Annotated in this window: 98 protein-coding genes and 2 pseudogenes (1 of these 100 cut by a window edge); 55 read left to right on the forward strand and 45 right to left on the reverse strand. The window is 67.0% G+C overall.

Annotation, left to right across the window (positions count from 1 at the left end):
- A protein-coding gene (locus C5E41_RS17355) for an acyl-CoA dehydrogenase family protein (protein WP_104376854.1) crosses the window boundary here: on the reverse strand, window positions 1-642 show its 5' portion. The gene continues 558 nt to the left of window position 1, outside the view; only the first 642 of its 1,200 coding nucleotides appear in the window; its start codon is at window positions 640-642; its stop codon lies beyond the left edge, outside the window.
- 392 nt (window positions 643-1,034) lie between these two features.
- Here C5E41_RS17355 and C5E41_RS17360 point away from each other — a divergent pair, with 392 nt between their 5' ends.
- Window positions 1,035-1,940 (forward strand): VOC family protein, encoded by a 906-nt coding sequence (locus tag C5E41_RS17360; RefSeq protein WP_146097587.1) that lies wholly within the window; start codon window positions 1,035-1,037, stop codon window positions 1,938-1,940.
- A 61-nt stretch (window positions 1,941-2,001) separates the two neighbouring features.
- On the forward strand, window positions 2,002-3,219 hold the full coding sequence (locus C5E41_RS17365) for an amidohydrolase family protein (RefSeq protein WP_104376856.1): 1,218 nt from the start codon (window positions 2,002-2,004) through the stop codon (window positions 3,217-3,219).
- An 88-nt stretch (window positions 3,220-3,307) separates the two neighbouring features.
- Here the strand turns inward: C5E41_RS17365 and C5E41_RS17370 are convergent, their stop codons facing one another.
- Window positions 3,308-3,763: a MaoC family dehydratase gene (locus tag C5E41_RS17370; RefSeq protein WP_104376857.1), complete on the reverse strand. Its 456-nt coding sequence runs from the start codon at window positions 3,761-3,763 to the stop codon at window positions 3,308-3,310.
- A 178-nt stretch (window positions 3,764-3,941) separates the two neighbouring features.
- Here C5E41_RS17370 and C5E41_RS17375 point away from each other — a divergent pair, with 178 nt between their 5' ends.
- On the forward strand, window positions 3,942-4,622 hold the full coding sequence (locus C5E41_RS17375) for an SDR family NAD(P)-dependent oxidoreductase (RefSeq protein ID WP_104376858.1): 681 nt from the start codon (window positions 3,942-3,944) through the stop codon (window positions 4,620-4,622).
- Window positions 4,623-4,671: 49 nt separating this feature from the next.
- Window positions 4,672-5,457: an enoyl-CoA hydratase/isomerase family protein gene (locus tag C5E41_RS17380; protein WP_104376859.1), complete on the forward strand. Its 786-nt coding sequence runs from the start codon at window positions 4,672-4,674 to the stop codon at window positions 5,455-5,457.
- Window positions 5,458-5,542: 85 nt separating this feature from the next.
- On the opposite strand, the gene C5E41_RS17385 is transcribed toward C5E41_RS17380, so the two are convergent.
- Together C5E41_RS17385 and C5E41_RS17390 are read right to left on the reverse strand one after the other, a co-directional pair.
- A complete protein-coding gene (locus C5E41_RS17385) occupies window positions 5,543-6,685 on the reverse strand; it encodes an acyl-CoA dehydrogenase family protein (RefSeq protein ID WP_104376860.1) in 1,143 nt (380 codons plus the stop codon).
- A 125-nt stretch (window positions 6,686-6,810) separates the two neighbouring features.
- Window positions 6,811-7,296 carry a MaoC family dehydratase gene (locus tag C5E41_RS17390; protein WP_104376861.1) on the reverse strand — a complete coding sequence of 162 codons (486 nt, stop codon included), beginning with the start codon at window positions 7,294-7,296 and terminating at the stop codon, window positions 6,811-6,813.
- Between the two features lie 140 nt (window positions 7,297-7,436).
- Here C5E41_RS17390 and C5E41_RS17395 point away from each other — a divergent pair, with 140 nt between their 5' ends.
- From C5E41_RS17395 to C5E41_RS17405, 3 genes are all read left to right on the forward strand, one after another.
- Window positions 7,437-8,558, forward strand: coding sequence for an acyl-CoA dehydrogenase family protein (locus C5E41_RS17395; protein WP_104376862.1), 1,122 nt, complete (start codon window positions 7,437-7,439; stop codon window positions 8,556-8,558).
- Between the two features lie 107 nt (window positions 8,559-8,665).
- On the forward strand, window positions 8,666-9,856 hold the full coding sequence (locus tag C5E41_RS17400) for an acyl-CoA dehydrogenase family protein (RefSeq protein ID WP_104376863.1): 1,191 nt from the start codon (window positions 8,666-8,668) through the stop codon (window positions 9,854-9,856).
- Window positions 9,857-9,859: 3 nt separating this feature from the next.
- Entirely contained in the window at window positions 9,860-11,065 is a 1,206-nt protein-coding gene (locus C5E41_RS17405; RefSeq protein WP_104376864.1) for an acetyl-CoA hydrolase/transferase C-terminal domain-containing protein, read from the forward strand.
- Between the two features lie 132 nt (window positions 11,066-11,197).
- Here C5E41_RS17405 and C5E41_RS17410 read toward each other — a convergent pair whose 3' ends face one another.
- The gene (locus C5E41_RS17410) at window positions 11,198-12,118 is read right to left on the reverse strand and encodes a LysR family transcriptional regulator (RefSeq protein ID WP_104376865.1); all 921 of its coding nucleotides are present in this window, start codon (window positions 12,116-12,118) and stop codon (window positions 11,198-11,200) included.
- Window positions 12,119-12,205: 87 nt separating this feature from the next.
- Entirely contained in the window at window positions 12,206-14,581 is a 2,376-nt protein-coding gene (locus C5E41_RS17415) for a CaiB/BaiF CoA-transferase family protein (RefSeq protein WP_104376939.1), read from the reverse strand.
- A gap of 32 nt (window positions 14,582-14,613) precedes the next feature.
- On the opposite strand from C5E41_RS17415, the gene C5E41_RS17420 reads away from it, so the two are divergent.
- The 3 genes from C5E41_RS17420 (at window position 14,614) to C5E41_RS17430 (ending at window position 19,709) form a co-directional block, all read left to right on the forward strand.
- The gene (locus C5E41_RS17420; protein WP_258081035.1) at window positions 14,614-16,125 is read left to right on the forward strand and encodes an acyl-CoA dehydrogenase family protein; all 1,512 of its coding nucleotides are present in this window, start codon (window positions 14,614-14,616) and stop codon (window positions 16,123-16,125) included.
- A gap of 10 nt (window positions 16,126-16,135) precedes the next feature.
- On the forward strand, window positions 16,136-17,251 hold the full coding sequence (locus C5E41_RS17425; protein ID WP_104376867.1) for an acyl-CoA dehydrogenase family protein: 1,116 nt from the start codon (window positions 16,136-16,138) through the stop codon (window positions 17,249-17,251).
- A gap of 85 nt (window positions 17,252-17,336) precedes the next feature.
- Window positions 17,337-19,709, forward strand: a complete 2,373-nt coding sequence (locus C5E41_RS17430; protein ID WP_258081036.1) for an acetyl-CoA acetyltransferase — start codon at window positions 17,337-17,339, stop codon at window positions 19,707-19,709.
- Between the two features lie 57 nt (window positions 19,710-19,766).
- On the opposite strand, the gene C5E41_RS17435 is transcribed toward C5E41_RS17430, so the two are convergent.
- Window positions 19,767-20,849, reverse strand: a complete 1,083-nt coding sequence (locus tag C5E41_RS17435; protein WP_258081037.1) for an enoyl-CoA hydratase/isomerase family protein — start codon at window positions 20,847-20,849, stop codon at window positions 19,767-19,769.
- A gap of 140 nt (window positions 20,850-20,989) precedes the next feature.
- Here C5E41_RS17435 and C5E41_RS17440 point away from each other — a divergent pair, with 140 nt between their 5' ends.
- Window positions 20,990-21,751 carry a 3-hydroxyacyl-CoA dehydrogenase gene (locus tag C5E41_RS17440; protein ID WP_104376869.1) on the forward strand — a complete coding sequence of 254 codons (762 nt, stop codon included), beginning with the start codon at window positions 20,990-20,992 and terminating at the stop codon, window positions 21,749-21,751.
- Between the two features lie 262 nt (window positions 21,752-22,013).
- Here the strand turns inward: C5E41_RS17440 and C5E41_RS17445 are convergent, their stop codons facing one another.
- The 14 genes from C5E41_RS17445 to C5E41_RS17510 form a co-directional block, all read right to left on the reverse strand.
- Complete coding sequence (locus tag C5E41_RS17445; protein ID WP_104376870.1) at window positions 22,014-23,555, reverse strand: acyl-CoA synthetase; 1,542 nt, start codon at window positions 23,553-23,555, stop codon at window positions 22,014-22,016.
- Between the two features lie 68 nt (window positions 23,556-23,623).
- Window positions 23,624-24,589 (reverse strand): NAD(P)H-dependent flavin oxidoreductase, encoded by a 966-nt coding sequence (locus C5E41_RS17450; RefSeq protein ID WP_104376871.1) that lies wholly within the window; start codon window positions 24,587-24,589, stop codon window positions 23,624-23,626.
- Window positions 24,586-26,199: an AMP-binding protein gene (locus tag C5E41_RS17455; RefSeq protein WP_104376872.1), complete on the reverse strand. Its 1,614-nt coding sequence runs from the start codon at window positions 26,197-26,199 to the stop codon at window positions 24,586-24,588. The genes C5E41_RS17450 and C5E41_RS17455 overlap by 4 nt, the downstream gene beginning before the upstream one ends.
- Complete coding sequence (locus C5E41_RS17460; protein ID WP_104376873.1) at window positions 26,196-27,245, reverse strand: aldo/keto reductase; 1,050 nt, start codon at window positions 27,243-27,245, stop codon at window positions 26,196-26,198. The genes C5E41_RS17455 and C5E41_RS17460 overlap by 4 nt, the downstream gene beginning before the upstream one ends.
- Window positions 27,246-27,277: 32 nt before the next feature.
- On the reverse strand, window positions 27,278-27,793 hold the full coding sequence (locus tag C5E41_RS17465; RefSeq protein ID WP_104376941.1) for a DoxX family protein: 516 nt from the start codon (window positions 27,791-27,793) through the stop codon (window positions 27,278-27,280).
- A gap of 13 nt (window positions 27,794-27,806) precedes the next feature.
- The gene (locus C5E41_RS17470; protein ID WP_104376942.1) at window positions 27,807-30,104 is read right to left on the reverse strand and encodes an acyl-CoA dehydrogenase family protein; all 2,298 of its coding nucleotides are present in this window, start codon (window positions 30,102-30,104) and stop codon (window positions 27,807-27,809) included.
- Window positions 30,105-30,224: 120 nt separating this feature from the next.
- On the reverse strand, window positions 30,225-30,656 hold the full coding sequence (locus C5E41_RS17475) for an acyl-CoA thioesterase (RefSeq protein ID WP_104376874.1): 432 nt from the start codon (window positions 30,654-30,656) through the stop codon (window positions 30,225-30,227).
- Window positions 30,653-31,324 (reverse strand): PaaI family thioesterase, encoded by a 672-nt coding sequence (locus C5E41_RS17480; RefSeq protein ID WP_308706055.1) that lies wholly within the window; start codon window positions 31,322-31,324, stop codon window positions 30,653-30,655. The genes C5E41_RS17475 and C5E41_RS17480 overlap by 4 nt, the downstream gene beginning before the upstream one ends.
- Window positions 31,321-32,154, reverse strand: coding sequence for an acyl-CoA thioesterase (locus C5E41_RS17485; RefSeq protein WP_104376876.1), 834 nt, complete (start codon window positions 32,152-32,154; stop codon window positions 31,321-31,323). Before C5E41_RS17485 ends, C5E41_RS17480 begins: the two co-directional genes overlap by 4 nt.
- Entirely contained in the window at window positions 32,147-32,926 is a 780-nt protein-coding gene (locus tag C5E41_RS17490; protein ID WP_104376877.1) for an enoyl-CoA hydratase-related protein, read from the reverse strand. The genes C5E41_RS17485 and C5E41_RS17490 overlap by 8 nt, the downstream gene beginning before the upstream one ends.
- Window positions 32,927-32,942: 16 nt before the next feature.
- Window positions 32,943-33,794 carry an alpha/beta fold hydrolase gene (locus C5E41_RS17495; RefSeq protein WP_104376878.1) on the reverse strand — a complete coding sequence of 284 codons (852 nt, stop codon included), beginning with the start codon at window positions 33,792-33,794 and terminating at the stop codon, window positions 32,943-32,945.
- 21 nt (window positions 33,795-33,815) lie between these two features.
- Window positions 33,816-34,802 (reverse strand): NAD(P)H-dependent flavin oxidoreductase, encoded by a 987-nt coding sequence (locus C5E41_RS17500; protein ID WP_104376879.1) that lies wholly within the window; start codon window positions 34,800-34,802, stop codon window positions 33,816-33,818.
- Window positions 34,803-34,811: 9 nt separating this feature from the next.
- Window positions 34,812-35,573, reverse strand: a complete 762-nt coding sequence (locus C5E41_RS17505; protein WP_258081038.1) for an enoyl-CoA hydratase/isomerase family protein — start codon at window positions 35,571-35,573, stop codon at window positions 34,812-34,814.
- 417 nt (window positions 35,574-35,990) lie between these two features.
- Window positions 35,991-37,205, reverse strand: coding sequence for an IS110 family transposase (locus C5E41_RS17510; RefSeq protein WP_104376944.1), 1,215 nt, complete (start codon window positions 37,203-37,205; stop codon window positions 35,991-35,993).
- Window positions 37,206-37,430: 225 nt separating this feature from the next.
- Here C5E41_RS17510 and C5E41_RS17515 point away from each other — a divergent pair, with 225 nt between their 5' ends.
- The 3 genes from C5E41_RS17515 to C5E41_RS17525 are packed head-to-tail and all read left to right on the forward strand — an operon-like array spanning window position 37,431 to window position 42,193.
- The gene (locus tag C5E41_RS17515) at window positions 37,431-38,675 is read left to right on the forward strand and encodes an ABC transporter substrate-binding protein (protein ID WP_104376880.1); all 1,245 of its coding nucleotides are present in this window, start codon (window positions 37,431-37,433) and stop codon (window positions 38,673-38,675) included.
- A gap of 42 nt (window positions 38,676-38,717) precedes the next feature.
- Entirely contained in the window at window positions 38,718-41,471 is a 2,754-nt protein-coding gene (locus C5E41_RS17520) for a branched-chain amino acid ABC transporter permease/ATP-binding protein (protein WP_104376881.1), read from the forward strand.
- Window positions 41,468-42,193: an ABC transporter ATP-binding protein gene (locus tag C5E41_RS17525; RefSeq protein WP_104376882.1), complete on the forward strand. Its 726-nt coding sequence runs from the start codon at window positions 41,468-41,470 to the stop codon at window positions 42,191-42,193. The genes C5E41_RS17520 and C5E41_RS17525 overlap by 4 nt, the downstream gene beginning before the upstream one ends.
- Window positions 42,194-42,280: 87 nt before the next feature.
- Here the strand turns inward: C5E41_RS17525 and C5E41_RS17530 are convergent, their stop codons facing one another.
- From C5E41_RS17530 to C5E41_RS17555, 5 genes are all read right to left on the reverse strand, one after another.
- Window positions 42,281-42,964: a hotdog domain-containing protein gene (locus tag C5E41_RS17530; RefSeq protein ID WP_258081039.1), complete on the reverse strand. Its 684-nt coding sequence runs from the start codon at window positions 42,962-42,964 to the stop codon at window positions 42,281-42,283.
- Between the two features lie 330 nt (window positions 42,965-43,294).
- On the reverse strand, window positions 43,295-44,092 hold the full coding sequence (locus C5E41_RS17540; protein WP_104376884.1) for a crotonase/enoyl-CoA hydratase family protein: 798 nt from the start codon (window positions 44,090-44,092) through the stop codon (window positions 43,295-43,297).
- The gene (locus C5E41_RS17545) at window positions 44,092-45,237 is read right to left on the reverse strand and encodes a thiolase family protein (RefSeq protein WP_104376885.1); all 1,146 of its coding nucleotides are present in this window, start codon (window positions 45,235-45,237) and stop codon (window positions 44,092-44,094) included. The genes C5E41_RS17540 and C5E41_RS17545 overlap by 1 nt, the downstream gene beginning before the upstream one ends.
- 13 nt (window positions 45,238-45,250) lie before the next feature.
- Entirely contained in the window at window positions 45,251-46,399 is a 1,149-nt protein-coding gene (locus C5E41_RS17550) for an acyl-CoA dehydrogenase family protein (RefSeq protein ID WP_104376886.1), read from the reverse strand.
- 6 nt (window positions 46,400-46,405) lie between these two features.
- Entirely contained in the window at window positions 46,406-47,947 is a 1,542-nt protein-coding gene (locus C5E41_RS17555) for a class I adenylate-forming enzyme family protein (protein ID WP_104376887.1), read from the reverse strand.
- Between the two features lie 171 nt (window positions 47,948-48,118).
- On the opposite strand from C5E41_RS17555, the gene C5E41_RS17560 reads away from it, so the two are divergent.
- Window positions 48,119-49,183: an acyl-CoA dehydrogenase family protein gene (locus tag C5E41_RS17560; RefSeq protein ID WP_104376888.1), complete on the forward strand. Its 1,065-nt coding sequence runs from the start codon at window positions 48,119-48,121 to the stop codon at window positions 49,181-49,183.
- A gap of 96 nt (window positions 49,184-49,279) precedes the next feature.
- Here the strand turns inward: C5E41_RS17560 and C5E41_RS17565 are convergent, their stop codons facing one another.
- A complete protein-coding gene (locus C5E41_RS17565; RefSeq protein ID WP_104376889.1) occupies window positions 49,280-49,912 on the reverse strand; it encodes a TetR/AcrR family transcriptional regulator in 633 nt (210 codons plus the stop codon).
- Between the two features lie 142 nt (window positions 49,913-50,054).
- Between C5E41_RS17565 and C5E41_RS17570 the strand changes: the two genes are divergently transcribed.
- Window positions 50,055-51,209, forward strand: a complete 1,155-nt coding sequence (locus tag C5E41_RS17570) for an amidohydrolase family protein (RefSeq protein WP_104376890.1) — start codon at window positions 50,055-50,057, stop codon at window positions 51,207-51,209.
- 35 nt (window positions 51,210-51,244) lie between these two features.
- Window positions 51,245-51,448, forward strand: a complete 204-nt coding sequence (locus C5E41_RS17575; protein ID WP_104376891.1) for a hypothetical protein — start codon at window positions 51,245-51,247, stop codon at window positions 51,446-51,448.
- 153 nt (window positions 51,449-51,601) lie between these two features.
- Here C5E41_RS17575 and C5E41_RS17580 read toward each other — a convergent pair whose 3' ends face one another.
- Window positions 51,602-52,789 carry an acyl-CoA dehydrogenase family protein gene (locus C5E41_RS17580; protein WP_104376892.1) on the reverse strand — a complete coding sequence of 396 codons (1,188 nt, stop codon included), beginning with the start codon at window positions 52,787-52,789 and terminating at the stop codon, window positions 51,602-51,604.
- A gap of 26 nt (window positions 52,790-52,815) precedes the next feature.
- The gene (locus C5E41_RS17585; RefSeq protein WP_104376893.1) at window positions 52,816-53,598 is read right to left on the reverse strand and encodes an enoyl-CoA hydratase/isomerase family protein; all 783 of its coding nucleotides are present in this window, start codon (window positions 53,596-53,598) and stop codon (window positions 52,816-52,818) included.
- 290 nt (window positions 53,599-53,888) lie between these two features.
- On the opposite strand from C5E41_RS17585, the pseudogene C5E41_RS35975 reads away from it, so the two are divergent.
- Window positions 53,889-54,098 (forward strand): annotated as a pseudogene (locus C5E41_RS35975) (hypothetical protein); the annotation flags it as partial.
- Window positions 54,099-54,135: 37 nt separating this feature from the next.
- Here the strand turns inward: C5E41_RS35975 and C5E41_RS17595 are convergent.
- From C5E41_RS17595 to C5E41_RS17605, 3 genes are all read right to left on the reverse strand, one after another.
- The gene (locus C5E41_RS17595) at window positions 54,136-55,671 is read right to left on the reverse strand and encodes a class I adenylate-forming enzyme family protein (protein WP_104376894.1); all 1,536 of its coding nucleotides are present in this window, start codon (window positions 55,669-55,671) and stop codon (window positions 54,136-54,138) included.
- Between the two features lie 115 nt (window positions 55,672-55,786).
- The gene (locus C5E41_RS17600) at window positions 55,787-58,255 is read right to left on the reverse strand and encodes a CaiB/BaiF CoA transferase family protein (RefSeq protein ID WP_258081040.1); all 2,469 of its coding nucleotides are present in this window, start codon (window positions 58,253-58,255) and stop codon (window positions 55,787-55,789) included.
- Between the two features lie 70 nt (window positions 58,256-58,325).
- Window positions 58,326-59,789: an aldehyde dehydrogenase family protein gene (locus tag C5E41_RS17605; protein WP_104376895.1), complete on the reverse strand. Its 1,464-nt coding sequence runs from the start codon at window positions 59,787-59,789 to the stop codon at window positions 58,326-58,328.
- A gap of 203 nt (window positions 59,790-59,992) precedes the next feature.
- Here C5E41_RS17605 and C5E41_RS17610 point away from each other — a divergent pair, with 203 nt between their 5' ends.
- From C5E41_RS17610 to C5E41_RS34485, 4 genes are all read left to right on the forward strand, one after another.
- The gene (locus C5E41_RS17610; protein WP_104376896.1) at window positions 59,993-60,607 is read left to right on the forward strand and encodes a TetR/AcrR family transcriptional regulator; all 615 of its coding nucleotides are present in this window, start codon (window positions 59,993-59,995) and stop codon (window positions 60,605-60,607) included.
- A gap of 116 nt (window positions 60,608-60,723) precedes the next feature.
- A complete protein-coding gene (locus C5E41_RS17615) occupies window positions 60,724-61,554 on the forward strand; it encodes a mycofactocin-coupled SDR family oxidoreductase (RefSeq protein WP_104376897.1) in 831 nt (276 codons plus the stop codon).
- A 52-nt stretch (window positions 61,555-61,606) separates the two neighbouring features.
- Entirely contained in the window at window positions 61,607-61,729 is a 123-nt protein-coding gene (locus C5E41_RS36210; RefSeq protein ID WP_439956405.1) for a hypothetical protein, read from the forward strand.
- Window positions 61,730-61,799: 70 nt separating this feature from the next.
- On the forward strand, window positions 61,800-62,135 hold the full coding sequence (locus C5E41_RS34485) for a zinc-binding dehydrogenase (protein ID WP_219823184.1): 336 nt from the start codon (window positions 61,800-61,802) through the stop codon (window positions 62,133-62,135).
- Here the strand turns inward: C5E41_RS34485 and C5E41_RS17625 are convergent.
- The 5 genes from C5E41_RS17625 to C5E41_RS17645 form a co-directional block, all read right to left on the reverse strand.
- Entirely contained in the window at window positions 62,090-62,833 is a 744-nt protein-coding gene (locus tag C5E41_RS17625; protein ID WP_104376898.1) for an SDR family NAD(P)-dependent oxidoreductase, read from the reverse strand. The two genes, C5E41_RS34485 and C5E41_RS17625, sit on opposite strands and share 46 nt — an antisense overlap.
- On the reverse strand, window positions 62,830-64,134 hold the full coding sequence (locus C5E41_RS17630; RefSeq protein WP_104376899.1) for an acyl-CoA dehydrogenase family protein: 1,305 nt from the start codon (window positions 64,132-64,134) through the stop codon (window positions 62,830-62,832). Before C5E41_RS17630 ends, C5E41_RS17625 begins: the two co-directional genes overlap by 4 nt.
- 61 nt (window positions 64,135-64,195) lie before the next feature.
- Window positions 64,196-65,239: a phosphotransferase family protein gene (locus C5E41_RS17635; protein ID WP_258081041.1), complete on the reverse strand. Its 1,044-nt coding sequence runs from the start codon at window positions 65,237-65,239 to the stop codon at window positions 64,196-64,198.
- 196 nt (window positions 65,240-65,435) lie between these two features.
- Entirely contained in the window at window positions 65,436-65,867 is a 432-nt protein-coding gene (locus tag C5E41_RS17640; RefSeq protein ID WP_104376900.1) for a Zn-ribbon domain-containing OB-fold protein, read from the reverse strand.
- Entirely contained in the window at window positions 65,864-67,057 is a 1,194-nt protein-coding gene (locus C5E41_RS17645; RefSeq protein ID WP_104376901.1) for a thiolase C-terminal domain-containing protein, read from the reverse strand. The genes C5E41_RS17640 and C5E41_RS17645 overlap by 4 nt, the downstream gene beginning before the upstream one ends.
- A 308-nt stretch (window positions 67,058-67,365) precedes the next feature.
- Here C5E41_RS17645 and C5E41_RS17650 point away from each other — a divergent pair, with 308 nt between their 5' ends.
- From C5E41_RS17650 to C5E41_RS17665, 4 genes are all read left to right on the forward strand, one after another.
- Window positions 67,366-69,822: a CaiB/BaiF CoA transferase family protein gene (locus C5E41_RS17650; RefSeq protein ID WP_258081042.1), complete on the forward strand. Its 2,457-nt coding sequence runs from the start codon at window positions 67,366-67,368 to the stop codon at window positions 69,820-69,822.
- A 145-nt stretch (window positions 69,823-69,967) separates the two neighbouring features.
- On the forward strand, window positions 69,968-70,498 hold the full coding sequence (locus tag C5E41_RS17655) for a hypothetical protein (RefSeq protein ID WP_104376902.1): 531 nt from the start codon (window positions 69,968-69,970) through the stop codon (window positions 70,496-70,498).
- Window positions 70,499-70,532: 34 nt separating this feature from the next.
- Complete coding sequence (locus C5E41_RS17660; RefSeq protein WP_104376903.1) at window positions 70,533-71,357, forward strand: hypothetical protein; 825 nt, start codon at window positions 70,533-70,535, stop codon at window positions 71,355-71,357.
- A 142-nt stretch (window positions 71,358-71,499) separates the two neighbouring features.
- Window positions 71,500-72,294 (forward strand): FadR/GntR family transcriptional regulator, encoded by a 795-nt coding sequence (locus C5E41_RS17665; protein WP_104376904.1) that lies wholly within the window; start codon window positions 71,500-71,502, stop codon window positions 72,292-72,294.
- Between the two features lie 177 nt (window positions 72,295-72,471).
- Here C5E41_RS17665 and C5E41_RS17670 read toward each other — a convergent pair whose 3' ends face one another.
- The 3 genes from C5E41_RS17670 to C5E41_RS17680 form a co-directional block, all read right to left on the reverse strand.
- Window positions 72,472-73,752, reverse strand: coding sequence for an FAS1-like dehydratase domain-containing protein (locus C5E41_RS17670; protein ID WP_104376948.1), 1,281 nt, complete (start codon window positions 73,750-73,752; stop codon window positions 72,472-72,474).
- A gap of 469 nt (window positions 73,753-74,221) precedes the next feature.
- Window positions 74,222-75,718, reverse strand: a complete 1,497-nt coding sequence (locus C5E41_RS17675; protein ID WP_104376905.1) for a class I adenylate-forming enzyme family protein — start codon at window positions 75,716-75,718, stop codon at window positions 74,222-74,224.
- A 33-nt stretch (window positions 75,719-75,751) separates the two neighbouring features.
- Window positions 75,752-76,060 (reverse strand): hypothetical protein, encoded by a 309-nt coding sequence (locus C5E41_RS17680; protein ID WP_104376906.1) that lies wholly within the window; start codon window positions 76,058-76,060, stop codon window positions 75,752-75,754.
- A 185-nt stretch (window positions 76,061-76,245) separates the two neighbouring features.
- Between C5E41_RS17680 and C5E41_RS17685 the strand changes: the two genes are divergently transcribed.
- The 3 genes from C5E41_RS17685 to C5E41_RS17695 all read left to right on the forward strand — a co-directional run bounded on the left by C5E41_RS17685 (window position 76,246) and on the right by C5E41_RS17695 (window position 80,193).
- Window positions 76,246-77,004, forward strand: a complete 759-nt coding sequence (locus C5E41_RS17685) for an SDR family NAD(P)-dependent oxidoreductase (RefSeq protein ID WP_104376907.1) — start codon at window positions 76,246-76,248, stop codon at window positions 77,002-77,004.
- Between the two features lie 30 nt (window positions 77,005-77,034).
- Entirely contained in the window at window positions 77,035-79,176 is a 2,142-nt protein-coding gene (locus C5E41_RS17690) for an acyl-CoA dehydrogenase (RefSeq protein ID WP_104376908.1), read from the forward strand.
- A 123-nt stretch (window positions 79,177-79,299) separates the two neighbouring features.
- Complete coding sequence (locus C5E41_RS17695) at window positions 79,300-80,193, forward strand: acyl-CoA thioesterase (protein WP_104376909.1); 894 nt, start codon at window positions 79,300-79,302, stop codon at window positions 80,191-80,193.
- A 27-nt stretch (window positions 80,194-80,220) separates the two neighbouring features.
- On the opposite strand, the gene C5E41_RS17700 is transcribed toward C5E41_RS17695, so the two are convergent.
- A complete protein-coding gene (locus C5E41_RS17700; protein ID WP_104376910.1) occupies window positions 80,221-81,033 on the reverse strand; it encodes an enoyl-CoA hydratase in 813 nt (270 codons plus the stop codon).
- 127 nt (window positions 81,034-81,160) lie between these two features.
- On the opposite strand from C5E41_RS17700, the gene C5E41_RS17705 reads away from it, so the two are divergent.
- Window positions 81,161-81,910 carry an enoyl-CoA hydratase/isomerase family protein gene (locus tag C5E41_RS17705; protein WP_181063285.1) on the forward strand — a complete coding sequence of 250 codons (750 nt, stop codon included), beginning with the start codon at window positions 81,161-81,163 and terminating at the stop codon, window positions 81,908-81,910.
- A 168-nt stretch (window positions 81,911-82,078) separates the two neighbouring features.
- Entirely contained in the window at window positions 82,079-83,092 is a 1,014-nt protein-coding gene (locus tag C5E41_RS17710; RefSeq protein ID WP_219823185.1) for a DUF2889 domain-containing protein, read from the forward strand.
- 45 nt (window positions 83,093-83,137) lie between these two features.
- Here C5E41_RS17710 and C5E41_RS17715 read toward each other — a convergent pair whose 3' ends face one another.
- On the reverse strand, window positions 83,138-83,788 hold the full coding sequence (locus C5E41_RS17715) for a TetR/AcrR family transcriptional regulator (protein ID WP_146097589.1): 651 nt from the start codon (window positions 83,786-83,788) through the stop codon (window positions 83,138-83,140).
- A 148-nt stretch (window positions 83,789-83,936) separates the two neighbouring features.
- On the opposite strand from C5E41_RS17715, the gene C5E41_RS17720 reads away from it, so the two are divergent.
- The 3 genes from C5E41_RS17720 to C5E41_RS17730 are packed head-to-tail and all read left to right on the forward strand — an operon-like array spanning window position 83,937 to window position 86,147.
- A complete protein-coding gene (locus tag C5E41_RS17720) occupies window positions 83,937-84,527 on the forward strand; it encodes a TetR/AcrR family transcriptional regulator (RefSeq protein ID WP_219823186.1) in 591 nt (196 codons plus the stop codon).
- A 30-nt stretch (window positions 84,528-84,557) separates the two neighbouring features.
- A complete protein-coding gene (locus C5E41_RS17725; protein WP_104376913.1) occupies window positions 84,558-85,046 on the forward strand; it encodes a DUF4334 domain-containing protein in 489 nt (162 codons plus the stop codon).
- A 3-nt stretch (window positions 85,047-85,049) separates the two neighbouring features.
- Window positions 85,050-86,147: an NAD(P)-dependent alcohol dehydrogenase gene (locus C5E41_RS17730; protein WP_104376914.1), complete on the forward strand. Its 1,098-nt coding sequence runs from the start codon at window positions 85,050-85,052 to the stop codon at window positions 86,145-86,147.
- A 21-nt stretch (window positions 86,148-86,168) separates the two neighbouring features.
- Here the strand turns inward: C5E41_RS17730 and C5E41_RS17735 are convergent, their stop codons facing one another.
- The gene (locus C5E41_RS17735) at window positions 86,169-86,630 is read right to left on the reverse strand and encodes a MarR family winged helix-turn-helix transcriptional regulator (RefSeq protein WP_181063286.1); all 462 of its coding nucleotides are present in this window, start codon (window positions 86,628-86,630) and stop codon (window positions 86,169-86,171) included.
- Window positions 86,631-86,727: 97 nt separating this feature from the next.
- On the opposite strand from C5E41_RS17735, the gene C5E41_RS35145 reads away from it, so the two are divergent.
- The 4 genes and pseudogenes from C5E41_RS35145 to C5E41_RS17745 all read left to right on the forward strand — a co-directional run bounded on the left by C5E41_RS35145 (window position 86,728) and on the right by C5E41_RS17745 (window position 89,998).
- Window positions 86,728-87,036, forward strand: coding sequence for a hypothetical protein (locus C5E41_RS35145; protein WP_258081043.1), 309 nt, complete (start codon window positions 86,728-86,730; stop codon window positions 87,034-87,036).
- Entirely contained in the window at window positions 87,029-87,511 is a 483-nt protein-coding gene (locus tag C5E41_RS35150) for a hypothetical protein (RefSeq protein ID WP_258081044.1), read from the forward strand. Before C5E41_RS35145 ends, C5E41_RS35150 begins: the two co-directional genes overlap by 8 nt.
- Window positions 87,445-88,220, forward strand: a pseudogene (locus tag C5E41_RS35155) (CoA transferase). The gene C5E41_RS35150 and the pseudogene C5E41_RS35155 overlap by 67 nt, the downstream one beginning before the upstream one ends.
- An 11-nt stretch (window positions 88,221-88,231) precedes the next feature.
- The gene (locus C5E41_RS17745) at window positions 88,232-89,998 is read left to right on the forward strand and encodes an acyclic terpene utilization AtuA family protein (RefSeq protein WP_104376915.1); all 1,767 of its coding nucleotides are present in this window, start codon (window positions 88,232-88,234) and stop codon (window positions 89,996-89,998) included.
- Between the two features lie 89 nt (window positions 89,999-90,087).
- Here C5E41_RS17745 and C5E41_RS33340 read toward each other — a convergent pair whose 3' ends face one another.
- Window positions 90,088-90,309, reverse strand: a complete 222-nt coding sequence (locus C5E41_RS33340; RefSeq protein WP_146097590.1) for a hypothetical protein — start codon at window positions 90,307-90,309, stop codon at window positions 90,088-90,090.
- Between the two features lie 773 nt (window positions 90,310-91,082).
- On the opposite strand from C5E41_RS33340, the gene C5E41_RS17750 reads away from it, so the two are divergent.
- On the forward strand, window positions 91,083-91,694 hold the full coding sequence (locus C5E41_RS17750) for a hypothetical protein (RefSeq protein ID WP_146097591.1): 612 nt from the start codon (window positions 91,083-91,085) through the stop codon (window positions 91,692-91,694).
- Between the two features lie 85 nt (window positions 91,695-91,779).
- Here the strand turns inward: C5E41_RS17750 and C5E41_RS17755 are convergent, their stop codons facing one another.
- Window positions 91,780-92,283, reverse strand: coding sequence for a hypothetical protein (locus tag C5E41_RS17755; protein WP_146097592.1), 504 nt, complete (start codon window positions 92,281-92,283; stop codon window positions 91,780-91,782).
- Window positions 92,284-92,473: 190 nt separating this feature from the next.
- Between C5E41_RS17755 and C5E41_RS17760 the strand changes: the two genes are divergently transcribed.
- From C5E41_RS17760 to C5E41_RS17840, 16 genes are all read left to right on the forward strand, one after another.
- On the forward strand, window positions 92,474-93,049 hold the full coding sequence (locus tag C5E41_RS17760) for a hypothetical protein (protein WP_104376918.1): 576 nt from the start codon (window positions 92,474-92,476) through the stop codon (window positions 93,047-93,049).
- Window positions 93,050-93,325: 276 nt separating this feature from the next.
- A complete protein-coding gene (locus C5E41_RS17770; protein ID WP_258081045.1) occupies window positions 93,326-94,372 on the forward strand; it encodes a hypothetical protein in 1,047 nt (348 codons plus the stop codon).
- Window positions 94,360-95,109 carry a class II glutamine amidotransferase gene (locus C5E41_RS17775; protein ID WP_146097593.1) on the forward strand — a complete coding sequence of 250 codons (750 nt, stop codon included), beginning with the start codon at window positions 94,360-94,362 and terminating at the stop codon, window positions 95,107-95,109. Before C5E41_RS17770 ends, C5E41_RS17775 begins: the two co-directional genes overlap by 13 nt.
- A gap of 140 nt (window positions 95,110-95,249) precedes the next feature.
- Window positions 95,250-96,467 carry a hypothetical protein gene (locus C5E41_RS17780; protein WP_104376921.1) on the forward strand — a complete coding sequence of 406 codons (1,218 nt, stop codon included), beginning with the start codon at window positions 95,250-95,252 and terminating at the stop codon, window positions 96,465-96,467.
- Entirely contained in the window at window positions 96,455-97,213 is a 759-nt protein-coding gene (locus C5E41_RS17785) for a class II glutamine amidotransferase (protein ID WP_104376922.1), read from the forward strand. Before C5E41_RS17780 ends, C5E41_RS17785 begins: the two co-directional genes overlap by 13 nt.
- 83 nt (window positions 97,214-97,296) lie before the next feature.
- On the forward strand, window positions 97,297-97,557 hold the full coding sequence (locus C5E41_RS17790) for a hypothetical protein (RefSeq protein WP_104376923.1): 261 nt from the start codon (window positions 97,297-97,299) through the stop codon (window positions 97,555-97,557).
- Window positions 97,558-97,724: 167 nt separating this feature from the next.
- Entirely contained in the window at window positions 97,725-98,405 is a 681-nt protein-coding gene (locus C5E41_RS17795; protein WP_104376924.1) for a hypothetical protein, read from the forward strand.
- Window positions 98,405-99,169: a DUF2786 domain-containing protein gene (locus C5E41_RS17800; RefSeq protein ID WP_104376925.1), complete on the forward strand. Its 765-nt coding sequence runs from the start codon at window positions 98,405-98,407 to the stop codon at window positions 99,167-99,169. The genes C5E41_RS17795 and C5E41_RS17800 overlap by 1 nt, the downstream gene beginning before the upstream one ends.
- Complete coding sequence (locus C5E41_RS17805; RefSeq protein ID WP_104376926.1) at window positions 99,166-99,666, forward strand: TIGR04338 family metallohydrolase; 501 nt, start codon at window positions 99,166-99,168, stop codon at window positions 99,664-99,666. Before C5E41_RS17800 ends, C5E41_RS17805 begins: the two co-directional genes overlap by 4 nt.
- Before the next feature lie 499 nt (window positions 99,667-100,165).
- Window positions 100,166-101,095 carry a DNA-processing protein DprA gene (dprA, locus tag C5E41_RS17810; protein WP_104376927.1) on the forward strand — a complete coding sequence of 310 codons (930 nt, stop codon included), beginning with the start codon at window positions 100,166-100,168 and terminating at the stop codon, window positions 101,093-101,095.
- Window positions 101,092-101,964 carry a DNA-processing protein DprA gene (locus tag C5E41_RS17815; RefSeq protein WP_181063287.1) on the forward strand — a complete coding sequence of 291 codons (873 nt, stop codon included), beginning with the start codon at window positions 101,092-101,094 and terminating at the stop codon, window positions 101,962-101,964. The genes dprA and C5E41_RS17815 overlap by 4 nt, the downstream gene beginning before the upstream one ends.
- A gap of 107 nt (window positions 101,965-102,071) precedes the next feature.
- The gene (locus tag C5E41_RS17820) at window positions 102,072-103,088 is read left to right on the forward strand and encodes a DUF4192 domain-containing protein (protein WP_181063288.1); all 1,017 of its coding nucleotides are present in this window, start codon (window positions 102,072-102,074) and stop codon (window positions 103,086-103,088) included.
- Window positions 103,089-103,147: 59 nt separating this feature from the next.
- Complete coding sequence (locus C5E41_RS17825) at window positions 103,148-103,387, forward strand: hypothetical protein (protein ID WP_104376930.1); 240 nt, start codon at window positions 103,148-103,150, stop codon at window positions 103,385-103,387.
- A gap of 97 nt (window positions 103,388-103,484) precedes the next feature.
- Window positions 103,485-105,176, forward strand: coding sequence for a ParB/RepB/Spo0J family partition protein (locus C5E41_RS17830; protein ID WP_104376931.1), 1,692 nt, complete (start codon window positions 103,485-103,487; stop codon window positions 105,174-105,176).
- An 84-nt stretch (window positions 105,177-105,260) separates the two neighbouring features.
- The gene (locus tag C5E41_RS17835) at window positions 105,261-105,818 is read left to right on the forward strand and encodes a single-stranded DNA-binding protein (protein WP_104376932.1); all 558 of its coding nucleotides are present in this window, start codon (window positions 105,261-105,263) and stop codon (window positions 105,816-105,818) included.
- 408 nt (window positions 105,819-106,226) lie between these two features.
- A complete protein-coding gene (locus tag C5E41_RS17840; protein ID WP_104376933.1) occupies window positions 106,227-107,669 on the forward strand; it encodes a hypothetical protein in 1,443 nt (480 codons plus the stop codon).
- Window positions 107,670-108,025 lie beyond the last annotated feature (356 nt).

Here is a 108,025-nt window from a genome sequence, read left to right on the forward strand (position 1 = left end):
CCGGATGGATACTCCCGGGGTGTCGGTATCGACCATGATCATGCTGAGTCCGCGGTGCCTGCTTTCCAGCGTGCCGGTACGAACCAGGCACACCAGCCGGCGCGCGGTGGCGCCGTGGCTGGTCCAGATCTTCTGGCCGGATACGACGTAATGCTCGCCCGCACGCCGGGCGCGGCAGCGCAGCCCGGCCAGGTCGCTACCCGCCTCCGGCTCGGAAAAGCCCTGACCCCACCACTCCTCACCGGCCAGATAGGACGGCATGAACTGCGCCGCCAAGGCCGGAGCGAACCGCAATACCGCCGGCCCCAGCGTCTCGAGCAACTTGTTCTGCTCGGGCACGGCCAGCCCCGCGGCGCTCAGCTCGTCGTACATCACCGCGCGGTGACGCTCGTCCCCACCGAAGCCGCCGGCCGCCGCGGGCCAGCCGTAGCGATTCCAGCCGCCGTCGCTGAGCAGCTTCATCAGCGCGGCGTTATCACTCATCCGGTCTTCGGTGGTCGGATAGTCCACGCCACGCCAGCGATCCAGCGCGGGCTCGGTGGCGATGAAATGCCGCAGGGCCTCCCGGTAGGCCGCCGGATCTTGTGCCCAGTCCTCGCGTGCCGCGGGGTGAGAAAGCTCCACTCGGGTCGAACCGGTCATCCGAATCCGCCCTCGATCGACAGCTCGGGTACGAACGGGTTCTGCATCGACCCCTCCTGGATCCGGCGGCCCCACCGAGAGGCCCGCGCGATGGTGATTGCCGGTCATGCCCACGCCCTCGACCGACCAGTGGGGACGGGGGCGTCGGTCGTACGTATTCGCCACTGTAGCACTAAACTTGACTCTTTTGTCAACAAAGGGCATCTCGAATACAGAAATGCCCTTCTCACAGGCCTTTGGGCCGTTACAGTCGAATGATTGCGAGTGGCGCGTCGACCTCACAGCCCGGCTAGCGCCCCGCATTGACGCAAACGTCATAACTGGTTACATTCAGTCGATACGTGGTTCCGATATCTGCTCCGGCCCAATCTCCGAAAGCGAGAACCCCTGCTGTGAAACCGCCCCCTGAGCACGCACATGCCGTGATGCACTGCAACCTCAACACCGTGGAGCAGGCGCGCGCCGAGGCCTATTACACGACCCTGTTCGAGGTCGTACCCCGGATGCGATCAACCGGCAAGGGTGTGGACGCCACATGCATGGGGATGCCTTCGAGCATCGACAGCGAGACGGTTTTTCTCTACGACCAGCGCGGCCCGCGCGCGGCCGCCGCACTCGAACTCGTCGAGTGGCAGGCGCCCGCGACTGCCGCGCTGCGACTGAGTCCGGGGACTCCGGGCTTGGCGGCCATCGGATACCGCGTGCCGTCGCTGTCCCGGACTCGCCAGCGCCTTGCCGAAGCCGGTCACGATCCGGTGGAGGTCGCCGGCGGCAGCCTGGTCCGTGGAGCACACAGGCCCGCGGTGCGAGTGCAGGACCCCGACGGCGTTGTCGTCGAACTCGTCGAGATCGAAAGTGCACCCTCGGACCCGCAGACCGCACTCATTTCCCATGAGCGGCTCAGTTGTTCGGATCTGTCCGCGAGCCTGCGGTGGTACTCGCGGATCGGCTTCGCCGAGCGCGCCCGGGGCGAGGACTGGGTATCGCTGATCCTGCCCGAGGACCCGACGTTCTCGCTGGAACTCGAACAGGCGCCGCCGTCGGCCGTGGCACCGCAGCGCGCCGCGAATACGCAGGGCCTCTACCGGATGGCACTCGCGGTCGACGATGTCCGCGCCGCGCACGCGGCACTGGCTGCGGCCGACCACCCCGGCCTGCAGCAGCCGACGTTCATCCCGATGCCCGACGTTCCGACCGGCGGTTTCACCGTCCTGTTCCTGGCAGACCCCGACGGTGTGGTCGTCGAACTCGTGGACCGCCCGCGCACCGAGGTGCGCAGGCCCTCCGAACCTCGCTGAAGTCCTCGACAGTGCCGCCGGCAACAAACGACACCGACACATTTCGACAAGGGAGATGACAATGGGGCAATTCACCGATGCGCCGATCTTCGACGCCGACCAGCACATGTACGAAACGCCGGACGCCTTGACCAGGTATCTGCCGGAACGATTCCAGAAAGCGGTCCAGTTCGTCCAGATCGGGCACCGGACCCGAATATCGATCCTGAACAAGATCACCGAGTTCATCCCCAATCCGACTTTCGACCGGGTCGCGGCGCCGGGTGCGCACGAGAAGTTCTATTCGGGCCAGAATTCCGAGGGACTCTCGCTGCGAGAGCTGACCGGTGAGCCCATGAACTCCATTCCGGCATTCCGCGATCCCGCGGCCCGGATCACGATGTTGGACGAACAAGGCGTGGACGAGGCGCTCGTCTACCCGACATTGGCCAATCTTGTCGAGCACTCCGCGGCCGAAGATCCGGAACTGGTGATTGCGATCATCCACGCCCTTAATCGGTGGATGCTCGAGACATGGGGCTTCACCCATGAGAACCGCCTGTTCATGACCCCGGTCATTTCCTGCGCCCTGGTCGACGATGCGCGCCGGGAATTGGAGTACGTCGTGGCGAACGGCGCCAAGGCGATCTTGATCAAACCGGCCCCGGTCAAGGGCTACCGCGGCTGGCGCTCGCCCGCGCTGCCGGAATTCGATCCCTTCTGGAATGACGTGCAGGACGCCGGAATACCGGTGGCCCTGCACGCCAGTCAGCCGCCTCTCGACGACTACATCACCAAATGGGAGCCGAGCGACACCAACAATTTCTTCGAGCTGAGCGCCTTCCGCTGGCTGGTGCTCGGGCATCGCGAAATCTCGGACATGCTGGCCAGTCTCATTCTGCACGGGACCCTGACCCGTTTCCCCAGGCTCCGCGTCGCCAGCATCGAGAACGGGAGCGCCTGGATCAAAACCCTGTTCGACGACTTCGAGGGCACCTACGCCAAGATGCCGCAGGCCTTCGACGAACATCCACTCGAAGTCTTCCGGCGCAATGTCTGGGTCAGCCCGTTCTGGGAGGGTTCGGTCGAGGACGTCGTGAACACCGTCGGCTGGGACCGGGTACTTTTCGGTTCGGACTATCCCCACCCGGAGGGACTGGCCGAACCCAAGCGGTACTACCAGTACGCCGAAGGTATGGACGAGCGTCGCACCCGGGACTTCATGGGCGACAATGCGCGGCGATTCATGGGCCTCCCGGTCCGGAACCCGAACGCCGAGGACGCGCCGGCTTCGGTCTGAGGTCCCGAGGTCCGGGCTCCGGCGTTCCGCAGCAGGAAGGGCGCCGGCTCGCGGTATGCGATCCGGCGCCCTTCGCTCGGCTCACTGATCAGAAGTAGTAGCGGGCAACAAGTTCCGCGACACAGCCCGGCTTGTCACCGCCTTCGATCTCGACAGCCGTCCGGGTGACGAGCTGCACACCGTCCGCACCGACGCGCTCGGCCCCGATCAGAGTGCTGCGGGCCCGGATCCGGTCGCCACCCCGGACCGGCGCCGGGAAACGAACCATGTTCAGCCCGTAGTTGACCCCCATGCGTATACCTTCGATCCGGCGCAACTGGTTCAGGAAATACGGCACCAGCGAGACCGTGAGGAACCCGTGGGCCAGCGTCGCGCCGAACGGCCCCTGGGCCGCACGCTCCGGATCGACATGAATCCACTGATGGTCCTCGGTGTCATCGGCGAAGCCATCGATTCGCTTCTGCTCCATCACGAACCACTCCGTGGGCCCCAATTCCCGGCCCACCGCGGCCTCGAGGTCCGCGATACCGCGGTAGATCTCCATAATTCACCTTCCGACTGGATACCCGGTGTCGAAACGCACTTCGGGATTCTCCCGAAGATAACGCCGTCGGGTTAATCAGTCAAATAATTGAACTAAGTGGCGATAACCATCACTAGCGCGGGCAACCATATAGATATATGATTCTACTAAATAAAGGATTCTCAGGAGAAGGTGGCGTATGCGGGTTCTGGTGATCGGCGCGACGGGCGACGTCGGGAGGGGTGTCGTCGCATCCTGCCTGAAGCGCGGGTGGACGACCGTCGCGGCCGGGCGGACGGAGTCGACGCTGGCCGACCTAGCCCTACAGCACAACGACCCCCTGCTCTCCGTCGTCACCGGGAGTCTGGACAGCGAAGCGGCTGCCGCCGAACTCGCGGACGCGGCCGACCTCGCCACCGTCGGCGCCGTCGTGGTCACCGTCAGCGGGCCGTGGCGGCCGACACCCGTCGCCGAATGCGGCTGGGACACCGTCAGCGAGGTATTCGACAAGCTCCTGCGTCCGCATGTCAATGCCGCACGGGTGCTGGTGCCGCGGCTGTCGCCGGGGGCAACCTATCTCGCGATCGGTGGCGGCATGGCCGACGCCGTCTTCCCCGGGATGGCCCCGGTCTCGATGGCCCAGGCGGCCCAGCGCAACCTCGTGCGCGCCTGGTCCAAGGAAAACCGCGACTCCGGAGTGAACATCCGGGAACTCCTGATCGCCGCCATGGTCAACGGCCGCAGCACCCGCACGGCGGCCGGCCCGGACTGGCTGACCGATATCGAGATCGGTGAGCGCGTCACGGAGCTGTTGGCCGCCCCGGATTCGAATCCCGGTCCGGTACTGACCTTCTCGGTCAAGGACCGCGCCGGCGCCTGACGCCCGGCACCCGCCGATCACACACCCATCCGAACACCTGGGAGTTTCAATGAGCTCGACTTTCGAACCCGAACTGCTGATCGAGGCGCGCGGCGCCGTGCGTATCGTGACCCTCAACCGGCCGGAGGCCCTGAACGCGGCGAACGAGGAACTGCACGACGCCGTCGTCGGGGTCTGGCGCCACATCGCGGCCGATCCGGAGGCACGCGCGGTGGTCTTGACCGGGGCCGGGCGGGCGTTCAGCGCGGGTGGCGATTTCAACCATCTGCGCGCCGTGCGGCTGGACCGTGACAAACGGCGTTCGGAGATCGACGGGGCACGGGCCCTGGTCACCGAAATGGTCGACTTCCCACTGCCGATCGTGGCCGCGGTCAACGGGCCGGCGGTCGGACTCGGCTGCAATCTCGCGGTGCTCAGCGATGTCGTCCTGATCGCCGAGAGCGCCTATATGGCGGACCCGCACGTGGGCGTCGGACTCACCGCGGCCGATGGCGGCGCACCCACCTGGCCGCTGCTGATGGGTCTGTTGCGCGCCAAGGAGTACCTGTTCACCAGCGAGCGCATTCCCGCTCAGCAGGCCGTCGCGCTCGGTCTGGCCAACCGCGTGGTGCCCGACGCCGAACTGCTGGAGCAAGCGGTCACCTTGGCAACCAAGTTCGCCGCCCAGCCGCCACAGGCCATCCAGTCCACCAAGCGAGTGCTGAACCTGCATGTCAAGCGGGCGATCACGGGAATACTCGAGTACGCGCTCGCGGAGGAATTCCAGTCCTTCGACACGCCCGAACATCAGGCGATCGTCGACAACTTCCTGAGCAAGAGCGATGCCAAAGCCTGAGCGGCCACACAGCACGAACGAATAATCGCGGGCACCGACCCTATGGTCGGTGCCCGCGATTGTCGTGCTCGAGGCCGGTGCGGAATCAGAACCCCATCGACCGCCCGATGAGGTCCTTCATGATTTCGGTCGTTCCGCCGTAGAGTCGCTGCACCCGGGAGTCGCGCCAGAGCCGGGCGATCTCGTATTCGTTGATGTAGCCGTAGCCGCCGTGCAACTGCATGCAGCGGTCCAGGATCTCCCACTGCACCTCGGAGGTCCACCACTTGAGCCCGGCGGCCTCCTCGGCGGTGAGTTCACCGGCGTTCGCCGCCACGACGCACTGGTCCAGATAGGTCTGCGCCACCTCGAGCTTGGTCTTCATCTCGGCCAGGAAGTGCCGGTTGACCTGGAACTTGCCGATCGCGGTCCCGAACGCCGTGCGATCGGCGGCGTACGCGAGAGTCAGGTCCAGGGCGCGCCGAGCCATCGGCACAGCGTAGGTGGCGATACCGAGTCGCTCATAGGGGAGGTTGGCGACCAGGTGGTAGAAGCCGCGGTTCTCCTCGCCCACCAGGTTCTCGACCGGCACGCGCACATCATCGAAGAACAGTTCGGCGCTGTCGGTCGCCCGCTGGCCGATCTTGTCGAGCTTGCGGCCCCTGGTGAAGCCGGGCGTATCCGATTCCACGACGATCAGGCTGATACCGCGACGCCCCGCGGCCGGATCGGTCTTGGCGGCCACAAGCACCAGATCGGCCAGAATCCCGTTGCTGATGAACGTCTTCTGGCCGTTGATGACGTAGTGGTCGCCCTCGCGGCGGGCGGTGGTCTTGATGCCGGCGAGGTCGGAGCCCGCCGCCGGTTCGGACATTCCGATGGCCGTGATCGTCTCGCCTCGGACATATCCCGGCAGCCAGCGTTTCTTCTGCTCATCGGTGGTCAGGCCGATGAGGTAGGAGGCCATGATGTCGTTCTGGATGCCCAGACCGATCCCGGTGGAGCCGGTCGCGAACATCTCCTCACTGACGATCTGATTGAAGCGGAAGTCGCGCAGCCCGAGGCCACCGAACTCCTCGGGGGCCTCCCAGCCGATCAGTCCGAGCTCGCCGGCCCGCTTCCAGGCCTGCCTGCCGACCTTCCCTTCGGCCTCCCACTCCTCCACATGCGGAGCGCACTCCGTTTCGAAGAAGGCTTTCGCGGTTGCTCGGAACTGCTCGTGCTCCGGCTCGAAGATGCTACGACGCATCGCCTGTATCCTCCATCTTGCAGGTAAATTAACTATATAATAGAGCTATTTTGTTCCGATGTGGTGCCGATCGCCGCGCACCGCCGCCGCTTCGGCATGAACTCCCACGATCGCGCCGCGCGGTGTCAGCGCCCGCGAACCAAGCGCACCGGCCGGTATTCCACCACGACCGTGCCATCCCGTTTGACCACCGAATTCTTGGTCGTGACAACACCTCTGCCGCCCGAACTCGTCGGCCGCGATTCCAGCACCTCGACCACGACGGAGATGGTGTCGCCGACGAAAACCGGCCCCTTGATATCCAGATCCGAACGCATGAACGCCATGCCGGTGCCGTGCAGCACACCGGTTTGCAGGACCAGCCCCTCGGCATAAGCGAAGGTGAGCGTCCCGGGAATGATCCGCCCGGAGTACCCCGCCTCGACCGAGCCTTGCTCATCGAGGAACAGGGGCTCACTGAGCCCGGCGAGGGTGACGAAGGCGATCAGGTCGGATTCGGTGATGGTCCTGCTACTGGTCCGGAAGCGGTCCCCCGGCCGCATCTGTTCGAATGTCTGCCCGCGCAGGACCGGTGCGATCGCCCACGGATCCGGTTTCTCGCCGCCACTCATCCGGTCTACCTTCCTCTAATTGTGCAGATCAGTTAGATAATTTATCCTAATGCTCACCAGGAGGACCGGGTGCGACGCCAAGACTCCTGCGTATACTGATAAATTATCTAACGATTATAGCTGATTAGACAGGAGTGAACATGTACGGCGTACGCAGTGCGGAACAGGAGGAACTGTCCGCCGTTGTTCGAAAGTTGCTGGAGGAGCGGTCATCGGAAGCCGCCGTCCGCGCGACGATGGACTCCGCCGAGGGGTACGACCGGGACCTCGCGGCTCTGATGGCCGAGCAGATGGGCCTACACGGCATCGCCATCCCGGAGGAGTACGGCGGCGCGGGGTTCGGCTTCGTCGAACTGAGCGTGGTACTCGAGGAAATGGGCAGGGTGCTGCTGTGCGGCCCCTTCTTCAGCAGTGTCGTCCTGTTCGCGACCGCACTACTGGAAGCCGGGGACGACGACGCCTGCAGGACCTGGCTGCCGCGGATCGCCGCGGGCCGGCTTGTCGGCACGGTGGCGTTCGTCGAGGAGGCCGAGGGCCTGGATGAGCAATCGATCCGGCTGGCAGCGCGCCGCAACAACGAGCGCTACCTGCTCAGCGGCCGCAAATACCATGTACTCGACGGCGGGTCGGCCGAGGCGATCGTGGTCGCGGCCCGGCTACCGGAGGGGGTGGGACTGTTCGTCGTCGATACCGATCTCGGAGTGCGCCGCACCGTCGCGCCGACGCTGGACCGGACCCGCAGGCAGGCCACCCTCGACTTCGAGGACACGCCGGCGCGCTTGCTCGCCGGGCCGGGGCACGGCTGGGCGATATTGCGCCGGGTGCTCGACCGTGCCGCCGTCGCGCTGGCATGCGAGCAGGCCGGGGGCGCCGAGCGCGTACTCGAGATGGCGGTCGACTACGCCAAGACCCGCCACCAGTTCGATCGGCCCATCGGTTCGTTTCAGGCGATCAAACACAAATGCGCCGACATGCTGGTCGCCGTGGAATCGGCGCGCTCGGCCGCGCGCTGTGCGGCCGATGCGGTGGCCGCGAACGACCCCGATCTGGAGCTGCTGGCCGGGCTGGCCAAGACCGTCTGCTCGGATGCGTTCAGCCTGTGCGCACGCGACAACATCCAGATTCACGGCGGAATCGGCTTCACCTGGGAGCATCCGGCACATCTGTACTACAAGCGCGCCAAGAGCAGCGAAGCACATTTCGGAACACCCCGCCACCACCGCGAGCGACTGGCACTGCGCGCGGAGGCGCTGCCGGCGTAAGCGGACGTGCTTCGACCACTCATTGATAGCTGAATTAACAAGCTAATTTGCCTAATTTACTGCCGCCCGGCGGATTCGACCGACCAGGCGACAAGGAGGGAGCCGGCATGGCAGGGACGCCGACCGCACGACAGGGTTCCGGGAACACGTCGGATCAGGCGGATGACACGACCGAATTCCGCGAGCAGCTACGGGCGTGGCTGGAGTCGGTGCCCAGGCCCGCCGGCCTGCGGGACTACGGCCCGACCCCGACGGTGGACGACGTGGGCCCCGGACGGCAATGGCAGCGTCTGCTGGCCGATGCCGGCTATGCCTGCCTGCCGTGGCCGGTCGAGTACGGCGGCCGCGGCGCGAGCATCATGGAACAGGCGGTCTTCGCCGAGGAGACCGCGCGCGCGGGGGTTCCCCGCCAGCTCGGACTGGTCGGCCCGGCGCTGGCCGCGCCGGTGATCATGGAGTTCGGCACCGATGCGCAGCGGGCGCGGTACCTGGAGCCGATCCGGGTCGGCGAACACCTGTGGTGCCAGCTGTTCTCCGAGCCGGAGGCCGGATCGGATCTGGCCTCGCTGCGCACTCGCGCGGTCGCCGAGGGCGACGAGTGGGTGATCGACGGACAGAAGGTCTGGACCAGCGCCGCGGCGGCGGCCGATTACGGTCTGCTGATCGCCAGGACGGGCCCCGGCCGATACGACGGCCTGACCGCGTTCATCGTGCCCATGTCGGCGCCCGGAATCACCGTGCGCCCGCTCGAGCAGATGGACGGTGAGAGCAAATTCAACGAGGTGTTCCTCACCGGCGTGCGACTGCGGGCACAGGATCGGCTCGGGGAGATCGGGCAGGGCTGGGCGGTCGCGACCGCGACGCTGGGCACCGAACGGCTGTCGCTGGGCACGCAGTCGGTGTCGCTGTTCGCCGCGCTGGACGATATCGTCGCCGCCGCGACCCGGCGCGACCGGCTCACTCCGCGCCTGCGCGAGGACATCGTTTCGATCTGGACCCGGATATGGCTGCTGCGCGCGACCTGGCTGCGGGCGGTGCACGCGGAGTCGTCGCTGACCTCCCCGACCTTCTCGGTGCTGAAGGTGATGAGCTCGGAAACCCATCGCGATCTGGCGGATCTGGCCGTCGACGCCCTGGGACTCGATATCACCGACGATCCTGCGGACAATCCGATCGTGCACCGGATGCTCGTCGCCCGGGCGCAAACCATTCTGGGTGGCACCAGTGAGATCCAGCGCAATATTCTCGCCGAACGGGTGCTGGGACTCCCCCGCGAACCCGCTGTGAAGAAGGGCTGACCGATGCCGGCCGACACCGTGGCGTTCACATCGCTCATCCGCCCGGGTTCCACCGTCGCGATCGGTGACGGGTTCGGGGCGCCGCGGGCGCTGTCCGAGCAGCTGACCGCGGTGGCCGAGAACACCGAGGGCCTGCGGCTGGTGCTGGGCTGGATGCCCGTCGCCGATCCCGATCTCGACCCCAGGGCCTTCGCCGATGTGCGAACCTTCATGCCCGGCTGGGGGCTGCGCTCGGCGGTCGCGCAGGGGCATATCCGTTTCCTGCCGGTGCGGCTGTCGGGCACTCCCGCGCTGCTGCACGGGCCGCTGCGTCCCGACGTGCTGGTGGCCACCGTGGTGCCCACGCCGGACGGATATCGGTTCGCCAACGAGATCTCCTGGCAGCGCGCCGCGATCGCCGCCGGCGCCCGGGTGGCCGCGATGGTGTCGCGGGCTGCTCCGGTGTGCGCGGCGGGTCCGGCGCTGCCCGCGGAGCGGCTGACCGTGGTCGGGGAGACTGACCACCCGCCGCTGAACATGCCGGACGAGCCGGTGGCGCCGGAGCTCGAGCGGCTCGTCGATAATCTGGTGCGCTTCATTCCCGAGGGGGCACGATTGCAGATCGGCCCCGGAGCACTCGGTGCGACGGTGCTGCGGAAGCTGGAGGTCCCGGTGCGCATCGACTCCGGGCTGCTGCCGGACTCCGTGGTCGACTTGGCCGAGCGAGACCTTCTCATCGACACCCCGGTGGCGACCTACCTGGCTGGTGGACCGCGGTTGCGGGAGTGGGTGTCGGGCCGAAAGGTGTTGCACCCCATCGAGTTCACCCATGATCCCGGAAGGCTGTCGGCATCACCGCTGTTCGCGGTGAACACCGCCGTGGAGGTCGATACCCACGGCCAGATCAACGTCGAAGGCACCGAACGGGCCGTGGTCGGCGGTATCGGCGGCCACCACGACTACGCGGCCGCGGCGGCGCGGTCGGTGGGCGGGCTCAGCATCATCGCCGTGACCACGACACACCGGGGTCGATCGACCCTGGTCGACCGGCTCTCACGCCCGGTCAGCACACCGTCTCACGATGTCGACATCGTCGTGACCGAACACGGCATCGCGGATCTGCGGGGTCTGGACCGGACGGAACGGACCGAGGCATTGCGCGCCGTATGGGGTTCCGCCGGCGTTCGCGGACCCGAAGATTCTCCCGAAACGGTCGGCGGCACACCATGATCGCCGAGGTTGTCATGTCAGCGGAATCCCGGTCGGTTTCAGACGCGGTAGAAGCGAGGTTCCGCGAGACCTGGCATCCAGGTCGGCAGTGATTCATCGCCGCGTGCTGCGGTGACGTCGGAGTCGCACCTTTCACTCAGTATTGAAAAGGGCGATCAACTCGGTGGTCGCCGACTTCAGCGCAGGGTGCGATGTTGCGCGGTCACGCAGCCAAGCGAGCGCAATCTGACCTTGGCTCCAACTGTTGTCATCGATCGGGACCAGCGTGAACTCCGGCGGCGAGAACACCCGGCCGAAGGATGAATCAGGAGCGTAAGCGACCAGAAGGACCAGTCGTTTGCTACGGACCTGTGCCGCGAGTTCGACCTCGCTTCCCCTCTCCCCCGAGGCCGCGCGCACGATTTGGGTGACACCGCGCGCGTTGAGCCGACGAACCAGCGTCGACATGGCGAGCGGGTTGGCACTGGCGACATCGACGGCAACCTGCCGATCACGCAGATCCTCGATGGTCACCGCGTCGCGTAACGCCAACGGATCATCAGTGCGTACCGCGATGCCACTCTGGTAACGAGAGATCACCCGGAACTCGACCCGCGGGTCGGTGCACGGTAAATGGATCAACCCCAGATCCAAATGACCGGCGACCAGATGTGCAGCCACCTCAGCGGCCGAACCCGGAATGCTGAACTCTGCCGGTGCCGACAGCTGACGCACCGTGTCTTCGAACGCATACAGCAGATCCGACGGCGCATACGCCGTCGCGCCCACCCGCAGGGGGGCGACGCGGTGCGTGATGCTGTTCGCGGTCGTCTCGAATTCAGCGACCAGATCGAGTATCCGTCGCGCGGGCGCGACCAAGGCAGCACCGAGCGCTGTCAGGCGTACCGCGTGATAGTCACGTTCGAACAACGTGCCACCGAGTTCTCGTTCCAGCAGCTTGATCTGCTTGCTGAGCGGCGGCGGAGTGATATGCAGCCGGTCGGCCGCACGCTTGAAATGCAATTCATCCGCGACCGCCAGAAAATACTTCAGGCGGGTGAAGTCAATACCCATGAACTCGTTCCACGTGTCGTCGTCGACCTCCGCATCATAGGTGACGTTGCCGCCTATCGAGCGCTCGGAGCCGCCACCCTGTTGAACTCAGGAACGGGAAGCGACTTCGAGCACGCCCCGACGCACGAGCTCGTCGATCTGCGCCTCGCTCAGGCCGAGCAGATCCTGTGCGATCCGGTAGGTCTGCTCACCGAGCAAAGGTGCCGGACCGAGCGGGGGTGCGGCGACGCCGTCGGCGTGGATCTGCACATTCTCCAGGACATACGGTTCGCTCCCGTACGGGTGGTCCTCCGTGCGAAATGCGTTGCGCCGACGGTAGTACTCCCATACCGGTAGATCGAGGGCGCGCAGCATCGCACCGGCAGGAACCCCGACCGCCTGCATAGTCGTCATCACCTCCATCGGCGAATGCGCGGCAGTCCACTCGGATACCGCCGTCTCGACGCGCCCGCGCTGTGCCAGTCGACCGGCCGCGGTGGACAAGGACGCATCGGACATCAGATCGGGACGGTCGATCACCGAGCAGAGCGCAGCCCAATCGGCGTCGCCGCGCACGGTGACCGCCACCCATTCGTCATCACCCGCGGCGGCGAAGACTCCCCACGGGGCGTCGTGCACACCGTCGCCGGTCACAGTCCGGCCGCTTGCGGCAAGTCGTTCCGCCAGGATCCGCGAGCTGAAATGGCTCAGCATCACCTCCGACTGCGCGATGCTCGCCGACCCGCCTCGCGACGTGCGTTCACGGCGGATCAGCAGCGCCAACGCGGCCATCGCGCCGACGCGGGCACAGACGTGATCCGGGTACACCGTGATCGCGTCACTGAAACTACCCGGCTCGCCCGGATACACCCACTGATCGGTGCAGCCGGTGGCGGCGCGCACCAGTGGGCCGTAGCCGAGACGCTTGGACCAGGGACCGGTGGGTCCGAAGGCGGAGCTGTCGACGACCACGATGCCGGGATTGACATCTTCGAGCGAGCCGTAGTCGAGCCCCAGTGAATTCATCACTCCCGGTTTGAAATTCGTCAGCACGACGTCTGCGGAGCGAACGAGCTCCCGAACCAGTCGTGTGCCTTCGGGGTCGCGCAAGTTGATGCCGATGCTGCTCTTGTTACGGTGACCGGCAGCGAATCCGGGGGTCATACCGGCCGGCCCCTGCGCGCCGCGGGCACCGTCGATGAAGGCGGAATTCTCGATCTTGATGACGTCTGCGCCCAGGTCGCCGAAGAGCCGCCCGGTGTCGCCACCCACCACGATGACACCGAGGTCCAGCACACGAATCCCGTCTAATGGCAGGCTGTCCCGGGTCCGGGGACGGGAGGCCAAGATCGCGCCGCCCGGCCGGGTCGCCGCCGCTTCGGGCACAGCGTCGACCCATGCTCTGGCACCATCGATCTCGACCACACCGGCCGGAACCGGACCGACCACACCTGGGGCGAGTTCGACCTCGCGCAGGAAGCCACGTTGATGAATTTGCTCGGTCGCCAGCGCTTCATCCAGCGTCAGCACCCCGGCGGTCGGCACCCCGTATCGCTGTCCCTGCTGCTCCAGTTCGGCTCGCGTCTTGTCGGCGAAATGCCGTGCGATGGCGGTCAGAAGAGTAGATGAGCGGAACCGGACTATCAGCTTGTCGTACTTCGGGTCCGCGAATTCCTCGGGACGGCCCATCCATTCGAACATGCCCCGCCACTGACGCGTGGCCAGCACACAGATCCGCGCGAACCCGTCTTTGCAGGGAATGATCGGATATTTGTACCGCTCGTCGGCGCGCCCCCGAGGCAGTGCGCTGAGCGGCACCCCGGCCGACGCGCTGCCGGTCATGCCGAAGGCGGGATCGAGCGCCTGCATCGCACCGTCGAGGATCGAGAAGTCGATGCGGGCACCCTTTCCTGTTCGCAGCCGGTCGAGGTACACACTCAGGGTCAGGAATGCCGCCTGCGCGGCGGCAACGTCGTAGGGCAGCTCCCCCGGGGGCACGAGCGGGTCACGCCCGGGGAGGCCGGAACGTGACAGCTCGCTGGTGAGTGCGTGCAGGACCGGCGTAGTGGCCTGCCATGTGCTGAAGTCGTCGGCCCGGCCGAAATCGCTGACAGACAACAGGACCAGGGCCGGGTACCCCTTCCGGATCTCCTCGGTTTCCAACGCCGCCTCGGCCGAACTGCCGGGCGCTGTGTTCTCCAGAAGAATGTCCGAGGCGGTGAGCAGTTCGTCCCATTCCGCTCGCCCCGCGCGCGTCGACCGATCGATCGTGACCGTCCGCGTACCCCGTGTGGCGATGGCGGTGCCGAGAGCGACTCCGTCGACGACCGGACCGAAGCCCGCGTCATCGATGACGCCTACAAGGTGCACGCGGGTGACCGACGCGCCGAGATCGATGAGATGCCGACCGACGTTCTGCATCGGACCGGAGATGAGGTCGAGGACCCGAACGCCGAGCAGGGGCGGATCGTAGCTGGAGGTGATGGTGCTCAAGGCCAACTTCCTTGTCGGTGTGAATGGCGGTCGGCGTGAATGGCGTTGTCACGCCGCCCATATCGCGGTCTCGCGGCAGACGACGGAGTCCGGCGGGCACTGTGAAATCAATGCTGGCGCGGAGCTATTGCGTTGTACATCACAGATCGGGACACCGGCGCATGTCCGAATCGCTCATCTATCGGGGCGCATACACATGTCCGAATGGCTCATGTGGGCGTGATCATGCCGGTCGTTTACCGCCACTGGCGGACGTGGGAATGTCGGAATCAGAACACGACATGAAGTTTCGAGAGGGAAGCATGACGAGCACCGATGGGCCGGTGAGGGCGCCGCAAGTGAGTCTTGCCGAGGAAGTACGTTCCTGGCTGGCGGACAACTGGCATGGCGTCGACGACGCGGCGTGGCGAAGTCGAGTGGTGGGCGCCGGATGGGCGGCGCCGACCTGGCCGACCGATGCCTACGGCCGGGGCCTGTCCCGAGTGGAAGCGAAAACAGTCGCGGCGGAATTCCGCGCGGTGGGAGCGCGCGGCGCGGCAGTCGAGAGCCGTGGTTACCCCGCTCTCGCTGGAAATACGATCGTCGAATTCGGCTCGCCGGAGCTCAAGCGCGAAGTACTGCCCAAACTGCTGTCGGGCGAATGGAGTCGTGGATGCCTGCTCTACAGCGAACCCGGTAACGGCTCGGACCTGGCTGGATTGCAGACACGAGCAGAGCTGGACAACGACGTATTCGTCGTGAACGGCCAAAAGATCTGGACGACAGGCGGACACGAGGCCGACTGCGCGCTGCTACTGGCGCGGACGGACTGGGACAAGCCGAAACATGCCGGGATCAGCTTCTTCATCATCCCCATGGACCTGCCGGGCATCGAGGTCCGCCCGATCAAGCAGATGACCGGGGAATCGGATTTCAACGAGGTCTTCCTTACCGATGTCCGCGTTCCGGCGGGTTCGCTCATCGGTGAGCTGAATGACGGATGGCGAGTGCTGCAGACCGCACTCAAGGAGGAACGCCGCACGATGGGCTTCGAGCTCGGTGCGGCCAAACGCGAAAAGGACGGCCGGGCACCGATTTTCACCGGCGCGAACGACCTCATCGAGGCGGCGCGCGAAGCCGGCAAGCTCGACGACCAGGCCGTTCGGCAGGAGATCATGCGCATTCATTCGTGGCGCCTGGTGAACGACTGGAATGCGATACGCGCCCACAAGCAGATCCAAGCCGGCGGCGGTTCCTCGCTCGCGTCGCTGGGAAAGCTCGCGAAATCACGCATTCTTCACTCGTCGTGGGCATTGCGGTTCCGTTTGCTCGGCGCCCGCGGTCTGCTCTACGACCGGGCCGACGAACAAGCTTACGAGGTCGACCACGAGCTGATGTGGTCGTTCATCAACTCGATCGGCGGCGGCACCGATCAGATCCAACGCAACATCATCAGCGAACGGATCCTCGGCCTGCCCAAGGGATACGAACCCGACCGCGGCGTGCCGTTCCGTGAGGTCCGCAAGGGCGGCACGGCCCGACCGGTCGAGAGCTAGGAGTACGACGTTGTTCGGATCATTCACCGAAACTCAGGACCAGTTACGCGATCTCGTCCGTGACTACCTTCGAGCCAAGTCACCGGAAACCGAAGTCAGGCGCCTGATGGACACCGAGGAGGGGTACGCCCCCGGGGTGTGGACACAGATGGCGCGCGAACTCGGTCTGCAAGGCTTGGCGATCCCGGAGCAGTACGGCGGTCAGGGTGCGGGCTGGATAGAACTGGGGATCGTGCTCGAGGAAATGGGGCGCACGTTGCTGTGCGCTCCGTTCTTCTCCACCGTTGTACTCGCTTCCACTTCCCTGCTCGAGTCCGGCGACGAAGAGGCCAAGCAGCAGTATCTCCCCGCGATCGCCGACGGTTCCCTGATCGCCACTGTGGCGCTGCCGGAAGACAATGGACGCTGGAATCCGGATGAGGTCACCGTCCGGGCCGTCCACTCGCCCGACGGTTGGACCGCGAGTGGCGCAACACGTTTCGTACTGGACGGAGCCATCGCGCAACTGATCATCGTGCCGGCCCGGACTGCGAGCGGTATCTCACTGTTCGCCGTCGAGGCAGCGGCCCCCGGTCTTGTCCGCACGCCCTCGATCACTCTCGATCAAACGCGGAAATTCGCGACAATAGAGCTGGACAACACTCCGGCACGCCTGATCGGCGCGGAAGGCGGTGGGCGGCGGATACTGGAACGGGTTTTCGATTTTGCCGCCGTCGCCCTCGCGGCCGAGCAGGCCGGCGGAGCTCAGGCGGTGCTGGACACATCGGTCGACTACCTGAATTCGCGGGTGCAGTTCGGTCAGGTGATCGGCGCGTTCCAAGCACTGAAACACATGGCCGCCGATGTGCTGATCGAAGTCGAGTCCGCCAAATCGGCGGCGTATTACGCTCTCGAAGCCGCCGCCGAGGACAACGACGAACTCCCGGCCGCGGCAGCACTGGCTCAGGCGTACTGCAGCGAGGCATTTGTCACCGCAGCCCACCAGAACATCCAGTTTCACGGCGGTATGGGCTTCACCTGGGAGATGTCGGCCCACTTGTATTTCAAGCGTGCACGATCGTCGGAAGTGTTCCTCGGCGATGCCTTCACACATCGCGAGTCACTGGCCCAGCACATCGGAATCTGATCTGAACCGTCAAATCGCTACCCCCCCAGCGGTTCTGACTTGGCTCGACAACATCAGGCCGCCTCATTCGAAACAGGAACACAACGTGACCGATTACTCCGCGCTCGACCCACGCACGCCTGTCCTCGTCGGAGTCGGGCAATCCTCCGAGCGCCTCGGCGACCCCCAGTACCGTGGCCGTTCCGCGGTGGACCTCGCGGCGGACGCCGCCCGGGCAGCGCTCGCAGACACCGCTGCGGACGTGGTCGCGGTGAGCGCGGCGATCGACACCGTCGCCGGCGTGCGGCAGTTCGAGATCTCCACCCCGGGCGCTCGCGCACCGCTGGGCAAATCCGACAACTATCCGCGCTCGGTGGCGGGCCGGGTGGGCGCCGCACCACGGCGAGCCATCCTCGAAGTCAGCGGCGGTCAGTCTCCGCAGCACTTGATCACCGAACTGGCCGGCACGATCGCCCACGGCGACGCCGAGGTCGCGCTCGTCTTCGGCTCCGAGGCCATCTCGACCACTCGGCACCTGGCCAAGTCTCCTGACAAGCCGGACTTCACTGAGACGGCCGACGGCAGTCTCGAGGACCGGGGTTACGGCTTGCAGGGGCTCAGCTCCCGCCATCTGGCTGTACACGGACTTACCGGTGCGCCAAGCCAATACGCCTTGTTCGAAAACGCCCGGCGGGCCCGCCTGAAGCAGTCGCGCGACGAGTACGCCTCCGCGATGGGCCAGTTGTTCGCCCCGTTCACCAAGGTAGCCGCGACCAATCCGCACGCCGCCGCGCCGGTGGAACGGGATGCGGCCGAACTGTGCGCGCCGACCGAACGCAATCGCCTGATCGCCGAGCCCTACACGCGATTCCTCGTTGCTCGCGATCAGGTGAACCAGGGCGCCGCCGTCGTACTGATGTCGATCGGCGCGGCCCGGCGACTCGGCGTACCGGAGGACCGCTGGGTATTCCTGCATGGTCACGCCGACCTGCGCGAACCCGCGCTGATGGACCGGGTGGATCTGTCCTGCGGGCCGGCATCGGTGCGCGCGATCCAGCACGCGCTCGAGGTCGCCGAGGTCGGCTTGGACGAGATCGCGACCATCGACCTATACAGTTGCTTCCCCATCGCGGTGTTCAATATCTGCGAGGGCCTGAACCTCGCGACGGACGATCCCCGCGGCCTGACCGTGACCGGCGGCCTGCCGTTCTTCGGCGGTGCGGGCAACAACTACTCCATGCACGCCGTCGCGGAAACGGTTGCCCGGCTGCGCGCAGAACCCGGTACGTTCGGCCTCGTCGGCGCCAACGGCGGCACGCTCAGCAAGTATTCCGTCGGGATCTACTCCACAACCCCGGCGCAGTGGCGTCACGACCACAGCACCGAGCTGCAGGCCGAGATCGATGCGTGGCCCGCACCCGAGCAGGCACTACACGCCGACGGCTGGGCCACTATCGAGACCTACACCGTCAAACACGACAAAGGCAGCCGCATCGGGGTGGTGATCGGGCGACTCGAGGCCGACGACCGCCGGTTCGTCGCCAGAACCCAAGACGGTGACGAGGAGATCCTCGACCGCCTCACCACCGGCGAACCGATCGGCGCCCGGGTCTACGTCCGTTCGTTCGGCTTCGGCAACCGCGTGACCACGACACCTACCAGGATGGACCACCTGTTCCCAGCCCGTCCGAAAATGTTGCGCGACAATTACGAACATGTGCTGGTACGCCGCGACGGGCATCTGCTCGAGGTGACGATCAACCGGCCGGAGGCGCGCAACAGCCTGCACCCAGCCGCGAACGAAGAACTCGACGAGATCTTCGACGCCTACTTCGCCGACCCTGAGTTGTGGGTCGCGATTCTAACCGGTGCAGGTGACAAGGCCTTCTCCGCAGGCAACGATCTCGTCTACTCCGCATCGGGAAAGCCGGTGTGGGTGCCCAAGAACGGATTCGCGGGACTGACCAGTCGCCGCGAGATGACGAAGCCGGTCATCGCCGCCGTCAACGGCTTCGCGATGGGCGGCGGGTGCGAAATCGCGCTGGCCTGCCATCTCGTGGTCGCGGACGAGACCGCGAAATTCGCACTGTCCGAGGTGAAGGTCGGGTTGGCTGCGGGAGCCGGCGGGCTGGTGCGCCTGCCGCGCACCGTGCCGCAGAAGGTGGCCACCGAAATGATCCTTACGGGGCGGCGCATCAGTGCCCACGAGGCACAGTCCTACGGATTGGTGAACCGTGTGGTCGCTCCCGGCAGCGTTGTGGAGGGCGCGCGGGCACTGGCGGAAGAGATCCTCGACGGCAGTCCTACCTCGGTTCGGATCTCACTGCAGATCATGTCCGAGACCGCCGGGATCGCCGATACTCACGACGCCGTCACCCACCCCTCTCCAGCACTCGACGAGCTCATGCTCAGCGAGGACAGCGTCGAGGGCATCGCGGCGTTCGCGGCCAAACGGCGTCCGATCTGGCGCAATCGCTGACCAGGTGCCCCGCGTCCCCGGCTAGCACACCTGCTACGAGCCGCTGCCGGGGCGGGGCTAAGCGTCGCGACGGCCGCAGAACTCGGGGGTGGCCGGATCGACACGGTCGACCTGGTCGACCAAACCCCACCGCACCGCGGTCTCGGCGTCGATCCGCTCCCCCGTCAGCATCATCCATCCCGCCCGCCACCGGCCGATACGCCGCACAACGCTCACCGTCCCACCGGCGCCCGGCACCAGCCCCATCCCGATCTCCGGCAACTGAAAAAACGTGCCCGGGGCGGCGATCACGCGACCGGCGAACGCCGCCATCTCGATCCCCGCCCCGATACAGCCGCCGTGCACCCGCGCTGTGACCCGATCACGCAGCCGATCGATGATCCGCCACGGCGCCCGCTCCAGACGCACCAGGTACGCGGCGACCAAATCGGTGGCGATTCCGAATTCGTCGAGATCCCCGCCGCTGCAGAAAACCGGTCCGGCACCACGCATTTCGACCTGCCCGATCGATGGGTCGAGCTCCGCCAGCTGCAATGCCTCCAGCAGCGACTCACGCATCCGCATACTCAACGCATTGCGCCGGTCCGGATTGTCCAGTACGACATCGAGCCGCTCACCCGCACGCCCGACCCGCACGAACGGCCGCTCCGATGAAACCACCGGCCGCACCGGACGTTCGGCGCGCCAGCGCGCGAATTCGCTGCCGCCCAACAACATCGAATACACCGCCGCCTCCGCGGCGAGCCCCGCTTCCACATCCAGCGCCGCCGTCTGCCGCAACAGTCTGCCCAAAGCCACACACGCACGCGGATTCCGGCCCACCGCGTCCGAGAGCCGATCCAACCCGGCCGCGACATCGGCGCATTCGACCAGTTCACGACCCGCGCGTCGCGACGAGGTCAAGGTCAGGGTCATGGCACGCAGCAACGGTTCCAGATCCGCTGTCGGCTCGGACTCGAGCACCCCCACGGCGATTCGAAGACCTCCCGACACCGCTTCGGCGGCGCGCTGGATCCGGGCAGGGGACTCGCCTCGCCACTCGTCAAGCGAGACCACCACCAGCGGCGACTCAGGATCGCCGAGCGGACTCAGCCGCAACTCCAACGCGCCCGGGACGAGCGACAACCGTTCGTACACCACTCCTCGATCCTTACACCACCGGTCCGAAGTTCGTCGAACCGGCCGCGTCTACCCACCAACCATTTCCTTCAGATAGATTACATAGTGAACTATGTTATGGGAGTTGGTGAAATCTCCCGCCGTTATGAAAGGACATCCAGATGCAGATCAACGACAGCGTCGCCGTCGTCACCGGCGGCGCCTCCGGGCTCGGTTTGGCCACCACCAAGGCTTTGCTCGCCGACGGCGCCCACGTCGTCATCCTCGATCTCCCCTCCTCCAACGGTGAAGCGGTCGCGAAGGAGCTCGGCGACCGGGTGCGCTTCGTCGCCGCCGACGTCACCGATGAGAGCGCGGTGTCACAAGCCCTCGATGTCGCCGAATCTCTCGGACCGTTGCGAGTCGCGGTCAACTGTGCCGGGATCGGCAACGCGATCAAGACCGTCGGAAAGAACGGCGCCTTCCCGCTCGACGCATTCACCAAGGTTGTCACGGTCAACCTGATCGGCACCTTCAACGTGCTGCGCCTGGCCGCCGAACGCATCGCCAAGACCGAACCGGTCGACGGCGAGCGCGGCGTCATCATCAACACCGCCTCGGTCGCCGCCTTCGAGGGCCAGATCGGGCAGGCCGCCTACTCCGCATCCAAGGGCGGCGTGGTGGGCATGACGCTGCCGATCGCCCGTGATCTGGCCTCGCTGCTGATTCGGGTGAACACCATCGCGCCGGGGCTGTTCAAGACGCCGCTGCTGGGCACCCTGCCCGACGAGGCACAGAAATCGCTCGGCGCGCAGGTGCCGCACCCGTCCCGACTCGGTGACCCGTCCGAATGCGGCGCTCTCGCAGCACATATCGTTTCCAACCCGATGCTCAATGGGGAAACCGTTCGCCTCGACGGTGCCATCCGCATGGCGCCGCGCTGAAGTCTTGGCAGCGCTCGTGCGGCGGTCCGGTTCACGAACGGATCGAGCCGCCGCACGACCACCGATGGGGCCTACAGCGTTCGCGGGCGCCCGGCCGGGTGGCCGCCGTCGAGTCGCCCGAAATACGCAGTCGCGCATGGAGATCGAGGGTTGCGCTACTCGCGGAATGCCCGGCCGGCCGGCAGCGATACGGATCCTCAACGGATCGGCACCGTATGACATCGCCGAAAGGACGTGGATTCGGTGCGGAGCCGGCGGGGGTTCAGCTCGGAGGCAAGGGCACACGCGCCTCGCCGTATTCCACCATTAGTTGGCGCCGCAGGACTTTTCCGCTGGGCAGCCGTGGCACTTCGCCGAATGCGATCGATCGGGGCGCCTTGTAGTGCGCCAGCTTGTCGCGGCAGTAGTCGATCAGTTGTCGTTCGAGATCCGGGCATGGCCGGACGCCAGCCGCCGGTTGGACTATGGCGTGCACGCGCTGGCCCATTTCCTCGTCCGGCACTCCGATCACCGCCACGTCGAAGACGGCCGAGTGCAGGGTAAGCGCGTCCTCGATCTCCTGCGGATAGATGTTCACCCCGCCGGACAGGATCAGATCGGATCGGCGGGCCGACAAGTACAGGTAGCCGTCCTCGTCGACATGCCCCAGGTCGCCGAGGGTGTTCCAGCCCTTGTCGTTGAACGCCTCCGCGGTTTTGGCGGCGTCGCCGAGGTATTCGAATCGCTTGATGTCGCTGAACCAGACGGTGCCGACCTCGCCCGGCGCGAGTTCGTTGCCCTCGTCGTCGCAGATGTGCACGACGCCCTGGACCGCTTTGCCGACGGATCCTCGATGGGTGAGCCATTCCGGTGTGTTGATCATGAAGAATCCGGTTCCTTCACTGCCGGAGTAGAACTCGGTCAGCTTCGGGCCGAACCATTCGATCATGCGCTGTTTGACCTCCACCGGGCACGGGGCGGCGGCATGCATGACCAGCCGGAGGCTGGATACGTCGTAGCGGTCCCGAATATCGTTGGGCAGCTTCAGCATTCGCACGAACATGGTCGGTACGAACTGGGCGTGGGTGACGTGGAATTGATCGATGAGCCGCAGGGTTTGTTCGGCGTCGAATTTCTCCATCACGATCGCGGTGCCGCCGTTGCGTACGGTGCCCAGGGTCCAGCCCAGCGGCGCGGCGTGGTAGAGCGGACCGGGGCTGAGGTAGACCGAATCCGGTCCGAAGCCGAACGCGCTGCCCATCAGGTGGTCGATGCCCAGTCCGGTACCGAACGGCTGCCCGGTCAGGGTCGGCAGAATTCCCTTGGGGCGTCCGGTCGTTCCGGACGAATACAGCATGTAGTAGCCCTCGGACTCGTCGGCGATCGGGGTGCCGGGCAGGTCCGCGATCGCGTCGTCGAGGCGTTCGGTGTCCTCGGCACTGTCGCCGACCACCAGACGCGAGCGCAGCTCGGGCGCGGCCGCTTCCGCCGCCGCGGCGAGATCGGCCAGGGCTGCCGAATGGATCAGCATCCGGGCACCGCAATTGGCGACGATGTAGGCCGCTTCGTCGGCGCTGAGGTGCCAGTTGACCGGGGTGTAGAGCAGGCCGGATCGCTGCGCGGCCCAGGCGATCGGGAACACCTCGAGCTGATTGCGCAGCAGGATCGCGATGTGGTCGCCGGGGCCGAGTCCGCGCGCTCGGAACAGGTGTGCGATCTGGTTCGAGCGCTGCTCGAGCTCACGATAGGTCAGCGTTTCGCCGCTGTCCGCCATCACGATCGCGGGCTTGTCCGCGTACCGGGCGGCCAGTTCCGTGAGATTCATACCTCATCCCGTTCCTTCTCGTCGCGTGACGGTGCCGGCTTTGCTGCTACCGATCATCGATGCGCCGTTCAACCGTTGTGCGACAGGGCCTTTCGCCAATCAGCAGGTATACGCGCGTTGTCGAACTCGACGGCGAGCCGGTCCACGACCGCCTGCACGCTCGGCACATCGTTGATCAGTCCGGTCGAATGCCCGGCGCTCCACACCGACTTCCACGGTTTGATGCCCGCGGGCAGGTTGGGGCGATGCTTACCCGTCGGCCGGGGCAGGTTCTTCGGATCGAGACCGGCCCGGACGATCGACGGCTCGAGGAAACTCGCCGGCAGGCCGGCGATCGCATCGGTGAACAGCACGTCCTCACTCTTGGAGGTGACCAGCATCTGCTTGTGGTCATCGACGGTGCCCGATTCGGCGGTGGCGATGAATCGGGTGCCCATGACCACGATATCTGCGCCGAGCGCGAGCGCGGCGGCGATCCCGTTGCCGTCGGCGATGCCGCCGGCCAGCATGATGCGGCCGTCGAAGATGCTGCGGACCTTCGGCAGGAACGAGAACGGCGACAGGGTTCCCGCATGTCCGCCCGCACCCGCGCAAACCAGCATCAGTCCGTCGACACCCGCCTCGATCGCCTTCGCGGCGTGCCGGATGGTCGTCACATCGTGAAAGACCATGCCGCCCCATTCGTGCGCCGCGTCGACGACCTCGCGTGGGTCGCCCATATTGGTCAGGATCAGCGGCGCCCGATGCTTGCGCACGGTGGCCAAGGCCTCGTCGCGGGCCCGTTTGTCCAGGGCCGCGGAGGCGAGCATGTTCACACAGAACGGCGCGAACTCACCACCGGCGTCCACGGTCTGCTTCTCGGCCTCGCGGATCGCATGCAGCCAGGTGTCGAGGGTTTCCGGGCGGCGCGGGTTGGCCGACGGGAACGCGCCGATGATGCCGGCCCGGCACGCGGCGATGACCAGGTCGAGGTTGGAGACGATGAACATCGGCGCCGCCATCACCGGCAGTCGCAGTGAGTTCCAGTTGATCATGTGTTGTCCACCTTGGCGAAGTATTTCTTCCGCAGGTCGGCCTTGCGGATCTTGCCCACCGCGGTGCGCGGCAGTTCGTCGACGATCACGAGTTTCTCGGGGATCTTCTGCTTGGCCAGACCGGAGGCTGCGAAGTGGCGGCGGATCTGGTCGAGATCGAGTTCGGCACCGGGTGCGAGGACAACGATCGCGGCGGCGACCTCGCCGTACCGCTCGTCGGGTGCGGCCACGACCACGCCCTCGGCGACGGCTGGGTGAGTGCCCAGAACATCCTCGATCTGACCGGAGGAGATCGTCTCGCCGGCGCGGATGACAACGTCCTTGATCCGGTCGGTGATGGAGAGCCGGCCGTCGCTGTCGAGGTGGCCGAGGTCACCGGTGCGCATCCAGCCGTCGTCGGTGAATGCGGCCCGGTTGAGCACGGAGTCGCGGTAGCCGACGAACTGGTCGGGTCCGCGGGTGACGATCTCGCCGTCGACTCCGGCCGGCACGTCACGGCCGGCGGGGTCCAGCACACGGACGTCCACGCCGGGCAGTGGGGAGCCGTCGGTGTGGATGCGTACATCCTGCGGATCGTCGACGCTGCAGACGGTGATGGTGGGGTGCTCGGTCGAGCCGTAGCACCGGTAGGTGGTGATGCCGGCCGCCGCGGCCCGCCTGCCCAGTTCGTCGGGAACCGTTGCCGCACCGAGCATCAACTCGGTCAGGGTGGCCAGTTTGTCGCCGCGGTCGGCCACATCCAGGATCCCGGTCAGGTGGAACGGCGTGCCGACCGTGGAGGTGACGCCGTACCGGCCGATCAGTTCGACCGCGGTGCGCGGGTCCCAATTCTCCAGGTACACGGTTTCGGTGCCGTGCAGGATCGGCCGCAGCACACTGCCCACGCCCGCGATGTGGCCGGGCGGGAACGACACCAGATGCACCGCCCCCGCAGTCGTGTTCTGCAGCCGCGGAAGCGTGCGCTGCTCGGCGAGCATCGAATTATGGCTGTGCTGAACACCTTTCGGCGCCGAGGTGGTCCCGGAGGTGTAGACGAGCAGGCAGACGTCGTCGGACCGCACATTCGGTTCGGTATACACGCCGTCGCGGTCGAGACCCGCCCAGCTCGTGGCACCTGCGTATTCGCCGTCGCCGACCACCACGATCCGTTCCAGAGTCGCAACCGCCGACAGCTCGGTGATCCGGTCGGTGTAGCGGGTCGAGCGGACCCGGTCCGGCATGATCAGTACCTTCGCCCCGGATTCCGCGAGGATGAACGACAGTTCGGCCGTGCCGTAGATGTGCACGACCGGAACCAGCGTCGCACCGGTGAGCAGCACCGCCTCGTAGGCCACCGAACATTCGAACCTGTTCGGCAATTGCACGACCACCGCGTCACCGGGTCCGACGCCCATCCCCTGCAAGGCGGCCGCGACGCGCCGTGCCTCGCGGTGAATCTCGCCCACCGAACTGTCGATCAGCGCGTCGGCCCCGGCGAAGACCACCGCCGTGTCCGCATACTTCTCGCCGCCCTCTTCCAGCGCGTCGACGACCGTGCGGTCGGAGTACCAGCCGTCCCGGTACCACTTGGCGCGCAACGCCTCCGGATCGTAGGTGGCGATATCTGTCATCGCGTCGCTCCCATCGACCGGGCGGATCTGCGCAAATGCTTGTGCCGCACCGCGCGCGGCTCGTAGGCCAGGTCGGCGCGCGCGAGGGTCACGCCGGGAGCCACCACCTCGTCCACCAGATCGAGCACCTCGTCGGTCAGCGCGGTGTCCACGACCTTCAACTGGCTTTCCAGCTGGTCCATCGTGCGCGGGCCGATGATGGTCGAGGTCACCGCGGGGTGGGCGAGGGTGAAACCGAGCGCCAGGGTGATCAGATCGATGCCCGCCTCGGCGGCGATAGCGTCGAGCCGGTCCAGCAGTGCGAGTTTGCGTTGGGCGCCGTCGGAATCGATGCGCCATGCCCCGTGCCCGAGGCGGCTGAACCGCGCGGTGGCATCGGACTCGTTGTCGCGCCGGTACTTTCCGGTGAGCCATCCGCCGTTGAGCGGACTCCAGACGATGGCACCCATGCCGTAGCGCTGACAGGTGGGGAATACGTCGCGTTCGGCGCCGCGCACGAAGATCGAATACGGCGGCTGCTCACAGCGCGGCCTGATATGGCCACGGTCGGCGGCCACCCACTGCGCCTCGACGATCGCCTCCGCCGGAAACGTCGAGGTGCCCACCATCCGCACCTTGCCAGAACGGACGAGATCCGACAGCGCACCGAGGGTTTCGTCCAGATCGGTGGCCTCGTCGAGCCGATGCACCTGATACAGGTCGATGTAATCGGTGCCGAGTCGGCGCAGGCTGTCCTCACAGGCCCGCACGATCCAGCGCCGCGAGGCTCCGCGTTGGTTGGGATCGCGGCTCATCGCGTTGAAGAATTTGGTCGCCACCACCACATCGTCGCGACGACCGGCGATCGCCTTCCCGACGATCTCCTCGGACTCGCCGCGCGAGTACACATCGGCAGTGTCGATGAAGTTGATGCCCGCATCCAGCGCGCGATCGATGATCGCGCGGCAGTTGTCGTGATCGGCGTTACCCAGGGCCCCGAACGACATCGCGCCCAGGCACAGCCGCGAGACGGTGACGCCACTGCGCCCCAGATGCTCGAACTCCATACTCATGGTCCCTTCTTCCGCGCCGAGAGCCGCTAGCTCGCGACGCTCGCTTCGCGCACCGGGCGATAGCACGCACCCAGCAGCCCCACCGCCGCCGCGAGGCCGAGTACCACCGACACCGCGAATCCGGCCCAGCCGTCGAAGACGTTGCGGCCGAAGATCGCCCAGTCCAGACTCAACCGGCCCGCGCCTCCGACCGCGACGGAGACCGCGCCGACCGCGAGGATCAGGTTGTACTCCCACCCGTTGGCGGTGATGAAGAAGCCGTGCCCGCGATGCACCGTCCACGCGGCCACCAGCATCAGCGAGACGAACGCGGACGAAGCGAACGGGGTCAGCAGGCCGAGTGCGAGCAGGATTCCGGCGCCCAACTCGGTGCCCGCGGCGAGCCACGCCTGCAGGGTGCCGGGACGCATGCCGATGCTGTCGAACCATCTGGCGGTGCCGGGAATTCGGCCGCCGCGGAACAGCTTTGCGTATCCGTGGGCGGCCATGGTCAGTCCCATGCACACCCGCAGCAGGGCCAGGCCCGCATCGACCGCAGTCACCAGATCTCCTTGTTCACGACAGTCGGGCCAGTACCGCACCGGCGGCACGGTCGCGCAGATTCTCCGCCCGGCCGAGCGCGACCTGATTGGCGGTGGCTCGGCGCAGCAGCAGGTGGGCGGGATGTTCCCAGGTGAATCCGATACCGCCGTGGATCTGGATGCAGTTCTCCGCCGCCCATACCGCGGCGTCGAGCGCGGCCGCGGTCGCGATATCGGTGGACAGTCGCGACTCGGCGTCGCCGGCCTCAACTTCGGCCGCGGACAGCACCTGGGCGCGCGCGCCCTCCGCCCGGACCAGCATGTCGGCGCAGCGATGCGAGATGGCCTGATACGAGCCGATCAGGTGACCGAACTGCTCGCGCTGCCCAGCCCAGTCGACGGCGAGCGCCAGGGCCCGGTTCGCGACCCCGACCGAGTCGGCCGCGAGCACCAACTGGGCCACCGGCCGTGCGGCGTCGAGGATTCGGGTCACCTCGGCCCCGCGGGCGATGATCTGCGGCTCGACACCGTCCAGCACCACCACACCGATGGTGCCGGTGACATCGACCGATTCCTGCGGATCGATCTCGACCTCGATGGGTTTCGCCGTGCCGAGCACCAACTCGCCGGTAGCGACATCGCGTGCGAGCAGCACCAGCCGATCGGCGACCGGCGCCCCCGGCACCCGCTCGACCGAACCCGACAGCCGGGTCCCGTCGAGCATCGGCAGCGGGCCATCGACGGTCCAGCCGTTGTCGTCGACGGGAACCACGAAGGCCGCGGTGGCGCCGTCACATACCGCACGCACGGCCTCGGTCGCACCGGCCTGCGACAGCACCTCGAGCGCGATGAGAGTCGGAACCAGCGGCACCGGGGCGACCGCGTAGCCGGCCTCCTCGACGGCCGCCGCCAACAGGCGAAGGCTCGCGCCACCGCCGCCGAGTGCCTCCGGCAATGCGAGACCGGGCAGGCCGAACCGGATCAGCTCGTCCCAGAGCCCGATGTCGTAGTCGGCGGTCTTCGTCGCCCAGGACAGCAACTGCTCGGTGCTCGTGTGCGAGGCCAGCGCCTTGCCGAGGACCTCGCGCAGAGCGGCCTCGTCCTCGTCCGGCGGGGACAATGGGCGCCCCGGCGCGACCGCTGCCGGACGGGTGCCTTCGCCGCGATGCGACGGCAGCCCGAGCACCTGCTCGGCGATCGCGTTGCGCTGGATCTCCGCAGTGCCGGCGCCGATGGTCGAGGCCCTGGTCATGAAATAGCCGTAGGTCCAACTGCCGCCGGCGACCGCACCCGGCGACCGGCCACCGAGGGCCGCGCCCGATCCGGTCAGCCGCAGCGCGAGCCGGTGCAACCGCTGTTCGAACTCCGATTTGACGAGGCGATTCACCGAGGCGACCCCGCCCGGATCCGCTTGGCGCAGAACGGCATCGAGGGCGCGCGCGCTGTTGGCCGCGATGGCGCGCACGCCGGTTTCGACGGCGGCGAGTTCCTGGCGAATCAGGGCATTGTCGGCGTAGCCCTGGCTGATCGCGAGGGAGAACACCTTGTCCACCAGACCGCGGTAGCGGAACTCGTCGGCCAGGAATGCGGTCGCACGCTCGTGGCCGAGGGAGGTCCGCATCACCGACCAGCCCTTACCCTCCTCGCCGACCAGGTTCTCCGCGGGCACCACGACATCATCGAAGAAGACCTCGGCGAAGTGATACCCGCCGGAGGCGTCGCGCAGGGGCCGGACGTCGATGCCGGGTGAGTTCATCGGGATCAGCAAATAGCTGATGCCGTCGGTGCCGCGACCGGCCGGACCGGTGCGCACCAGGGTGAACATCCAATCTGCCTCGGTGGCCTGCGTGGTCCAGATCTTCTGGCCGGTGACGCGGTAGGTGTCGCCGTCGCGTACCGCCTTCGTGGAGAGCGAGGCCAGGTCGCTGCCCGCGCCGGGCTCGGAGAAGCCTTGGCACCAGTTCTCGTCGGCCCGCAGCAGCGGTTCGAGGAACCGCTTCTTCTGCAGTTCGCTGCCGTAGACGATGAGGGTGGGCGCGACGATGAAGGCGATCGGGTTCGGATGCTTCGGGGCACCGGCGGCGCTGGTCATCCGGTAGTAGTCGAGCTGGTCTTCGAGCCCGAGCTCGAGTCCGCCGACAGCTTTGGGCCAGCCGGGTGCGGCCACTCCCGCGTCGACCAATTCCGACTGCCAGGCGCGTGCCGCCGCGGCACGTTCCCTCGACGTCTGCGGCCGCGGACGCTTCGCATAGTCGTCGAGCAGCGCGGTCAAGCGCTCACGCCAGTCGCCCGTCCCGGTCGGCCCTGTCGCCGGACCTGTCGATCCTTCCACCACGCCTCCTCAGCCAATTTTCAATAAGCACTAGGTTAACTTAGTAAGAGATTACAGCTCCGCCTTGTTCGGCGAAAGGCCCTCCGGCCGGTGGGCCCGAATACCGGGAGCATTCGGGACTCAGCCGAGAGGCAGGAGCAGCTTCTCCGCCGCAGTCCGGTATCGCTCGCTCAGCGGCGCGGAGCCGGGCCGGCCCTCGATGGTGTTGACATCGACCGAACGCGAGACCGCCACCGGCCTGCCGTGCTGGAACAGCCCGGCCCGGAACTCGATCGAAGTCCGCCCGACCCGGTGCACGCCGGTGCCGACCTGAACCTCGCCCGGATACATCACTTCCGCGAGGTAGTCGATCTCGACATGGGCGAGGACCATCCGCAAAGGCATCGGCTCGGACAGCAACTCACCGATCATCCGTCCCGCGGCGACACGGCCCTCTTCGAAGAATCGCGCGATGGCGACGTTGTTCACGTGACCGATGGTGTCGATATCGGCGAATATCAGACTGATCGCCCGCGTGCACGGATACGCCTCGAGCGGCAGGTGGTCGATCATTCGGCATCGTCTCCACCGGCCTCGCCCGAAACGATGAACAGTCCCCGCGCCGACACCGTCACCTGCCCACCGGCGATGATCGCGCCGGTGGTGTAGACCTTGCGGCCGTCCCGGCGCAGTTGCCGGGCACGCACGGTCAAAGGGACGTACAGCGGTGTGGGCCTGCGGTAGGTGATATCGAGTTGCGCGGTCAGACCGCCGGCTCCCGCCAACCCGTTCGCGACGGCCAGCGCACCGTCGAGCAGCAGTGCGCATACGCCACCGTGGACGAGCGCGGGCGGACCCTGATACGGCAGGCCGAGCGTGACGACTCCTTCCGCCCAGCCGTCACCGACATCCCGCATGGTCAGCGGAGGCGCGATCGGGTTCTCCGGACCGGTCGCCGGATCGTGTCGCGCGACCCCCTCGCCCTGCCACATCTGCGACAGCTGGGCCCGAACAGGGCGGGTGCGGCTCTCCAGGGATTCGGCGATGCGCTCCAGCTCGGCGGCCGCAGCGGGCAGTCCCTTCTCATCGGGAGCAGTGCGCGCCAATGCATCAGTGATTCGCCGCACCGCGATCGCGGCATCATTCAACGGGTCGTCGATCGGCAGCGCGGTCAAGCACGGATCGCCAGGAGTGAAGCGCGACAGCATCTTTCGCCGCGACGGCACACGCCAATCGATCATCGCGCCGAGCCGTCGTTCCGGGGCACCGTGTGCTGGTAGGCCATTTCCTGCGCCAGACTCGCCACGACCTCACCAGCGGCGATGACACTGCCGGTGTACCAGCCGCGGTGGCCCGCCGACACACCGTTGCGATAGTCGAGAAACAGCCAGTCGTCCCAGCGTGGAGTCCGATGGAACCACAGCGCGTGGTCGAGGCTCGGACCGAGGACCTCGCTGCCGACCGTGCGCCGCAGTCCGGTGGAGAAATCCGACAGGTAGGCGAGCGCGGCGACGTGGACGAGCGGATCATTCTGCGGCAGTTCGCCATTGGGCCGTGCCCAGAACCGGACCGGAAAGAACTTCTCCGGATTCGACCAGTCCTGGACCCGGACCTGCAGTGCCAGTTCCGGATCCAATGTGACCGCGCGACACTGCTCAGGCGCGAGGAGTGGCGCCACGTCCGATCGAGTGCGCTCCTGCCCCTCGGCCACCGTCCGGAACGACGCCGCCATGCTGAAGATGACCTCGCCGTCCTGCAACGCGACCACCCGGCGCGCCGAATACGAGCGGCCGTCACGATCGTTGTCGACCCGGAACAGCACCGACCGTGCGCCGTTCCCGCGACGGAGAAAGTAGCCGTGCAGCGAATGCGGTAACCGGTCCGACTCGACCGTCGCGCCGCAGGCGAGCAAAGCCTGCGCCATGACCTGGCCGCCGTACAGCGGGCGATCGACCTCGAAGCGGTGCACCGATCGGAACAGATCGCGATCGATGCGGTCCAGAGCCAGGACGTCGGTCAACGGGACCGCTCGCAGCTCGTCGGCATATCTCGGTGCGGCTGTCTCAGGCATCGGAATTCGACTTCGCCGGACGCTTGTCGAAACGGGCGCCGATATCCTTGCCGTCCGGCCGCCATGCCGCCGACGCCTCGGCCTCGAGGCCGAGGGCGTGTGCCACCGACGCCCCGGCGCCCTCCTTGAGCAGCCGCAGCATGCGCTGCACCGCGACCGGATGGCTGTCGGCAATGGAATTCGCCACCGCGAGGGTGCGCTCCATCAACTTCTCGTGCGGCACAACCTCATTCGCCAGGCCGATGCGCAACGCTGTCGCGGAATCCACCGGATCGCCGCTGAGGATGATCTGGATCGCGGCCGGCAGACCGACGATTCGCGGCAGCATCGCGCTGCCGCCCCACCCGTTGAGCAGTCCGATCGAGGCGTGGGTGTCGGCGAACACGGCCTGTTCGGAGGCGATGATGAACGAACAGTTCACCGCGAACTCGAAAGCTCCGGTGTAACAGGGCCCGTTGACCGCGGCGATCACCGGTTTGCCGATCGCGCGCAGGACCTGAGTGGGTGTGGTGCCCTCGGTGCGCGGCGGCGGACCGGTCAGCGCCTCGGGCAGGTCGACGCCGGCGGAGAAGGCGCTGCCCGCACCGGTGATCACCACCACGCGGACATCCTCGTCGGCATCGGCCTTCCACAGTTCCCGTTTGATCGCCTTGCGCATCCCACGATTGATCGCATTGCGCCGATCGGGCCGGTTCAACGTCAGGATCGCGACGTGCCCCTCGCGGGTCACCAGGACCGGTTCGGCCTCGACCCCGTCGTTCTTCTCACCCATCGGGACTCCTTATTTCTCAGACGAATTCGACTACGGCCTCGGTGAACGCGTCGTTGTCGTCACCGGCGGCGGTATGACCCGCTCCACTCAACTCCACGAACTGCGCGGCCGGCACCACCGTGAGGAAGTTTTCGACCGCCTCCCGGCTGACCACATCGGACAGCGCGCCGCGAACAACGAGGATCGGCACCCCGAGCCGGGCTGCGGCCGATTCGAGGTCGCGCACCCACGTGTGCAGATCATGCTGCGGTTTGCGGAGAAACTGCGGGTCCCAATGCCACCGCCAGCGCCCGTCCGGGCGCTGTCTCAGATTGCGGCGCAAACCTTCCGGGCTGTGCGGGCGCTTGCGGTGCGGCAGGTAGGCCGCGATCGCGTCCGCCGCCTCCTCGAGGCTGGCGAATCCGTCCGGGTTACCCTGCATGAAGGCCCGGATCCGGGTTCCGCCACTTCGCTCGATTCTCGGCACCACATCGACCAGCACGAGTTTCCGGACTCGCGCGACACCGAGATCGGCGGCGACCTGCAGGCTTGTCAGCCCGCCGAGGCTCGCGCCGACGATGGTGACCGGCTCCCCGATCTCGTCGACGACCGCGCACACGTCCTGCGTGAGGACCTCCAGCGCGTAGTCGTCGGCCGAGGGCGCCCACGCGCTTTCGCCGTGGCCGCGCGTGTCGATCGCGATGACGCGAAACCCCTTCGCCGCCAGGTGGATACCGGTTCTCTTCCACGAATGCCTAGTCTGTCCGGTTCCGTGTAGCAGCAGAACCACCGGGTCGCCGTCGTTTCCCCAGCAATCCCCCGCCAACCGCAGGCCCCCGGCCCCGCGAAACTCCACGGGCCTACCTGGCTCGGTCGTAGCGATACTCATTGCGTTCCTCGTTCGGCGGGATCAGGAGACGGCGACCGGATCCGAGATCAGTGCCGCGTTGCGGCGCAGGACGGTCTCTGCTTCGGCGGCGATCCGGGTGACCAGATCGCCGGCGGTCGGGATGTCGTTGATCAGGCCCTGCACCATCCCGACGGTCCAGATGCCGGCCTCGGGATCGCCGTTCTCGTAAACCTTGCGGCCGCGAGTTCCCGCGACCAGCTCCTGCACATCCTTGAATCGTCCGCCCTTGCCGAGAATCTCGACGACCTCTTCGCTGACCGAATTCTTCGCCGCGCGCATGGTATTGCGCAGCTGCCGGAAGATGAGCTGCGTGTCGAGTTCACTCGCCTCGACGATCTGCTCCTTGATCCGCTGGTGGATCGGACTCTCCACGGTGCACATGAAACGGGTGCCCATATTGATGCCGTCGGCGCCGAGCGCCAGCGCCGCGGCCAGGCCGCGACCGTCGGCGAAACCACCAGAGGCCAGGATCGGGACGTTCAGCTTGTCCGCCGCCGCGGGAATCAGCACCAGACCCGGCACATCGTCCTCGCCGGGATGTCCGGCGCATTCGAAGCCGTCGATACTCAGCGCGTCGACGCCGAGGCTCTGTGCCTTGCGGGCGTGCCGGACGCTGGTGCACTTGTGGATCACCTTGATGCCGTGTTGTTTGAAGTGCTCGACGTGGACCTGCGGGTTGGAGCCCGCGGTCTCGACGATCCGCACGCCGGAGTCGATGATCGCGTGCCGATACTCCTCGTACGGCGGCGGATTGATCGACAACGTGAGGGTGAGATTGACGCCGAACGGCTTCTCGGTCATCTCCCGGGCGCGCGCGATCTCCTTGGCGAGATCCTCCGGCGTGGGCTGGGTGAGCCCGGTGATGATGCCCAGGCCGCCGGCCTCGGAGACCGCGGCGGCGAGTTCGGCGCGGCCGACCCACATCATCCCGCCCTGGACGATCGGATGCTCGATGCCGAACTCTTCGGTGAATCGTGTCTTCAGCATGAGGGGCTCCTAGATGTGCGCGGTGGGGGCGGGCTGCGAATCGGGTCGGTAGAAGAGGGCCTCGCGCTTCTCCAGGAACGCCGCCCGGGCCTCCGCCGCGTCGGCCCCGACGATGTTGTTGGCCTGGACGTGGTTCTCTCGCTGCAGCGCGGCCTCGATACTGCCGCCGTCCGCGGCCGCGTCCAGCAGCTGTTTGGTCAGCGACAGCGCCTGGGCGGGCATGTGCACAAGGCGTCGAGCCATGGACTCGACCGTGGCATCGAGCTCCGCGGGAGTCACAATCCGAGTCACCAGGCCGAGCGTCGAAGCCTCTGCGGCGGAAAGGATCTCACCGAAGAAGGCCAGTTCCTTGGCCTTCTGCAGGCCGACCAGCCGGGGCAGCAGCCAACTGCCGCCGAAGTCGAGCGAGAGCGCGCGGCGGATGAAGATCTGGGAGAACCTGGCCCGATCGGTGGCGACGACGAGGTCGCACCCGAGCGCGAGGTTCCAGCCCGCGCCTACCGCGACCCCATCGACCTTGGCAATGGTCGGAATGGTCAGCGCCGACAGCGCCTCGGCCGCATGGCTGGCGCGCTTCATGTAGTCCAGCGCATCGTCGGAGATGCCGTCCAGGTCGGCGCCGGAACAGAAGTCGCCGCCCACACCGGTCAGGACCATGACCCGGTCGCCCGCCGTGCGTTCGATCTCGGTGAACATTTCGGCCAGCTCGCGCCACATGGCCGGACTACCTGCGTTCTTCTTCTCCGGCCGCGACATCACGACCGTCACCACCCCGTCGTGGCGTTCGACATTCACCGTCTGCACCCTGCCCACCTCTCTGCCGAGTCCTCCTGCGCCGCCCCCAGGAACTCACCTAGATAACATAGTTTACTATCTGCAACGCCGCAAGCTTATCCGCACACACTTCGGCCGACACCCTCCATGCGTCGAAAATCGTTAGCGGTGCTCAGCGATTTTCCGTGCTCAGCTGATATTTCCGCCGCTGCCGCAGCTTCCGGCAGGGTTCGGACGCAAGATCGCACACGCACAGACTTCTGCGAGCTTTCAATGCGCACCAAGTGAACTTAGATTGCTTATTGACACATCTAGTTTTCGCACCTACGTTTACCTGACCCCGGGTTTGTGATCCACATCACCGCCGAGCGTCGCAGCTCAGGCGCCCTGAGAGAAGGACTCTCAATGATCGTGTCAAGCCGTAGCAGCCGTCGGGACGGGTGCGTCGAGGCTGAATTCACGTCCGTCGCGCAGCAGTGCCCACAGCACGTCGACCAGGCGCCGGGCCAACGCTAGGAGGGCTTGGGTATGAATGAGTCGCTCACCGCGTTTGCGGTCGTAGAACCGGCGCGAGGGTCCGTTTTCGTAGCGCAGGCTCGACAGGGCGGCCATGTAGAACACGCGCCGCATGCGCCGGTTGTAGCGTTTCGGGCGGTGCAGGTTGCCGCTGACGCGGCCCGAATCGCGAGGGACCGGGACCAGCCCGGCGTAGGAGGCCAAGCGGCCCGCGCTGGCGAAATTCGCGAGGTGACCGCCGGTGCCGACGAGGAATTCCGCTCCGAGCCCGGGCCCCATGCCGGGCAGGGATTCGATGATGCCGGCCCACGGATGCTCTCGGAATCGGGCCGTGATGAGCTTGTCGGTGTCTTTGATCTCCCGGTCCAGATCGAGGAGCTTGCGCGCGATGCGTTTGACCAGCATCGCGGTGTCGGCCTCACCGGGCAGAGCCAAGCTCTGACGTCCGGCGGCGTCGAGGGCGGCAGCGGCAGTCTTGGCGATTCCCGGCTTCCAGGCCCCGTTTTCAACGAGATATGTTGTGACACCATCGATTCCGGCCGCCCTGATCTCGGCGGGGGTGCACATTCCGGCGACCAGGATCAGCGGGGTCCGGTTCGCGAAGTCGAACGCGGCTTCCAACGCGGGAAAGATCGACCCGATCAGCGCACGCAACCGGTTGATCCCGGCCACCCAGTCCGCCATCAGGTCGGTGCGGTAGCTGGTCAGCTGGGTCAGCCCGACCACGAGCTCGTCGGGCATCACGACCTGGTTCAGGTCCTCACGCAGGCGGGCGCTCTGCGCGATCACCCGCGCGTCTTTGGCGTCGGTTTTCCCTTCGCCGCGGAAGCTGCCGGTCATCGAATTCACCACTCGGCCCGGCACATACGTCACCGTCTGATCAGCGGCCAGCAGCACGGTGATCAGCAGCAACGCCATCGGGCTGGTCAGATCGATCGCCCACCACACCTGGTCGGCCGCCTGGCCGGCACGGGCGATCAACGCCTCGATCGCAGCCTGTTCATTGCCGAACTTCTGACTGAACACCGTCTTGCCGGTCTCATCGACCCCGCACGCGTGATGGGCGTGCTTACCGACATCTATCCCGACCCAGATCTGAGGGCGAGTTGCCACCCACATGCTCCTGACCTAGCAGCTCCAGCCCATGGACAACCCCGCCGACCGATCCCTAACCAGCGACGACCGCAACAAGCTCTCAATCAGCAGCCGGAGCGTCCAGCACGGCGGGGCAGCCAGTCCTCCTGAGCCAAACCAACGACAGAAAACCATCAGCTACACCCCACCGCCCTGGGCATCCAGGGCACCAACCCCAGACACCTACAAACTTAGGGAAGCACCATGACCGACAAGCGTGACAATTGGCGATCCATCAAGACCCGAGTCGGTCGGCTCGGCCTGATCGCGCTGGTTCCCGCGATCGCACTCGCCACTGCCTGCAGCAGCAGCGACAACTCCTCGAGCACCTCGGCCGAGGCTCCCAGCAGCGCCTTCCCCGACAAACCTGCGACGGGCAGCCCGATCAAGATCGGTCTGATCAATCCCGAAGGCGGGCCCGCGGTATCGCAGCCGTCGAACCGCGGAGCTGCCGAGGCGGTCGTGAAGTACGCGAACGCGAACCTCGGCGGTATCGCCGGGCACCCCATCCAGCTCGTCACCTGCGCGGCGAAGGAAGATCCGGCGTCCAACCGTGACTGCGCCAACCAGATGGTCGAAAACAAGGTCTCCGCCGTCGTCGTCACCACCACCGCCTACGGTGACGCGATGGTCCCGGTCATCACCGGAGCCGGAATCCCCTATCTCACCCCGGCCGGGGCCAGCGGCGCGGAGATGACAACCCCCGGCGCCTTCGCCCTCACCGGAGGATTCCCTGGCACCCTGAAGTCGATGGCGGTCTACGCGGCGGGTAAGGGCTACAAGAAGGTCACCGCCTTCGTCACCGATTCCGGCGCCGCCCCCGCTACCGCGAAGACCATGGGCGGGGCCGCCTTCGGCGCCGCGGGCATCGACCTGCAGGTCGTGCCCATCCCGCTCGGCACGCCGGACGCGACCCCGCAGGTGAGCTCCGGAATCTCCGGCAATGTCGGCGCCATCGCCGTCGTCGGCGACGCCACGATGTGCACCTCCGTGGTCAAGGCCCTCGGCACCCTGGGCGCCACCCAGGACAAGATGCTCATCCAGCCATGCCTGGACCCCGCCACCGTCGAAGCAGTCGGCGACGCGATGAACGGCGCGCACGTCTTCACCACCGCGGACCTGGTCTCCAATGATCCCGAGGCGGTGCTCTACCGCAGCGTGATGAAGAAGTACTCCCCGAACACCGACCTCGGCGGCTACACCTACACCGGCTACCAGGGCATGCTCGGCCTGGTCCGCGCGGCACAGGGCGTAACCGCCGATCCGAACGCCGCGGCGGTCTCCAGCGCAATCAAATCTGCCCAGAACGTTGTCCTGCCCGCCGGACACGGCATCACCGTCACCTGCAACGGCACCGCCATAGCGCCGCTGCCCTCGATCTGCAGCACACAGCTGGTGACGGTCACCGTCAGCGACGGCAAGCCCACCGACCCTCAGGTCACCAAGTAAGTCCAGGCTGCAGCGAAATATGTGGTATCCGAGGAGCTTTCCGTGACCGACCATCTCGTCTTCCTGGCGCTGGGGCTGGGCAACGGCGCCGTGTACGCGGCGCTGGGCCTGGCCCTGGTGATGACATTCCGCAGTTCGGGCGTCGTGAACTTCAGCACCGGCGCGGTCGCCCTGTACGTGGCCTACACGTACGGGATGTTGCGCAAGGGCGAACTGCTCAACCCGATTCCCGGAATGGCGAAATCGGTTCATCTCGGAGCGCGCCTCGGCTTGTGGCCGGCGATGGCGATATCACTCGTCATCGCGGCCGCACTCGGAATCGCGATCTACGCCATCGTCTTCCGGCCGTTGCGCACCGCGCCACCGGTCGCGAAGGCCGTGGCCTCGATCGGGGTGATGCTGTTCGTGCAGGCCCTGCTCGCGGTGCGAGTCGGCACAACCCCGGTCTCGGTGAAGGCGATTCTGCCGTCCGGGGCGCTGTCGATCGGCGATGCCCGTATTCCAGCGGACCGGCTGTGGTTCGCCGGGGTGATCTCGGCGCTCGCGGTGGTTCTCACGCTGTCGTTCCGATGGACGCGATTCGGCCTGGCCACCCGCGCCGCGGCCGAAACCGAGAAGGGCGCATTGGTTACCGGCCTGTCCCCCGAACGCATCGCTTACGGCAACTGGGCGTTGAGCACGATGGTGGCCGGGCTGAGCGGAATCCTGATCGCACCGATCGTGCCGCTCATCCCGGTCTCCTACACGCTGTTCATCGTGCCCGCGCTCGCGGCCGCGCTGGTCGGCAACTTCACCGCACTGGGCCTGACGGTGGTCGCCGGCCTCGGCATCGGCATGTTGCAGTCGGAGACCACGCATCTGCAGAGCACCATCGACTGGTTCCCGAAATCCGGTATGGCAGAACTGGTTCCGCTGGTCCTGATCCTCATCTTCCTCGTGTTCCGAGGACGCCCGCTCCCCTCGCGCGGCGCGATCATCGTCCAGACCCTCGGCCGCGCACCGCGACCGAAAAGCCTGCTCGTTCCGGCCGTCCTGTCCGTCGCCGTCGCACTCGTCGCCATGCTGACGACCACGGGCAGCTACCGCGCCGCCGTCATCACCACCCTGATCCTGGCGGTCGTCGCCCTGTCACAGGTCGTCGTCACCGGATTCGCGGGACAGATCTCGCTCGCCCAGCTCACACTCGCGGGCATCGGCGCGTTCACCCTCAGCCGCCTGACCAGCGACCTCGGGATTCCCTTCCCCATCGCCCCCATCCTCGCGGCACTCGCGGCCACCGTGATCGGCGTCATCGTAGGACTGCCCGCGCTGCGGATCCGCGGATTGCCCGTCACCGTGGTCACGCTCGCGTTGGCGGTGTTTCTCGACGCCTTCTGGTTCCGCAACAGCAACCTCAACGGCGGACTGAACGGCGCGCACATCGCGAAACCAACCCTGTTCGGCATCGATCTCGGTATCGGTGCGGGACAGGCATATCCGCGCATCGCCTTCGGCATCGTCTGCCTCGTAGTGCTGGTCCTGGTCGCGGTGGGAGTCGCGAAACTGCGAACCAGCCGCCTCGGCGCCTCGATGCTGGCCGTGCGGGCCAACGAGCGCTCTGCGGCGGCATCGGGAATCGACGTGTCCCGCACCAAGATCAAAGCCTTCGCGATCAGCGCGTTCATCGCCGGACTCGGCGGAGCGTTGATGGGCTACCAGCAGACCGTCGCCACCGCCGAATCGTTCTCCGTCCTCGCCGGTATCGGACTGTTCGCGATCGTCTACATCGCGGGCATCACCTGTGTCTCGGGCGGCATCCTCGCAGGAATCATCGGCGCGGGCGGCATCCTGTTCATCTTCATGGACCGGGTCCTGCACCTCGGCGACTACTACTCGATCATCTCCGGAATCCTGCTGGTGCTGACGATCATCCAGTACCCCGAGGGCCTCGCCGGCCACCTGCATCAGCATTCGGCACGAATTCGCCGGTGGTTCAGCCGAATCCGTCCGGCTGAACCCGACCGCCCGGCCGCGACTCCCGTGCCCGAAGCGCCGCCGCGGCTGCGGGAGGTCTCCGATGAGATTCTGCTGTCCGCCGCGGGCATCGGCGTCCGGTACGGCGGTGTGGTGGCCCTCGACGACGTCAGTTTCGAGGTGCGGGCCGGGGAAATCGTGGGGCTCATCGGCCCCAACGGCGCCGGCAAAACCACCTGCATCGACGCGCTCAGCGGCTTCGCCACCTCCTCGGGGACGGTCACACTCGGCGACCGGCGCATCGACGGACTGGATCCGCACAAACGCAGCCGGCTCGGGCTCGGCCGGACCTTCCAGGGCATCGAGTTGTACGACGACCTGACGGTGCGCGAGAACGTCGCCGTCGGCACGGTGGCCGCCGCCAAACGCTCCGCGGGAGCCACACCCCCCGATATCGATGCCCTGTTCGGTGTGCTCCATCTCGACGCGGTCGCCGACCGTTCCGTCAGCGAGCTGTCCCAAGGTCAGCGTCAGCTGGTCTCGGTGGCCCGCGCACTCGCCGGACGTCCCCGGATTGTGCTGCTCGACGAACCGGCCGCGGGCCTGGACAGCAGCGAAAGCCAATGGCTCGGTGCACGTTTGCAGGCGGTGCGGGACGCGGGCGTGACCGTACTGATGGTCGACCACGACATGGAACTGGTTCTGGAGATCTGCGACCGGATCGTCGTCCTCGACCTCGGCCGGGTCATCGCCCAGGGCACGCCCGAGGAAATCCAGTCGAATCCCGATGTGGTGCGAGCCTATCTCGGCACCACGCACGCTCCCACGGAGGTGTCCGCATGACCACGGTTCTCGAATGCGCCCGAGTCGACGCCGGATACTCCAAGGGCCGTCCATGTGTGCGCGGGTTCGACCTCTCACTCACCGCCGGTGAAGTGCTGTGCCTGCTGGGGCCCAACGGTGCGGGCAAGACCACCCTGCTCATGACGCTGGCCGGACTGCTGCCCGGGCTCGGCGGCGCGGTGTCCATCGCGGGCACCGGCGTCAAACCGGGCCAGGCGCGCGCCTCCTCGCGCGCGGGCTTGGTACTGGTGCCCGACGATCGCGCGCTGTTCACCGGACTCACCGTGAAGGAGAATCTCGAGCTCGCGCGCCGCCGCTCGGGCCCGGCCGTCGCCGACATCATCGAATACTTCCCACGGCTCGGGGAGCGGACGAAGGTCGCCGCGGGCATGCTCTCCGGGGGTGAACAACAGATGCTCGCAATCGGGCGCGCCCTGATGCAGAAACCGAAGGTTCTGCTGATCGACGAGCTGAGTATGGGTCTGGCCCCGGTGATCGTCGAATCGCTGCTGCCCGTGATCCGCCGGGTCGCCGACGACAGCGGCACCGCGGTGATCCTCGTCGAACAACACGTGCGGCTCGCCCTCGACATAGCGGACACCGCAATCGTTCTCGCCCACGGGCGCGACGTACTGCGCGGCAGTGCGGCAGAACTGGCGGCAGACCCGGAGCAGATCGAGCGCGCATACCTCGGAGCGGCGGACGCGCAGGCAAGCGCCTGACCGACCACGGGCAACTCCTCGATGTCACATCGGTTCACATCATGTGATCCGGTGCGGCTCAGGGGTTTCGGCTTCGTCCGACCGCGCTCAGGGTTGACCGGGGCGCAGGGCGACGAACAATCCCTCCGCATCCGCGAGCAGGGTGTCACCGTCGCGCAGTTCGGCGGTCAGGAAACGCTTGCGGCCCTCTTCGCGGTCGAAGCGGGCGGTGAGGGCCAGTTCGCGGTCGAGTGGTGTGATGGCGCGGTAGTTCACATGCAGATAGGCGGTGCGCGAACGGGGGCGGCCACCGGCGTTGGCCAGTCGGCCGAGCACCTCGTCGAAGACCAGGGGGATCGCCCCGCCGTGCACCGCTCCCCCGCCACCGAGGTAGAAGCGGCTGAAGCTGACCCGCCCGCTCACCTGCCCAGCGTCGCCGTGGTCGACCACGAATGCCGGCGCCAGCGACTGTCCCCGGCCGGGAACCTCGAGATGACCGGCCACCGACTCCGAATGCGGGACCTGGTACGCGGCGAGCAGTCGCTCGATCTCATCGATACGCTTGGTGACCTCGACCAGCTCCGATGCCGGCGGATTCGATCCGGCCACCCGGTCCTGCAGGGCCCGTAGCGAGTCGATCATCGCGGCGAACTGCTGGGCGCTCTCCGCCGCCACCGCGACCTTCCACGCGGATTCGCCCGACAGCGGGCTCGCGTCGTAGGGTTTACCGTCACCCGATTCCGCACGGCCTGATCCGCTGTCGATCGATCCACCATTGTCTTCATGCGACATGAACTTTCCCTTTCGAACGTTGGACCTATCTGCGGGCCGACCGGACTCGACCGGCCGCCGCCTCCGCCTCGATCGGGCCGCGACCTGCTCACGACACTACGACGGCGCCGCGGTCGAGTTCGGATTCGGGGCGCACCGATCGGCGGACGCGCGGAATCGCCGAGACCGATTCGGTCGGAAACCATGCCGACGATCGGGACAGAGGCGGACGCGCACAGAGACGAAAAGTCCGCCCCTGTCGATTCGGCAGGGACGGACTCTGCGTGGCGCCGATATTCGAGTTGATCTGGCGCACAATGCCTTCGAATGGCTATCGCAGCCTTTCGACGGTCAGCGAGCCTTCCACACCGGGGCACGCTTTTCGGCGAAGGCCAGCGGCCCCTCCTTGGCGTCCTCGCTGTCCATCAGATCCTGCCATTCGGCCTCCGAATGACCCCACCGGTCGTTCTCGGCGGGCCGGTCACCGGCCTGGATGCCGAGCGCGATCCGCTTACTGGCCTGCACCGACAGCGGAGCGTTGACCGCGATCCGTTCGGCCAGCGCGAGCGCGGCCTCGACCACGGTGCCGTCCGGCACGACCTGGTTGATCAGGCCGTACTCGCGGGCGGTTGCCGCCGAGATCGGGTCGCCGGTGAGGATCATCTCCATGGCCAGGCGCTGCGGTATCTGCGCCGGCAGCCGGAATACACCGCCCGCACCCGCAATGAGCCCGCGTTTGACCTCGGGCAGTCCGAAGCTGGCGCCCTCCGCCGCGACGATGAGGTCGGCGGCGAGCGCGAGTTCGGTGCCGCCGCCGAGCGCGGTGCCGTTGACCGCGGCGATGGTCGGCTTGCTGATGACGTGCCGGACGAATCCGGCGAAGCCCCACTCCTCGTTGCCGGGCGCGAACAGACCCTCGCCGCGTGAGATCGCCTTGAGATCCGCTCCCGCGCAGAAGGATTTGTCGCCCGCACCGGTGATCACCACTACCCGGATTTCCGGGTCGTTGTCGGCCTCCACCAGTGCCGCTCCGACGGCCTCGCTCACCGCGGCGTTGACCGCGTTGCGCGCCTCGGGACGATTGATGGTGATCAGCAGGACGTTGCCCTTGCGCTCGACCAGGGCACCGGTCTCGGTTGCCGCCGTCATCACTTCACCAGCTCGAGGATCGTCGCGTTGGCCTGCCCGCCGCCTTCACACATCGTCTGCAGCCCGTAGCGAATGTCGTTGCGGCGCATATGGAAAATCATGTCGGTCAGGATGCGGGCGCCGGAGCCGCCGAGCGGGTGGCCCAGGGCGATGGCGCCACCGTTGGGGTTCAGCTTCTCATCCGGCGCGCCTATCTCCTTCTGCCACGCCATCGGCACCGGCGCGAACGCCTCGTTGACCTCGAACACACCGATGTCGTCGACCGACAGACCGGAACGCTCCAGCGCCTTCTCGGTGGCGGGGATCGGGGCGCCGAGCATCATCACGGGATCGGCGCCGGCGACGACCGCCGTGTGCACACGGGCGATCGGCGTCAGTCCGTGCTTGGCCGCGAACTCGTCGCTGACGATCAGCAGCGCGGCCGCGCCGTCGGAGATCTGCGAGGCGTTGCCCGCGTGGATGACACCGTCCTCCTTGAAGACCGGCTTCAGGCCGGCCAGCTTCTCGACGGTGGTGCCGCGGCGGATGCCCTCGTCCTTCGAGACAACCGTGCCGTCGGGCAGGGTGACGGGCACGATCTGCGCGTCGAACAGTCCGGCGTCCTGTGCGGCCGCGGCGCGTTCGTGCGAGCGAGCCGAGAACGCGTCGACTTCGGTGCGCGTCAGCGCCCACTTCTCGGCCATCATCTCGGCGCCGACGCCCTGGTTCGGCGAGGCGTTGTAGCGCTCGGTGAACTTCGGGCTGAGCGGGCTGCCGCCGCCGGCCACCGCCGCGCCCATCGGAACCCGCGACATCGACTCGACACCACCGGCGACCACGGCCTCGTAGTGACCGGCAAGCACGCTGGCCACGGCGAAGTTCAGCGACTGCTGCGACGACCCGCACTGGCGGTCGACGGTCACACCCGGCACCGACTCCGGCCAGCCCGCGGCGAGCACCGCGTTGCGGGCGATGTCGTGGGTCTGCTCGCCGACCTGCCCGACGCACCCCCAGATGACGTCCTCGATCAGCGCTGGGTCGATGCCCGCCCGCCGCACCAACTCCTGCAGCACGAGGGCGGACAGATCGACAGGGTGAATTCCGGACAGGCCACCGTTGCGCTTGCCGACCGGGGTCCGGACGGCCTCGACAATTACTGCACCCATAGGGTTTTCCTTTCTACAGTCCGAGCGAGCGCCCGATGATTTCCTTCATGATCTGAGTCGAGCCGCCGTAGATCGTCTGGATCCGAGCATCGGCGTAGGCCTTGGCGATCGGGTACTCCATCATGTAGCCGTAGCCGCCGTGCATCTGCTGGCAGGTGTAGATCAGCCGCTGCTGCAGTTCGGTGGTCCACCACTTGGCCTTGGCGGCGTCGGTGCCGTCGAGGGTGCCCGCATTCAACGCGGTGATACACCGGTCGACGTACACCTGCGCGAGATCGACTTCGGTCTCCAGGGTCGCCAGCTCGAACTTGTTGGCCTGGAAGGATCCGATTGGCGTCCCGAATGCCTTGCGGGACTTGACATATTCGAGGGTCATATCCAGCAGCGTGCGGCAGGAGGCGACAGCTGCGACGGCAATGGACAGCCGTTCCATCGGCAAGTTCCGCATCAGATGCAGGAACCCCTTGCCGACCTCACCGATCACATTCGCCGAGGGCACCCGGGCCTGGTCGAAATTCAGTTCCGCGGTGTCCTGGGAATGCATACCCAGTTTGTCGAGGTTGCGCCCGCGAGTGAATCCCGCCATGTCACGTTCGACGGCCAGCAGCGTGAACGCGGCGCTGGCCTTGGCGTCGGGATCGGTGCGCGCAACCACGATGACCAGATCGGCGTGGATACCCGAGGAGATGAAGGTCTTCGATCCGGTCAGCACCCAGTCGTCGCCGTCCTTGCGCGCCGAGGTCCGAATCCCTTGCAGGTCACTGCCCGCGCCCGGTTCGGTCATCGCCACCGCCACGACCAGCTCGCCGCGCGCGAACCCCGGCAGCCAGCGGGCCTTCTGTTCGTCGTTGGTCAGCTCGAGCATGTAGGGGGCGAGCACGTCGTTCTGCAGGGTGAAGGCCGGGCCACCGGAACTCGCGCGGGCCAGTTCCTCTGCCACGATCGCGTTGTAGCGGAAGTCGCCCGACATTCCGCCGCCGCCGAACTCCTCGGGAACCGAGAAGCCGAGGAGTCCGAACTTGGCGGCCTCGACATAGAGCTGCTTGTCGATGATGCCGTCTTTCTCCCACTGCTCCTGATGCGGAGTCGCGTAGCGAGCCAGGAACTCTCGGACGGTTGCGCGGTACTGATCGTGTTCGGTTTCGAAGATCTCTCGCTGCATTTTGCGCTACCTTCCCGATGCCACCGCGGGAACCGCCGCGGATTCGTCGATCTCGGAGACCATTTCGAGGAGCCGACGCCGATCTACCTTCAGCGACACACTTCTCGGCAATTCCGGGACCGTGTAGATCCGCACCGGGATCTCGTAGGCGGTGAGCCGGCCGCGGCAGAAGGTTTTCAGTTCGTCCTCGGGAACCTCGGCCGCGCCCTCGCGCAGTTCGACGACCGCGACGGGCACCTTCCCGAGCCGCTCGTCTTCGCGGCCGTAGACCGTGGCGTCGGCGATCGCGTCGTGCGCGCGCAGCGCCTCGGCGACCGTCTCCGGGTGAACCTTGAATCCGCCCCGGATGATCGCGTCGTCCGCGCGGCCGTCGATGTAGACGAAGCCGTCCTCGTCGAGGTGGCCCAGATCCGAGGTACGGACCCACTCGTGTTTGCCGGTGCCGGTCTGGCTGGAACTGACCTCGAGGCGTCCGGACTGCCCGACCGGCAGCACCGTGCCGTCCTCTGCGACCGCCCGGAGCTTGACCCCCGGCATTTCGCGGCCGACGCTGCCTCGCTTCTTTTCCCACCACTGCGCGTGCATGGGCTTGGTCCACCCGGCGATCGCGCCGGAAAACTCGGTGGCGCCGTACATGACCAGCACCGGAATCCCGTACTTCGCGGTGAATTCGTCGGCCAGATCAGGGTTGACGAATGTGGTGCCCGCGGTGATGGCACGCAGGCTGGCCAGATCCTCGGCCGGAATGTCGGCATTGATCACCGCGCGCATGGCAGCGGGCGGCAAACCGGCGACCTTGGGCTGGTGTTCCTTCACCGCCGCGCACCAGCCTTCGACGGTGAAGCGCGGGAGCATCACGAACGGCCGGGCCTCGGCCAGGTTCTGCAGCACACCCCACAGACCTCCGATATGCACGATCGGAAGGGTGACCAGCGCGACGCGCCCGGTGAGCGGCGTACGGTCGGGCGGTCCGGCCGCGCCGGTATGTCCGTGCACGGCGGTGAGAGCGGCCTCGAGCTGGCGCCAGGTGAGCGGAATCCGCTTGGGCGGGCCCGTGGTGCCCGAGGTGAACATCTCCACGCCCACCGGATCTGCGATCTCGTCACCCTGTGGTGCCGGCACCGCCGGCGCCTCGGTGGTTGCCGCGACCTGCTGCCCGTCGATGGCGAATCCGATCATGCCGCCGTCCTCGGCCGCGGACCGGAACACCGGCTCGCTCCACAGCGCCGCCGAGGCCAGCACGGCGCGCGGATCAGCATCGGACATATCGGCTGTCAGCCGGGCCACCGGCTGCATGGGATTGAGGGTGATGACCGTACGGCCCTTGCCGAGAATGGCGATCAGGGCCGCGATCGACTCCATCCGGTTGTCGAGCACCACGCCGATCCTGCTGCCGGCGCCACACCCGGCGGCGGCCAGTTCGGTGTCCAGGGTTTCCGCAAGCGCCCGGACCTCTCCCCAGGTGAACCAGGTGTCGCCCTGCTGGATCATGGCAGCGTCGTCGTCGGCCTCCCATAGCCGCGCCAGCGCGCCTCTGATACTCGTCATTCGTTTCCTCCCACTCTTGCGGTAGCGGGCCACCGAGTCGGAACGCCGTGCTCAGCGCCCCGGCCGTATCGATCGCCATGAACACCCAATCCGGAATCCCGGCTGTCGTATGCTCTATTCAGAAGGTAGCTGACATGGTTAACTAGGTCAACATTCAAAGGGAGAAGCTTCGTGGATTTCGCATTGAGCGCCGAACAGGAAGAGCTGGCCGCCAGTGAGCGAGCTTGGCTGGCCAAGCACGATCCCCTCGCCGCGCGCCGGCCGACCATCGACACCGGCCCGCCGCGCGTTCCCGACACCGCCGTGAAACACGTCGTCGAGTCGGGGCTGATCGGACTGCTGACCGGCGAGATGGGCGGAACGCACGTCGACCTCGCGGTGCTCGTCGAAGAACACGGCCGGGCCGGCAGCGCTGTGCCACTGGCCGAATTGGCCTTGGCCACCGCCGCTCTCGACCGGCTCGACCACCCGCTGTCGAGGCTGGCCGAGGCGAATACCGGCGGCGCCGAGGCGATCCCGCTGGTTCTCGCCTCGACCGAAGGCGCACCGCTCACCGCGGAGATCAGCGGCGACGAACTACGACTCGGCGGCGCCACCGCGCCCGCCACCGCCCTGCTCGACGCCACCGGATTCCTGCTCGCCGCAACTACTTCCGACGGAACCGAGATCCTCGCCCACATATCGAGCGACGGTGCCGCGCTGCGCACACTCGAGACCCTCGACCTCACCCGGTCCTGGTCGGTACTCGAGCCGGCCGTGACGGTGCCCGCACAGCGCTGGGTGAGCGCGCCGAGCGGAACCGTGTCCCATTTGACCGACGCCCTCGCGTTCTACCGGAAGATGGATGCGCTGGGCGCGGCCGCGCGACTGGTCGACCTGACGGTCGAATACGCCGGTCAGCGTACCCAGTTCGGTCAGCCGATCGGCTCGTTCCAGGCCGTCAAACATCACTGCGCCGATATGGCGTTGCGGACCGAGGCCGCGCGGGCGTCGCTGTGGGCCGCCGCTGTCGCGCTCGACGGGTCCGACCCCGCCCATCGTGCCGCCGCGGTGTCCGCCGCCGCGGCCTACACCGGCGAGGCGACCAGCACGGTCGCCTCGATCGCGCTGCAGGTGCACGGCGGTATCGGATTCACCTGGGAGCACGACCTGCACCTGCTGACGCGCCGGATCAAGGTGGACGAATTGCTGAACGGCACCGTGAGCTGGCACCGCAGGCGCCTCGTCGACGCCTGAGTTCCCCCCGAACACCGATTCGACTCTCCCGCAGTGTCGTTCGACGCCCGGCATCCGAGCACCCCGGCTCCAGGCCACGAGGCCACCGGGCCGGGCTCAGCCTCGCGCCGGACCCAGTCCGAATTTCACCGGATTCAGGCATCCGATGTATTCGAGCGCGGTGTCGATCGCGTCGCTCAGTTCCGCGCGGGTGCGGCATTTGAGCACCACACGTGCGGACTCCGCGCGCATCGCCAGCAGAAAGTCACGCAGCAGCTTTTCCCGGCGAGAGGCGCCGAGGCCGAGCAGTGCGATGTCGTGATCGCTGCCGCGGCGGGCCTGCTCCCGGCGCAGCGCGTCGAAACCTGGTGGGGTATCCCCCATCGCGACCACGCGTGCGCGAGATTGGTTCTCCCACAGCAGTTCCAGATAGGCACGGGTGCTCACACCGTAGAGCTCCATCGGGTCGTCGACGCCGTCCGCGCGGGCCTTGTCCACGGCCTCCCGCGCATGTCCATCTACCCGCTCGATCAGATCGGTCCAGATCGCCAGGAAGACCTCCGCCTTCCCGCCGAAGTGGTGGTAGATGCTGCCGACGCTGACGCCGGACTGCTGGACGATGTCGGCCATCGTCGCCGCGGTGAACCCCTGCGCGCCGAAGATCTCCGCGGCGGCTTCGAGGACCCGATCCTTGGTCTCCGGTGAACTCGTCCAGCCGCGGGTGCGGGGGCGGCCCTTCGCTTCCGTCATCGCGATCCTCCGTCGATTCGAGCCTTGACTTCTCCCACCCTTCGTGGTGATAATCACCTTACATTCTAAAATGCTATTCTAGAAACTAATTCTTCGACAACCCGTCTCACCGTCTCGGGTGAAGCGATCAGGAGGCATCGAAATGACAACCAAGCTGTGGGCAAACTCGGCGGACTCGCACTTCCTCGAGCCCGAGGACCTGTGGCGCACCCGGCTGCCGAAGCGGCTCGCCGAACTCGTCCCTCGCTCGGAGAAGGATCCGGATGGCAAGTGGGAGACGGTATTCGTCGACGGCCAGGCCTTTCGGCGCCGGCTGCCCACGATCGCCCAGGAGGAGTTCTTCGCCGCGAGCATGCGCGCCCCCGGCTCCGGCGATGTGACCAAGCGCCTGCCGGACTTGGATGAAGAGGGCATCTGGTCGGAGCTGGTGTTCCCGTCCCTGGGCATGTGGGCCTCGTCGTTCCGCACCCCCGAGGTGCTGCGGGAGGCGACCAGGGCTTCCAACGACTGGGCCAAAGAGGTCATCATGGACTACTCGCCGCGGCTCATCCCCACCGCGCAAGTCTCCACCCTCTCCATCGAGGACGCGTGCGCCGAGCTGAAGCGCTGCGGTGAGCTGGGCTTCAAGGCCGTATTCCTGACCGTGGCCCCGCACCCGCAGCAGAAGGACTACAACCACGACTCGTGGGAGCCGTTCTGGGCGCTCGCCGAGGACATCGGCATGGTGATCTCGTTCCACATCGGCACCGAGCCGATCGATATGGCCAGCGGCGGCGCGGCCGGCGTCATGTACCGAGGCCCCGGCGGCGCGGTGCTGAACTACACCGAGACGACCTTCGGCGGTCAGCGCGCGGTAATGAAGCTGGTCGCCTCCGGCGCGCTCGACCGGCACCCGAACCTGAAGATCCTTGTCTCCGAAGGCGGTGCGACCTGGGTGCCGTTCATCGCCGACCGGATGGAGGAGGGCTACCGCCAGCATTCGCAGGTGGTCCGCCCGAAGCTGAACCGCTCGCCCAAGGAGATCATCTACTCCCAGGTGTACGCGTCGTTCCAGCACGACGAGTCGGCTGTGCACGCCATGACCGCGATGGGCTACAACAACGTCATGTGGGGCAGCGACTACCCGCACATGGAGGGCACCTACGGGCACACCCAGAAGACCCTGCACCACCTGTTCGACAACGTCGACCAGAAGACGCGGGACCGGATCACGTTCGGTGCCTTCCAGGAACTGTTCCCCGACGCTCCCCTGCCGCCCGCCCCGGGCACCGTGAACCCGGCCGAAGCGACGGTCTGACGCCCCGCCGTCCCCGACAGAATCGAGAACACCTCATGGGAGACAGCGTTCTCTACGACCTGCCGACCGAGTTTTTCGCCGACATGGCCGCCGCCTCGGGCTACTGCGACGCCCAATCCATCCTGCCCGTCGAGGGCAAATACCTGTGCCACTGCACCTGCGGCCGCTGGGACGTAGAATCCCCCACCCGCGACGAGGGCCTGGCCCTCGCCCGCGCCCACACCGCGGAAACCGCGTAGCACAACCGAATACGAAGCATCCGCATCGCGCCCCGGCCGGTGCGGATGTTTCGTTTCAGACCTTGTTTCAGGCATATGGGCATGCCCCGGAGCCGATGCGCTCCGGGGCTTCCAGTTGCTCGGGGGTCAGGTGTCGTGATCCGCCGGCGTCTGTCAGCGCGGCATTTTCAGCCCGCGCTCGGCGATGATGTTCCGCATGATCTCCGAGCTGCCGCCCGCGATCGTATACGCGCGGGCGTAGAGGAATTCGTCCTGCCAGCGGCCGTTGTCGACAGCGCCGGGATCACCTTCGACCAGGATGCCCGCCTCACCGCTCAATTCCAATGCGAAGCGCGCGATGTCGACGCCGAGCTCGCTGAACATCAGTTTGGCCATCGGCGCGTCCTGCACGCGCTCGGTTCCGCGCGACCACCGGCTGATGTTCGCGTAGACCAACGCGGACAATGCCTCGACCTCGGCCCGTAACTTGCCGAGCGTCTCCTGGACCGCGCCGTCTTCGATGGCCGACCGTCCGCCTCTGCTGATTCGCTTCGCCAGATCTTCGAGCGCGTCCACGTTCCGACGCAGCCGCACCACGCTCGTGGCGACCCCACTGCGCTCGTGTCCGAGACTCGAATTGGCAATGGCCCAACCGGAATTGAGCTCGCCGATCAGGGCGTCGGCGGGCAGTTCGACGTTGTCGAGGAATACCTCGTTGAAGTCGGAGGTCCCGGTCATCTCGCGCAGCGGGCGCACATCGACACCGGGCAGACTCATATCGACGATGAACGCGCTGATGCCCTTGTGTTTGGGCGCGTCCGTGTCGGTGCGAGCCAGCAGATAGCCGTAGTCGGCCCAGTGGCCGTTGGTGGTCCACACCTTCTGCCCGGTGACGCGGAAGCCGCCGTTCTCGGTCCGGACCGCCTTGGTGCGCAACGATGCCAGGTCGCTGCCGGAGCTGGGCTCACTGAACAGCTGGCACCACGTGTCCTTGCCGGAACGGATGCCCGGAAGGTAGCGCTGACGCTGCTCCTCGGTGCCGAAGTCGATCAGGGCGTGCGAGACCAGAGCGCCCGCGCCCGCGAAGTGCGGCGCTTGGGCTCGTGCGATCTCCTCCCCGACCACCACATCACGTTCGGCCTGGTACGAACTCCCCTGTCCTCCATACTGTTCCGGCCAGTCGCCGCCCATGTATCCGGCGGCGAAAAGCTTGCCGATCCACTCGGTGATCAGGGTGTGCTCGGCCCGGTCCTCGGCGCTTCGCACACCGGCCTTCGGCGGGATCGCGGGCGCGTTGGCCTCGACGAATTCCCGCACTTCGAGCCGGAACCGCTCGAGCTCCGGGCTCATTCCGTAGTCCATCTAGCTACTCCTCCTGGCGACCGTGGTCAGCGAACCTCGTACGTGCGGGTGGGCACCTCGGACCGTACGACCTGCTCCTGACCGATCGGATTGCCGATGATCGTGTACGACATACCCGTGGCGAGGGCGTTCGAGCGGCCGGTGTCGCGGGACTCCCAGATCGCCCGGATGCTGCCCTGCACCGCGGCCGGTGGTTTGGCGGCGATCCGCTCGGCGAGGTCCTGCGCGCGATCCCACAGCTGCGCCCGCGGCAGCACCTCGCTGACGAAACCGATCTGATGCGCGCGTTCGGCGGACATGCGCTCGTCGAGTCCGAGCAGCACCATGCGCAGTACCTCGCCGATCGGGATGCGGTGGGCGAGCCCGATCGGCTCGAGGGCCGCGACCATGCCGTAGGAGACGTGCGGGTCGAAGAACTGAGCGTCGTCGCTGGAGATGATGATGTCGGCCTCGTTGAGCCAGTAGAGGGCACCACCGGCGACCATGCCGTGTACCGCGCAGATCAGCGGCTTCCAGCACCCGTTCTGCTTGGGTGAGAGATCGACGCCGGGGTCCTGCCGGCTGAACGGATTGTCGGCGAGGAAGGTCCCTTCCTTCACGTCCACCCCGGTGCAGAAGGCGCGATCACCGCTGGCCCGCAGCACGATCGCGTGCACATCGTCCTTGTCGTCAGCGAACCGCCACAGTGCCTTGAACTCCGCGCGCATCGCGTCGTTGAAGGAGTTCAACCGATCCGGCCGGTTGAGCGTGATGGTCAAGACGTGGTCCTTCAGCTCCGCTATGACCGTGGTCAACCCGTTCAGATCCACCGTTCCTCCTGCAGTCGCCTATGATGTCAACAAAGCTTACTAAGTTATCCTTCAAATGTCAGCAGTCGGGCCGTGCGCCGACGAGAACGAGGCCGGGAGACCAGATCCATGACGCAAAGCTTGCTCTTCTCACCGCTGACCCTGCGCGGGGTTTGGTGATGTCGGAAGCCACCGCGGTGGTGCCCGAGGGCCGCATCTGCATCCCCGACGCCGGTATCTGGAGCGACGAACACGCCGAAGCCTGATCCCGGATCACCCGGTTCATCGTCGGCCGAGGGTCGATTCCCGGGATGCAACTCGCGCACGCCGGCCGCGAGGGCAGCACCCAGATTCCCACACAGGGTCGCGACGCGATCACCGAAGCCGAGGGCGGCTGGCGCACCGTGGCTCCCTCCGCGATCGCCTATGCGGGATTGCCGGAACCGCATGCACTCACCGTCGAGGAGGTCCTGGAAATCCATACCGCACACGGCTATCTGCTCAACGAATTCCTCTCCCCGCTCGGCAACGACCGCACCGACCGCTACGGCGGCGACTTCACCGGCCGCACACCGCCGGCGGGCTCCATGTTCGAGCCAGATCGATGGTGTCGAGCAGCCCGGTTTTGCGGACCTTGTTGGTCGGCGTGCGCGGTAGCGTGTCGATCAGGGTCAGGTATTTCGGCAGGGCGTGTTTGGGGAGGCGGCTCCTCATCCACTCGTAGAGGGCAGGCTCGTCCAGGACGCTGTTGTCGACTACCTCTGCCGCGATCAGAATCTCTTGTCCCGCAACGGAATCGGGTACGCCGATGACGGCGCAGCCGACGAGTTGCGGATGTTCGTCTATGACTGCTTCTACAGCGGTGGTCGAGATGTTCTCACCCAGCCGGCGAATGGTGTCGCCGGCCCGATGGAGAAATTCGAAATCGCCTCCGGGGTGCCGGATGACGTGGTCGCCCGTGTGGTACCAACCGCCGGCCAATGCACGCTCGGTCGCCTCCGGCTGGTTGAGATATCCGACCATGATCATGCGGCGGTCGGCGGGCTGGATCCAGAGCTCTCCCGGGACGCCGTCGACCACCGGTTGTCCGTTCTCGTCCACGACTTGGGCCCGATAGCCGTCGCGTACGCGGCCGCACCACGTGTGTTCGAGATCGGGTGGATCGCTCAGCACCAGGGGGAAACCGACCTCCGTGGATCCGTAGAGGTCGTAGCATTTCGCATCGAATCGCTGGGCGAATTCGGCGGCGAGAGCGACATTGTGGCCGGCGAACACGGCCTCGAGTGGATTGTCGGCGTCATCCGCGCGTGGCGGCAGCGCCAGCAACAATGGCGCCAGGAGAGTTGCTGTGGTGCAACCGAACTCGCGGACATCGTCCATGGTGGCCTTCGCCGAGAACCGTTCACGGAAGACGACTCGGCCGCCGGTGGCGCACATTGCCACCAGCGGGCTGCGTCCGGTGACGTGGAACATCGGATGGCAGTTGTAGGTCACATCGTTGGGGCCCAAGGGGATTCGGCCGGCCATAGTGGCGAACTGAGCCCAATCGAGTATCACGCCCTTGGCCGGTCCGGTACTGCCCGAGGTGTAGATCACGCACGCGATATCGGCCGGTGCGGGAAGCGCGTCGAATTCGATGGTGGCGGCGTCCAAGTGTGTCCACGCGCCACGCTCGACAGTGTGAATGGGTAAGGCCGGTCGGGTATTCCGGATGTGGTCGACGAATTCCGGTCGGGCCAGGCACAGTATCGGAGCGGCGTCGTCGAGAACGTGTTCGAGGAACGCGCCCTTCAGTTCAGGGTTGACCGGAACCTCCACCGCGCCGAGGCAACCGAGCGCGATCCAGATCATCGCCGCATCGATCGACGGCGGCAGCAACGTCGCCACCCGGCAGCCAGGCGCAACGCCGAGACCGCGGAGGTACTCCGCCCAGCCGCGCACGCCCTCCCACGTCGCACCGTAGGTGGCGTGGGCGCCGGTCACCTCTTGGAGAAACGGCCGGTCCGGCTCCGACCCAGCGCGAGAACGTAATTGAACCGGCAGCACCGACGCCGGATCGGTCACCGCGGAAACGAACGTCGATACAGCAGACACCCCGGGTTCTCTTTCTTCTCACGCTTCGGACGCCGACCGACAGCGCCCTGGAGAGCGGGCCGGCGCTACATCGGGCCGCGGCCGCCCGGCCCGGCGCCCGCAGCCCGTCGGCAATTCAGTTGTCGCAGGCGATGATTCCGAGCTCGAGCAGCTCATCGATGCGCTGCTCGCCCACCCCGATCTCGCGAAGCACCGGTCGGGTGTGCTGGCCGATGGTGCAGCCCGCATCGGCCTTGGTGCGCGAGCGCGAGAAGCGGGTGAGCGGGGCCAGGCGACGGTGCTCGTCGAAGATCGGGCTCACCGCTTCCACGCAGTAGCCGGCCTCGAAGAACGGATCGGACTGCAGCGCCGATTCGGAGTTGCGTTCGAGGATCGCGACACAACCCACGTCGAGTGCGGTGAGTTCGTCCTCCCACTGCTGGTTGCCCTTGCCCGCGAACACGCCAGCGAGGACCTCCGCGAGCGCCGCATCGTTGGTGTGGCGGTCCTGCGCGGTGGCGAATCTCGGATCCGACGCCAGATCCGCATACGGCGACAACGCCTTCACCAGCGCCTCCCATTCGCTCGGCAGCGGCGCGGCCAGAAAGACCCAGCCGTCGGCGGCCTGATACATCCGGTAGAGCGCGCCGAGTCCGTAGAACTGCGCATCCGGGATCGCGATCTGCGGGCGGCCTTCGTAGCTGGAGTTGTAGGAGATCAGCGCCTGATGCACGGTCCCGAGCATGGTGGTGACCATTGTCGAGAGCTCGACACCGTTGCGCTTGGCATAGAGACCCACCAGCATCGCCGAGGCGACCCCTAGCGCGGCGATGCCGTCGGATTGGACGGCCGGCACCGCACCGGCCGCATGCAGGGTGCGCGCGCCCGCGCGCAACGCATCCGCATCGCTCGGCGGGTTGGCGGCGTCCCGACCGTCCACGACCGACAGTCCGGTCGCCGCGCCGATCGAGGGAGCGTATGCGGGCCTGGCCGCATACGGGCCCTCGACCCCGTAACCGGGGGTGCTCAGATAGACGAGGTCGGGATTGATCGACTTCAACGTCGCCTCGTCGATCTGCGCCCGCTCCGCGGCGGCGCCCCGGAAGCATTGCAACACAACGTCGCTGCGCTTGACCAACTCGTAGACGAGTTCGAGTCCGGCCGGCGTGGTGAGGTCGATCGCCACACTTTCCTTGCCCTGCAACACCTTCGCGCCCCCGGCCTCAGGGAAGGCGACCAGGTTGCGAATGTTGTCGCCTGCGATCGGCTCGATCTTGATCACCCTGGCGCCGAGATCGCCGAGCACGGTCGCCCCGTAAGGACCGGCGAACATGGTGCCGAATTCGAGAACCGTCACCCCGCGCAGCGGCAACTCCTCCGGCGCCGACGTACCGGCCGCCGGTGCGGGCGTCGCCGCGGCGATCGCGGCGCGGACCTCGTCGTCGTGCTGGCCCGGCAGCGGCGCGGGACGCACCGGCGTCAGCGGCTTCCCGTCGGCGTGGATGAGGGTGGACGGTTGGCGCACCGGACCGATCCCGGGGTTGTCGACCGTGACGACTCGGCCCTCCGCGACGACCTGCGGGTGGTCCAATGCCTCGTCGGGGGTGCGGAATGCCTCGGCGCTGATGTCGTGGTTGGTCTCGAAGACCTGCTGCCATTCCTCGAAGGTGCGAGCGCCCACCCGGTCGAGCATCATCTGCCAGAATTCGGTGCGGAGTTCGGCGGTCGGCAGCATCGGGAACCCGGTCCACTTGGGGTCGGCCAGTTCCTTCACCAGATCGAGTTCGGTGAGCCAGGCCTGCATCAACCGGGGCGCGGTCTGCGCGAACTGCAGCCAGCGACCGTCCTTGGTCGACGCGATCAGCAGGGCATAGATCAGATAGGCCTGCGGACGTCCCTCGTCGTCGTAGGCCACATCCATCGGGCTGAAGGCGTCGGGGTAGCGCTCGAGCACCATTTCGTAGAACCAGTTGTAGGGATCCATCGCGCCCATCCCGGTGACCAGGTTGGATTCGACGGCCTGTCCGCGGCCACTGGACATGCGTTCGATCAGCGCGGCGAGGATGCCGTGCACAGCTGCCTGCGACGCTCCGAACGACGCGTAGGGCGCGGTGACGAACGCCGGTCCGGGCCGAATCGTCAGCTGCCGCTTCTCGAACATGACCCCGGTCTTGGCCATCACGAGGCCTTCCCAGCCCTTGTAGTCCTTCCACGGACCGGTACTGCCCCAGCCGGTGATCGACGCCCAGACCAGCCGCGGATACTTCTCGTCCACGGACTCCGGGGTGAGCCCGATCCGCGCCGCCGAGGTCGGCCGCATCGTCGTGATCAGCACATCCGCGGTACTCAGCAGCGCGCGCAACGCGGCGAGGTCGTCCTCGGCGTGCAGGTCCAGGGTGATGCTGCGTTTGCCGCGGAGCAGGCCGGGCCAGCCCGCGAGGTGGCGCAGGTCGCTGCCGCCGGGCGGCTCGACCATGATGACGTCCGCACCGCAGTCGGCCAGAAACTGGCTCGCCTGCGCACCGGGCAGGGTGGTCGAGAGGTCGACGACCACCACCCCCGCGAGGGGACCCGAGCTGGTTGCCTGGTCCGGTTCTGTCGTCACGGTGAATCCTTTCGTCACAAATCTGGTCGGCACCGAGGTGCCACGCCCTACCCGTGGGCCCGGCGAAAAATCAAGCGATGGCGATGTTCTTGAGCCGCAGGAACTCCTCGATCCCTTGCCGCCCGCCTTCCTTGCCCAGGCCGCTGAGCCCGACACCACCGAACGCCCGGTTGACACCGAGGTTCATCGCGCCGTTGATCAGGACCTCACCGGTGACCAGCTCCTCCGCGACCCGATGCGCGCGGCGCAGATCGTTGGTTTGGATATATCCGGACAGGCCGTACTCGCTGTTGTTGGCGATCTCGATCGCCTCCTGCTCGGTCGCGAACGGGGTGATCGCCAGTACCGGACCGAACACCTCTTTCTGGGCGAGTTCGGACTGCGGATCGACATCGGCGAAGACGGTCGGCTCCAGGAAGAAACCGTCGGCCAGCGCCCCCTCGACCCGGTGGCCGCCGGTGACCAGACGCGCGCCGTCGGCTTGGGCGCGCTCGATCATGCCGAGAATCCGATGCAGCGCCGCCTCGTTGACGACGGGACCGGACACGGTCCCCTCGGCCAGCGGATCGCCGACGGTGATGAATTCGGCGAACGCCTTGACCCGCCCGATCATCTCCTCATAGATGCTGTCCTGCACCAACATTCGAGTCGGCAGCGCGCAGCCTTGGCCGCTGAGCGCACCGATCGACATCATCGTGCCGTGCGAGCACGCCTGGTCCAGATCTGCGTCGGCGAACACGATATTGGCCGACTTGCCACCGAGTTCGAGCACGGACGGCTTCATAAGATCCGCGCAGCTGTGCAGGATCTTGCGCGCGGTATCGGGACCGCCGGTAAAGGTCACCTTCTTGACCAACGGATGCTCGACCAGCGCCGCACCCGCCTCGGGCGCACCGGGCAGGACGTTGACCACTCCTGCCGGGATGCCGGCCTGCTCGACCAGATCGGCGAACAGTTCGGCGGTGAACGGCGTCAGCTCCGACGGCTTGACCACCACCGTATTTCCCGCCGCCAAGGCAGCCGGAATCTTCATCGCGAGCGAGATCAACGGACCGTTCCAGGTGATGATCACACCGATCACGCCGTAGGGCTGGCCCAGCGAATAGGAGAACTCGCCGTCCACACCGAGCGATCCGGTGACCTCGGAGGTGAGTTTGTCCGCCCACCCGGCGTAGTAGCGAGTCCACTCGATGGACGTCGCGACCAGACCGGCGGCGACCGGGATGGGAGTGCCGTTGTCGAGCGCACCCAATCGAGCGAATTCTTCGGCATTGGCCTCGATCAGATCGGCAAGCCTGGTCAGCAGCAGCCGCCGCTCCGCCGGCCGAGTGCGGCGCCATTCGGCGAACGCGTCATGTGCCGTGCGGGCGGCCCGGTCGACCTCGTCGGCACCTGCCAGCGGTATCCGCGCGTCGACCGTGCCGTCGACGGGGTTGACGTGCTCGTGCACCCCGCCCGATCCGGTCGCGATCCGCTCGGTACCGATTCGGAGGTGCACGGTGGGCCTGGTCGTATCGATTGCCTGACTGGTCATGGATTCACCACTCGCTTCGCTGCGGTCGGATGAGAAGACAACGCCATCTTAGTTAGCTATGTTGCGCAGCTCACACACTATTACGGACTCCAAGTGTCTGCAAGTAGCAAAATGGGGAGACCGCTCGGCCGCTGCGGCAGTCGACTGTGATTGGTTGATTCGAGAAGAATGCGCGGACAGATGCGACCGAGGAGTGAGAACACATGGGCCGGCAAGCCACACCGCTCGGACGACCGCGCGACCCGGAACTCGACGAGAAACTGATGACGGCGGCGCTGCTCGAATACGCCCAGCTGGGCTGGGGCGCATTCACGATGCAGGGCGTCGCCAGGCGCGCCGGCGTCGGCAAGTCCGCGCTCTATCTGCGCTGGGCGAACAAGGAACAATTACTGCTCGACAGCGTCGAATCGGTGGCGCTGACGTTGCGCATCAACGTCGACACCGGCTCGCTGACCGGCGATTTGACGGCGCTGGCCACCGCACTGCTCGAACACTTCCTCGACCCGATCGGCTGGGCGACGTTGCGGATCACCATCGACGTCACCGCCGAGTTCACCGATCTGCAACCCTTCCAGCAGCGCATCGTGAAGGCGCTGCGGGCGCCGGCGACGGGCGCCTTCACCAGGGCCGTCGAGCGCGGCGAGATGGCCACGGACACTCCACACGAGCCACTGATCGAGTCGCTGTTCGGCGCGGTGCTGATGCACACCCTCGGATGTTCACCGGAGCAGCGCGCGCACGCACGCACACATCCTGTCGAGCATGTCGCACCACTCGTCGAGGTGATCGTGCGCTCCGCCCGCCCAGCGAAGAAGTGATTGCACATAGATAACTCAGTGGGTTACCTTAGTCACCGCATGCGAGGCATGCATTCCCACCCCGTACACGGGGCCCCTCCCGCGGCAAACCCGTGTCGATCAAACGGAGGACCACCATGACCGGTCTCGAGGGCAAAGTCGCCCTGATCACTGGAGCCGCACGAGGACAGGGCCGCTCACACGCGGTGCGCCTGGCCGGCGAGGGCGCCGACATCATCGCCCTCGACATCTGCGCGGATATCGACACGATGGACTACCCCAACGCGACCCCCGAGGACCTGAAGGAAACGGTGGCCCAGGTCGAGGCACTCGGCCGGCGGATCGTCGCGACCGAGACCGACGTTCGCGATGCCGCCGCGACCCGGGAGGCCGTCGACCGGGGTTACGAGACGTTCGGGCGACTCGACATCGTGCTGTCCAATGCGGGCATCGTCCGGCTCAGCGACGGACCCGACGATTACGCACAGATGTGGCGCGACGTGGTGTCGACCAATCTGAGCGGCGGCTTTCATGTCGTGAATGCCGCTGTGCCGCATATCATTTCCGGTGGCCGGGGCGGGTCGATCGTCTTCACCGGATCGACGGCGGGTGTGCGCCCGACCGCGAGTCTGAACACCGCCGCACTGGCCTACACCGCGTCGAAGTGGGGGCTGGTCGGCATCTGCAAGCAGTACGCCGCGTCGCTGGCCGAGCATTCGATCCGAGTCAATATCGTGCATCCGACGGGCGTCGCCTCGGGGATGACGATGAACGAGGCGATGGCCCGGCTCGCCCAGGAGGCGGCCGCGGGCGGCGATAACTCGATCTCGCAGATGCAGAATGCGATGCGGATCCAGATCCTCCAGCCCGGTGACATCTCCGACGCCATCGCATTTCTGGTCTCCGATCAGGCGAAGTGGATCACGGGAGTCTCCCTGCCGGTGGACGCCGGCTTCTCCATCCGCTAGCCGAAGAGGACCTTTCACGGTAGGAAGCGAGTTCGCGGGCACCGCGCTGTCCGTGGGCGACGGAGTGCGGTCCGTCGCCCCCGGAGACCCGGTCATGGGTGTGTGTTCACCGGCGCCTTCGCGGAGCAGATCGCGGTGCCCGAGGCCTCGCTTTCGCCAATTCCGCACGGGCTGAGCATGATCGACGCCGCGGCGTTCGGGGTCACGTATCGTACGGCGTATCACTCGCTCGTCCCATCGGCGAGATGCGGCCCGGCGACTGGGTGGTCGTCCTGGGCGCCGCCGGCGGCGTGGGGACCGCATGCGTCGACATCGCGACACGACTCGGGGGCCGGGTGATCGCGGCGGCGTCGTCCCGGGAGCGGATCGAATTGTGCCGCCGCCTCGGCGCGGTCGCGGGTATCGCCTATGAGGACGAGGACCTCGAAGACCGCATCAAGGCGATCACCGCCGGTCGTGGAGCCGGCGTGGTCATCGATCCCGTCGGCGGCGCGTACGCGGAACCGGCGATCCGCGCCACCTCTTGGGGCGGCCGTCAGTACAAGCCGCCGTCCACCCGGATCAGTGAGGCCGTGGTGTAACTGGACGCCGGGCTCGCCAAATACAGTGCCGTGGTCACGATCTCGGAGGGATCACCCGGCCGGCCCGCCGCGCTGCGACTGGTCCGCCGCCCCTCTTCGGGCCAGGCCTTGGAGATGTCGGTGAGAAACGGGCCCGCCGAGATGGTGTTGACCCTGACCTTCGGGGCGTACTCGCGTGCGAAAACCTGGGTCAGCGCGTTCAGTCCGGCCTTCGCTCCGGAGTACGGCCCGAATCCCGGCTGCGGCATGAGCGCACCGGAAGAGGACACGTTGATGATCGAACCACCCTCGCCCGCCGCCATCCGCTCCCCCACCAGGGCGCACAGCCGGAAGGGGCCCTTGAAGTTCACATCGACGATCTTGTCGAAAAGTTCCTCGCTCGTCTGCGCGGACGACGGTGCCAGCGGCGACATCCCGGCATTGTTGACCAGCACGTCGACCTTGCCGAACTCGGCGTAGGCGGCCTCGACCAACGCACCGATCCGGTCCCACTTGCCGACGTGGCATCCGACAGCGAGCGCCCGATGCCCCAGTGCTGCAACCTCTTTCGCCACTTCCTCGCACGCCTCGGCCTTGCGGCTGGTGATCACCACATCGGCTCCCGCCGCGGCGAAGGCCAGCACCATCTGCCTGCCGAGACCGCGGCTGCCGCCGGTGACGAGGGCGACCTTGCCGTCGAGTGAAAACAGATCCGTCATGCGATCCCGTACTCCTTCAGAATGTCGGCGTACCGCGCGCGGGCCGCGTCGCGTCGCGTCGGAATGTGTTCGGAGGGAAACAGTCCCGCGGCGGGACGGTAACCTTTGAGCACCTGCTTGGCGACAGTCGCCTTGTGCACCTCGGTGGGGCCGTCTGCCAACGCCAGCGACGGCACGCTGGTCCACCACTCGTAGAGCGGCAGTTCGGTGGTGACACCGAGGGAACCGTGGATCTGTACCGCCCGGCCGATGATGTCGGCGAAGATCTTCGCCATCGCCACCTTGCACATCGCGATGTTGGTGCGTGCCGCGCCGTGTGGCTCGTTGTCGATGATCCACGCGGTCTGCATCACCAGCAGCCGGAATTGGGCCAGCTCGATCCACGAATCCGCGATGAACTGCTGAACCATTTGCTTGTCCGCCAGTAATTCGCCCTGCGTGCGCCGCGAGAGCACCCGCTCGGCCATCATGTCGAAAGCGCGCCGGCATTTGCCCACCGTGCGCATCGCATGGTGGACCCGGCCACCGCCGAGCCGGGCCTGAGCCACCTCGAACCCCTGGCCGGGGCCACCGAGGATCGCGTCGGCCGGCACCCGCACATCGTTGTAGCGGATATAGCCGTGGGTGCCCTCGTCGAGCTCCTCCCGGTCCGGCATCGCCACCACGTTGCGGATGATCTCGATGCCGGGCGTTTCGGCGGGCACCACGAACATCGACATCCGGCGATAGGGCGAGGCGTCCGGGTCGGTGACGGCCATGACGATGAAGAAGGCCGCATAGCGCGCGTTGGAGGAAAACCACTTCTCCCCGCTGATGACCCATTCGTCACCATCGCGGCGTGCGGCGCAGACGAACTCCTTCGGGTCGGCGCCCGCCTGTGGCTCGGTCATCGAAAAGCAGGACACGATGTCGCCGTCGAGCAGCGGCTGCAGATACCGCGATTTCTGCTCCGCGGTGCCGAACATGGCCAGGATTTCCGCGTTGCCGGTGTCCGGAGCCGCGGTACCGAAGACCGTCGGCGCCCACATCGACCGGCCCAGGATCTCGTTCATCAGGGCGAGTTTCAGCTGCCCGTACCCCTGTCCGCCGAGTTCTGGACCGAGGTGGCAAGCCCACAGATCTTGCTCGCGCACCCGCTGCTGCAACGGTTTCAGGATCGCACGAGCCGCCTTGTTCTCGGTGTTGTACGGCTGGCCGATGTGTGGGAAGAGCAAGTCCAGCGGCTCGCACTCCTCCCGCACGAAGGTGTCCATCCAGTCCAGCTTGGCCTGGAATTCGGGTTCGGTCCGGAAATCCCACATGTGTTCGGATCCTTTGTGTCAGAGGGAAAGTGGTGTGTACGTGGCGGCCGGGCCGGTCGCGTCAGCGCCCCAGCAGGGCCATCGCCTCCTCGACCAGGCCCGGCAGCGCGGGTTCCATCCGCAGAAACGCCTCGGGCATGGCGTCGGCCTTGCGGGCCCGCTTGATCAGCAGCGCGGTGGCCGCGGCCTCCTTGTAGCGAGTCAGCGCGTCGAACCAGGCGAGGTCGGGTACCGAGCGGCCCAGTGCCTGCTCGTACTCGCGGACCACCTCGGCGATGGTCGGCGTCCCGCACGGCTCCAGGCTGGGGGCGGCCGGGTGCCGCGCCTCGTCGGTGAAGTAGGTCAGCCAGCTCAGGTCCACCCGGGGATCGCCGATCGACCAGATCTCCCAGTCGATGATCGCGGTGACCCGGTCGCCGGCGCACAGAGTGTTGCCGAGCCGGTAGTCGCCGTGATTGATCACCCGCTCGGCCTGCTCCGGCACGGACTCGTGCAAGGCCAGCGCGCAGGCTCGATAGTTGCCCCGCAGATTCTCCGGCACCGTCTCGAAAGCGCGTGTCCACCGGTCGATCTCGGCACCGAGAGTAACGACGGGCTCGCCGCCCAAGCCGACGTGGGCCGGCTGCACGCGATGCAAATGACCGAGCATGCGGGCCGCGTCGAGGTACCTGGCCCGGACGCGGGGCGCCGCCGCGGCGTCGCGCGCATCCTCGAGCAGCGGCTCCACACACTCACCCGCGACCAGATCCATCGCCACGAACGGCGGCGTCTGCGGCGGCAGGCCCTCGTCGTCGAACAGTACCGCGGGCACCCGGACGCCGGGTGCCCGCGCCAACGCGGCCATCACCTGCCCCTGCCGCAGCACATCCCTGTTGCGCACCGGCATCAGCCCGGGCGGTGCGACCTTGAGCACCACCGGCTCGGTCGTCCCCGCCGAGGTTAGGTCCGCGACGAAGGTCAGGCTCGAGGCACCGCCGGTCAACGGCCGCACGCCCGAGACCGCCGCACCGGCGATGGTGCGGGCCGCCGCATCGGTGGCGCGGATCGCGAGCTGGTCGGCAAAGGTCGCCTCATCGAGTTGGATGGCTGCATCAGACGGTTGCACTGAACTGTTTCCTTCGAGGCGAGGAGCGGGACAAAGCGACCCGTCCGATGGTCAATAAAATCGAACTCGCATTCTCAGAATATGATTCTGCTTTCAGTTCGAGCTGTCAACCCCCGGAAACGCCACAACGCGGGCCCGAAACACCGGACCCGCGTTGCCGCACAACACAATCGAGCGAATCAGAACACCGACATGCTCACCCCTGCGCCGGGCGGAACACTGGTAACAGCCAGCCGTCCGCGATCGGCGAGAAGGTCACCTCCAGCGCCATACCGATCTGCACCTCGCTCGGATCCACGTCGACGACATTGGTCACCAGCCGGGCATCACCGGCGCCCTCGAGCGAGACCACCGCACCGACCAGGGTGATGTCGGGAATTCCCGGGAAGCCGTGGATGACCGCGTAACTGTAAACGCTGCCACGGCCCGAGAGTTCCTTCCAGTTCTTCTCGGTGGACTGACACTCCGGACAGAACGGCGTGGGCGGCATTCGGAAGTGCCCGCACGAACCACATTGCAGGGCAACCAGTTTGCCCTCCTTGGCGTACTGCCAGAATGGCTCGGTGTCGCTGTTGGTGGTGATATGGACCGCATCGGCGGGCAACGTGGTCGCTCTGACGTCACTCATGCCGCACTCCCGAGGATCAGGCCGGAGACCGGCACGGACGCGGGACCGCCTGTGGCGAGCGCGAATTCGGCATCTTTCACCTGGTTGATCGCAGTGCCTCGCATCTGCTCGACCGCCTCCTTGATGTGGGTCATCCCGATGATGTAGGCCTCCGACAACTGGCCGCCGTGGGTGTTGACCGGGATCGAGCCGCCCTTGTACCGGATGGCGCCGCTCTCGACGAACTCACCACCCTCACCCTTACCGCAGAATCCATAATCCTCGAGCTGCATGAGCACCATCGGCGTGAAGTGGTCGTAGAGCAGTGCGACGTCGATGTCCTTGGCCGTCAAGCCGGACTGTTCCCACAGCCTCTTGGCGATCGGCGCATTGCCCGAGGATGCGAAGTACTCGTCCGGCATCCCGTACCAGGCGAAGGCGCGCCCCCATTCACGGCGCCCGCCGTGCGCGACCGCGACGACCGGCACCGGCTTCTGCCGCAGATCCTTCGCTCGCTCGGCACTGGTGGTGATGACCGCGACCGCACCCTCGGTCTCGAGGCAGAAGTCGTAGAGGCACAACGGATCCGCGATCATGCGGCCGTTGAAGTACTCCTCCTTGGTGAGCGGCGTCTTCTGAATCGCCTTGGGGCGGTTGAGCGCATTCTCCCGGGTCGAGATCGCGATCTCCGCGAACGCGTCGCGCCGGGTCCCGTACAAATGCATATGGCGGCGGGCCAGCACCGACATCAGGTGCCCCGGACCGGACAGCCCGGAGGGCTGCAGGAAGGAGTTGATCGGATCCGCGGCTGCGGCCGCGAACACCGAGCCCAGGCGCTGCTTCTGCTGCTGCAGCGTCATCACCGTGACCACGGTGGTGGCGTCACCGGCCACGATGGCCGCCCGGGCCAGCCCGATGGAGCCGGCCGCGCCGCCGCCGCCGGAGGTCAGTGAGGCGGTGAAGGTGACTTCCGGGATGCCCAGGGTTTCCATGAAATCGGCGGTGTCCATCTTGTCGCCGTAGCCGGCGCCCGCGCCCGAATAGTAGGCGAAACCGTCGATTTCCTTGACCGAGATTCCCGCGTCCTCGCAGGCCGCCAGGATCGCCTTGCCCGCCAACTCCAGATTGGTCTGTGGCGCCGATCCGCCGCGCTTGTAATACGGGGTAGCCCCCACCCCGACTATCGCGACATCTCTCAAACCGTTGGACACATCAACACTCCATTCTGGTTGCCGTCGGCCACCCGAACCCGAGGCCCGGAACCGCAAGTGAGACCTCGGCATCATCCGACGACGAGGACACAGCGTCACCTATATCACATAGTAATCTATCAGGTTGGCCAACTGCAGGGAAAGGGACGTGAACGCGAAGTCCAGCGGTCGAGAAATTGAACCTTGTGCACTATGTGAGCTGGCGCTACCGTGAGACGCGGCTCACATGCGATCGGCGCAGTGCCCGGCCTCATACCACCCTTTCGCGCAACCGATCGCACACTCACCCCTGATCCGGAGGATCGCCAGTGACTGTCGACTCGCCCCGCCACGACACCCCCGGTCCCCTCGACCGCCTCACGGTGATCGATCTCTCGACCACCCTGCCTGGCGCGCAGGCCACCATGTTCCTGGCCGATGCCGGAGCCGAAGTGATCTTCGTCGAACCTCCCTCGGGCAGCCGGCTGCGGGCGCTACCCGGCTGGCCCGCGCTCGGGCGCGGCAAGAAGAGCATCACCCTCGATCTGCACGACGACGCGGATGCCGCGACACTGCGCGCGCTGCTGCGCACGGCGGACGTACTCGTCACCACTATGCGCCCCGGGGCCGCCACCAGGCTGGGTCTCGACCCCACCTCCGTGGCTACCCTCAATCCCCGGCTGGTCAGCGCAGCCATCACCGGATGGGGTTCGACCGGTCCGTTCAAGGATCTCAAGGGTTACGAGGCCCTGGTGATGGCGAAGCTCGGCATCATGTACGGCAAACGTCAGACCACAACCCGGCCCGGACCGTCGTTCGTGCCGAGCCCGTTCGCCTCCTGGGGCGCCGCACACACCGCGGTACACGGCATCCTGGCCGCATTGCTCGAACGCGAGGACAGCGGAACCGGACAGCATGTCGAGGCCGACCTGGTCCGCGGCATTGCCACGATGGACACCTGGCAGTGGTTCTCCGAACTCGTGGTGAACCGGTGGCCCGACGCGTTCGTCCCGGTGTCCGCATTCGACGACCAGGGCAATCCCAACGGGCATTTGATCTATCCGTTGCTGGTCACACCCACCAAAGACGGCCACTTCATTCAGTTCGCGCAGACCGAACCTCGCCTGTTCCTGGCACTGATGAAGGAACTCGACCTCACCTGGATGTTCACCGACCCCAAGTGGGCCGGTCTGCCCCAGCTCGACGACGTCGCGCTGCGAATCGAACTGTGGGAGATCATGCTGGCGCGCGCATCGGCCCGCACCCTCGCCGAGTGGCAGCGGGTCTTCGACACCAACCCCGACCTCAGCGCGGAGGTCTTCCGCACTCCGGCCGACGCCCTGCACCACCCGCAGCTGGTGCACGACGGACGGGTCGTGACGATCACCGATCCCGACCTCGGCGAGGTGACCCAGCCCTCCACACTCGTCCATGTGAACGGCGCCGCCCTGGCCCCGCCCCGGCTCGCGCCCCGGCTGGGCGCCGATGCCGACGAACTGCGGCGGCGGGCGGTCGAATCGTCCCTCGTGCCAACGAATTCCGGCGAGGCTCGTGCCGAACTTCCGCTGGCGGGCATCACCATCCTCGAGCTCGGCTCCATGTTCGCGGGCCCCTTCGCGGCCACACTGCTGGCCGACCTCGGCGCTCGAGTGCTCAAAGTGGAACCGCTGGCGGGCGACACCATTCGCGGTCTGGTCCCCTTCCCGGAGGCGGGCGGCGCAAAAGTGATGCAGGGCAAGGAATCCATCGCCCTCGATACGCATTCACCGGAGGGACTGGCCATCGTGCACCGGCTCGCCCAGCAGTCCGATGTGGTGTTGCAGACCTACCGCGCGGGCGCCGCCGAGCGGGCCGGAGTCGACGCCGCGACCCTGACCGCGCTCAACCCCGACCTGATATATCTGTGCGCACCAGGCTACGGAACCGACGGACCGTACGGCGGCAAGCCCGCCTACGCCCCGTCGATCGGCGCGGCGACCGGCCTCGGCCTGACCGACGTGCCCGATATCGCCGCGCATGTCGACAACCTCGACGAGGTCAAGGCCGCGGTGATCCGGCTCTACGCCGCGGCCGCCAACCTCTCGGTGCAGGCGGACGGGGTCGCGGCGCTCGGCGCGGCGTCGGCGATGCTGCTCGGCCTGCTCGCCCGCCGTCGCGGCCGGCCACTGGGCACCTTGACCACCACGATGATCGCCACCGGAACGCACGCGCTGGTGGACCGCAATGTCACCTACCCGGGTGCAACCGAAACGTTGCGCCCCGACCCCGACATGTACGGCTACAGCGCCCTCTACCGCCTCTACCGGGCCGAGGACGGCTGGATCTTCCTGGCCGCCCCGCTCGAACACGAATGGGCGAACCTCACCACCGCGCTCGAACCGCACCTGCGACTGGCCGACGACCCTCGCTTCGCCACCACCCGAGCCCGCATCGACAACGACGACGCACTGGCCGAGGCACTGGCCCGGGTCTTCGCAACCCGCGCGAAGGCGTGGTGGGAGAAAGAATTCGGCGCCGTGGATGTGGGCTGCGTGGCTGTCGCCGAGCAGGTCGCCGAGAAGACGCTGCAGAGCGACGAATTCTTCGAGGCCGGCTACGGCGTGATGGCCGTGCACCCGACCTTCGACGTCCACCGCCGGCTGAGCCCCGCCACCACGTTTTCGCGGTCACGCACCAAAGCCGACGGCGGCTGCCTGACGGGCGAGCACACCGACGCGGTACTCACCGAGATCGGTTATGACACAGCGAAAATCGCCGATCTGCGCGCCCGCGGGGTCGTTGCCTGACCCCGCTCGACGCACCGGCATCCGCACGGCCACGGAACGGAATCCAGCGACCTCGCTCTCGGTGTCTCGCACAGCCCGCCATATCAATCAGCACCACCTCCTGATGCGCAGCACAAGTTCGCGCATTCACAGAAAGCGAGTAATCGTGCGTTATTCCACCTGGGCGGCGGCCGCCCTCATATCCATTGCCGCCACCGCCTCCATCACCGCGGCCAACCCCGCCCTCGCGCGAGCGGATCAGCCGATCTCGGCCGCACAGGCGCAGGGCCGGTCGGCGGCGCACGTCACCGAAGCAGGCGAACCTGGCGACAGTCCTGCCACGCCGACGGATCCGGGCGCGGAATATCTGCAAGCGTTCGACGCCATCGCCGGCGCGTGGGCCGGCAACTCGATCGTCGGCCAAGCCATCGGCACGGCGGCCGGGATAGCGGTCGGTTGCCCACTGGGAGCCGTGACCGGAGGCTCACTGACGATTCCGTTGCCGGTGCTGACCCCGGTCGGAATCGTCGGCGGCTGTGTCATCGGCGCAGCGGCGCTGGGCTTCCTGGGCGGCACCGTCGGCGGAATCATCTCCGGCGCACCAAGTTTGGCCAACGCCGTCGGCGAGCAGTACGGCACACTGCACGCCAAAGGACTTGTCGCGCAGCAGGTTACACCCGAGTGCCCCGCGCAGTAATCCCGCCCGAACCTGACAGACCAGAAGGCAGACAATGAAACTCACTACCCAGAGCGCCACCGTCACCGCGCTCCTCGCCGCGGCCGTGGTCGCGGCTACCGGCGTCGCCCACGCCGACAGCACGGCGGCCGCCACACCGCCGCCTGACCGGATGCATACCGTACTGGCGCCCGGTGTCGCGTTCGACGACAACCTCACCACCGGCGTCGCCGCTGTGCGCACGCCCCTCGGCTCCGTCGCGGTGCAACCCGGCGCACTCGGCGTTCGCGACGCCGCGGGCAACACGGTGCTGGGCACTGCGATCGACGTGCCCGTAGCGACAGCCGACAGTGCCGATACCGACCGTCACCCCGCGTCGTCGGACGTTGCGGGCCAAGCGAATACGGCGGCTCAACCGGCGCAAGCCGCGCCGGGGGATCTCATGTCGGATATCAACCAATCCGTGGCCGCGGCGGCACCGCATATGGGTTTGGGGATGGCCGTCGGCGCCTTGGGCGGCTCCGTGATCGGCATCGCGCTCGGCTGTCCGTTCGGAATCGCCACCGGCGGAACACTGATGTCGCTGGCCAGCGCGGGGACGATGACAATTCCGGCGATTGCCGCGAGCTGCGTGGTGGGCGCGGTGGCCGTCGGCGGCCTGGGCGCCAGCCTCGGTGGCGCCGCGGTGGCCATTCCGGTCGGCATCGCGGCCGGGACACAGAAGTTCAATCAGCTCCAGGCCCAGCGAGCACGGGCTTCGGCGAACCCGGGCCCGTCGAACCCGATAGCTGAGCGCTCGCGGTGTTCCGGCTGCCCGTCCGGCGGCCGGAACACCGCGCGCATCACACAGTCCGGTGCGCCGAGCTGCGAAACCTATTAAACCTAGTACGATATATTCTGGCGATCAAGGAAAACCCTTCGGTCCTGCAACGGCCACGGCCGCCGGAATGCCGGTCAGCGACACGAAGTTCGTACCAGATGGTTGACTTGGTCAACGAAGACGATCTACCGGGAGGAATTACGTGGCTGACAGGGCCTTAGCACCGATCTTCGACTCGCGCGGCACGGCGGCGCGCCCGATCCGGACGCCCAAGACCGCCCAGCTCGTCGCGCGCAACCTCCGCCGCATGATCATCGACGGCGAGCTGAAGGACGGCGACCACCTCCCGCACGAGGCCGAGCTGATGGAACACTATTCCGTCAGCCGCCCGACGCTGCGCGAGGCGGTCCGCGTCCTGGAGTCCGAGCGCCTGGTCGAGGTTCGCCGCGGATCCCGCAGCGGCGCCCGCGTTTGTGTCCCGGGGCCCGAGATCGTCGCGCGACCGGCCTCGCTGCTGCTCGAACTGTCCGGCGCGACAGTCGCGGACGTCTTCGTGGCCCGTGAGGCCATCGAACCCGACGCCGCCCGCATTCTCGCGACCGACGGCACCGAAGACGACTTCGACGAACTCGAGCGCATCGTCGATGAAGAAATTCCGGCGGCCTTTGCCTCCGACAACCTGGCCGCCGGCACCTCCGCGTTCCACCTGCGGATCGTGCAGCTATCGGGCAACGCGACGCTGGCCATCATCGCCGGCATGCTGCACGAGATCACCGAGCGCCACACTGGCGCGGTGCTGCTCGAGACCCGCGCGGACAAGGAACGCTACGAATCCTCCTACAAGCTCGAGATCCGATCCTGCCGACGGCTGATCAAACTGCTGCGCGCCCGCGACGCCGACGGCGCCTTCGCCCACTGGCAGAAACACATGGTCAACGCCCGGCTCTCCCTGCTCGAGGGCCGCGAGAACGTTCAGGTACGCGATATCCTCGACTGACTCGCCCGGGCAGGCAAAGCGGTCCCGGATCCGTTGCGGTAGAGCCGTATTCGGTTCGTGGTGATCAGCTTCTGATCATCGGCACATGGAAAAACCCGCCGGGGTGGACGTGACACGCCCCGGCGAGTTCGTTCGTGCTCCAGCGCGGTGACGAGCTGGATTCGGTTGGCAGAGTTGTCAGTCGGCGGAGCCGCGGGCCGCGGCGCGCAGCTCGCCGTGGCGCGCGAGCATCTGCGCGGCGACGGCCTCGAGTTCCTTGGGCGCGGACGGCAGAGTGACCAGGCCGCCCTCGCGGCTGGGCAGCGCGATGGTCGCGGTCGCCGGGCAGGTGACCTCGCCGCGCTGGCTGGTGCCGCGGAATTCGACGTCGACCAGGTAGCGACCGCCGTCGACACGCTTGCCGACGACTTCACCGGTGATGGTGTGAGTGTCGCCCTGGTAGTTGAACTTTCGCATCTGGCTCGACATGCTCACCAGCCACGCGTCGTCGCCCATCCAGTCGGTGAGGTAGTGCGAGAGCCAGCAGTCGCGCATCATGCCGTAGTCGTAGGCAGCGGGCAGGCTGATCGAGCGGGCGTAGTCGCTGTCCCAGTGAATGCGCTGCGCGACATCGGGAATGCCCTGCTCGTTCGGGATGTAGAACGGCGCGATGCGCTTCCGGTTCAGATAGGTCAGGCGGCCGGTCGAGGGGGTGTAGGGCGCGAATCCGTAACCACCGGAATGGAAGACGACCATATCCGTGGTGGTCAGTGGCCCCTTGGCCATGGTGCCGAGGCTCTCACCCATCGAAACATCCTCGTAGAAGCGGGTATTCGCGCCCCGGCGCTGCTCGGCGGCATAGATCTCGTCGATCTTCGCGATGTCCTCGGGAGTGTAGGACGCCGGTTCGATGCCCTGATACTTGTTGCGCTTCTTCGACTCGTGTCGCTCGATGTGGATGGTGATGACCTTCTGTACCTGCACGACCTCGGCGCGCTGGTTCATCTGCACATGCGAGCGGGTAACGATCAGGGACCGGCCGGCGAACTCGGACTCCTTGAGTTCCACGTCGCTGAACCCCTGGAACGAGTACAGGGTGTCGCCGTCGTACACCGGGCGGTACCAGTCGGTGGTTGTTCCCGAGACGAAGACGTGAATACCACGGAAAGAGGGGCGGCGCTGCTCTTTCGGAATCGGATCCGCCCGCAGATCCCGGGTCAGGGCGATGTTGATCATCGGCGGCGCGATCTGCCCGCCCCATCGGGTGTCCAGGCCGTACTCCTCGTCGACGAACAGCGGATTGTCGTCGCCGTAGCTGCGCGCGAAGTTGCGCATGACATCGGGCGTAGCGCGGGTGAACTGCTCACGCTGGGTCACCGCGTGGTAGATGCCGACCAGGTCGTGTGCGCGCTGAATGTCCTCATCGCGGAAGGTGTACACCTGCGGCGCTTCCTTCTGCTTCTCTTCCGCGGTCGTCATCGATACTACCTCCATGGTCGTGAGCTGATGTGGGCCCGCGCTGCGATTCGGCGGCCGAGCCTCGTACCCGAGGGGCGCACTCTCACCTTACATAGAAAGTAAACTAAGTAAAAGAGGTTGGCGACAAACTTCGGCCGAGATAGCTATCTAAGTTAGCTAGGTTGACCGCCGCATTGACCTCCCGCCCGACACTGCGCTGCGCCCCGTTCACGAAAGGATGCGAACGGCCGCGCCCGGCAAGAACTTTCACCGCAACCTGTGCTCGCTCGGGCGACTCGTAACCCTGAGCGCCGCAGGCGATCGCGACGGCGCCCAGCATTGTTGGACCGAGCATATGCGCGGCACGAGTAAGGGACTGTTCCGGCGAGACCACCGTGCGAACCTGTTCACCTGAGGCCACCGCGATTGCCCCAATACGACTGTGCCCTTCCGAATTCGGAAGGGCACAGTCGTCGAGGCGAGGTGCTGATCAGACCGCGACGTCGTCGGCGACGATCCGATCGAGCACGTGGCGGCGGACCAGTTTTCCGGTCTCCGTGCGTGGCAGCTCGTCCCAGTAGACGATCCGCTCCGGTGTTTTGCTGCCGCGCAAAACGTTTCGCACGTGGGCACGCAGCTCTTCGGGATCCAGGATCATGCCCGGACGTACCACGACCGCCGCCTCGATCCGCTGGCCCCATTCCTCGTCCGGCACACCGACGACGGCGGTGTCGAGTACCGCCGGATGGCGCAGGATGACGTCCTCGATCTCCGCCGGCGCAATATTCTCGGCGCCGCGAATAATCGTGTCGTCCATCCGGCCGCCGATGTAGAGGTAGCCGTCCTCGTCGACGAACCCCTGGTCGCGAGTGTTGAAGAAGCCGCGGTCGTCGACCGCGCGGCCGATACCCGCATACTCGGCGGACACCTGCTCACCGCGCACACAGATGCTGCCGGCGACGCCTGGCCCCACCACCGCGTCGTTCACGTCCCGGATCTCGAGCTCGATGCCCGGAACCACCCGTCCGACCGACCCCAGACGCGCCCGCACGGCCGGCTCCTCGCTCGCGAGCGCGGCCCGGTGGTCCTCGGGGCCGAGCACCGCGACGGTGGAACTGGTCTCGGTGAGACCGTAGGCGTTGACGAAACCGACCTCCGGCCACATTCGCAGCGCCTTTTCGATGACGGAGGTGGGCATCGGAGCCCCGCCGTAGGCAAGGCTGCGCAACGAGGGCAATGTCTTGTCTTCGTCGGACTCGACGATCCGAGCGAGCATGGTGGGAACGACCAGGGCGTTGGAGATCTCCTCCTCGCGCGCGAGCTGCAACCACTGGGCGGGGGTGAACCGTTCCAGCACCAGGGTGCGCCGACCCGAGTACAGGCTGGTGATCGCATTCGCCACGGCCGCAATGTGATACGGCGGGACACTGATCAGCGCGGCATCGGTCGGCTCGGCGGAGGCGAATTCGACCGACCCGAAAACGTAGGAGGTCAGATTCTCATGCCGCAGCAGCACCCCTTTGGGGGCCGAGGTGGTGCCGCTGGTGTAGATGACGACGGCCGGGGCCTCGCTCTCCTCGACGTCCGGCACAGCAGCGACCGGCGCGGACGTGCGGTCCAGCCACTGCGCGGGAGTAAGGACGGTCAACCCGGCTTGCTGCAGGATCGGCACTTGGGCCTCGTCAGCGATCCCGATCGCGTGCGGATGATTCGCCAGCAGCGACTCGAGCTGCTCGGCCCCGAGCCGGTAGTTCACCGGGACCAGCGGAACCCCCGCCCGTGCCGCGGCGAACATGGCCACCGGGAACGCCGGTCCGTTGACCGCGAGGTAGACCACCGAATCCGCACCGGATTCGCGGATGGCGGCCGCGCCCGCGGCAGACATCTCACCGAGCCGCGCGGCGGTGATGCCGCCCTCGCGGCGACCGATCACCACACGGTCGGAGAAACCGTCGATCGCCATGTCCAGCAGCATCGTCAAATTCATTCGAAACTCCAAAGATCGTGATCGAGCCCGGGATCAGTCCGAGGACGGCAGCGGCTTGGCCTGCTTGACCTCGAGTGGGCGGCCCGCCACCGCCAGCGAACCGTCACCGGCCTTGGTACACAGCACCTCGAGCCCGGCCTCCTCGTCGACGTAGCGTTTGCCGAGCAGCGTGCCGGCACGATGTGCGGAGTCGATGCCGCTGCCATCGCCGACGCCCGCCCTGCCCACCACCATGTCCGCGCCACCACAGGTGAGCGCGACATCGCCAGCGGGCGCGCGCACGACGATGAGCGCGGTCGAGTCGGTGGTGCTAGCCAGCGACTGGCCTACCTTCAGAATCACGGTGCCTCCATCTGTGTCTCTTGCTGGACCGGCGCGTTACGGGTGAGTGGTTTCGATCCGTGGCCCCTGTCACATAGTTAAGATAGTACTATAAGTGAGCGAAGCAAGGCATCGTCCCAACCCTCACAAAACTCTCCGCCGAGGTGCCGGCTCAGGCCCGGCGGATCCAGCGACAGGAACCACATATGGAGACCAAGGGAAAGAACGCGGTCGTCGTCGGCGGCGCGTCCGGTATGGGCAAGGCCACCGCGCAAGCTCTGGCCGCAGCGGGCGCGAAGGTCGCGATCCTCGACCGCGAGGCCAGTGACGGCAAGAAGATCGCCGAAGAGATCGGCGGCATTTTCCATGCCATCGACATCACCGATTTCGAGGGCGCCGAACAATCGCTCGCGGCGGCGGTAGCCGAACTGGGTGGCTTGCACATCGCGGTCAACACCGCGGGTGGTGGCACCGTGAAGAAGACCCTCGGCCGCGGCGGTCCGCACGATCTCGAAACATTTCGACAGGTCGTCGACCTGAACCTCGTCGCCACGTTCAACCTGAACCGTTTGCAGGCGGCGCATATGAGTGCGAACGCCCCCGAGGATTCCGAGCGCGGTGTCATCGTCAACACCTCCTCCATCGCGGCGTTCGAGGGCCAAATCGGTCAGGTCGCCTACACCGCTTCGAAGGCGGGCATCGCGGGGATGGCGCTGGTCATGGCCCGCGATCTCGGTCCGCAGGGCATCCGGGTGCTCGCTATCGCACCGAGCCTGTTCGCCACCGGCGCGACCGCGGCCTTCACCGACGAGCAGGTCGCTCCGCTGGTCGAGGATGCCGCTTTCCCCAAGCGAATGGGCCGGCCGGAGGAATACGCGAAACTCGCGCTCGCCATCGTCGAGAATCAGATGCTGAACGGTCAATGCTTGCGACTGGACGCCGGCCAGCGGTTCGCGCCGCGCTGATCCTCACCCGCAACCAGCTAGGAGATATCCATGCCGTTGGCACTGACCGACGACCACCTGGCCATAGCCGAGGCGGTCCGGTCCTTCCTCACCGACCAGAAGGCGCACGATCTCGCGCGCGCCTTCCTCGACGACCCGCAGACCGATGCGGCGGGGCTGTGGAAACAGCTGTCCGGCCTGGGCTGGCTCGGGCTGCATCTGCCGAGCGAATTCGGCGGCGATGATTACGGCTTGCCCGAATTGGCGGTCGTTGCGGAGGAACTCGGCGCGGTGGTGGCACCGGTCCCGTTCATCGCGACGGTCGTCACCTCCAGTGTGCTCGCCGCATCCGGCGCGGAGGCCGCCAAGAAGGCGCTGTTGCCCGGTTTCGCAGACGGCTCGCGGTCAGCCGGCCTCGGGCTGCGCGGGTCGCTGGTCGCCGACGACTCGGGGACGCTGAGCGGGGACGCCGGATATGTCGTCGGCGCGGGCGCGGCGACGCTGCTCGCGTTGCGCGTCGGAGACAGCATCGCTCTGGTGCGGACGGACGCCGACGGAGTCGGCTCGAAGGCAGTCGACGCCCTCGATCCCACCCTGCAGATCCACGCCGTGACACTGCGCGAGGTCACCCCGGAGGCGGTTCTGCACGGCGCGGCCGCGGCGGCCGCCCGGATCGCTCGCATTCTCGGCGCCGCGGAGGCCGCGGGCGGTGCCCGGTCGACCCTCGAACACGCACTCGGTTATGCGAAGGTACGCGAGCAGTTCGGCCGTACCATCGGCTCCTTCCAAGCGGTCAAACACCATCTGGCGAATATGCTGGCTGGTTCCGAACTCGCAACCGCTACGGCCTGGGACGCGGCGCGGGCCGGCGCGCACGGCGAACAGGGGACGCTCACCGCAGAGGTCGCGGGGGCGATCGCCTACGACGAATACGTTCGGAATGCGGAGAAGAGCCTTCAGATTCACGGCGGCATCGGTTTTACCTGGGAGCACGACTGCCATCTGTATCTGCGTCGCGCGCAAAGCATCCGGGCGCTCTACGGCGCGGTGGACGCCGCATTGGACGAGGTCTACGCGCTCGCCGTCGCCGGAGTGCGCCGCGAGTACGCCGTCGATCTGCCGCCGGAGGCCGACGTGTTCCGCAGCGCGGCAGCCGCGTTCGTCACCGAACTGAACGCCGCGCCGGAGTCCGAGCGACGCCGGATGCTGGTCGACTCCGGTTATCTGATGCCGCACTGGCGCAAGCCTTTCGGCCGTGAGGCCGGCCCGATCGAACAGCTCGTCATCGACGAGGAGTTCGCGGAGGTGGACATGCCGAATCTGGGCATCGGCGCCTGGGTGACGCTGACCCTGAGTCAGCACGGCACGCCCGAGCAGATCGAGCGGTGGATCCGGGCTAGCTTGCTCGGCGAATTGGTGTGGTGCCAGTTGTTCTCCGAACCCGGTGCGGGTTCGGACGCCGCCGCGGTGAGCACCCGGGGCGTGCGGGTCGACGGCGGCTGGCGGGTCACCGGGCAGAAGGTGTGGACCTCGAACGCGCAGAACTGCAATCGCGGTCTGGCCACCATCCGGACCGACCGGAACGCACCCAAGCACAAGGGAATCACGGCCGTGGTGATCGACCTCGGGGCGCCCGGTGTGCAGGTCCGCCCGCTGCGGGAGATCACCGGGGACGCGGTGTTCAACGAGGTGTTCTTCGACGATGTCTTCGTGCCCGACTCCGACGTCGTCGGCGAGGTGAACAACGGATGGACCGTCGCACGGGCGACCCTCGGCAACGAGCGCGTCTCCATCGGCGGCATGTCGCACGGCCGGACCCCCTTCGATCTGATCGACCTGGTCCACATCGCCGGCGACGAGCTCGCCGCCAAGCGCGAGGTGGCGGGCCTGCTCGCCATGGAGCAGGCCTTGCAGGTGCTGAATCTGCGGCATGTCGCCCGTGCCGTCACGGGCGCGGCACCGGGTCCGGAGGGCAGCGTGACCAAGATGCTGTCGGCCGAGCATTTACAGCACACCGCCGAGGCGGGCATGCGGCTCGCGGGTGAGGCCGCGGTGGTCGGGCAGCTTCCCGAGGTGAGTCGCGACTACTTGTTCGGGCGGGCGCACACCATCGCGGGTGGTACCTCCGAGATCAATCGCAACGTGATCGCCGAGCGGCTGCTGGGACTGCCCCGGGAACAGATCGCCCGCTGATCCCTGCTGCGATAAACCAGGGCCCCCACGTCATTCGATGCGGGGGCCTCGGTCGCGAATGCCGGCCTCTGTCGCGGGCGCAGCCGATTCACAACAAGTATTACCTAGTTATATACTTAACAGATGTCCACCACTTTGGAGACCGGTGTAGTCGACCCCACCGACGGCCGGCGTCCACCACTCGGGCGCATCCTCGAACTCGAGGAAGTCGACACCGACCTCTACCTCGGCCGCTCCTACAATGACGCCGCACTGCGCATCTACGGCGGCCAGGCCGTCGCACAGGCTCTCATCGCCGTGGGCCGGACGGTGCCGGCGCAGCGCCGCGCCCATTCACTGCACGGCCATTTCATCCACCCCGGCAATCCGCAGGCACCGGTGTTCTACCACGTCGAAAGAGTCCGCGACGGTGGAAGTTTCACGACTCGATCGGTGCGAGCCACCCAGGGCGGGACGACGATTTTTGTGCTGACCGCCTCTTTCCAGCGACCCGAACAGGGGTTCTCACACCAGGCTCTGGAGACCACCGCACCGGCGCCCGAGGAGCTGCCGGCGTTCGAGGACTCGATCGACCCGGCCGAGGCCACCTGGTTGCCACAGTTGCGAGCGAACGTCGCGGTCGACTTCCGATTCCCGGAGGAGTATCCGCGAATCGCCAACGCGCGGGGCGAATCCCGGCCGCCACGCCAGCGCGCCTGGGTCCGCACCGGCGCGCGACTCGCCGACGACCCGCTGATCCAGGCGGCGGGCTTCGCCTACACCTCGGATCTATTCCTGCTGTCGTCGGCCCTCCCGCCGCATGCCGTCACCATCGACGAGCCCGGCATGCAACTCGCCAGCCTCGACCATTCCGTCTGGTTCCACCAGGACTTCCGCGCCGACGAATGGCACCTCTACGAGCAGGAAGGAATCTGGACCGGAGGTGGCCGCGGACTCGCCCGCGGCCACCTCTACGACCGCGACGGCGTCCTGGTGGCCAGCACGATGCAAGAAGGACTGCTGCGACTGCGAAAATAGCCCACGGGCAGCAGATACCCGAGATTCTCAGCCGCGCTGCGCGTTCCGGTTCTGCGCACGCCCGCGGTCGATCACGGCATCGCGGCGTTCGGCCACCGCGGACGGATCGAACTTCACCATCCAGGCCCGCGATGTCGCATCCTCGACGGCCAGCGCGGGATCGAGGAGATGGGCTTCAGCGCGCCGGTACGACTCGAGCAGGGTCCGGACGCCGTTCTGGTCGTTGCCGACCACCGAGACCGCCACTTCCATTGCCGTCGCCAGCAGCTGGTCGTGCGCGACCACCTCGGTCACCAGGCCCACGCGCAGTGCGGTGGCGGCATCGACGAAGTCGCCCGACAGGCTCATCCGGCGAGCGAAGCCGCGCCCGACCGCGGCGGGCAGCCGGGAGGTCAGACCCCAGCCGGGCAGCACTCCGACGCGGGCGTGCGTGTCGGCGAACCGGGCGCGCTCGGAGGCGATGAGGAAGTCGCAGGCCAGCGCCAACTCCAAGCCGCCGGTGATGGCCGCGCCGTTGATCGCCCCGATCACCGGCTTCGACAGCGGGCGCCACGGATGGCCGACGGGAATCTCCGAGGTAGCGATCCGGGCGGCATTGTCGCCCGTTGCCCCCAGCTCACGCAGATCCAGCCCCGCACAGAACGCCGGATCGGCGCCGGTCAGGATGACCACGTCCACCCGGTCGTCGCTGTCCGCCGCGGCGAGTTCGCGTCGCAATGCCTCGATCAGAGGACTGGTCAACGCGTTTCGCGCGGCCGGGCGATGCAGCGTAAGGATGCGGACCCCGCCGCGCTGTTCGGTGAGCAGCATCGGCCCCTTCGGCATTTCGGCGCTGGTCATTGTGCACTCCTCATCGAGTTTGCGGCCGGATTCCCGCCACCATGCTACGCGACTTGTTAATCTAGGTTATCTATCTATGCGGGGCCCGTCGCCTCCTATAGCACTCACGCTCTGGCGAGGAGAATCAATGAGCGTAACGATCGACAGATCCGAACACGCCGCTATAGTCACCCTGCGCTGGCCGGAGCGCCGAAATGCCCTCGGGCCGCAGGAAGCCGAAGATGTCGCGGAGGCGATCGCCGAGGCGGCCGGCTCCGGCGCCGCGGCTCTGGTACTCACCGGCGACCAGGCGTTTTGCGCGGGCGGCGACCTGCCCGCCATTCTGTCGGCGATCGACGGCGCGGCCCCCGCAGACGTCGAAGCAATCGTCTACAACCGCTTCCAGGCACTTGCCCGAGCGCTGCGCGAATGCCGCATACCCACAGTCGCCGCGGTGAACGGCGCCGCCATCGGGCTGGGACTCGATCTCGCCCTGTGGTGTGATCGGCGATTCGTGGCGCCATCGGCGCGCTTGGGCCAGGGATGGGCCCGGATGGGACTGATACCCGGAACCGGCGGAGCCGCACTGCTCGAGCGGCTCACACCCGGCTTGCTGTGGAAGCTGCTGGGCAGTGGCGGGGAGCTCACCGTCGACGACGCCGCCGCGTACGGCATCGCGGATGTCGTCGCGGATCCCGTCGCCGCCGCGGTCGAGTACGCGGCAGCACTCTCGCGCGTGGGTTCGCAGGCCCTGGCAGGGTATGTAGCGCTCGCCAGGACCGGGTTACCAGACGACGCTTACCTGCACGAATGCGCCCGGCGCCAATCACGCCTACTCACATCGGCCGATTTCGCCCGCCGCGTGCAGCAGTCCGGGCTCACCACCAGGACGGCGTAAGCGCACGCGGGGCGCAAACTTTCCGGGGCTAGCGTTCCGGCACCTGGGTATGGCCACACACTGACAGTGATAACTTACTAAGTACACCTCGTGCTCCAGGCGCGAATTTGCCTCGCCGGCCTCGTGCAGCGAGCCGGCGCACGAACGATTCGAAGGAGGCCCGTTTTGGTGGTCGAGATACCGTTCGGCCTCGTCGCCAGGGGCCCGGCCGAGGCCACTCCCCCACGCCGGCCCGGTTCGGTGCGACGCACGTCGAGCATCGATATGCACTGGCCCGCCGGACCCGGGACCCAGCTCCGCCTGCTCGGGCGCGCACGAGATCTGTCGACCCCCAGCGACGGCGGCGACCCGGTGGTACTGCGCGAGGACACCATGCGCGTGGGCGTCAACTCCGCGACCCGCACCATCGAGGACATCGAGGCAACCCCGGCGCGCGCGAACCTGGCACAGCTGATCGGCGCGCGCGGCGGCGGCAATTCCCGCGCCGTGCTCGCCGAGGCGCTCGCCGACGAGGCCGCGGCCGGAACTCCGCTGTATCTGCTGCTGGACGATATCGCGGGCGCCTCGCTCATCGCCGGGTTCGCCTATTCCCGATGGATCGACCGCGACGTGCTCATGCAGCAGATCAGCGCCGTGCCGGTCCGCAATATGACCGGGGTCTGCACGGGATTCCAGCCCGGTTCCGGCGCCCTGATGCCCGACGGCTCCTCCAGATGGAATCACCAGGTCCAGCCCGTGCAACCGCTTCCCCGTCCCGGGGATCCGATGAGTTGGCATGCGCTGGAAGAGATCACGGCGATGGCGATGCGCCGGGCACGCCGCATCGATGTGCACGTCGGGGACGTGATCACCATCGATTCGATGTTCCAGGACAGTTCGACCGTGCCGACCGGCGGCCGCGTCGCGGTGCACGAGTATCGCCTGACCGCCACCGCGGATCCGACCACCGGAGAGGTGCTCACCATCGACGCCGATCCCCGCGTGCTGCCCTATGACGAGTGTCCCCTCGCCTCTCGCAATGTCGAAAAGATGCTCGGCACACCGCTTTCCGCGCTGCGTACCGTCGTACTGGAGAAGCTCGCCGGGACCGAGGGCTGCACCCATCTCAACGACGCGATACGTGCGCTCGCGGAGGTCCCCACCCTGGTCCGTGCCCTGCACGAAGACACCGAGCGCCGCTGAACCCCGCGGCCACGACGGTCCGAACCCGGCGGAAACCTCTGCGGCTCAGTCGATTCCGATCCCGCCCAGACAGAAGCGCAGCAACTGCTCACGATCGGCCGGCGTCGGCACAGTGCCGCTGTCGTGATAGCGCGAGGTCATCCCCAGAACCAACGTCTGCACGAACAGCGCGGCACGCTGATGATCGGCCACCCCCGCGTCAGCCAAAATCGTCTCGAGAAGACCCAGGATCCGCACGAAGCCGACGGGTTCGATCTCACTCTCCCGCCGGGCGACCTGCCCGACGTTCCACAGAATCACCGCACTGAGTTCCGACAAGTGGGCATCCTCGATCTGCGCCAGCACACCATCGATCCAGGCCCGAATTCGATCATGCGCGCCCGAACACTTCGACACCTGGTGTTCGAGGTAACTGTGCAGAGTCAGCAGTCCCTGCTCGTAGGTCGCCACGATGGCGTCGTCGCGACTGCGGAAGTGGCGGTAGAAGGCCTGATTCGTCACCCCCGCCGCACGCACGATCTCAGCGACCGTGGGCACCTCGGTCCGCCCTTTACCGAGCATGACCTCCTGCGTCGATCGGATCAGTGTCCTGACTTCTTCGTCGTAGCGCGCCTGCCTGGCGGGATTGACGACCCGACGCAGGTGACGACCACCGGATACCACCGATTCGGCAACGTCGGAACTACCGTCAGTCACGAGCCCACTCCTGATTTCAGAACCGCAGTTTGGAAATGGGGTTCCAACTTTAGCATCGACACAGAGGGGGCGGCGGGCTGCGACCGGGCGAAAGGAGGCGACAGACTTCCTCGGGCCGCATACTGACACTCTTGACTAGAATTGTCAGGTGCCCGAACTCGATGAAATGCGACGCGACCGTGTCCTGTGTGCGGTCGTCGGCTGCTTCGCGCGCTACGGCTATCGGCGCACCTCGATGGACCTGCTGGCCCAGGCGGCCGACATGTCGCGTCCCGCCCTGTACCAGTACTTCCGCAACAAGGAGGAGATCTTTCGCAGCGGCGTCGAATGGGCCCTGGGGCGCACGGCAATTCAAGCCGAACACGCTGCCGGCTCCGATGCTGCCGTGGAGCAGCGGGTGCGTGACATTCTCGACGCGCTCCTCGACCTCTATGGAGGCAGTTCCGTGACCGGCGGGCACTTCCATGAACTGCTCGCCGAGGTCTACTCCCGTACGGCGGATCTGTGGGCGGCGTTCGAGGGGCGGATGCTCGCGGCGCTGCGTGACGTCTTGGATCCGGTGTCAGGGGATTCGCCCGTGATGCCGGTGGGAGACGTGGCAGCGGTGCTGTTCTACGGAGTCAAAGGTCTCGGACTCGAGTCTCGGCCCATGCGAACACGGGTCGAACACGCGCACCAACTCGCGACGCTCGTGCTGCGCGGGTACTCCTCCGTTCAAACTGACAAAATAGATCTATAATGTCAGCAGGACCACGCAAAGGAGTACACGATGAACATCACCGAGGCACGCACCCGCTTCTCGGAGCTGCGAGCAGGCGGGGGCGCGGCATCCTCGCAAGAGCTCGACGAGATCTGGTCGGCGCTCGACACGGTGCGCCCGGAGCAGATCCTCGGGCAGTGGAAGGGTGACGAGTTCGACAACGGCCACCCGATGTGCGGAAAGCTGGGGCCCGCCGGGTGGTACGGCAAGACCTTCGCCGCGATCAAAGATGCCAAGCCGCTCGTCATGCGTGACAAGAACGGTGAGCTCTACTCCGCGACCGAGCTCGGCAATGGCGAGGCCAGCCTCTGGATGGTCGAGTTCCGCGGTGAGGTGACCGCGACGATGGTCTACGACGGGCGTCCGATCTTCGACCACTTCAAGCGGGTCGACGAGAACACGCTGATGGGCTGCATGAACGGCAAGGATCTGCCCGGCGAGACCTTCGGTTTCACCGAAGATGGCCCGATGTACTACTTCCTGCTCGAGCGGGCCTGAGCCATGCGTATCCAAGCCGCTGTGATCGAGTCGCCCGATACCGCCTTCACCATTGACGACGTCGACCTCGAGGCGCCGTGCGCCGACGAGATACTGGTCCGGATCACCGCCGCAGGACTGTGTCACACCGACCTGAGTTCGCGGGCGCGATGGCCGCAACAGCTCTCCCCCATGGTGTTCGGGCACGAGGGAACCGGGATCGTGGAGGCCATCGGTGCGGAGGTGACCGGGCTCGTGGTGGGTGATGCCGTATGTCTGACCTTCGACAGCTGCGGCGTCTGCGCGCCGTGCTCCACCGGGCACCCCGCCTACTGCACCGATTTTCAGGTGCTGAACTCCTCCGGCGGCCGCCGCGACCGCACCACACCGCTTTCGCGCGCGGGCGAACCCGTGTTCAGCGGGTTCTTCGGGCAGTCCAGTTTCGCCACCTACGCCATCGCGCGCGAGCGGAACACCGTCAAGGTCCCGGCAGATCTGCCGCCCGCCGTCGCCGCTCCGCTCGGCTGCGGCGTGCAGACAGGCGCCGGAGCCGTGCTCAACGTGCTGCGCGCCGAGGCAGGTTCATCGTTGGTCGTGATCGGCGCGGGCGGGGTGGGCCTCAGTGCGGTGATGGCCGCCGTCGCCGTGGGCTGTTCGCCGGTGATCGCCGTCGATCCAGTGGCCTCGCGTCGGGAATTGGCGGTGGAAGTAGGTGCCGCGGCAGCCCTGGACCCGATCTCGACCGACGACATCGTGGCCGGCATTCGCGAACTCACCGGCGGCGGAAGCGATTACAGCGTCGACACCACGGGCCGCGCGGAAATGATCAACCAGGCGGTCGCTGCCCTCCGGCCGCGGGGCAGCCTCGCCCTGGTCGGGTTGGGCGCCCAGGTGGCCCTCGACCTCCCGCCACTGCTGCTCAAGGGCGTCAGCGTGCACGGAGTAATCGAAGGGGACTCCGATCCCGCCGAATTCATTCCCCGATTGGTCGAACTTCACCGACAGGGCCTGTTGCCCGTCGAACGGCTCGTCACGGAATTCCCCTTCGCCGATATCGAAGCGGCCGTCGAGGCGATGCGCCAGGGGCGGGTCGTCAAACCCGTGCTCATCTTCGGCTCATAACTCCCCGGACGCGAGGTCACTTCAGCGACCGGTTCCCCCGGTGCGATCGCGGTAGGCCGCGGCCTTCGGTTCGATTGCGCGAGCGGCACTTTCCAGCGCGGCGATCAGTTCTTTCGCCTCGGCGTCGGGCAGGTCCGCGAACAGCGTGAGCAATGTGGGCGTGGCGTCCAACTCGGGGGAATCGGCGAGCAATTTCACCAGCGCGGGCGTGCCCGTCACCAGACTGCGTCTGCGATCGCCCGGATCTGTTCCGATTTCCACGAGCCCTCGCCCCGACAGTTCCGCGACGACCGTGGACACCCGGCTCTGCGCGAATCCGGAGCGACGGGCGATTTCGCCGACGGTCAGGCCGTCCTGCACCCGCAGGCAGTCGAGGACGGCCACCTCCGTACCGGTCAGCGAGTTGTCCACGGCCAAATGCATCGAAGTCAGTGCGGCATTCGACAGCGCCCGCCCCAGCCGACGCAACTCCGACAGATCCATGCGCCCAGTATCCCAAATCGGTAGGTGACAACTTACATCTGTCATGATACATCTGTAGTGATGCTTTTCCTTGCTCCCTCTCGTCTCAGGAGTCCACGTGACCGATCCGCTGACCGCCCGGCTCACGGCCGCCATCGCCGCCCCGGCGTCCGACGACGCGTTCGATCCGGTCACCGAGCTCGCGAACGTGCTCGGCCCGCTCGGGATGTCGGCCACCGACGCCGGTGGGTCGCTGACCTTCCACGGCGCCGACCCGATCGTCCCGAGCACACTGCGGCTGGGCGGGGCGGCCGCGATCGCACTGGCGGCCAAATCGGTGGCAGTAGCCAAGTTGTGGCGGCTGCGGGGCGGAAACGAACAGGACATCACCGTCGATCTGCGCTCGGCGCCTGTGCCCGATGTATGAGAAGAAATGGGAACTGCTCGGCGGGTATGCCCCCGGTATGAGCGCGATCGCCGATAACGGTCTGAGCCTCACCTTCCACCGCACCGCCGACGACCGATGGATGATGCCGGTCAATCTCTACCCCAAATTGAACGTCGCGGCGCAGCGACTGCTCGGAACCCCCGACGACCGGTCGGCGGTAGCCGCGGCCATCTCACGCTGGAAGGCAAGCGAACTCGAGGACGCCGCCGAGGAGGCCGGCGTGGTCATCCCCATGGTCCGCAGCGCCTCGGAGTTTCTCGAAGAAGCGCATTATCGTGAGGTACTGGCGACGATGCCGCTGATCCGATCACCAAGATCGGCGACAGCGACCCCGAGCCATTGGCCGCGGGGGTTTCCGATCCGCTCCAGGGAATTCGGGCACTGGGGTTGGGGCACGTCATCGCCGGTGCCGGAGCAGGGCGCGCACTGGCACTGCACGGTGCGGACGTGCTGAATCTGTGGCGCCCCAACGAAATCGAACACGACGCCACCTATTACACGGCCAACGTCGGTATGCGTTCGTCGACCGTCGACCCTTACTCCGGGGACGGGGCGGCGCGTATCCGGTCGCTGCTCGCTGACGCCGACGTCTTCTTTGCGAACCGTCGCCCCGGCTACCTCGACAAGATCGGACTTTCCGCAGCAGAAGCCGCGCACCTGCGGCCCGGCATCTGCACGCGACGGTGTCATTGCACGGCGAGCGCGGCCCATGGGCGCAACGCATCGGGTTCGATCAGGTCGCCGGCGCCGTCAGCGGAATGATGGAACTCGAAGGAACCGACGGCAAACCCGCGCTGCCGCCGATCGGAGTGGTCAACGACTACATCGTGTCCTGGCTGCTTGCCGCCGGCATCGTCGAGGCGTTGATGCGTCGCGCCGAGCACGGCGGAAGCTACCGCGTCCACCTGTCCCTGACCCGAGTCGCAGTCTGGGTCCTCGGACTCGGCATCTTCGACAAGGACTACGCCCGCAGCATCGCGGGTCCGGGCGAACTCCACGCCTATCTGCCGCCGGAGACCTTCACCGCGGACACCCCGCTGGGGCGCTACCAAGGCGTCACCGACCAAGTGGTGATGTCGCAGACGCCCGGCCACTACCGAACGGTCCTCGTGCCCCGCGGCTCGAGCCGCCCCGAATGGCTACCACGAAACCTCACGAACTGAAAGCCGTTGACATGAACGAAAATTCCATACGGATAGCGAACTTCTCCGGCTACCTGGGCGACCGCTTCACCGCCCTGAGCGAAGCACTGGCCGGGGACCCGGTCGATGTCCTGGTCGGCGACTATCTGGCCGAGATCACGATGGCCGGCGTCTCTGCCGGATTCACCTCCGACCCGAAAGCCCTCGGCGACTTCTTCGCCAAATACTTTCTCGACCAGCTCCGCCCCCACCTGCGCACCATCGAGGAACGCGGCATCAAGGTAGTCGTCAACGCCGGTGCGTTCAATCCCGCCGGACTGGCCGAGGCGGTGCGCGCCGATATCGACACTGCCGGAACGCATCTCACCGTCGCTCACGTCGACGGCGACGATCTACTCGACCGGCTCGATGAACTCCGCGACGCCGGGCACCTGTTCGGCCACCTGGACACCGGCGAGCCATTCACCGCACACGGCGAAAATCCTCTGGCCGCCAACGCCTATCTCGGCGGCTGGGGCATCACCGCCGCACTCGCGGGCGGCGCGGATATCGTCATCTGCGGCCGCGTCACCGATGCCTCCCTGGTCCTCGGACCGGCGGCCTGGTGGCACGACTGGGCGCCCGACGCGTGGGACGAGCTCGCGGGCGCGGTCGTGGCCGGTCACATCATCGAGTGCGGTGCACAGGCCGTCGGCGGAAATTTCGCCGGCTTCACGGCACTGCCGCGGTTCGTCACCCCGGGCTTCCCGATCGCCGAAATCGCCGCTGACGGAAGCAGTGTCATCACCAAGCACAGCACCGACGAAGGAGCGGTCACCGTCGACACGGTCACCGCGCAACTCGTCTACGAGATCCAGGGTCCCCGCTACCTGAACCCCGACGTCACCGTGCATCTCGACACCGTCGAACTCGAACAACTCGGACCGGACCGCGTGCGGGTGCACTCCGCGGTGGGTTCTCCCCCGCCGCCGACCACCAAGGTGTCGATCTTCACGCCGGGCGGATACCGGATCGCGATCAACACCTACCTCACCGGGCTGGATATCGACGCCAAATTCGAGCTGTTGGTAGCCCAGCTCGAGGACTTGGCCGCAGACACCGAAATCGACGACCTCGCGGTGTCGCGCTTGGGCCGGCCCGAAACCGATCCACAGAACCAGGACGCCGCGACCGTGTGCGTTCGGATCGCCGCCACCGCGCCTACCCGTGAGCCGCTGTTCCACCTCCAGCGATCGTTCGGCGCGCTGGGCCTCAGCAGTTTTCCCGGATACATGGGTGGGGACACCAGCGGGCCGAAGCCGATCATCGAGTACTGGCCGGGCGTGCTCCCCCAAGAGGCAGTACCGCACCGCGTCGTGTTCGCCGACGGTGACCAGCAGACCATCGCACCTCCGGCCAAGACCGAACAGTTCACCGGCCAGCCTGTCCACGAAGAACCCGGCAGCCATCAACCGGGACCGACCGAGCGAGCCCCCTTGGGGCGCATCGCCTTCGCGCGCAGCGGCGACAAGGGCGGCAACAGCAACGTCGGAATCTGGACCGACGACCCGCGCGCCTGGCCGTGGTTGCGCTCGCTGCTGACCACCGAACGACTGACCGAATTGCTGCCCGAGGCCGCCAACGCGGGGGTACTCCGGCACGAGTTTCCGCACCTGCGCGCCGTCCATTTCGTCCTCCCCGGACTCCTGGGACGCGGCGGCTCGAGCAACCTCCGGCTCGACAGCATCGGAAAAGCGGTCAGCGAGTACGTCCGCGCACGCTTCGTCGACATTCCGGTCGAACTGCTCGAACCACGGTGACCCCATATGAGCGCATCGGGTAGCTCGAGGGCACGCACGGAGTTTTCAGAAACGTGACCACCGGAACCAGACCCCGCACCATGGACAAATCATGGCCGATTTCGGACCCGGTTGACGCCGACCGTGCGTCCGAGCACCGCCTCGATTCCGGTCAGCCGGCCTTCCAGTTGAGTCCCGACGAACAACGACGAATCGAGGCGGCTCATGGTGAGGTCGACGATGCCGGTCAAATTCGCGAGTCGCCGCGCATCCACTTCGACAAGGTTTCTTTCGGCCATCGACGAGCGGACAACGCGAATGCTCGACGGCATCGAGCGCATCGAAGGCCGCAACCTGCCGACGAGGCCCCGGCGAATGTCCCCTACCGACACGGACACCTGCCCGCGGTCCCCGAAGGAGACCGGCTGGCAGTGCCTGTCAGGAATCGTCAGCCAGGAGGCGCGGTGCCGTTCATCATGGGCAGATGGTACGAACCCCGCACGGCTGAACGAGAAGCAGGCCGACGTCCTCGAATGGATCGTGAATTCAATAAGCGCAGCACAATGTTGAAGACCAGCCCTATCCGGACTCGTGGAGCCTAGGGGAATCGAACCCCTAACCCCTGCCTCACAAAGGTCGAGCTGAAACGTTCGATGCAACGTCTCCGCCGGTAGAAACAGGAATTTCACGAGATTTCGCGCAATATTCCGTCGAAAAACATACCTGTTCTCTGCTGACGCCGTCAATATCCCATCGCTGCTGCTGACGGCGTCAGCACATGAATGGACCACACGTGACGGGTCGCTAGGAGGGTGTCGCGCTAGACCACGCTCAAGCGGCGATGTGTACCTCACGAGTTCCATGCAGACGACGGTGCAGGCATCTTCTATCGCAATTCATGTGACCTGCAACACATTTCCCTCGCAGATGAGGAGGTCTGTGCACGATGCGTGACACAACTGTGCGTTTTGCCTATCGACAGGTTCCGGATGGCGGTGTTCGATGGACGCAACTATCTCGACACCAGCCACGACCAGAGACGTTGTTGCGCACCTGCTCTGGCGATCTCCACAGCGCAGCGGCGGTCGGAGGGAATTGGAACCCTATGAGCGTCGATACAACTTGTCCCTCTTGCGGATACGACGACTGTGTGCAAAGCGTTCCTGCGATCCGCGCTTCGGGTACCTCGACGGTTTATGGAACCGACTACTACTCCGGCGTAGGTGTGAGCTCGGCAGGTTTGGTGCCGGTAATCGGCTCGTCCATCGTTGAGCGAACCCAATCCAGCCATCTCGCGCAATCGCTCGCGCCCGAGCCCGCGTTCCGCGGTGCCGGGCGCCTCACTGCCCTGGCTTTGGCCTTAGGGGTGCCGGCCGGAGTGAATCTCCTCATCGCGGTGGTGGTGCTGGTCAGGCCACATCCTGACATCTCGACTGCCGCGATCGTGGTAGGGATGTTCGGTCTTGCGCTCTTGCTCGCCCTGCCGTCACTACTGATCTTGTGGTTTGCGTTCCGGAGGCTGCGACGGTCGGCCCGAATTCGCCGTGGTGCGCCTGCGGCTTATGCGGTGTGGCGCGCCGGGGTGTACTGCCATCGATGCGGCATGTGCTTTTGGCCCTTCGCACCGGCCGCCGGGATCCCGGTGCGGCATCCGGTGCCCCCGGGCGGTTTCCAGGGGATCGTCTGGAACACCGGGGGTTATCTCAACGACGCGTGATCTCCACTGACACGAGTCGTAGGCCACTACCGTCGCCACGCCGAGCTTGCTGGCGGGCCGTCGGCTCGCCGGTCCGCTCGGCGGGCTATTGCCCGGATGCCGGTTTCGGCGATCGCTCTGCCAATTCCGCAGACCGCTGCGGCTCGTTGAGTCTCTGCTCGCTCTGACGATGTGTCGTCTGCACACCGGGTTCAGGCTCTGCCCGCCCGGCGGCAAGTAGTTGGCGCGCGCCTTTGACGCTGATTTCGAGCAGTTCGGCGATGTCGTCGGTGCTACATCCCTGCTCGTTCATGCGCGCCACAGCCGCCGCCTGCCTGTCGTGGTGTACCGCGATTTCAGTTGCGGCGGCCTGTTCGAGGTGGCGGATCTTGTCGCGCAACGCACGGACGCGGCGGTCGCGGCGCTGTTCAATCGTCGAAATCGCCTGCCACGCAGACCAATACTCCCGCACCGCGTCGCTGACATTCTGTTCGCGCCGACGTTCGACCGCGCGGCGGCGATCCAATACTTCCCGCGAATGACGCAGTTGGCCAGCGAGCTTCCCGCCGTCTGGTCCACGTTCGCTCCTGCTCGCCCGGGGGTCGTTCATGTCGGGATCTCCCAAAATTCTGGGTGAGATCAACCCGAGCCTCGCAGTTCAACGATACGCCCACCGCCCGCCATCCGGCGGCGCCGCATCCGGCACATCGCGGTCAGAGGAAGCGACGTCAGCCGTCAACTCGCGGTCATGTCTCGCCTCCCCTTTTCTCTACTGCCCATTGCTGTCGAAAGGAGCCCCCGTGACCGAAAGCCAGCTCGACGAGGTCGCGAATGTCGCATCGGTGGTGTCTCGGTGTCTGTCCGATCTCGAGCCGGTGTTCGAGCAGATCGACTGGGCCGAGAACGAAATCGCCCGCGCGCAACGCCGCCATCCGCGCCACCGCAACACCCTCTATCACTCGTTCGGGTTGTTGATGCCGACCCATGAGCGGATGCGCCAGGAGTTCGTGTTCCGCTCGCACTGCCGTGAGTTGCTCGACCGCGTGGCCGCAGGTCTGTCTCCTGTTCCTGGGACCGCGGCCGAGGTCGCGCTCGCGGTCATGCAAGCCAGCCAGGAAGCCCCGCTCAACACTGCCGGATTCGGCCTCTACGTGCGCATGTGGATCCAGGCGGGATTCCCAGAGCTGGAGTCGGTGACCGGTTCGCACGAGCACTACGAAGCAATCGCCAAGTCCCGCATCGACGATCTCGAAGCCAAGACACGCACCCGCCTATCCGTGGCCGACCGTGCCCTGCGATCTATCGAATGTCCGGGCCGCCACCACGGCCAACCCGCCGACGACTGCGAGTACGCCCGTCGCAGCCTGGCCGCCTGAGCGAAGGCCGTAGTCCATATCGACTGCTCACCGTTTGTTCTTGCTTGCCCCTGTTCCTGTCCGTGTCCCCGCGCCGGTCGACTCCCCTTGTCGGCCGGCGCTTTTCTGTTGTGGAGGGTGTGTGCGTTCATGACCGATCCGATTTTGGGTCCACCGTGCGCGGTCTGCGACGGCGCGGCAGCCGGTACGGAGCTGTGCATCGCGAATTCCGCTGTGTGCGACTCGTGTTGGCAACAGCTACCCCGCTGCGCCTACTGCCGGACCCCCTCCTTGCGGTTGACACGCACTGCCGACGAGGCCGAGTTGTGCGCGCACTGCCTGACCGGGTGGGCCAGGTGTGTGTCGTGCCAGGAGTTGACCGGACCCCAGTTGCGCACCGATACCGATGACCCGGTGTGCGCGCGGTGCGCGAGCGTGTTGTTCGCCGCGTGTTTCAGCTGCGGGCGGTTCACTGCCGAGAGCCGCTACATCTCCGGCGGGCACCGCGCCTGCCCGACCTGCGCCAGCCGACTCCGCGCCTGCCCAGATTGCGGCACCCTCGTCCAACCCGGACACCGATGCGACGGGTGCACCGCCCGCGGGAAGGTGTGGAACTACACCTACCGCCCCGACCCCCACTTCCACGGCACCGGACCCCTGTATCTGGGGCTCGAACTGGAAATCATCGTCCCCGAACACCGCTTCGACACCTGCGCCACCCTGGCCACCGACCACCTCGCCGGCCTCGGATATCTGAAACGCGACTCTTCCATCAGGCCGTCCGGGTTCGAGCTCGTCACTCACCCCCTCTCCTACCGGTATGCGATCGAGTCGTTTCCCTGGCCGCTGCTCGACCAACTGCACCGGCTGGGGTGTGAGGCCGACACGTCAGTGGGGCTGCACGTGCACGCCAGCCGGGCCGGGTTCGACAACCCGGCACACGTGTATCGATGGCTGAAACTGTTGTACCGCAACGAGGAAGCGGTCACCCGGTTGGCGCGCCGCCGCACCCATTACGCCCAGTTCGACAGCGCCGCCCGCGCGCGTGCCCGCGACACGGCCAAGGGGCCGCAGCACGCGCTGGGGCTGGAGCGGTATCAGGCGATCAATCCGCTGCCGCGCAACACCCTGGAGGTGCGGGTGTTCGCCAGCTCGCTGCATGTGCAGCAGGTACAGGCCGCGCTCGCGTTCACCGCCGCCTCCATCGACTACACCCGCGGCCTGCGGGTCGCCGACATCCGCGCCGGCGCCTGGGACTGGGCCCGCTTCGCCACCTGGGTCACCACCCGCCCCGACTACCAGCCGCTGGCTCAGGAGATGGAGGCCCTCCAATGTGCCTGCTGACCTACTACCCCGCCGGTGCTGCGATCGACACGGCCGCGCTGCGGTTCGGGGCTGATGCGAATCCCGACGGTCACGGCTTCGCGATCGTCGCCGACGGCCGCATCATCACCGGGCACGGCATGAACGCCGACACCGTGATCGACACCTTCGCCCGCACCCGCGCCGACCATCTGAACGGCCCGGCGTTGTTCCACTCCCGCTACGCCACCCGCGGCGCGGTCGATCTATCCAACTGTCATCCATTCCGGCTCGGCGGCGATGCGCGAACGGTATTGGCGCACAACGGCACCCTGCCCAAGCGGGTACATCCACGCGCGTATGACCGGCGCTCGGATACCCGGATCGCGGCCGAGGACTACTTGCCGAGGCAACCGTTCGGCCCGATCGACACCGTGGCCGGTGCTCGCGGGCTTGCGGGGTGGTTGGGGTCGAGCAAGCTGGTGATCTTGACCGTCGACCCGGCCTACGCCCACACGGCCTACGTGTTCGGTGAGCGCGCGGGGCAGTGGGTGGGCGGGGTCTGGTATTCCAACCGCTCCTATCTGCCGCCCGAGCAGCGGTGGCCGGCCCGGCGGCGGACGGTGTGCGGGTACTGCCTGGATCGCGATCTCGAACGCGCCAGCCGCTACTGCCGCAGCTGCGGCTGGTGCTTCGGCTGCCACCACGCCCTCTCCCACTGCACCTGCCTGCCCACCCCGACCAGGCCAGCTCCCACCGCGGCCCCCGCATCCAGCTGACCTGACCCGACCGCCAGGCCCGCTCGACCCGAGCTGCATGGCACCGCTTTCCTCTCGCGCCCCGCTTCGCGCCGCTAGCCCGGCCCGCAGCGGGGCGCCGTCATGTGTCCCGCCACTTTTTGGAAGGACGTGAATCCTGTATGCCCGCATTTACTCTCACCGATCGGCGGTGTGAGGACTGTTCACACCCGATCGACGACACCACGACCGTCCTCACGGTCGAGGGCGATGATTTGTGTCGCGCGTGCGCCGACCGGCTCGACACCTGCGACGACTGCGCCACCCCCACACGGGAGCGCCGCTCTACCGTGCGCGGCACCGACGTGTGCACGGATTGTTCGATCGGCTGGCGCCGGTGCCGCGATTGCGACCGCTTCGACAGCGACCTGGTCCGTGTCATCGGCCATGGCGAGGTCTGCGACGACTGCGCCGACAGCTACCTGGTGTGCGATGACTGCGGCTCGCGCGCGGACGGGCTCAACGAGACCGAATCCGGAGCGGATGTGTGCGGGCGGTGCGAGGACGCCGACTACCACCGTTGCGGCGGCTGCGACATCCTCATCCGCTGCTGGGAGGACTACTGCGACGCCTGCGCCAACGAACGTCCCGATCATCGTGGCGTCCACTCCTACGGCTACAAACCCGAACCCGACTTCCACGGCACCGGACCGCTGTATCTCGGACTGGAACTGGAAATCAAAACCCCCCGAGACGTTTTCGATGAAGCCGTCGAGCTCGCCATCGACCAGCTGGGTGACATTGGCTATCTAAAGGAGGATGGAAGTATCCAGCCGTGCGGATACGAGCTCGTCACGCATCCGATGTCGTATGAGTTTGCGCACCAACAGTTTCCGTGGTCGCTGCTGCACCGGTTGCGGATGCTGGGAGCCTACACCGATACCAGCGTCGGCATCCACGTGCACGTCTCCCGCGCCGGCTTCTCCTCCCCCGCGCACGCGTACCGGTGGTTGAAGTTCGTCTACCGCAACGAATCACACGTCAAAGTACTGGCGCGCCGCGACTCCGAGCAGTGGGCGGTATTCGACCCCGGCGCCCGAGCCAACGCCGCCGCCCACGCCAAGGGTGAAACCGGAGGCGCATTCCGGTACCAGGCGATCAATGTCTGTCCCGAGGACACCTTCGAACTGCGGGTGTTCGCCAGCTCTCTTGACGCGCGGGAGGTGCAGGCCGCGCTCGCCTTCGCCGACGCCTCCGTCGAATACACCCGCACCCTTTCGGCCGCCGATATCGCCCGCCGCCGTGGCTGGGAATGGGCCGCGTTCACCGCATGGCTGGCCGCCCGCCCCGAATACCGCTGCCTGACCGACGAATTGGAGGCCCTCGCGTGTGCATCCTGACCTTCTACAAACCCGGCCAGGACCCCGACCTCGACGCCCTACACGGCGGGGCCCTGGCCAACCCACACGGCCACGGCTACGCCATCCACACCGGCAAGACGATCCTCGTCGGGCACGGCATGAACCCCGACCAGGTGATCGCCGAATTCGCCGAACAACGCGCCAAGCATCCGGGCGGCCCGGCGTTGTTCCACTCCCGCTACGCCACCCACGGTGACCGTGACACCAGCAACTGCCACCCCTTCACCGTCGGCGGCGACCAGCGAACCGTGCTCGCCCATAACGGAGTCCTGCCCGACAACGTGCACCCCACCGCGGGCGACGCGCGCTCGGATACCCGGATCGCGGCCGAGGACTTCCTGCCCACCAAACCGTTCGGGTCGCTGGACAGCTGGGCCGGGCGAGAGCGGTTCGAGCACTGGCTCGCCTCCAACAAGGTCGTCATCTTGACCACCGATCCGGCCTACAAACACCCGGCCTACATCTTCAACGAACGCCACGGGCACTGGGTCGGTGGCACCTGGTACTCCAACGACAGCTACCTGATGCACGAGTGGGCCAGCGCTGACACCGACTACGTCGGATTCTGCGAATACTGCGGCGCATTCGAAGACGACCCCTTCGGCCCGCACTGCGGCTACTGCGGATACTGCGCCGACTGCACACATCCGTTTCCTCGCTGCGCGTGCCCGCAATTCGACGGCGCCGACCGCTACGCCGACCTGTTCGGCCTGCAAACCCACTGACCAGCCCGACCACCAATCGTGGCGCTCCTGGCGGGCCGAGCGGCAACGGCTGGGGGCCAGAGATCCCGAAAGGAATAGCACCCGTGGGCAATTCCACCGCTCACCCGTTGAGCCGCGACGAGACGGTCACTGTCTTACTCGACGCCCTCGCCCCCTACATCGCCGCGACCCGGCGTGCAATCGGTATCGCCCACGCCATGGCCACCGTCGTCGGTGGCGAACCTTTGGATCTGCTCAACGACGCCATCGCCGACTACCGACTCCGCGAACGGCTCGTGCGCGTCACATATCGCGCACTGCGCGAACACCAATCTCACGGCTCGGCGGCCACTCATGAGAAGTAGGTGCTACCAGGACCCCGCCCGTGCTTGGAATCGCCAGCCGAACGTCACGGCTTCCGACCGTGCCCCGAGGGAAACGACGGTGCTCGCGGCGACCGACCCGGCTCACCGCAGCACCACTCCCCTCCTCTCTCGCTTTCGCCCCTCTTCGATCCGAATGGAGGTACCCGATGCCCGACACTCCCGGCGGCGCCATCCCGAGCCCGGTTCCGGTTCCGCAGCACATGGCCGAGGCGCCGGTCTCGGCGGGCATGGTCGTCCCCTACATCACGATGACCCACCGTGACCCCGGCAAGCCAGTGTGGGGCGCGGTGAATCCCGCGCGGCTGCAACAGATCTGGCTGCACAGCCTGTGTCAGGTGTGTGGTCGGCGCCTCGACGGCCCGTGGGTGGTGGTCTACATCCGGCCGTGTGACTATTTGCGCGGTATCGGCCCGGAACCCGCGCTGCACCCTGAGTGCGGTCTGTATTCGAAACGGGCATGCCCGATGCTGTCCGGGCAGACCGATCACTACAACCGGCATCCGAGTCGGCGCCCGTGCGGCGACCCGGAGTGCACCTGCCGACTGTGGGCGCCACCGAATCCCGAGCCCGGTGAGGGCCGGCGTGAAGGCCAGCCGGCCGAGGCCTGGTACGAGGCGTGGATCGCGATCGAGGACTACACCCTGATCCGGGCACCCGGCGGCGAGCACAGCATGGAGATGTTCGGTGTCGAACTGCGCCCCGCCTCGCGGCTGCGCAAACTCCGCAAGATCCGCGACGCCGCACCCACCGACACCGGTGATCAGCCCCTGGATCTGCTGGCCGCGATCATCGCCACCCACACCCTGTTCACCGGGGACGGTGAATGATGGCGGATACGGACAGGTTGCTCACCCGCATCGGTGCGTTGATGCGCCAGGCCGAGGGCACCGACAATCCGCACGAGGCCGAGGCCTTCCTCGCCCGCGCCCAGCAGTTGGCGACCCAGCATTCCATCGACCTGGCGGTGGCCCGCGCCGCTGCCGCCGACCGCGGCCATGCCCGTCCGATGCCGGGGATGCGGCGCATCGAGATCGGCGCCAAACACACCAAGGGGCTGGCCACCTATGTGCAGTTGTTCGTGGCCATCGCCCGCGCCAACGACGTGCGCGTGGACGCCGCCCACAACTCGACCTGGGTGATCGCCTTCGGGCTCGGCTCCGACATCGACACCACCCAGCTGCTCTACACCCACCTGCTCGCCCAGATGGTGCGCGGCTCACGCGCCTACCTGCACTCGGCGGCCCACCAACGCCACCCGGTCGCCGGTGTCACCGCGCGGCTGGCCTACCAGCGCGCCTTCGCCGCCCGCGTCGGACAACGCCTACGGGACCAGCGCGACCAGGCACGCGCCGACGCCCTCGCTCCCACCTCTCCGGACGGGGCGGGCACGGCGTTGGCGTTGCGGGACAAAGACATCGAGTTGCGCGACTACTACACCGCCCACTCCACCGCGAAAGGCACCTGGTCGGGGCACCGCCGCGCAGGCGGCCACGCACCCGCCGCCGCCGAGGCCGGTGACCGCGACGGGCAACGCGCCCGCCTGCACGGTCTGGGCGAGATCGACGGACCGCGAAAAGGTTTACCGTCGTGACCGTACGACCACGTGATAGCCAGCGACGCAAGGTCTACGACGCCGAGCACAGGCTGCGTGCCCTGTTCGATCTCGCCGATCGCGCTCCCGGACGCAGCATCGAGGTGTTCGGCTCTCAGATCTGTGTGCCGGTCGAAAGACGCCTGGGCACAGTTGAATCCGTGGCCGCATACCTCGCAGCCGTGATGGCGCTGCCCTCGATCCGTGCCCGGTACCCGCGGGCAGCGGTGGCGGTGCGGGTGCGTGCGCGGCGCGGCAGTCGTTATGCGCACTATGAGCCTGCGACCGCCACGGTCGCGGTCCCGCTGCGCGAGCATGCGGTGCGAGAACTGCTGGTGCTGCACGAGCTTGCTCACCACCTGCAACCACGCCCAGCTGCCGGGCACGGGCCCGAGTTCTGCCGCGTGTTCTGCGATGTGCTCGACACCGTCGTCGGCGCGGAAGCCGGATGGCTGATGCGCACCCTGCTCCACGACACCGGAGCCCACCTCACCTAGCACCCACGACCGACTCTCCACCCTGCGACCACGACACGAGCAGTCGTGGTCGGAGTCCGCTCACCACTGCCGGAGCCGAACGGTGAGGTCTAGACTTCGCGATGGGATCGGGGGATCGAGGGGATACACGGGTGGCTCGCACCATCCCCTACCCCGATGCGCCCCGTCATCATCACGGTGCGTTTACACACCGTTGCAGGGCGAAGGGTGCGAGAACGGGCGCAGTCCAACCCCTCCGGACACGCCCGTTCTTCTCCCAGGCGACCCGCGCCCGGGGCGGCGCGGACTCAATCGGCTGGTAGTGGCCAGTTTTCGCCCCTGCCGTCCACTGCGAACACCGATGCGCTGGCCTGGTGTCATGCGCCAGAGCGGCAGAGGGCTCGTCCGGCCGTCCGGCACACCCGCTTGCTTCGGCGCTGCGTGGTCGCCGCCCCTGCTGCGTGATCGCCGCCTCGCTGCGCTGATCGACTCCCCCAATTGACTTCCTCAGGAGATTGCCGTGTCCGCTTCCGCCCCTGCCTGCGACGAACGCTTCGCGCCGTTGAGCGCGCAGCGGCGGTTTGCGTGGGCCGTCGCTGCTCGCGCCGCGTTGACCAATTCCCTTGCGGTGTCGGCCCTTCTGGCTGACACCGACGTCGAGCAGGTCGCCGAACAGTTGTGCACCGATCACGAACTGTTCCAGCTTCCACCCGATCTGCGCGCACAGGCCGTGGCCGATCTCGATCGCGCGGCCGCGGTCGAGGCGATGCTTCTGACTCCCGAGGACCCCGATTGGCCGACGGCCGCGGTCGCCGACCTCGAACGCGCGAACATCGCTGCCCCGGTCGCCTTGTGGGTGCGCGGCCCGCTCGCGCTCACCGTCTGCGTTGATCGCCCCGTGGCAGTGACGGGGGCGCGGGCGGCCTCCGACTACGGCATCCACGTGGCCCACGATATGGCGACCTACTTTGCCGAGCGCGGCTGGTGTGTCCTCAGTGGAGCCGGGTACGGCATCGACACCGCCGCCCACCAGGCCGCGCTGCTGGTGTCGGCGCCCACGATCGCGGTCGTGGCCACCGGGATCGACCGCGCCTACCCGACCGGAAACACAGCGCTGTTCGATCAGCTCGCCGAACGCGGGCTGATCGTTTCCGAGTATCCGCCCGGCTCCCCGCCGACCAAAACCCGTTTCCCCGAACGTAATCGACTCGTCGCGGCCCTCTCGACAGGTCTGGTGATCTGTGAGGCCGGTGCACGGTCGAGCACCCTCGACACCGCGTCGTGGGCGCGGCGGTTGCAACGGCGCATCGCCGCGGTCCCTGGTCCGATCTACTCAGCCACCTCCACCGGCTGCCACCACTTGCTGCGCGAGCACATCGCGCACCTGGCCGCCAGCGGAAGCGACGCGCTCGACATCGTCACCGACCTCGGCGCGGGACCGGCCTCGTGACCGACACCAGCACCTGCGACCTGCTGGACCGAGCACTCGTCGCCCGCGCACTCACCACCAGCGATCACCGAACACGCCTGCTGTGGCAGTCCAGACCCACCAGCGAGATCGCCGATCGGATCCGCCGCGGACACACCGGTTTCCCGACCCCTTCCGATCTGGGCGACCTCGCGCGCCGCGACGTCGATCGCCTCAATGAACTCGATGCCCGGGTGGTCACCCGCGACGACGACGAATGGCCGCGGTCACTGTCGGCGCGGCTGCACCGCGCCACGCAAACGAGCCCGTTCGCGCTCTACCTGCGCGGCCCTGTCCGCCTCGACACCATCATCGAGCAGACGATCACCATCACAGGTTCCCGAGCCGCGACCGGATACGGCCGCACCGTCACCGACAGGATCGCCGCCGAACTCACCACTCTGGGCTGGCCTGGTGTGGCGGGCAGCGCGTACGGCGTCGCCGCGATCGCACACAAAGCCGGGCTCGCCGCTCACGGCCATCCGGTCGCGGTTCTCGCGGCCGGGATCGACGTCGCTCACCCGCCCGGACATTCCGGGCTACTCGCCACCATCGCCACCATCGGACTTTTGGTATCCGAATACCCGCCCGGTATGTCGGTGACCCGGGCCCGTCGCCGCGCCCAGACTCGCCTGTTGGCCGCGCTGTCGAGGGCCGTGCTGATCATCGAGTCCACACCAGGCGGTGAACCCGCCACGATCGCGGCGCACGCTGTGCGCCATCGGGTTCCGGTGTTCGCATTGCCAGGGCCGGTGACCAGTGCGACCACCGCGCTGCCGCACGAGTTGATCGCCACCGGCCGCGCGCGCCTGATCACCAGCGGCCACGACATCCACCACTTCATGAGCTGACCGCGACACGCCGACCTGGCTGCCCGCGCCCCAGTCAGCTGTGTCGGCCGTCTCCGATTCGTTGTCCAGTGAAGGGATTGTTCATGACTCAGCCGACGACACTACGCATGTCTGCCCCAGGTGAATTCATCGCCGCCGTGCCGGCCCTGCTCGGCTTCTACCCCGTCGATTCATTGGTCGTGGCGCTCCTCGAACGCCGCCCTCCCGCCGACGAGGTCTGCATCAAAGTCGTCGCACGCCACGACCTCCACATCAGCGACAACCGGCTCACCGCCGTCGCGACGCAACTGGCCGCCGTCGCCGCGAACGAAAACGCCTCGGCAGTATTGGTTCTCGTCGTCGACAGCACCGCGCAACCAGCGTCCGCGCCCCCTGGCAGGCACACCCACACCCTCGAGGTCCTCGACCGAGCCCTCACCACACGCGGGGTTGTTCTCGCCTCGGCGTGGGCGACCCGCGTGATCGCAGCAGGCGCGCCGTGGTGGAGCCTGCTCGATGCCACCGAGTCCGGCGTCGTGCCCGACCCCGACACGACCACGCTTGCCGCCACGTTCGTCGTCGCGGGACATCCGATCCGCCGGTCACGCGAGGAACTGACCCGCCTGATCGAGCCCGACCCGGCGCTGGCCGACCAGGTCCGCTCACTGCTGCCCGCCGACACCGGCATCCGCACGCAGCACGCGCCCAGCGAGATCACCGCCACCGTCGCGACGGTGGTCGAGCGCATCGACACGCTCGCCGCAGGTTCGACGCTGACTCCGGCGGATATGGCCGCACTCGCGGCGGCCTTACGCACAGCGACCGTGCGCCATTGCCTGCTCGGGCTGGCCGGCACTGCCCGTGTCGACGCGGCTGAACGGTTGTGGGCGCTGCTCACCCGCAGCCTGCCCGATCCCGAACGCGCCCATGCCGCGGCTCTGCTGGCGTTCTCGGCCTATCACCGAGGCGATGGAGCGCTGGCCTCGATCGCGCTGGACGCAGCCCTGGACTCCGACCCACAGCATCGGTTCGCCCGGTCCCTCGACACCACACTGCGAGACGGCACACCCCCATCCCGACTCGGTGCTGTCGTCACCTACGCACACGACATCGCCGACGCACTCGGCATCGATCTGCACCGCTGACCAGCGTCGCCTCTTTCCCGTCTCCTCGTTTTCTTTCCCGATCAGAAAGGTGATTGTTCATGCCGTCCGCGAACTCTGTCCCGACCCTGTCCCGCGCGGAATTCGATCGACTCGAACACCGTGGCGCCGCGGGCACCACCGTCGTCCTCGCCGAGATGGATTCGGCTGTCGCCGACCGCTGGCGCGGCGAGCACGCCGGGTGGCGCGGTCGTCACTGGGCCTATCTCGACGACGAGCACGGCGTGCTGCGCCTGCACCCGATCAACGTCACCCGCGCCTCGAGTCAGGCAGCCGCCTGACCCATCTCTGTTCCGGTTCACCGTCCAGATCGGCGCGGTCCCATCGCTATTCATATCGGTGGGGCCGCGCCGTTCGTCATCTCATAGGAGGTCTCCTTTGAGCCCCACCACTCTCACCGTCGTGCCCGACATCGAACCCGCCGCCGCCTCGCCCGCCCCCCTCGGTGATGCCGCCGTTGCGGAATCCGCGACCAGTGCCGAGTCCGCCGAGAATGAGCGCGCCCCGCACCCCGCCGGCGGGGCCGAGCTGGAGGTTCCGCCGAATGCGACCGCGGCGTACATGGATCCGCGGGAGTTGGTGATCGCGGAGAATGTGCGCACCGGCTTCGACGTCGCCGAGCACCCAAAACAGGCCGACTCGATCCGCGAGTTCGGTGTCGGCGCTCCGGTGCTGGCCGAACGCGAACCCGACGGGTCGGTCCACGTGCTCGACGGCCAGGTGCGGGTGTTGATCGCCCAAGCCGTCGGCCTTACCCGGGTTCCGGTGTGGATCACCGACGCACCCACCGACGTCGATGCGAAGCAGCGTCGTATCGATCGCACGATGACGCAGATCAACCTCAACGAACGCCGGATCCCGTTGACCCAGGCCGACTACACCGCCGGAGTCGCGCTCATGCTCGACCTGGGTGCCTCCCCGACACGGGTCGCGAAAGGACTGCAACAGACCAAACGCGCCGAGGTCCGTAAGCTCGCCGCAGTCGGCAGGTCGGCGACAGGACGCGAGCTGGCCGATGCCGGCCAGTACAGCCTCGACCAGCTCGCCGTCATCGCCGACTACGACAACCTCGGCGACACCGACGCCGTCGAAAAACTGACCACGACCTCCCGCTACAACTTCAGCTACACGGCCAAGGCCATCGCCGCCGATCGCGACGAAACCCGCCGTCGCCTCCACGCCTCACTCCCCTACGCCGCCTACGGATTCGGGATCCTCACCGACGAACCCGGCCCCGACGACGCCTACCTGCCCGCCACCGAACTCACCCGCGCCGACGGCGAACCGGTCACCGATGACGACGTGTACGCCGATCCGGCGCGGTGGCTGGTGTGGGTCGATCTCGAGGAAAACGCGGAACTGGTCGACACCGCCACCGGCGCGCTCGTCGATCCCGACACCGTCGACTGGGACACCCAGCACAACCCCGACACCGAACCCGGCGACGGGCTGCGCCGCGCGGACGGGCTCGCCTGGCGTGATCGCTGGATCCCGGCCTACTACCTGCCCGCCGACCAACTCGACACCACCGGACTACAGCGGCCTGTTCCGCCGGCCGCTGACCCGCACGAGGCTCTGGCCGCGGCCGAACGCGCTGCGGCGGTGCGGAAAGAAGCACGGTTGGCGCGCCGCCGGGTGCGGGAGCTGAACAAGCGAGGTGTCGCCGCAGCTGAGCGGCGTGAGGAATTCCTGTCGAAGTATGTCCAGCGGAGCAAGCCGCCGGTGCAGGCCGCGCACTTCGTGGCCGAGTACCTGGCGCGGAATCTGGCGCCGGGAGCGTTGCAGTTGGTGACCAAGCTGCTCGGCATCGGCTGGTCGACCGAGGAGTTGGTGAAGGTGATCGGTGCCGCGTCGACCAACCGAGCCTGGGTGCTCGCACTGGGCATGGTGCTGGCCAACCGGGAAGTCACCCTGGACAAGAGCCTGTGGCGAACACGATCGGAAACCGCCGCCCGGTATTTGCACCTGCTCGCCGACATCGCCGCCCCCGACGACGATTTCGCGTTGGTCGACGTCGAACAGGCCGCCGCCGGCGACATCGACTTCCACGACATCCCCATCGACAAATAGCCACACCCCGGCCCTGCCACATCCCGGCAGGGCCGGTCTCGTATTCCATCCAATCCCCGTTGCTGATGATTGAGGAGAACGCCCATGGCCGGTGACACGGTCCTGACCGTCATAGGAAACCTGACAGACTCGCCAGAGCTCAGATTCACTCCAGCCGGCGCGGCGGTCGCGAACTTCACCGTCGCTTCCACACCGCGGTATTTCGACCGCACCGCCGGGGAGTGGAAAGACGGCGATCCGTTGTTCCTGCGCTGCAATCTGTGGCGGCAGGCAGCGGAGAATCTCGCCGAATCCCTCTCGCGGGGAGCGCGTGTCATCGTCACGGGCAGACTCAAGCAGCGCTCGTTCACCACCCGCGAGGGCGACAAACGCACCGTCGTCGAACTCGACGTCGACGAGATCGGCCCCTCGTTGCGCTACGCCACCGCGACCGTCACCCGAATCTCCGCCGGCACATCCGGCGGGCCACGCACCGACCGCGCCGTGACCGCGCACCGCGACGGGTTCGGCGGCCCCGCCGCGGACACCAGCACAGGATTCGGCCAGCCTGCGACTTCCCCGTCCCGTGGTGAGGATCCGTGGCGGGAGCCGGTGATGGCTGGGGCCGCCGCAAGTTTCGGAGACGACGCGCCTCCATTCTGAGCTCATCACCTCGCTCCACCCTGCTCGTGCCGACTCACCCCGTCCGGAACCCTCTCCCGGTTCCGGGCGGGGTGAGTTGCGTTGCGGGGCGGGCGGCCGGTCGCGGCGACCAGCCGTCCGAGGGCTACCGGGGCGGGCGGCGCCGCGCGTGACGGCCCGCGCCCGGCGCCCACGAATTCCCCTGCGCGCCGACCCTAATCTCCATCACCGGTTTCGGTGGTGTGCGCGGGAATTCGTGCGCGCACGCCCCGGCGCGTTCCGCCCCTGCCCCGCGCGTCGCCGCCCGCCCCGGTGCTTGCGCCCTCGGCTGGTCCCCACGACCAGCCCGACACCCGCGTGTTCGATCGGGGCCGTGACGGTCCCGGCGGGTGCTCGCCCACCATTCGATCGACGACAGGACGAACTCTCGTGACCGAAACCAGCACCTTCCTCGATGCCATCGCCCACCTCGACTACAGCATCACCAGCGACCGCCGCGCCGCGCGCCGGACCTTCACCACCGCACTCACCCACGCCACCCCCGGTGAGCGCGAGGTGCTCGACGCCATGGTCGACACCTTCACCCTCTACCCGTTCCGCACCGCGCTACTGCGCCTGGAAGCCGCCTTCCGCTACGACGAACCGAAGCGAGATCTGCTGGCGCGGCTGCTGCCCGACACCGACCCCGGCCTCTACGTGCGCGAGCGTGCCGAGCGGATCGCGATCCTGGAACAGCGTGCCCGCGCCAACGGCAGTAGCGTCGACGAGGAAGCCTTCCGCGACTACGCCCCACTCACTGCCGCCGAGACCGCGCCGACCTCGATCCGGCTGTGGCGCAACCCGCCCGCCCGCGTCTACCTCGCACCCTCACGGGCAACCGACAAGTCCCGCATGACACCCGAACAGATCACCGCCCGTGTCCGCGCGCGCGGCAAGCGCCGACCCGCGCCCATCGAGCCCGACGTGATCACCGGCTACATCGCCGAGAACCTGCACCGCGACACCATGGCCCGAGAGATCGCCAGGACCCGCGCCACCGAACAGCGGTTCCGCGAGCGCGGCCTGCTCGCCGAACCCGCACCCTCCCCGTCGCTGCGGGTGCAGGGCACGCAGCCGCGTAGCGACGAGGAGGTGCAGGCGCGGTGGGACCTCGAGTTCGTCCACCACGTCGCCGAACAGCACACCCACGACGCCGCGACCGCCGAACACAGTCGCCGCGTCTCCCACGACAACGCGCTCGCCTACGCCGACACCCGCACCGGTGTGCGCGGAGACCTTCGGCCGCAGTTGCCGTTCCACGGCGACAGCGTCGACTACACCCACGAAGCCATGACCCCGATCTCGGGGTGGCGCTGCCTCGCCTGCTTCATCGAACGCTCCACCCGCGACCAGCGCCTCATCCACTCCGTCGGTGGACGGCGGCGTAGCGACGACGGGTTGTGCGACTCCTGCCGCAGCGACGACCGCACCCCGCGCCTGCCCGAACTCCCCACCGGGTTCACCGCCACCGATCTCGCCCGCACCTACTGCCGATTCCTGACCACCACCTACCCGGGTGCCGCGCCCGCCCTGCTCGCTGAGACACGCCGCCGCGCGCCGCGCTGGCTGACCGCCATCATCGACGAACACCTTCCCCAGCCTGAACACATCGAGCAGGCCGCCGACTCGAAGGCCGACGTCGAAACCGGTGCGGCACAGGCCAAGCCTGTGACCCGTCGCCGTCGTGGCCCGGTGGCCGGTGCCGGGCAACGCCAGGCCCGCTGCGAAGGGTGCACCCGCATCCGCGCCATCCACGACGACGGGTTCTGCACCGAATGCCGCGTCTGGCTCGGCCTCGTCACCCCACCCACACGCCAGACCGTCGCCGCCTAAAACGCGCGAGTCTCGATCCCCGGTCCGTCGCGGTGACACCCCTCCCGCGACGGACCGGCCACCACTCATCCTCTCCTGCAAGGAGTTTCTCGTACACGACCTGCTCATCTTCGTCGTCGGACTGCTCATCGGCTTCGCGCTCTCCGGCCACCCGCTCATGACCGTCCCCGGCACCCGCACGCCGGGCGACGACAAGCGCCCGCGCGACTGACCCGCTGCGCCGCGCGACCGCGGCGCAGTCGTGCTCGCTGCGTCGCCGTGGGGCCTGCGACAGCCAGCTCGCAGGCCCCAGCACTCTCCACATTCACTCTCACCCACTCACCCCATACTCACTCACCCACCACACCACCTATTCC

The sequence above is a fragment of the Nocardia nova genome, from assembly GCF_002933465.1.
In the GTDB taxonomy this organism is placed as follows: Bacteria; Actinomycetota; Actinomycetes; order Mycobacteriales; family Mycobacteriaceae; genus Nocardia; species Nocardia nova_B.

Bases quoted from the DNA above. Each gene is read 5' to 3' on its own strand.
- C5E41_RS17365 (WP_104376856.1), top strand. From the start codon at position 2,002: ATGGGGCAATTCACCGATGCGCCGATCTTCGACGCCGACCAGCACATG.
- C5E41_RS17370 (WP_104376857.1), bottom strand. From the start codon at position 3,763: ATGGAGATCTACCGCGGTATCGCGGACCTCGAGGCCGCGGTGGGCCGG.
- C5E41_RS17375 (WP_104376858.1), top strand. From the start codon at position 3,942: ATGCGGGTTCTGGTGATCGGCGCGACGGGCGACGTCGGGAGGGGTGTC.
- C5E41_RS17380 (WP_104376859.1), top strand. From the start codon at position 4,672: ATGAGCTCGACTTTCGAACCCGAACTGCTGATCGAGGCGCGCGGCGCC.
- C5E41_RS17385 (WP_104376860.1), bottom strand. From the start codon at position 6,685: ATGCGTCGTAGCATCTTCGAGCCGGAGCACGAGCAGTTCCGAGCAACC.
- C5E41_RS17390 (WP_104376861.1), bottom strand. From the start codon at position 7,296: ATGAGTGGCGGCGAGAAACCGGATCCGTGGGCGATCGCACCGGTCCTG.
- C5E41_RS17395 (WP_104376862.1), top strand. From the start codon at position 7,437: ATGTACGGCGTACGCAGTGCGGAACAGGAGGAACTGTCCGCCGTTGTT.
- C5E41_RS17400 (WP_104376863.1), top strand. From the start codon at position 8,666: ATGGCAGGGACGCCGACCGCACGACAGGGTTCCGGGAACACGTCGGAT.
- C5E41_RS17405 (WP_104376864.1), top strand. From the start codon at position 9,860: ATGCCGGCCGACACCGTGGCGTTCACATCGCTCATCCGCCCGGGTTCC.
- C5E41_RS17410 (WP_104376865.1), bottom strand. From the start codon at position 12,118: ATGGGTATTGACTTCACCCGCCTGAAGTATTTTCTGGCGGTCGCGGAT.
- C5E41_RS17420 (WP_258081035.1), top strand. From the start codon at position 14,614: ATGGCGGTCGGCGTGAATGGCGTTGTCACGCCGCCCATATCGCGGTCT.
- C5E41_RS17440 (WP_104376869.1), top strand. From the start codon at position 20,990: ATGCAGATCAACGACAGCGTCGCCGTCGTCACCGGCGGCGCCTCCGGG.
- C5E41_RS17445 (WP_104376870.1), bottom strand. From the start codon at position 23,555: ATGAATCTCACGGAACTGGCCGCCCGGTACGCGGACAAGCCCGCGATC.
- C5E41_RS17450 (WP_104376871.1), bottom strand. From the start codon at position 24,589: ATGATCAACTGGAACTCACTGCGACTGCCGGTGATGGCGGCGCCGATG.
- C5E41_RS17455 (WP_104376872.1), bottom strand. From the start codon at position 26,199: ATGACAGATATCGCCACCTACGATCCGGAGGCGTTGCGCGCCAAGTGG.
- C5E41_RS17460 (WP_104376873.1), bottom strand. From the start codon at position 27,245: ATGGAGTTCGAGCATCTGGGGCGCAGTGGCGTCACCGTCTCGCGGCTG.
- C5E41_RS17475 (WP_104376874.1), bottom strand. From the start codon at position 30,656: ATGATCGACCACCTGCCGCTCGAGGCGTATCCGTGCACGCGGGCGATC.
- C5E41_RS17480 (WP_308706055.1), bottom strand. From the start codon at position 31,324: ATGATCGATTGGCGTGTGCCGTCGCGGCGAAAGATGCTGTCGCGCTTC.
- C5E41_RS17485 (WP_104376876.1), bottom strand. From the start codon at position 32,154: ATGCCTGAGACAGCCGCACCGAGATATGCCGACGAGCTGCGAGCGGTC.
- C5E41_RS17490 (WP_104376877.1), bottom strand. From the start codon at position 32,926: ATGGGTGAGAAGAACGACGGGGTCGAGGCCGAACCGGTCCTGGTGACC.
- C5E41_RS17495 (WP_104376878.1), bottom strand. From the start codon at position 33,794: ATGAGTATCGCTACGACCGAGCCAGGTAGGCCCGTGGAGTTTCGCGGG.
- C5E41_RS17500 (WP_104376879.1), bottom strand. From the start codon at position 34,802: ATGCTGAAGACACGATTCACCGAAGAGTTCGGCATCGAGCATCCGATC.
- C5E41_RS17515 (WP_104376880.1), top strand. From the start codon at position 37,431: ATGACCGACAAGCGTGACAATTGGCGATCCATCAAGACCCGAGTCGGT.
- C5E41_RS17525 (WP_104376882.1), top strand. From the start codon at position 41,468: ATGACCACGGTTCTCGAATGCGCCCGAGTCGACGCCGGATACTCCAAG.
- C5E41_RS17530 (WP_258081039.1), bottom strand. From the start codon at position 42,964: ATGTCGCATGAAGACAATGGTGGATCGATCGACAGCGGATCAGGCCGT.
- C5E41_RS17540 (WP_104376884.1), bottom strand. From the start codon at position 44,092: ATGACGGCGGCAACCGAGACCGGTGCCCTGGTCGAGCGCAAGGGCAAC.
- C5E41_RS17545 (WP_104376885.1), bottom strand. From the start codon at position 45,237: ATGGGTGCAGTAATTGTCGAGGCCGTCCGGACCCCGGTCGGCAAGCGC.
- C5E41_RS17550 (WP_104376886.1), bottom strand. From the start codon at position 46,399: ATGCAGCGAGAGATCTTCGAAACCGAACACGATCAGTACCGCGCAACC.
- C5E41_RS17555 (WP_104376887.1), bottom strand. From the start codon at position 47,947: ATGACGAGTATCAGAGGCGCGCTGGCGCGGCTATGGGAGGCCGACGAC.
- C5E41_RS17565 (WP_104376889.1), bottom strand. From the start codon at position 49,912: ATGACGGAAGCGAAGGGCCGCCCCCGCACCCGCGGCTGGACGAGTTCA.
- C5E41_RS17570 (WP_104376890.1), top strand. From the start codon at position 50,055: ATGACAACCAAGCTGTGGGCAAACTCGGCGGACTCGCACTTCCTCGAG.
- C5E41_RS17575 (WP_104376891.1), top strand. From the start codon at position 51,245: ATGGGAGACAGCGTTCTCTACGACCTGCCGACCGAGTTTTTCGCCGAC.
- C5E41_RS17580 (WP_104376892.1), bottom strand. From the start codon at position 52,789: ATGGACTACGGAATGAGCCCGGAGCTCGAGCGGTTCCGGCTCGAAGTG.
- C5E41_RS17605 (WP_104376895.1), bottom strand. From the start codon at position 59,789: ATGACCAGTCAGGCAATCGATACGACCAGGCCCACCGTGCACCTCCGA.
- C5E41_RS17610 (WP_104376896.1), top strand. From the start codon at position 59,993: ATGGGCCGGCAAGCCACACCGCTCGGACGACCGCGCGACCCGGAACTC.
- C5E41_RS17615 (WP_104376897.1), top strand. From the start codon at position 60,724: ATGACCGGTCTCGAGGGCAAAGTCGCCCTGATCACTGGAGCCGCACGA.
- C5E41_RS34485 (WP_219823184.1), top strand. From the start codon at position 61,800: ATGCGGCCCGGCGACTGGGTGGTCGTCCTGGGCGCCGCCGGCGGCGTG.
- C5E41_RS17625 (WP_104376898.1), bottom strand. From the start codon at position 62,833: ATGACGGATCTGTTTTCACTCGACGGCAAGGTCGCCCTCGTCACCGGC.
- C5E41_RS17630 (WP_104376899.1), bottom strand. From the start codon at position 64,134: ATGTGGGATTTCCGGACCGAACCCGAATTCCAGGCCAAGCTGGACTGG.
- C5E41_RS17640 (WP_104376900.1), bottom strand. From the start codon at position 65,867: ATGAGTGACGTCAGAGCGACCACGTTGCCCGCCGATGCGGTCCATATC.
- C5E41_RS17660 (WP_104376903.1), top strand. From the start codon at position 70,533: ATGAAACTCACTACCCAGAGCGCCACCGTCACCGCGCTCCTCGCCGCG.
- C5E41_RS17670 (WP_104376948.1), bottom strand. From the start codon at position 73,752: ATGACGACCGCGGAAGAGAAGCAGAAGGAAGCGCCGCAGGTGTACACC.
- C5E41_RS17675 (WP_104376905.1), bottom strand. From the start codon at position 75,718: ATGAATTTGACGATGCTGCTGGACATGGCGATCGACGGTTTCTCCGAC.
- C5E41_RS17685 (WP_104376907.1), top strand. From the start codon at position 76,246: ATGGAGACCAAGGGAAAGAACGCGGTCGTCGTCGGCGGCGCGTCCGGT.
- C5E41_RS17690 (WP_104376908.1), top strand. From the start codon at position 77,035: ATGCCGTTGGCACTGACCGACGACCACCTGGCCATAGCCGAGGCGGTC.
- C5E41_RS17695 (WP_104376909.1), top strand. From the start codon at position 79,300: ATGTCCACCACTTTGGAGACCGGTGTAGTCGACCCCACCGACGGCCGG.
- C5E41_RS17700 (WP_104376910.1), bottom strand. From the start codon at position 81,033: ATGACCAGCGCCGAAATGCCGAAGGGGCCGATGCTGCTCACCGAACAG.
- C5E41_RS17705 (WP_181063285.1), top strand. From the start codon at position 81,161: ATGAGCGTAACGATCGACAGATCCGAACACGCCGCTATAGTCACCCTG.
- C5E41_RS17725 (WP_104376913.1), top strand. From the start codon at position 84,558: ATGAACATCACCGAGGCACGCACCCGCTTCTCGGAGCTGCGAGCAGGC.
- C5E41_RS17730 (WP_104376914.1), top strand. From the start codon at position 85,050: ATGCGTATCCAAGCCGCTGTGATCGAGTCGCCCGATACCGCCTTCACC.
- C5E41_RS17735 (WP_181063286.1), bottom strand. From the start codon at position 86,630: ATGGATCTGTCGGAGTTGCGTCGGCTGGGGCGGGCGCTGTCGAATGCC.
- C5E41_RS35150 (WP_258081044.1), top strand. From the start codon at position 87,029: ATGTATGAGAAGAAATGGGAACTGCTCGGCGGGTATGCCCCCGGTATG.
- C5E41_RS17745 (WP_104376915.1), top strand. From the start codon at position 88,232: ATGAACGAAAATTCCATACGGATAGCGAACTTCTCCGGCTACCTGGGC.
- C5E41_RS33340 (WP_146097590.1), bottom strand. From the start codon at position 90,309: ATGCCGTCGAGCATTCGCGTTGTCCGCTCGTCGATGGCCGAAAGAAAC.
- C5E41_RS17750 (WP_146097591.1), top strand. From the start codon at position 91,083: ATGAGCGTCGATACAACTTGTCCCTCTTGCGGATACGACGACTGTGTG.
- C5E41_RS17755 (WP_146097592.1), bottom strand. From the start codon at position 92,283: ATGAACGACCCCCGGGCGAGCAGGAGCGAACGTGGACCAGACGGCGGG.
- C5E41_RS17775 (WP_146097593.1), top strand. From the start codon at position 94,360: ATGTGCCTGCTGACCTACTACCCCGCCGGTGCTGCGATCGACACGGCC.
- C5E41_RS17780 (WP_104376921.1), top strand. From the start codon at position 95,250: ATGCCCGCATTTACTCTCACCGATCGGCGGTGTGAGGACTGTTCACAC.
- C5E41_RS17795 (WP_104376924.1), top strand. From the start codon at position 97,725: ATGCCCGACACTCCCGGCGGCGCCATCCCGAGCCCGGTTCCGGTTCCG.
- C5E41_RS17800 (WP_104376925.1), top strand. From the start codon at position 98,405: ATGGCGGATACGGACAGGTTGCTCACCCGCATCGGTGCGTTGATGCGC.
- C5E41_RS17820 (WP_181063288.1), top strand. From the start codon at position 102,072: ATGTCTGCCCCAGGTGAATTCATCGCCGCCGTGCCGGCCCTGCTCGGC.
- C5E41_RS17825 (WP_104376930.1), top strand. From the start codon at position 103,148: ATGCCGTCCGCGAACTCTGTCCCGACCCTGTCCCGCGCGGAATTCGAT.
- C5E41_RS17835 (WP_104376932.1), top strand. From the start codon at position 105,261: ATGGCCGGTGACACGGTCCTGACCGTCATAGGAAACCTGACAGACTCG.